Annotated in this window: 82 protein-coding genes, 1 tRNA gene, 1 other RNA gene and 1 pseudogene (1 of these 85 cut by a window edge); 22 read left to right on the top strand and 63 right to left on the bottom strand. The window is 58.8% G+C overall.

Features of this window, described 5'->3' with window-relative positions:
* Window positions 1-162 precede the first annotated feature (162 nt).
* Window positions 163-237: transfer RNA gene (locus Q0D41_RS06700), tRNA-Val, on the top strand.
* Between the two features lie 410 nt (window positions 238-647).
* Complete coding sequence (locus Q0D41_RS06695) at window positions 648-1088, top strand: GNAT family N-acetyltransferase (RefSeq protein ID WP_294377025.1); 441 nt, start codon at window positions 648-650, stop codon at window positions 1086-1088.
* A gap of 288 nt (window positions 1089-1376) precedes the next feature.
* Here the strand turns inward: Q0D41_RS06695 and Q0D41_RS06690 are convergent, their stop codons facing one another.
* The 14 genes from Q0D41_RS06690 to ffs form a co-directional block, all read right to left on the bottom strand.
* On the bottom strand, window positions 1377-2498 hold the full coding sequence (locus Q0D41_RS06690; protein ID WP_294377022.1) for a DUF1648 domain-containing protein: 1122 nt from the start codon (window positions 2496-2498) through the stop codon (window positions 1377-1379).
* Between the two features lie 9 nt (window positions 2499-2507).
* Window positions 2508-2933 (bottom strand): GntR family transcriptional regulator, encoded by a 426-nt coding sequence (locus Q0D41_RS06685; protein WP_294377019.1) that lies wholly within the window; start codon window positions 2931-2933, stop codon window positions 2508-2510.
* A 197-nt stretch (window positions 2934-3130) separates the two neighbouring features.
* On the bottom strand, window positions 3131-4606 hold the full coding sequence (locus tag Q0D41_RS06680) for a YfcC family protein (protein WP_294377016.1): 1476 nt from the start codon (window positions 4604-4606) through the stop codon (window positions 3131-3133).
* Window positions 4607-4711: 105 nt separating this feature from the next.
* Complete coding sequence (arcC, locus tag Q0D41_RS06675; RefSeq protein WP_294377013.1) at window positions 4712-5665, bottom strand: carbamate kinase; 954 nt, start codon at window positions 5663-5665, stop codon at window positions 4712-4714.
* A 16-nt stretch (window positions 5666-5681) separates the two neighbouring features.
* Window positions 5682-6677 (bottom strand): ornithine carbamoyltransferase, encoded by a 996-nt coding sequence (gene argF, locus Q0D41_RS06670; protein WP_294377009.1) that lies wholly within the window; start codon window positions 6675-6677, stop codon window positions 5682-5684.
* 133 nt (window positions 6678-6810) lie between these two features.
* On the bottom strand, window positions 6811-8058 hold the full coding sequence (gene arcA, locus Q0D41_RS06665) for an arginine deiminase (protein WP_294377006.1): 1248 nt from the start codon (window positions 8056-8058) through the stop codon (window positions 6811-6813).
* A gap of 497 nt (window positions 8059-8555) precedes the next feature.
* On the bottom strand, window positions 8556-8885 hold the full coding sequence (locus Q0D41_RS06660) for a hypothetical protein (protein WP_294377003.1): 330 nt from the start codon (window positions 8883-8885) through the stop codon (window positions 8556-8558).
* A 27-nt stretch (window positions 8886-8912) separates the two neighbouring features.
* Window positions 8913-9509 carry a recombination mediator RecR gene (gene recR / locus Q0D41_RS06655; RefSeq protein ID WP_294377001.1) on the bottom strand — a complete coding sequence of 199 codons (597 nt, stop codon included), beginning with the start codon at window positions 9507-9509 and terminating at the stop codon, window positions 8913-8915.
* A 13-nt stretch (window positions 9510-9522) separates the two neighbouring features.
* Window positions 9523-9831, bottom strand: coding sequence for a YbaB/EbfC family nucleoid-associated protein (locus Q0D41_RS06650; protein WP_114615190.1), 309 nt, complete (start codon window positions 9829-9831; stop codon window positions 9523-9525).
* Window positions 9832-9942: 111 nt separating this feature from the next.
* Window positions 9943-12927, bottom strand: a complete 2985-nt coding sequence (gene dnaX / locus Q0D41_RS06645) for a DNA polymerase III subunit gamma/tau (RefSeq protein ID WP_294376998.1) — start codon at window positions 12925-12927, stop codon at window positions 9943-9945.
* A 128-nt stretch (window positions 12928-13055) separates the two neighbouring features.
* Window positions 13056-14099, bottom strand: a complete 1044-nt coding sequence (locus Q0D41_RS06640; protein WP_294376995.1) for a hypothetical protein — start codon at window positions 14097-14099, stop codon at window positions 13056-13058.
* A gap of 5 nt (window positions 14100-14104) precedes the next feature.
* A complete protein-coding gene (locus Q0D41_RS06635; protein WP_294376993.1) occupies window positions 14105-15526 on the bottom strand; it encodes a WG repeat-containing protein in 1422 nt (473 codons plus the stop codon).
* 311 nt (window positions 15527-15837) lie between these two features.
* Entirely contained in the window at window positions 15838-16521 is a 684-nt protein-coding gene (locus tag Q0D41_RS06630; protein ID WP_294376991.1) for a VTT domain-containing protein, read from the bottom strand.
* Window positions 16522-16643: 122 nt separating this feature from the next.
* Window positions 16644-16737, bottom strand: an RNA gene (gene ffs / locus Q0D41_RS06625) — signal recognition particle sRNA small type.
* A gap of 204 nt (window positions 16738-16941) precedes the next feature.
* On the opposite strand from ffs, the gene Q0D41_RS06620 reads away from it, so the two are divergent.
* Together Q0D41_RS06620 and Q0D41_RS06615 are read left to right on the top strand one after the other, a co-directional pair.
* A complete protein-coding gene (locus tag Q0D41_RS06620; RefSeq protein ID WP_294376987.1) occupies window positions 16942-17412 on the top strand; it encodes a CrcB family protein in 471 nt (156 codons plus the stop codon).
* Complete coding sequence (locus Q0D41_RS06615) at window positions 17412-17789, top strand: CrcB family protein (RefSeq protein WP_294377036.1); 378 nt, start codon at window positions 17412-17414, stop codon at window positions 17787-17789. The genes Q0D41_RS06620 and Q0D41_RS06615 overlap by 1 nt, the downstream gene beginning before the upstream one ends.
* A 16-nt stretch (window positions 17790-17805) precedes the next feature.
* Here the strand turns inward: Q0D41_RS06615 and Q0D41_RS06610 are convergent, their stop codons facing one another.
* The 3 genes from Q0D41_RS06610 to Q0D41_RS06600 form a co-directional block, all read right to left on the bottom strand.
* Window positions 17806-18573: an energy-coupling factor transporter transmembrane protein EcfT gene (locus tag Q0D41_RS06610; protein ID WP_294376983.1), complete on the bottom strand. Its 768-nt coding sequence runs from the start codon at window positions 18571-18573 to the stop codon at window positions 17806-17808.
* Window positions 18574-18795: 222 nt separating this feature from the next.
* Entirely contained in the window at window positions 18796-19368 is a 573-nt protein-coding gene (locus Q0D41_RS06605) for a hypothetical protein (RefSeq protein WP_294376979.1), read from the bottom strand.
* 592 nt (window positions 19369-19960) lie between these two features.
* Window positions 19961-21298 carry a sodium-dependent transporter gene (locus Q0D41_RS06600; protein WP_294376976.1) on the bottom strand — a complete coding sequence of 446 codons (1338 nt, stop codon included), beginning with the start codon at window positions 21296-21298 and terminating at the stop codon, window positions 19961-19963.
* Window positions 21299-21705: 407 nt separating this feature from the next.
* On the opposite strand from Q0D41_RS06600, the gene Q0D41_RS06595 reads away from it, so the two are divergent.
* Window positions 21706-22152 (top strand): Hsp20/alpha crystallin family protein, encoded by a 447-nt coding sequence (locus Q0D41_RS06595; RefSeq protein WP_294376972.1) that lies wholly within the window; start codon window positions 21706-21708, stop codon window positions 22150-22152.
* Between the two features lie 110 nt (window positions 22153-22262).
* On the opposite strand, the gene Q0D41_RS06590 is transcribed toward Q0D41_RS06595, so the two are convergent.
* Window positions 22263-23183 (bottom strand): exopolyphosphatase, encoded by a 921-nt coding sequence (locus Q0D41_RS06590; RefSeq protein ID WP_294376970.1) that lies wholly within the window; start codon window positions 23181-23183, stop codon window positions 22263-22265.
* A 230-nt stretch (window positions 23184-23413) separates the two neighbouring features.
* Here Q0D41_RS06590 and Q0D41_RS06585 point away from each other — a divergent pair, with 230 nt between their 5' ends.
* Window positions 23414-24826, top strand: coding sequence for a zinc ribbon domain-containing protein (locus Q0D41_RS06585; protein ID WP_294376967.1), 1413 nt, complete (start codon window positions 23414-23416; stop codon window positions 24824-24826).
* A gap of 147 nt (window positions 24827-24973) precedes the next feature.
* Here Q0D41_RS06585 and Q0D41_RS06580 read toward each other — a convergent pair whose 3' ends face one another.
* Window positions 24974-26323, bottom strand: a complete 1350-nt coding sequence (locus tag Q0D41_RS06580) for a hypothetical protein (protein ID WP_294376964.1) — start codon at window positions 26321-26323, stop codon at window positions 24974-24976.
* A gap of 298 nt (window positions 26324-26621) precedes the next feature.
* Window positions 26622-28097 carry a zinc-ribbon domain-containing protein gene (locus Q0D41_RS06575; protein ID WP_294376961.1) on the bottom strand — a complete coding sequence of 492 codons (1476 nt, stop codon included), beginning with the start codon at window positions 28095-28097 and terminating at the stop codon, window positions 26622-26624.
* Window positions 28098-28287: 190 nt separating this feature from the next.
* Between Q0D41_RS06575 and Q0D41_RS10070 the strand changes: the two are divergent.
* Both Q0D41_RS10070 and Q0D41_RS06570 read left to right on the top strand, forming a co-directional pair.
* Window positions 28288-28353 (top strand): annotated as a pseudogene (locus tag Q0D41_RS10070) (zinc-ribbon domain-containing protein); the annotation flags it as partial.
* A gap of 171 nt (window positions 28354-28524) precedes the next feature.
* The gene (locus Q0D41_RS06570) at window positions 28525-29157 is read left to right on the top strand and encodes a hypothetical protein (protein ID WP_294376959.1); all 633 of its coding nucleotides are present in this window, start codon (window positions 28525-28527) and stop codon (window positions 29155-29157) included.
* Between the two features lie 33 nt (window positions 29158-29190).
* Here the strand turns inward: Q0D41_RS06570 and Q0D41_RS06565 are convergent, their stop codons facing one another.
* The 12 genes from Q0D41_RS06565 to Q0D41_RS06510 all read right to left on the bottom strand — a co-directional run bounded on the left by Q0D41_RS06565 (window position 29191) and on the right by Q0D41_RS06510 (window position 46299).
* Window positions 29191-29607: a hypothetical protein gene (locus Q0D41_RS06565; protein WP_294376956.1), complete on the bottom strand. Its 417-nt coding sequence runs from the start codon at window positions 29605-29607 to the stop codon at window positions 29191-29193.
* A gap of 396 nt (window positions 29608-30003) precedes the next feature.
* Window positions 30004-31782, bottom strand: coding sequence for an aspartate--tRNA ligase (aspS, locus tag Q0D41_RS06560; RefSeq protein WP_294376954.1), 1779 nt, complete (start codon window positions 31780-31782; stop codon window positions 30004-30006).
* Window positions 31783-31873: 91 nt separating this feature from the next.
* Window positions 31874-32389, bottom strand: a complete 516-nt coding sequence (locus Q0D41_RS06555; RefSeq protein WP_294376952.1) for a hypothetical protein — start codon at window positions 32387-32389, stop codon at window positions 31874-31876.
* Between the two features lie 247 nt (window positions 32390-32636).
* Complete coding sequence (locus Q0D41_RS06550) at window positions 32637-34319, bottom strand: FAD-dependent oxidoreductase (protein WP_294376949.1); 1683 nt, start codon at window positions 34317-34319, stop codon at window positions 32637-32639.
* Window positions 34320-34689: 370 nt separating this feature from the next.
* On the bottom strand, window positions 34690-36312 hold the full coding sequence (locus Q0D41_RS06545) for a helix-turn-helix transcriptional regulator (RefSeq protein WP_294376947.1): 1623 nt from the start codon (window positions 36310-36312) through the stop codon (window positions 34690-34692).
* 545 nt (window positions 36313-36857) lie between these two features.
* Window positions 36858-38450, bottom strand: a complete 1593-nt coding sequence (gene purH, locus Q0D41_RS06540) for a bifunctional phosphoribosylaminoimidazolecarboxamide formyltransferase/IMP cyclohydrolase (RefSeq protein WP_294376945.1) — start codon at window positions 38448-38450, stop codon at window positions 36858-36860.
* A 139-nt stretch (window positions 38451-38589) separates the two neighbouring features.
* Window positions 38590-39579 (bottom strand): XdhC family protein, encoded by a 990-nt coding sequence (locus Q0D41_RS06535; RefSeq protein ID WP_294377033.1) that lies wholly within the window; start codon window positions 39577-39579, stop codon window positions 38590-38592.
* A 186-nt stretch (window positions 39580-39765) separates the two neighbouring features.
* Window positions 39766-40383 (bottom strand): phosphoribosylglycinamide formyltransferase, encoded by a 618-nt coding sequence (gene purN, locus Q0D41_RS06530; protein ID WP_294376943.1) that lies wholly within the window; start codon window positions 40381-40383, stop codon window positions 39766-39768.
* 59 nt (window positions 40384-40442) lie between these two features.
* On the bottom strand, window positions 40443-41492 hold the full coding sequence (purM, locus tag Q0D41_RS06525; RefSeq protein WP_294376941.1) for a phosphoribosylformylglycinamidine cyclo-ligase: 1050 nt from the start codon (window positions 41490-41492) through the stop codon (window positions 40443-40445).
* Between the two features lie 173 nt (window positions 41493-41665).
* Window positions 41666-43111, bottom strand: a complete 1446-nt coding sequence (gene purF / locus Q0D41_RS06520; protein ID WP_294376937.1) for an amidophosphoribosyltransferase — start codon at window positions 43109-43111, stop codon at window positions 41666-41668.
* A 247-nt stretch (window positions 43112-43358) separates the two neighbouring features.
* Window positions 43359-44360 carry a class B sortase gene (gene srtB / locus Q0D41_RS06515; RefSeq protein WP_294376934.1) on the bottom strand — a complete coding sequence of 334 codons (1002 nt, stop codon included), beginning with the start codon at window positions 44358-44360 and terminating at the stop codon, window positions 43359-43361.
* A gap of 280 nt (window positions 44361-44640) precedes the next feature.
* Window positions 44641-46299, bottom strand: a complete 1659-nt coding sequence (locus Q0D41_RS06510; protein ID WP_294376931.1) for a polyphosphate--AMP phosphotransferase — start codon at window positions 46297-46299, stop codon at window positions 44641-44643.
* Between the two features lie 314 nt (window positions 46300-46613).
* Here Q0D41_RS06510 and ppk1 point away from each other — a divergent pair, with 314 nt between their 5' ends.
* The gene (ppk1, locus tag Q0D41_RS06505) at window positions 46614-49187 is read left to right on the top strand and encodes a polyphosphate kinase 1 (RefSeq protein WP_294376928.1); all 2574 of its coding nucleotides are present in this window, start codon (window positions 46614-46616) and stop codon (window positions 49185-49187) included.
* A 141-nt stretch (window positions 49188-49328) separates the two neighbouring features.
* Window positions 49329-50111 (top strand): IclR family transcriptional regulator, encoded by a 783-nt coding sequence (locus tag Q0D41_RS06500; RefSeq protein WP_294376925.1) that lies wholly within the window; start codon window positions 49329-49331, stop codon window positions 50109-50111.
* Between the two features lie 267 nt (window positions 50112-50378).
* Here Q0D41_RS06500 and Q0D41_RS06495 read toward each other — a convergent pair whose 3' ends face one another.
* From Q0D41_RS06495 to Q0D41_RS06415, 17 genes are all read right to left on the bottom strand, one after another.
* Entirely contained in the window at window positions 50379-51968 is a 1590-nt protein-coding gene (locus tag Q0D41_RS06495; RefSeq protein ID WP_294376921.1) for an FAD-dependent oxidoreductase, read from the bottom strand.
* Window positions 51969-52283: 315 nt separating this feature from the next.
* Window positions 52284-53915, bottom strand: a complete 1632-nt coding sequence (gene groL / locus Q0D41_RS06490) for a chaperonin GroEL (RefSeq protein WP_294376918.1) — start codon at window positions 53913-53915, stop codon at window positions 52284-52286.
* A gap of 75 nt (window positions 53916-53990) precedes the next feature.
* The gene (gene groES, locus Q0D41_RS06485; protein ID WP_114615222.1) at window positions 53991-54281 is read right to left on the bottom strand and encodes a co-chaperone GroES; all 291 of its coding nucleotides are present in this window, start codon (window positions 54279-54281) and stop codon (window positions 53991-53993) included.
* 195 nt (window positions 54282-54476) lie between these two features.
* Window positions 54477-54941 (bottom strand): low molecular weight protein-tyrosine-phosphatase, encoded by a 465-nt coding sequence (locus tag Q0D41_RS06480; protein WP_294376913.1) that lies wholly within the window; start codon window positions 54939-54941, stop codon window positions 54477-54479.
* 209 nt (window positions 54942-55150) lie between these two features.
* Window positions 55151-55642 carry an Ada metal-binding domain-containing protein gene (locus Q0D41_RS06475; RefSeq protein WP_147269218.1) on the bottom strand — a complete coding sequence of 164 codons (492 nt, stop codon included), beginning with the start codon at window positions 55640-55642 and terminating at the stop codon, window positions 55151-55153.
* A gap of 283 nt (window positions 55643-55925) precedes the next feature.
* A complete protein-coding gene (locus Q0D41_RS06470; protein WP_294376905.1) occupies window positions 55926-57590 on the bottom strand; it encodes an FAD-binding protein in 1665 nt (554 codons plus the stop codon).
* A gap of 219 nt (window positions 57591-57809) precedes the next feature.
* A complete protein-coding gene (locus tag Q0D41_RS06465; protein WP_294376904.1) occupies window positions 57810-59249 on the bottom strand; it encodes a response regulator transcription factor in 1440 nt (479 codons plus the stop codon).
* Between the two features lie 643 nt (window positions 59250-59892).
* The gene (locus Q0D41_RS06460; RefSeq protein WP_114615234.1) at window positions 59893-60375 is read right to left on the bottom strand and encodes a low molecular weight protein-tyrosine-phosphatase; all 483 of its coding nucleotides are present in this window, start codon (window positions 60373-60375) and stop codon (window positions 59893-59895) included.
* A 400-nt stretch (window positions 60376-60775) separates the two neighbouring features.
* Window positions 60776-61504 (bottom strand): hypothetical protein, encoded by a 729-nt coding sequence (locus Q0D41_RS06455; protein ID WP_294376899.1) that lies wholly within the window; start codon window positions 61502-61504, stop codon window positions 60776-60778.
* Window positions 61505-61788: 284 nt separating this feature from the next.
* Window positions 61789-62715 (bottom strand): RNA methyltransferase, encoded by a 927-nt coding sequence (locus tag Q0D41_RS06450; RefSeq protein ID WP_294376897.1) that lies wholly within the window; start codon window positions 62713-62715, stop codon window positions 61789-61791.
* A gap of 213 nt (window positions 62716-62928) precedes the next feature.
* Window positions 62929-64251, bottom strand: coding sequence for a hemolysin family protein (locus Q0D41_RS06445; RefSeq protein WP_123219779.1), 1323 nt, complete (start codon window positions 64249-64251; stop codon window positions 62929-62931).
* A 303-nt stretch (window positions 64252-64554) separates the two neighbouring features.
* Complete coding sequence (locus tag Q0D41_RS06440) at window positions 64555-65223, bottom strand: trimeric intracellular cation channel family protein (RefSeq protein ID WP_294376892.1); 669 nt, start codon at window positions 65221-65223, stop codon at window positions 64555-64557.
* A gap of 35 nt (window positions 65224-65258) precedes the next feature.
* Window positions 65259-67865 carry a tRNA (adenosine(37)-N6)-threonylcarbamoyltransferase complex transferase subunit TsaD gene (gene tsaD / locus Q0D41_RS06435; protein ID WP_294377030.1) on the bottom strand — a complete coding sequence of 869 codons (2607 nt, stop codon included), beginning with the start codon at window positions 67863-67865 and terminating at the stop codon, window positions 65259-65261.
* Window positions 67866-68117: 252 nt separating this feature from the next.
* Window positions 68118-68693 (bottom strand): biotin transporter BioY, encoded by a 576-nt coding sequence (locus Q0D41_RS06430; protein WP_294376889.1) that lies wholly within the window; start codon window positions 68691-68693, stop codon window positions 68118-68120.
* 203 nt (window positions 68694-68896) lie between these two features.
* On the bottom strand, window positions 68897-70414 hold the full coding sequence (locus Q0D41_RS06425; RefSeq protein ID WP_114615239.1) for a sodium:alanine symporter family protein: 1518 nt from the start codon (window positions 70412-70414) through the stop codon (window positions 68897-68899).
* A 177-nt stretch (window positions 70415-70591) separates the two neighbouring features.
* The gene (locus Q0D41_RS06420; RefSeq protein ID WP_294376884.1) at window positions 70592-71956 is read right to left on the bottom strand and encodes a PFL family protein; all 1365 of its coding nucleotides are present in this window, start codon (window positions 71954-71956) and stop codon (window positions 70592-70594) included.
* A 162-nt stretch (window positions 71957-72118) separates the two neighbouring features.
* Complete coding sequence (locus tag Q0D41_RS06415) at window positions 72119-72391, bottom strand: ACT domain-containing protein (RefSeq protein ID WP_114615240.1); 273 nt, start codon at window positions 72389-72391, stop codon at window positions 72119-72121.
* Window positions 72392-72658: 267 nt separating this feature from the next.
* Here Q0D41_RS06415 and Q0D41_RS06410 point away from each other — a divergent pair, with 267 nt between their 5' ends.
* A complete protein-coding gene (locus Q0D41_RS06410; protein ID WP_294376881.1) occupies window positions 72659-74083 on the top strand; it encodes a sodium-dependent transporter in 1425 nt (474 codons plus the stop codon).
* 353 nt (window positions 74084-74436) lie between these two features.
* Here the strand turns inward: Q0D41_RS06410 and Q0D41_RS06405 are convergent, their stop codons facing one another.
* From Q0D41_RS06405 to rlmD, 4 genes are all read right to left on the bottom strand, one after another.
* A complete protein-coding gene (locus tag Q0D41_RS06405; protein WP_294376879.1) occupies window positions 74437-75510 on the bottom strand; it encodes an MBL fold metallo-hydrolase in 1074 nt (357 codons plus the stop codon).
* A 975-nt stretch (window positions 75511-76485) separates the two neighbouring features.
* Window positions 76486-77568 carry a tRNA lysidine(34) synthetase TilS gene (gene tilS, locus Q0D41_RS06400; RefSeq protein ID WP_294376876.1) on the bottom strand — a complete coding sequence of 361 codons (1083 nt, stop codon included), beginning with the start codon at window positions 77566-77568 and terminating at the stop codon, window positions 76486-76488.
* Between the two features lie 68 nt (window positions 77569-77636).
* Window positions 77637-78269 (bottom strand): nucleoside triphosphate pyrophosphatase, encoded by a 633-nt coding sequence (locus Q0D41_RS06395; protein ID WP_294376872.1) that lies wholly within the window; start codon window positions 78267-78269, stop codon window positions 77637-77639.
* Between the two features lie 170 nt (window positions 78270-78439).
* Window positions 78440-80041, bottom strand: coding sequence for a 23S rRNA (uracil(1939)-C(5))-methyltransferase RlmD (rlmD, locus tag Q0D41_RS06390; protein WP_294376868.1), 1602 nt, complete (start codon window positions 80039-80041; stop codon window positions 78440-78442).
* Between the two features lie 161 nt (window positions 80042-80202).
* On the opposite strand from rlmD, the gene Q0D41_RS06385 reads away from it, so the two are divergent.
* Together Q0D41_RS06385 and Q0D41_RS06380 are read left to right on the top strand one after the other, a co-directional pair.
* On the top strand, window positions 80203-82587 hold the full coding sequence (locus Q0D41_RS06385; protein WP_294376866.1) for an HNH endonuclease: 2385 nt from the start codon (window positions 80203-80205) through the stop codon (window positions 82585-82587).
* Window positions 82588-82608: 21 nt separating this feature from the next.
* On the top strand, window positions 82609-82971 hold the full coding sequence (locus tag Q0D41_RS06380; RefSeq protein WP_294376864.1) for a phage holin family protein: 363 nt from the start codon (window positions 82609-82611) through the stop codon (window positions 82969-82971).
* Window positions 82972-83121: 150 nt separating this feature from the next.
* Here Q0D41_RS06380 and ilvC read toward each other — a convergent pair whose 3' ends face one another.
* The 4 genes from ilvC to ilvD form a co-directional block, all read right to left on the bottom strand.
* Window positions 83122-84126: a ketol-acid reductoisomerase gene (gene ilvC / locus Q0D41_RS06375; RefSeq protein WP_114615268.1), complete on the bottom strand. Its 1005-nt coding sequence runs from the start codon at window positions 84124-84126 to the stop codon at window positions 83122-83124.
* Between the two features lie 199 nt (window positions 84127-84325).
* Complete coding sequence (gene ilvN, locus Q0D41_RS06370; protein ID WP_294376858.1) at window positions 84326-84808, bottom strand: acetolactate synthase small subunit; 483 nt, start codon at window positions 84806-84808, stop codon at window positions 84326-84328.
* Window positions 84808-86670: a biosynthetic-type acetolactate synthase large subunit gene (ilvB, locus tag Q0D41_RS06365; protein ID WP_294376855.1), complete on the bottom strand. Its 1863-nt coding sequence runs from the start codon at window positions 86668-86670 to the stop codon at window positions 84808-84810. The genes ilvN and ilvB overlap by 1 nt, the downstream gene beginning before the upstream one ends.
* A complete protein-coding gene (gene ilvD, locus Q0D41_RS06360) occupies window positions 86667-88343 on the bottom strand; it encodes a dihydroxy-acid dehydratase (protein WP_123219791.1) in 1677 nt (558 codons plus the stop codon). Before ilvD ends, ilvB begins: the two co-directional genes overlap by 4 nt.
* Before the next feature lie 545 nt (window positions 88344-88888).
* On the opposite strand from ilvD, the gene Q0D41_RS06355 reads away from it, so the two are divergent.
* Both Q0D41_RS06355 and Q0D41_RS06350 read left to right on the top strand, forming a co-directional pair.
* Window positions 88889-90313: a lanthionine synthetase LanC family protein gene (locus tag Q0D41_RS06355; RefSeq protein ID WP_294376847.1), complete on the top strand. Its 1425-nt coding sequence runs from the start codon at window positions 88889-88891 to the stop codon at window positions 90311-90313.
* 172 nt (window positions 90314-90485) lie between these two features.
* On the top strand, window positions 90486-91367 hold the full coding sequence (locus tag Q0D41_RS06350) for a GTP pyrophosphokinase family protein (protein WP_294376846.1): 882 nt from the start codon (window positions 90486-90488) through the stop codon (window positions 91365-91367).
* Window positions 91368-91918: 551 nt separating this feature from the next.
* Here Q0D41_RS06350 and Q0D41_RS06345 read toward each other — a convergent pair.
* Entirely contained in the window at window positions 91919-93337 is a 1419-nt protein-coding gene (locus Q0D41_RS06345; RefSeq protein WP_294376845.1) for an FAD-binding oxidoreductase, read from the bottom strand.
* 323 nt (window positions 93338-93660) lie between these two features.
* Between Q0D41_RS06345 and Q0D41_RS06340 the strand changes: the two genes are divergently transcribed.
* From Q0D41_RS06340 to tsaA, 3 genes are all read left to right on the top strand, one after another.
* Window positions 93661-94149, top strand: coding sequence for a hypothetical protein (locus Q0D41_RS06340; RefSeq protein WP_294376843.1), 489 nt, complete (start codon window positions 93661-93663; stop codon window positions 94147-94149).
* A 96-nt stretch (window positions 94150-94245) separates the two neighbouring features.
* Window positions 94246-94809, top strand: coding sequence for a metallophosphoesterase (locus Q0D41_RS06335; protein WP_294376841.1), 564 nt, complete (start codon window positions 94246-94248; stop codon window positions 94807-94809).
* A 54-nt stretch (window positions 94810-94863) separates the two neighbouring features.
* Window positions 94864-95595, top strand: coding sequence for a tRNA (N6-threonylcarbamoyladenosine(37)-N6)-methyltransferase TrmO (gene tsaA / locus Q0D41_RS06330; protein WP_294376840.1), 732 nt, complete (start codon window positions 94864-94866; stop codon window positions 95593-95595).
* A 237-nt stretch (window positions 95596-95832) separates the two neighbouring features.
* Here tsaA and tnpA read toward each other — a convergent pair whose 3' ends face one another.
* Complete coding sequence (gene tnpA, locus Q0D41_RS06325; protein ID WP_294376838.1) at window positions 95833-96291, bottom strand: IS200/IS605 family transposase; 459 nt, start codon at window positions 96289-96291, stop codon at window positions 95833-95835.
* A gap of 451 nt (window positions 96292-96742) precedes the next feature.
* Between tnpA and Q0D41_RS06320 the strand changes: the two genes are divergently transcribed.
* From Q0D41_RS06320 to Q0D41_RS06310, 3 genes are all read left to right on the top strand, one after another.
* Entirely contained in the window at window positions 96743-97018 is a 276-nt protein-coding gene (locus tag Q0D41_RS06320) for a hypothetical protein (RefSeq protein ID WP_294376836.1), read from the top strand.
* A gap of 329 nt (window positions 97019-97347) precedes the next feature.
* Window positions 97348-98208: a hypothetical protein gene (locus Q0D41_RS06315; protein ID WP_294376834.1), complete on the top strand. Its 861-nt coding sequence runs from the start codon at window positions 97348-97350 to the stop codon at window positions 98206-98208.
* Between the two features lie 77 nt (window positions 98209-98285).
* A complete protein-coding gene (locus tag Q0D41_RS06310; RefSeq protein ID WP_294376832.1) occupies window positions 98286-99062 on the top strand; it encodes a dimethylarginine dimethylaminohydrolase family protein in 777 nt (258 codons plus the stop codon).
* A gap of 172 nt (window positions 99063-99234) precedes the next feature.
* Here the strand turns inward: Q0D41_RS06310 and Q0D41_RS06305 are convergent, their stop codons facing one another.
* Window positions 99235-101046: an ABC transporter ATP-binding protein gene (locus tag Q0D41_RS06305; protein ID WP_294376815.1), complete on the bottom strand. Its 1812-nt coding sequence runs from the start codon at window positions 101044-101046 to the stop codon at window positions 99235-99237.
* 969 nt (window positions 101047-102015) lie between these two features.
* Here Q0D41_RS06305 and Q0D41_RS06300 point away from each other — a divergent pair.
* On the top strand, window positions 102016-104136 hold the full coding sequence (locus Q0D41_RS06300) for a DEAD/DEAH box helicase (protein ID WP_294377027.1): 2121 nt from the start codon (window positions 102016-102018) through the stop codon (window positions 104134-104136).
* A 159-nt stretch (window positions 104137-104295) separates the two neighbouring features.
* Here Q0D41_RS06300 and Q0D41_RS06295 read toward each other — a convergent pair whose 3' ends face one another.
* From Q0D41_RS06295 to Q0D41_RS06285, 3 genes are all read right to left on the bottom strand, one after another.
* The gene (locus Q0D41_RS06295; RefSeq protein WP_294376801.1) at window positions 104296-105432 is read right to left on the bottom strand and encodes a 5-methyltetrahydropteroyltriglutamate--homocysteine S-methyltransferase; all 1137 of its coding nucleotides are present in this window, start codon (window positions 105430-105432) and stop codon (window positions 104296-104298) included.
* A 372-nt stretch (window positions 105433-105804) separates the two neighbouring features.
* Window positions 105805-106707 (bottom strand): LysR family transcriptional regulator, encoded by a 903-nt coding sequence (locus Q0D41_RS06290; protein ID WP_294376800.1) that lies wholly within the window; start codon window positions 106705-106707, stop codon window positions 105805-105807.
* Window positions 106708-106902: 195 nt separating this feature from the next.
* Window positions 106903-107307, bottom strand: partial view of a translation factor GTPase family protein gene (locus Q0D41_RS06285; protein WP_294376799.1) — the 3' portion only. The gene runs 1662 nt beyond the window's last position; 405 of the gene's 2067 nt are visible here — the last part of the coding sequence; its start codon lies off the right edge, out of view; it ends in the stop codon at window positions 106903-106905.

Raw genomic sequence — 107307 nt, 5'->3', positions numbered from 1 at the left:
TTCTCGAACTCAGCCGGACATGTCCGGCTGAGTTCGAGAACGGAAGCTAAGCGTTCGGATGAACTCGCAAATTAACTAAGTCGTGTACATTCCTGCACAATTCGACGCATTTCACTTTTCCCAATGACAAACAAGTCTCGTTATGGCAGAATTAATTTTCACGGGCGGTTGGCGCAGCGGGAGCGCAGGTGCCTTACAAGCATCGGGTCGGGGGTTCAAATCCCTCACCGCCCACCATTTGAACGCACAATGGCTGCTCATCTGAGCAGCCATTTTCTTTTCTCTATTATTTAAAGCGCGATATCAATTCAGATTCAACGCATTCGCTTGCATCGCCGTGCACCACAAATTGCAGCACAATTTGCACCACAAACCGCACCAAGGGTCGCACCACACCGCCACACGCATGCAGCACGAGCTCGGAGTCGCCGTGCACCCATTTCAGTTTTCAGCGCTTGCATTGCCTCGCTGCTCATTTGCAACTAGAGAAACCAGTACCAGTTTCCAGCGGCAATCAGCCGAATAGAGCCCGACATCCGACTGGTCGCTGCGGGCCGCACCATTCTGCAGCCCGCCTGAATGCAATGCTTTTTTTCTTCCATTTTTTCGTTATCATTGCCCCAAACTCACACCGAAGGAGGTACGCCATGCCAAACGTCGAACTAAAACGCGGGCAAGAGGTTGAAGAAGACGCATTCGAGATTCGCCGTCGCGTTTTCATGGAAGAGCAGGGTTATACCGATGAATTCGACGACATCGACGATACCTGCATCCATATCGTGCTTTACAAAGACGGCGAGCCAGCTGGCTGCGCTCGCACCTTCCCCGAACCCGCTGAATCAACACGCTGGGCCGTTGGCCGCGTAGCGGTGCTCCCGGAAAAACGCGAAGGGGGTTTTGGGCGCATGCTCGTCGAAGAATGCGAGCGTGCTGCCATCGAGGCAGGAGCAACCGAAATGTGCCTGCACGCCCAAGCTCGACTCGAGGGCTGGTATGGGCTCATGGGATACACGCGGTTCGGCGAAGTCGACTACGAAGACGAAGGCCAGCCACATATTTGGATGGAAAAGACCGTCTTGCGCTCCTAGCAACAACGCCCCATATCGAAACCGCCCACAATGCGGGCGGTTTTCTTGGCCAGCTACGCGCGCACCAGACTAAAGCCCTAATCGAAACCACCCGCATAGCGGGCGGTTTGCCCTTAGAGCATACCTTTGAATGAAAATAGGCGTCGGATTGAATCCGGCGCCTATTGCGTAAGCCTTAAAAAGTCGGCCTATAGGATAAAACGCGTCTCGACGAAACGCATGTCCCATCCCGTTCATCGAGCCAGGACGGGAAGGGCCCTTGCGGTTAAGCTTTTCACGGCGAAACGCCTAACCCACCATCAGAATCGATGCTGCGACAAAAGCGACAGTAAGCACAATGACCCCGCCAAAAATTGCCCATGCTCCAGGGCGGGCGCAATTGATGGTCCAACCTACGCCGAATCGCTCGGGCACAAACAGGCTCGCATCTTCGGGCGCCCAGTAAAAAATGCCCAGCTTCCAATGATCATCATCGTCAACGAGCATGGCATCACTCGTTTGCATGCGGAGGAATACACGCGATCCGCATTGCCCATACACCACGCTTACCGCAATAGACGCAACCACCATCGGAATGCACGCGACAAGCGCCACGATTACCGCAGCACCAATCGTAATAACCCCGACGACATACAGCTCGAAAGCAACTCCCATGACCATTGTCAACAGCACTCCGCCGCCTACCAGCACAATTGAATTTGCCCGAACGAACATGCCGTAAGCCCAGGCAGAAGAAGCGGCAGCACCGGGCTCTTTCCAAGCCTTCGACACAAGCATTTGCCAATGGCAAAACGTCAAAATAACGGCGAGAAACACCTCAAGCAGCACGGGAAACAACACAACGCCAACGCTCTTCTGAGCCCATCCGTCAACCACCCCATCAAAACCTATGTGCATTGGCACCAATTCGGGCATAGACGAATACCCAACGGCGGCTATTGCCACCGTAACGGCAATCACGGGAATATAGAGCAAATTCCATTTCAGCGACAGCCCCCGCGGAAAGCCTTCAGGCTCCGCCCCAACGGAAGCGACGAATTGCTGCGATTGCGCAACCCAGCCGCGTTCTTTCTTATACGAAACTATACGGCGACGGTAGAAAAGCATAAGGCCATACGACACAAGCATGAGCGCGAAGGTACCACCAATAAGCAAAACGAAGAAGACCAAAGGGCGCTGAGCATACGCCGCCATTGCGCATGCGAGCGTAAGCGCCGCCGTAACCGCAAGCATAATGGCGGCATATTTCCGTTTAAGGCCCTTTACGTACGCATCATTTTGAGCAGCAGAGGGAACCGTCACCGCAAACACTTCGGTGCGACGTTGAAGATACGGAACTATGGCAGCCAGTATTCCGCAAAGAGGAATCGTCGAGCATACCGCGCACATAATAATTGTCGTTGTAGTCATTACTGCCCCCTAATCGCCACAAGAAGAATGGGTCTTCGCCCCGGCGCTTTTTGCCTCATACGCGCATTTCGCTTGAGCCGCAGCACGTTCGAGAAATCCATCGAGCGTGCCGCCCCGGGCGCGCCAGGCCATGGCCAAGTCGTGCAACGCATCGTCCATTTGACTATCTGCAGCCTCATTCGACGAGTTCGCGTCCTGTGCCCCCGCTATGAAGGCGCCCGCACGGCCTTTGACCACGATGTAGCCTTCGTCGCGCAACACGGCATATGCCTTATTGACCGTATGCAGGTTAATGCCCAAATCGCTCGCCATGCGGCGCACACTTGGCAATGCATCGCCCGCCGTTAGGTCGCCTCGTGCGATGCCGGCAATTATTTGCGAGCGAATCTGCATATACAGTGGCTCATCGACCATGTCGTTAATAACAATGTACATATCAATGTCCCTTCTTGTTATACCTGTACTATAACAGATATAACAAGAAGGGACAAGTTCACGAACAAGCAAGACAAAACAAAAGGAACGGCCCCTTTCGGGACCGTTCCTTTTTTCCACCACACGACGGAGGCTCAACCCCGCGTGGAGGAATCGTATCCTTGGTTATCGCCAGACAAAGAGCCGGAGAAACCTCGCTAGAGTATGCACATTGCGACTGTGACAATCACCAAGCAGATGACCGCCAATATCGCGAGCAGTTTTCCTACCCACTTAAGCCACGTGCCGTACTGCACATGAGCAACTGCCAAGCCACCCATGATTGCGCCGCAGGTAGGAGTGAACAGGTTCACGAAGCCATTTGCAGAGCTGAAGATCATGACCATGGTCTCGACCGAGAAACCGAGGTTCGCAGCCAAGGGGCCCATGATGGGCATGGACACAGTTGCCATGCCGGAGCTCGACGGAATCAAGAACGAAAGCACAACGTAGAGCAGCCACGATGCCGGCGCGAAGATGAACGCGGAGACACCCTGCAAAGCATTGGAGGCATTCAACAGAATCCAGTCGGACATGCCGGTTTCAGCCATCAGGATGGAGATACCACGAGCGAGAGCGATGATCATAACAACGCTCATCATGTCTGCGGTGCCGTCGATAAACGCCTTCACCGTTTCGGCCTCGGAAAGACCGCCAACCACGGCGATGATGAGGGCCAGGATGAAGAACCAGCACGCAGCCTCAACGAAGTACCATTCACCAAGCGGAAGGCCGGTGATAACGGCAGACCAACCGAGGAAGATTTCAACACCGAAGTCTTCCCAAGGAATGAAGCTGATGACCATCACGATAAATGCGATGGCGAACACGATCAGGGCACCCTTCTGACGACCGGTGAGCGTGACGTCTTCAAGAGCGTTGTCCTTGCCGAAGTTCTCTTTCTCGGCTTCCTGCTCCTGCAGAGACAGGATCGTCGAGCCCCTGTCCTTCTTCACCTTGGCGGCATACTTCATAACGTAGATGATGGACACAGCCGTGGTGGAAATCCAGAGGATGGCGCCCAGAGCGATGATGATGCCCTGGTTCACCTGAATGCCAGCGTCAACGAGCGAGGATACCGCAGCGCCAACGGCGAACGGGTTAACCGTAGAGCCCAAAACGCCGCAGCCAGCACCCAACAGAACGACTGCCGAGCCAACCATCGCATCGAAGCCGGCAGCATACATGGTTGCTGCAAGCAGAACGTAGAACGGCACGGTTTCTTCGCACATACCGTAGGTGGTACCACCGATAGAGAACAGAACCATAAGAATGGGAATGAGAACGAGCTCATTGCCCTTGAGCTTCTTCACAAGCACGGCAATGCCGTTGTCGAGAGCGCCCGTCTTGGTCATAACGCCCAAGAAGCCGCCCAGGATCATAACGAAGAAGCAGACCTCAAGTGCGCCGCCCGGGAAGGTGTCGGGGTTCGCAGCACCTTCAACGATATCGCTAGGAGCACCAGTGAAGCCATAAATCGGAGATGTCAAAATGTTTGACAGAGATGCAGCCGTAACAGTACCGCCCGTGGCTGCCGCAGCAATCCACGAAATAACGGCCAGAACGACCAAAAGGATGAGCAAAATACTAAAGGAGCTAATGGGTTCCTTTTTTTTCTTAGTCTTCTCAGCCATGGGAGTCCCCTTTCCTGGGAGAGCACCCGCGCAACCCTTGCGGTTTCCCCTGCGCGAATGCTCCCTCCCCCGAGCGACCAGCCCGGAGGAGGGGGATTGAGCGGCTTAGGCGGTAATCGTAGTACCGGTCAAGCCATTAATTGCATCTTTGGCCTTGTCCAAAGACGTGATGAGGGCTTTACCCTGGGGGTATTCCTCGACATACTCAAGGCATGCCTCAACCTTCGGCAACATGGAGCCCGGCGCGAACTGGCCCTGCTCGATGTATTCCTGAGCCTGAGCGATATCCATCGTGTCGATATCGGCCTGCTCGGGAGTGTTGAAGTTGATAGCAACCTTCTCGACAGCGGTGAGAATCACCAGCATGTCGGCCTTGAAGGTGGCAGCCATCATGGCAGCCGAACGGTCCTTGTCGATAACGGCAGGAACGCCTTCGTAGGTGTCGTTGCGCTCGAACACCGGCACGCCGCCGCCGCCCGTGCAAACAACGATGTAGCCGTCGTCGAAGAGGTCCTGAATCGCGTCGCTCTCAACGATGCGGCGGGGCTTCGGAGAAGCAACCACCTGACGCCAACCACGGCCGGCATCTTCCTTGAAGGTGTAGCCAGTCTCGGCGGCCTTGGCCTTGGCCTCTTCCTCGGTCAGGAAGGCGCCAACAGGCTTGGTGGGGTTCTGGAAGGCCGGATCGTCGGGATACACGACGGTCTGCGTAACCACGTTAGCAGTGGAACGCATGATGCCGCGACGACGAAGCTCATTCAGGATAGCCTGCGAGAGCTGGTAGCCAATGTAGCCCTGGCTCATGGCGCCGGCCTCGGGGAAAGGCATTTCAGGCGTTTTTTCGTCATGCTGAGATGCGAAAGCAAACGCGTTGTTAATCATGCCGACCTGAGGGCCGTTGCCGTGGGTGACGATGACGTTGTTGCCTTCGGCAACCATGTCAACGATGCAGGCTGCAGTGTGCTTTACGAGCTCAAGCTGCTCCTGGGGCGTATTGCCCAGGGCGTTGCCGCCCAGCGCGATGACAATACGCTTTCCATCTGACTTAATGTAAGGCATTGCAAATCTCCTGCTACTACTTCAGGGTGGCGTACATGACAGCCTTGATGGTGTGCATACGGTTCTCAGCCTCGTCGAAGACCTTGGACTGCTTCGACTCGAAGACCTCGTCGGTGACTTCCATCTCGGTGATGCCGAACTGCTCGGCCTTCTGGGCGCCAATCGTGGTGTTGGTGTCGTGGAAGGCGGGCAGGCAGTGCAGGAAGATGGCTTCCGGCTTGGCGAGAGCCATGAGCTCGGCGGTCACGCGATAAGGCTCGAGCTCCTTGATGCGCTCAGCCCAAACCTCGTCGGGCTCGCCCATGGAGACCCAAACGTCGGTGTAGATAACGTCGGCGTTGGTGCAGGCTTCCTTGGGATCGTCGGTGAGGAGGATGGTGCAACCATTCTCGGCAGCGATCGGCTTGCAAGCCTCAACCACGTCGTCGCCAGGCATGCAGTGCTTCGGGCCACAAGCCACGAAATTCATGCCGAGCTTGGCGCACACAACCATCAGGGAGCGAGCAACGTTGTTCTTGCAGTCGCCCATGAAGACGAGGGTGCGGCCCTTGATGTCGTAGTTGAAGTTCTCCTGAACGGTGAGGATGTCGGCGAGCATCTGGGTGGGATGCCACTCAGTGGTCAGGCCGTTCCACACGGGCACGCCAGCGTTGGCAGCCAGGTCTTCAACGTCAGCCTGGGCAAAACCGCGGAACTCGATACCGTCATACATGCGGCCGAGAACGCGAGCGGTGTCCTCAATGGACTCCTTCTTGCCCATCTGAGAGCTGTTGGGATCAAGATAGGTGACGCCCATGCCCAGGTCCATTGCGCCAACTTCGAATGCGCAACGGGTACGGGTGGAGGTCTTCTGGAAGAGCAGAACGATGTTCTTGCCCTCGAGGTAACGATGAGGAACGCCCGCGCGCTTCATGTCCTTGAAGTTCTTGGAAAGCTTCAGCAGGTATTCGATCTCCTCGGTAGAGAAGTCGAGCAGACGGAGGAACGGACGACCAGAAAGATTAACACCCATTTTGATTCCTTTCTTGGGTTGAAGGGAGAAACCCCTTCCTTGAGCCTCATGCAGGCCCTGCGACACTCGTATCGCAGGGCCTGCTCTTAAGCAGCTGAGCCGCTTAATGACAGAGTTTGATGCGCGCTAGAAACTAGAGGTCTTCGCGCTGGAACGGCATGCTCATGCAACGCGGGCCGCCACGACCACGGGACAGCTCTGCCGAAGGAACAACCAGCAGGTTGAGACCTTCCTTGTAGAGCACCTCGTTGGTGACGTTGTTGCGCTGATACACGCAAATGGTGCCGGGCTCGACGCACAGGGTGTTCGAACCGTCGTTCCACTGCTCGCGGGCTGCTGCAATGGGATCGCCGCCGCCGCAGGGGATGAGCTTGATGCCGTCGACGCCGGTGGCGTACTCGAGAATCTTCTCAAGGGAGTCAGTGTGCTCCTTGATGTCGACTTCGCCCTCGGTTGCGCCCTTGGTCATCTCGTAGACGCGCAGGGTGCCCATGATGGCCGGGTGGATGGTGAACTTGTCGACATCGATCTGCGTGAAGACCGTGTCGAGGTGCATGAATGCACGGGACGCCGGAATATCGAACGCGAAGATCTTCTCAATCTCGCAGCCCTCGGTCTTCCAGAAGATGTTCTGGGCCATGAGGTCGATAGCCGCAGCCTGGGTACGCTGGGAGATGCCAACAGCCAGAGCGGTGCGGGTAAGGTTAAGCACGTCGCCGCCCTCGGTGTGGAACGGAGCGTCGCGGCGGAACCACAACGGGGTGCCCTTGTAATCGGGATGATACTTGAAGATGTACTTGCCGTAGAGCGTCTCACGATTACGGGTGACGGAGTACATGCGGTTCAAGTTCACGCCGTTGCCCACGCACGCGAACGGGTCGCGGGTGAAGTACAGATTCGGCATGGGGTCGATAATCAGGTCGCTCTGTTTGTCGCTGTGATCGCTGACCAGATCGTCGAGGGTGGCGGACGATGCGAGCGGCATGTCGATTTCGCTCTTGGCAACGCCAGCCATCGTCTTCTTCACGAATTCCAGGTCGTCCGTGAAGGTGTTCAGATACTCGCGAACGATCGCGGGCATCTTCTGGCCATGAATGCCAGCCTCGGCCAAGTACTGGTCGAGGAACTCATCACGAGCACCGGGGTTCGCTGCGAAAGCTTCTGCGACGAGCTTCTCGAGGTACAGAACCTCGACGCCCTGCTCGCGAAGAATCTCAGCAAAGCGGTCATGCTCTTGCTGGGCGACTTCCAGGTACGGAACGTCGTCAAAGAGCAGACGCTCAAGCTCATCGGGCGGAAGATTGAGCAGCTCGTCGCCGGGGCGATGCAGGCATACCTTCTTCAGCTTACCGATTTCGCTCGTTACATGAATACCATTCATACGAGCCTCCTTTTTCCTCTCTCTTGTCGGTCTTCCCAAAGCCGACATCTGCATAATGACACCCAAAATCGGAAAGCGCAAGGACTTTTTTTAGGCTTCTGAACTGGGGTAACACAGTTCCTTGCATTCTCGGCTTCTTTTATGCATTTTGAAACCCTGTTACACGTAGGGTTTGGATAAAAACGCGCTTTTTTGTATATCTTTTTTGAAGATTTATATTGCGACGCTTATCTATTCCCGCAAATCTATCGCCTATAGACAAGGATTTAACGTGTTATATGCAAATTGTTTGCATATATGCATACAGAATACTGCCTAGAATTGGCTGTTTTGCATAGCAGGAGCTATTATATGCATAGCGATGCATATGGAGGGTATTAACTGCTGAATGATATGAAAATTAATATGTCATGCGTGCATAAAGACGTTTAAAAAAAGGCCATTCGCAGGGAATGGCCTTTGCCTAGAGCCCGCTTCCCCTCCTATAAGCAGGGCTCTTAGTTCACCGAAGCTTTAAAAGGCTCCGTGTATGAGTGCATTCTACAACGCTTCGATTGCTGAAGGGGACGAGATTGCCCCGAAATATCGCCGACCCCTACCCCAATCGCGAATAATTGGGGTAAAAGCAGTATCAAATAGGCGCTTTGCCTCTGAAACCGCGATTCCAGCGCCCCCATACGATCGATGATCGACACCACGAAACAGCGAAACGACGAAGGCGGCAAGCCTCCAAGGTCCAAGGCAAGCCGCGCAATCGCGGCAAAAGGGTCGCAGAACGCAAGAAAGCCTTCGCGGCTCCACGCCGCAAAGGCTTTCTGTTCATGCATCTATCATTGCGCTGCTTCGATGCTGCGCTACAGCGCGCGACGGCTTTCAATGGCTCGACCGAGCGTCACCTCATCGGCAAACTCAAGGTCGCCACCGACGGGCAGGCCGCTTGCAAGGCGCGTGACCTTAATGCCGAGCGGCTTGATAAGGCGCGCCAAATACGCCGCAGTCGTCTCGCCCTCCACATTGGGATTGGTGGCGAGCACCACCTCGGCCACGCCCTCGTCAGACAGCCGCGCCATAAGCTCGGTTATGCGCAAATCATCGGGGCCAACACCGTCCATGGGGGAAAGAGCGCCACCAAGCACGTGATAGAGGCCCGAATACGCTGCAGTTCGCTCAATCGCCGACACGTCGCGAGGCTCGCTCACGACGCATATCGTAGAGGCATCGCGGCTCGCCGAGGCGCACACCTCGCACACATCGCCTTCCGCGTAATTGAAGCATCGAGAGCAAAAATGCACCGCATCTTTCACTTCGACGATCGCGTCAGCGAGGCGCAATGCGGAGTCGCGCGGGGAATTGAGCAGCCAGTACGCGATACGCTGGGCGCTTTTGGGGCCTACGCCCGGCATGCGCTCAAGCTCATCGAGCAGCTTTTGGATGGCCGGAGCCGATTCCACGAATAACGCCCGCTTACATCAAGCCGGGGATATTCATGCCGCCCGTGGCCTGGCCAATGCGAGCGGAGCCCTGGGCGGAAACGGCGCGCAGGGCCTCGTTCACGGCAGCGCACACCATGTCCTGCAGCATATCGGCATCTTCGGGGTCGATCGCGGCGGGGTCGATGGTGATGGACTGCACCGTCATGTCGCCCTGAGCGACAACCTTCACCATGCCGCCGCCAGCGGTGGCCTCGGCGGTCATCGTCTTGATTTCTTCCTGGGCCTTCGCAAGCTCGGCCTGCATCTTCTGCGCCTGGCGCATCATTTGCTTCATATCCATGAACGTTTCTCCTTTTCATACACGCCACGCTGCCGCGGCGAATTCACACTGGTTCGAAAGCCTACCATATTCCGCGCGAACGCATTCGCTTGGGAAAGGTTTCGCGCAAGGTCATCGCTCTTCTGTAACCTTGCTCATATTCACGCCGAACGACGCGAAAATCTCCTCGACCGACATTTCGCCCGAGCTGCCAGAGGATGCATTCGCGTATTCAGCGGGCTCGTGGGAGCTCTGCCCGCCACCGATGCCCTGCGGCATCGCGCGATTCGCGAACGGGTTCGGACGCGAAGGCGGGGCGGGAATGGGCGCGGGCGGTTCAGCGGGAAATTCAGGTTCCGCGACCGGCGCAAACTGCGGCTCAGGCTCCGCCGCTGCAACGGACGCGGGCTGAGCGAATTGGGCCGAAGACCAGCTGTCGGAAGAAGGCGTTTCCCCTTCTTGGCCATCGTCGCAACCTTCGCGCAATGCATCGAGGTCTCTGCCCTCGAGCAACTTCGCATCTTGAGGCATAGGCCAACCTTTGGGTTTCACCATGCCCTTGGCCTTTTTCTTCGGGTCGGGGGCAGAGTCGAAACCGAGCTCCAGCGCCACAGGGAATGGATCGACCGGTTCGGGGCCCACCACGAGCATCGCATCGCCGAATTCCGCAACCGCCTCGGCGAGCTTGTCGGCAGCGGTCTTGCGCTTCTTCGCGGGCGCACCTTCAGGCTCGGCCTTCGATGCCTGGCCAGAGCTTGAAGAAGCGGCGGGCTCGCTTGCCTGAGCCACCGCCTCGGGCTGCGCAGGCACTCCCCTTCCAATGCCTTCAGGCATTTTCCTTCCTGCGAAGGGATTGTCTTTCGCAGGGTTCGCGAAGGCAGCAGGCTCGCTTGCCTGGGACGCGGCTTCCCGATGCGACGGCGCCCCAACGGTCAGGCTCGCATCAGGCTCAGTAAAAGGGGGCTGCTCCTCTTCGGGCATATAGGCAGCGATATCGGCATCGGTGTACGGCACCACGTCGTCATCCCACGGCGGCGCGGCAGCGGCCTGCGGCGCTTGGCGCGAAGGGCCGGTCGAAGGCGCCTGAGTTCCGGCCGACTGCTGGGCGCGGCGTGCGGCGGCAACAGGAGCAGCCGGGGCAGCGGGCGCCGGCGCGGGCGCCGATGCGACAGAAGCAGTGCCGCCAGCCGCAGAGCCCTGAGTCACGCGGAACGGAACGGGGCCGCCGAATGATGCGGAGAGCGCCGACTCGATTGCGGCGGTAATATCGGGTTTTTGAGCCGCAGAAAACGCGAATGAATTCTCGGGCGAGAATTCGATGGCAATTCCCGACGCATCGGGCTCGGCCACGATGCGCGCCGAAAGCAGCAGGGCGCCATAGGCGGCTCGCTGGCGCTTCAAATCGGCAAGCGCGGTTTGCCACCCGCGCTGCAGGGCGGCCGGGTTGGAGAGTTTCGCTTTCACGTCGCTCGATGCAACGGCAGGCGCGGCAGAAGCAACGGCGGGCGCAGCGGGGGTCGCCGTGGCGGAAGCGGGGGCAACAGGAGCAGCGGCGGGTGCCGCAGCGCGCGCCGGCACAGCGGGCTGAGTCTGCGGAGCAAAGCCTTGCGGCTGCGGCTGAGTTTGAGGTAGAACCGTACGCTGGGCGCGACGACGCTCGAGCTGAGCGCGGAACTCTGCCGCCTTATCGACCATGGCAGCGCCCTGCGAAGCGGGCTGGGCTGCCGACTGCGTTTGCGCAGGTCGCGGCATGGGGCGCTGGAACTGGCTGGCTTGAGCGTGCGACACCGGCGCAGCAGGCTGGGTTGCTATAGGTTGAGCTTGAGCGGGCGACGGGGCCACGGCGGGCTGAACGGCTGCGGCAGGTGCCGCAGCGGACTGCCTGTACCCCGCATTCGCCGCGGGAGGAACGCTCGCCGGCTGCTGCGCCACAGCTGCAGGCTGGGCTGCGGCGGGTGCTGCAACCGCGCCCTGCGCCAGCGCGCGCTCGAGCACCTCGACGCGCGCAGCAAGCGATTCAAGCGTAAGGTCGCTTTGCGGGCGCACCATGCGCGTGAGGCCAATCTCAAACGACAGGCGCGGGTTGGTCGACGTGCGCAATTCCGTATTCAAATCGCCCAGCACGCGCAAGATATACGCGAGACGATCGATTCCGAACATCTGAGCCTCGCCCGACATGCGCGGCAGCGAGCTTTGCGGCGCGTTCACGGCAACCGCCCCATCGGTGAGCGAGAGCACATACAGATCGCGCACGTACGCGGCCAAATCGCGTACGAATCGAGCCAAGTCGGCGCCCGTTTCCACATATTCGGAAACCCACGTGAAACACGCCGCCGCATCGCGCGTCGCAATCGATCGAACGATGCCGCTCATATCGTCGACGTCGAGCGAGCCCAGAACATCGTTGGCAACTTCCATGGTCACGTTGCCGTCGCCGAACGCGATAAGTTGTTCGAGCATGGTAAGCGCATCGCGCATTCCGCCCTGGGCACGATGGGCCACCAAATCGAGGGCGTCGCCTTCGAACTGCACGTCTTCCGCCGTGCACACGGCACCAAGGCGGGCGATGATTTCCTCGTTGCTCAGACGGTGGAAATCGAAGCGCTGGCAGCGCGATTGAATGGTTTCGGGAACTTTTTGAGGATCGGTGGTGCACATGATGAACACCACGTGGCTCGGGGGCTCTTCGAGCGTTTTCAGCAGCGCATTAAACGCCGCGATCGAGAGCATGTGAACCTCGTCGATGATATAGACCTTGTAGCGCCCGCGCGTGGGAGCATATTGGACGCGGCCGATAATTTCCTCGCGCACGTTGTCGACGCCCGTGCGGCTTGCCGCGTCGAGCTCGTAGACATCGGGATGGTTGCCCTCGGCAATGGCGAGGCACTGCTCGCACGTGCCATCGGGAGCGGGCGTGGGCCCCTTCTCGCACAAAAGCGCCTTGGCGAGCAGACGCGCCGTCGTGGTTTTACCCGTGCCGCGGGGGCCGCAGAACATGTAGGCGTGACCCACTTTGTCTTGCTCGATGGCGTTTTTGAGCGTGCGCTCGATATGGGTTTGGCCCACCACGTCTTCAAACGTTTGCGGGCGGTATTTGCGGTATAAGGCTTCCGACATCGCGTAGGTCCTTCGCATTCGTGTGCGGCGCTCGCGGCGCCTTGTGCATTCCGCCCTATTATAGAAGAAGCGCCCAGGGTTGCCGGACGCTTCTAAAAGAGTTCGCCGTATTGATAGAAGCTCGCTCGCTAGATTTTCTTCGAGATAACGCTGCCGCAAGTATAGGACGCATCGTCGGTTTGCACCGATGCGTTGTAGGCAATCGTCCAATCCTCGTTGTACCCGTCGCCGCCGGCAAATATGCCTACGACCATCGGCTTGCCGTTTGAGGCCGTACCCGTAAGCGTTACCGTCACACGATGATCACCCTGCTCGGTGGGCGCAGAATACAGCGTGCCTTTCACGGTGGCATCGAGTGTGACATCGGTATCGTCGGTAACGCTTCGCAGAGCAGCGGCGGCGGCGTGGTTGGAATGCTTGCCGCGCGTCCAAGTGACATTCGCGGTTACCTCGCCTGTTTTCTCATCGAGGCTCACGATATCAATCTTGGTAAGGCAGCCGCCCTTGTCGGTATCGGCGGAGAACTGATCATACGTCGCCACGAGCGGGCTGTAGCTCACGGTGGCAGAGTCGTTTGCGCTCGCATCGGGCGCCCACGACGCGCCATCGAAGCGATAAACGTATTTCACGTCGCCTTGCACGCTTTCAAACCATTCGGGCTCGTACGCCACCGAAACCGTGCACGTTTGGGCCTCTTCATCGAAATCGACGCTTTGGATATTTTCCAAATCAGACGAGCTCAACGTGCTCTGAGGGTCATATACGATGCCCGAAATGGCCTTCGTCGAAGCGTTCGACGTCTCGAAGTTCGGCACATAGGAATCGCCGTCTTTCGCGTAGGTGGCCACAACGTCCATCGTGGTGCGGAAGGCACTGTTCTCAAACGTCGCCTTGGCATTGAATACATTCGCACCGTCGTCAGCCACGTGGGAATCGGAAACATCGAACGCGGTGAGCGCATAATCGTCGTTGTCAACGTAAGGGCTTTGCACCAAAACGCCATCGGCTACCAAAGATTCTTCGTTCGCCTCAAAATCGCTTTGCACCTGCGACTGCTCAACTTCCACCTTTGCGGAAGCGCAGCCGGCAAGGGCCGCAAGCGCGCAGGCTGCAAAAGCAATCGCCACCGCAGCACGCAGCCATGAGGCATGGCTCATATTCAACTGCTTCATTTGCATCACAACTCCCACGACGCAACCCAAAGACCTTGGGCATTCATCCAACCTTCTGAGGTGACCGACGCGGCACCGCCCTTCGCTTCGGCAGTACCGTACACAAGACCGCCTGCGGCAACGAGGGATTGATCGTCAGAATTGAAGTTATCCAAACGAGGAACCGCCGTCCATGCGCCGGAATCGTCGATGATGCCCCAATCGCCTGTCGCGAAATCTTTTGCATACGCCATGCCATCGGCAAACGGCTTGGCCTCCGAGAAGAGCGGCTGAATCTTCCATTCGCCCGATTTCGCATCAAGATAGCCCCACAGGCCCGAAACCGAATCCTGGGCAGCAACCATTCCGCCGCCCGCATGGTTAATACCGCCCCACAAGTCGACAAGCGTTGCCCATTGCGTAGATTTCGCCGTAGGGTCTTTCACGAGGGCACCCGTTTTGTCGATAAGGCCATATGCCGTTGTGCCATCCATGCCCGTGTAACCTGCTTCGGCCCACATGTCGTTGCCCTGCAATTTTATAGTGGCATATCCGTCGTAAAAAGGCCCCGCGGCAGCAATGCTCACGCCATCGTGGCCAGAACTCGCGCTGAGAGCTTCGTTGCCTTCGCTGTCGATGTAGATGGCCTTACCATCTTCGATGCCTTCGAAGCCCACGCCATCGTGGAAGAAGATGGGCTGCTTATAGCAATAGCGATCGGTTTCGGTAGAGCTTTTCGCCGAGTTGAGCGCCCACGCGCCGTTCTTATCAATTGCGGCATAGGAATTATTGTGCTTGATGCCGTTTTTCTCGTCGTCGAGCTTGCCCGAAACGAACGCGATGCCATCGCTAAACGAGGTGGCGGCGATGTACCCGCTCGCTACGAGTTCGCCTTGAGCATTTACGAAGCCTGCGCCCTTATCCTCGGAATACACCAGACCAAGCCCATCGCAGAACATGCGCGCTTGCTCGTATTCGGGCTCAACAACCCATTCGCCCGACTTGTCGATATAACCCCATTTTTCGGTATCGGGGTCTTGCGCGGGGAACGGGTCATCGTTCATCACGCCGCCCGGCAAATCATAGGCGCATCCAAAATCGGGGAAATAGGCTTTTGACCCATTGTTCGGCGAATACGTTGTCACAAGGCTGGGCGATTGCCCCGGCAAGCTTCCAAGCGACTCGAACTGGCACGGAATCACTTGCGTCCCCGCCGCATCGACGAAGCCCCATAAATTCGTTTCGGAATCTCGCACCGCATATAAATAGCTGTTGCTTTGCGCATTCTGCGCGCTTGCCGCCTGCGATTGAGACCCCGCCTCGGAAGCATATGCCGCCTGATTGCACGTCACCCCCGCAGTCAAGCAGGCCGCGACGAACATGCATGTAACAGAAATGCCAGCAACCGCAAAGCCACGCGTGTGCAGAGCATTTTTTGCAACGCTCATGTGCGTTCCCACCTTTCCTTCGCTGTTTCCTTTGTCTGCATTATAGAAATTACAAGCAGCGGTGTTAGGAGGTTTTAAGCGGGTAAATTTATTTTTACCTTAGCCACGCTTTCGGAACGCGCTTTCGCGAGCGATATGCCTAGAAAAGAGGCTCCGTGGCAAAGAACGTGCGCCTCCCACGCCGCCGTCAATGCAAAAGGCGCGCCCCGAGGAGCGCGCCTTTCAACTTTCAATATATATAGGTATATAGAGGTACGGTTCAGGCAAGCCACGTTATTTCGCACGTTCGAAATGCGTTGCGGCAAACAGCGTTATTTCGCGTGCTTGGCGTTCTTCGTTTTGTCGCCCTTCTTCGAATTCATCGCCGCTTTCACCGCACCGATAAACGCGGGCGCCACCGACACCGCGACAATGCCCAAAACGATAACCTCGAAGTGATCCTGCACAAATGGGATGCCACCGAAGAAGTAGCCCACGAGCACGAACAGGCTTACCCACGAAATGCCGCCAATAGCGTTGAATAGGGTGAACTTACCGAAATTCATGTGGCCCGTGCCCGCGATGAATGGCGCAAACGTGCGGAAGAACGGCATGAAACGCGTAATGACGATGGTAAGGCCGCCGTATTTCGCGAAAAAGTGATCGAGCTTGGCCATGCGCTCAGGCGTGAGCGCCTTGATTTTGCCAGAATCGATGATGCGCGCGCCGAAGAAGCGGGCAATCCAGTAGTTCGACGTGTTGCCCAGAATGGCGGCCACGTAGAATACGATGAGCGTGGCCCAAATATTCAAGCCGCCGCCGTCGGCGGAAAACACGCCCGCCGCGAATAGGAGCGAGTCGCCCGGCAAAAACGGGAAGAATACCAAGCCCGTTTCAATGAACACAATAAGGAACAGCGGCGTATAGACCCATACCGCACCGAGCGAAATGATCCAGCCGGCAATGGCGCCTCGCGGGTCGGAAAGCAAGTTCAAAAAGAATTGAATGACGTTCACGAATGACCTTTCATCTGGAATAACTCCAAAGAACGATAGCTTGAAGCCGCTTCGCTTCCAAGAAACGTTACCCCGATTTTGCAAAAAGAGGGGCCCTATGGCCCCTCAGAACATGCCAATGCCTTGGATAGGCGTGGGCGCTCGCCAGAGGCCCCTTATGGCTGCTTCGTCCCCGACCTGACCAGGTTCGGAACATGGCGCCGCCCAAGCCCATCCAAGGCATTTGGAACGTGCCCAGTATACCCGAGCCGCCCAAGCGACGCAGTTCTTCACGTTTAGCGCGACAAAAAACCCACGGACTTTTCTGACGACAGCAAGGCAGGCACGCAAATCCAGGCAGCGAAGGGCGGAAAGAATGGGAAGCATCACAGGCCCCGCGCTTCGCCGTTGCGCTATACTCTCGCCGTTGAAAGGGGCCGTATGAATACGCATGAACACAATTCGCATTTCGCGCTTGCAGCGAAGCATGCGCTTTCCGACCCTCATGCGCTCGCCCCGCTCGTTCTGCTCATGGGCTTTTTGGGCGCTTCCCTTCGCTATGCATTGGAAATGGCCCTGCCCGCGCAAGGGGGCTTTCCCGCAGCCACGCTCATCGTGAACATCTTCGGCTGCTTCACTTTGGAGATCATCAATCAATACGTGGGCCGACGCACGCAACTGCCCGCGCCTCTCGTGAAATCGATGGGCGTTGGACTCGTGGGCGCGTTTACCACCATTTCCGCGTTCTCGACCGAAAACCTCGCATTCTTGCAGGCGGGACGCTATGGGATTTTCGCGGCATACATGGCCGCGACTATCGCGACCACGTTCATTGCGGCACTTGCCGGACACCGCGCGTCGCGCGCACTCGAAGCGCATCGCGCCCGCAAGGCGGAAGAAGGCGTTGCGTGATGAACGTGCTCTCGTTTTTGGCGGTAGGCCTCGGCGGCGCGCTCGGGGCGCTGTGCCGCCACAAAGCCTCGACCTTCATGAAGCTGATTTTCAAAAGCGCGTTTCCTTGGCCCACCTTCTTCATCAACCTGTGCGCATGCACTATTGCAGGCGCGACGCTCGCCGGGTGCTTGGCGCTGAACCAAACCTTTTATACGGCACTGACCATGGGCTTTCTTGGCGGCTTCTCCACGCTTTCGACCATGAATTGCGAGGCCGTCGATCTGGTGCTTGGCGGAAAGCGCGCTTTGGGCGTTGCGTATGTGGCCGCAACCTATGCATGCACGCTTGGCGCCGCGGCGCTTGGGTTCGCTGTGACGCATCACATTCTTTATTAGTTTCTTATTGATACTTTTAGAAGAACGTCACCGTGATCGCGATTGCAAGCAGAGCCACGCTTGCCGCCATGCCGACGTAATCGCAAGCAACAAAAGCGTATTCGTCATAGCCGCTTTCCGCAGTACGTAGGCCAAAGCCACGCATTTCTGCCGCGAGCGCCGAAGCGTTGACCTTGCGCACCGACCCAACGAGCAGTGGCACGCAGAGCGGCGCCATAAGGCGAATCTTGTGCGCCATGCCGCCTTCGTCCATGTTCACGCCGCGCGCTGTTTGGGCCTCGGTGATTGCGCGCATATCGCTCATGAACAACGGAATGAAGCGAATGGCGGAAGTGAACGTGAATGCATAGCGATACGGCACATGTGCGACTTTAACCAGCGAATTCGTAATATCGGAAAGCTTGGTGACCCTAAGGGCGATGTAAAGGGGAATGCTCGCCGCCACCAAACGAACCATGGTCGTCGCGGCTGCAAGCAGGCTGTCCGTGCCAATATAGCCCCACGGCAACGCGACCAGCAGCGCGCCGGACGGCGTGCTCAATACTTGGATGATTGCAAGAATCAGCGAGAAGAGCAGCACTGCTCGGGCGAGGCCCAGCGTAGGGCCAACCAACGTGCTCGCTGCGGCAAGGGCGAACCCTACCGCGACCATGCCCAAAAGGAACGGCAGGCTCGACGAGCAGAAGCACGCAACGCACAGCACAATGGCGCATACGAGTTTCGCTATCGGATTCATTCGGTGAAGAACGCTCTCGCCTTCGACGTATTCCATAAAGTTCGACATATTGGGCAACCTTTCTTCAGACGCGCACATCAAGATGGCAAGCACGCGGTATTGACCTGTTAAATGATCGCAGCGATTAACAGGTGGGAGGCGGCACGCTGAGTGAGCTCATGCGTAGCAAGAAGCACGGCACCCCGTCCCAACCCCAACCAAAACCTGTTAAACGCTGTGGGCACTTAACAGGTTTTGGCGAGCACGAAACGGCGCGAAGCCACGCAGGGGTTAAGCCGCTGAGCGATTCAGGGCACGACGCAGGGGAAGAATCAGAATTTGCACGAGGATGGCGTTGAACGTCGCCGTTCCGAACACCATGACGGCGTACGTTACCAGGGCGACAGGAATCGCGATGCCATTCATCGCGGCAAGCAGCAGCACAAACGTATAGCCCGAAACGACCGTGGCAAGGAAGGTCGAAACAATCGGGCTCGCGTCGAATTTGCCGAACTTCAAGGGAAGCATGATGAGCAGGCCCATAGCCAAGCCGCCCAAAGTTTCAGATGCAGTATTCAAAAGGGGCGTTGCGGCAAGCATGGGAATTTGGCAAATGAGACCCGCGATCAGGCCGATGCCCATAGCCTGAACGGGCTTCGGGCGAACAAGAAGAATGGCCAGGCAGTACATAGCGATAATGAAATTCGGCTTCATGCCGGCGAACGAAAGCACGCTGCCAAGCGTGAGCTTCAAAATGGCGCCAGCCGCGAGCAAAACGGCGATGAGGATGAGCGCAGACGTATCAAGTGCACTGGTCTTCTTTTCGGCGGCAACGGTGCGAGGTTGGGCGGTAACTTCAGACATGATTGGTTCCCTTCGGAAAAGCCGCGCGAAGCGGCGGGCGGTTTACTGGAGTGGAGGCGCGCGGACCAAAATGGGCGGTTGCGCGTGAGCTGGCACTTTCGCGACCAGGCGCCAGAAACCGGGAACCAGAAAAAGAAACGAAAACGAAAAAAGGCTCCCGGCCAAACCGGGAGCCTTGCATACGCGATTAAGGGCGCGAGCAGCTCACGATCGACCGACCGTTTCGACACCGCGCCACCACCAGTTCTTGGCGTTTTTGGAAACCATGGCAGTGTGTGCGATGCGAGCCAACTTCGTGCTCCTTTCTAAAACTTACGATGCGGGATGCCCGCGCTAACGTTGCGGATACTTTATCACAGTAAAGCACGATAGCAACCAACAATTTTAGTTGGATTTATAAAAATAAGGTTTCTTAAAGTAACTATTGACGAAGTGCGTACCCTAGATTGCGGTTCGCGGAAAGACACTTCCAGATTTGCACGAAAACGCCTGGTCGCGACTTTTGGCTCGATGCCTTTATGCGACAAAGCTAGAACAGGGTACGCACTTCGTTAAAACTTTATTTACGATATATAGTTTCTAAAAGAAACTACTATCCAATGCCGCCGAGCGCGATGCCAAGAATAATCACGAGCGCCGTAAGTCCCACGAACACGTAGCGCGCCATGGGTTCAAACCACGACCCCAAAGGCTTTTTGCGACCGAGCTGCGCTTGAGCCTTCGCGAAACCTTTCGGACACACCCAGAAGAACATGATCGCCGCGCACAACGCGCCCAGCGGAATCGCATAGATCGAAACGAAATCCATCCACGCCCCCACGGCGTTGCCGTCTTCGATAAACACGCCCACGCCAAGCGCCGCAACGAACACGACGAGAACCGCAGCCCAGCGCGGCATGTTCAGTTGGCTCTGCAGCGCCTCGATAGGCGGTTCGAACAAATTCACCAAGCTCGTAAGCGCAGCGCACGCCACCGCCAAGAAGAACAAGAAGCAGAACAGGCCGCCGAACGGCATATCGGCAAACACCTGGGGCAGCGTGATGAAGAGCAGCGGCGGGCCCGAAAGCGGGTCGACGCCAAGCGCGAACACCGCAGGAATAACCACCATGGCGGAAAGCACCGCGGCAAGCGTCGAAAACAGCACCACGTTTTTGGCCGACGACACAACGTCGACGTCGTTCTTCAGATAGCTGCCGTACACCAGCGTGCCGCTTCCCGCGAGCGACAACCCAAAGAATGCCTGGCCAAGGGCCAAAACCCACGTTTGTGGATTCGCGAGCGCCTCCCAATGGGGCACAAACAAATAGGCATAGCCGTCAAGCGCGCCCGGCAACATGGCCACACGCACGAGCAGCACGCAGAACAAGACGAAGAAAATAGGCATCATGATTTTATTCAGGCGCTCAATGCCGCGCGAGACGCCGAACGCCATAACGGCTAGCGTAATGGCGAGCGCCGCCACATGGTAGCCAACGCTGCCAAAAGGCCCCGCGATCGAACCGAAGAACGCAGCCATATCGGGCTGCGTTACCAGCGTTCCGCATGCCGCCTCGATAAGGTATTTGATGAACCAGCCGATGACCACGGCATAGCCAATGGCGATGCCGAGCGCGCCCAGCACGGGGATGATGCCAATAACGCGACCGATTTTGTCGCCGTTTTTCACGCCGCGCATTTCGAGCGCCTTCGAAAATGCGCCCATAGGGCCCGTGCCCATGGCGCGACCAAACGCCATTTCGCCAATGACGCCCGTAATGCCCAGCACCACGACGAAGAACAAATAGGGAATCAGGAATGCCGCGCCGCCGTATTGGGATACGCGATACGGGAACAGCCAAATGCCCGAAAGGCCCACCGCCGAGCCAATGCAGGAAATGATGAATGCGGTTTTGCCGCTGAACGAGTCTCGCGACGAAGTGGTTTCGGCCATAGGGGCCCCTTTCTGAATTGCAACCTGCTCACGATAGCAGACTTCATGTTCGGGCCGCATGCCAAACGAACATTTCGCTGGCCAATACACGCGCAGGCAACCGCATCGGGCCAGAGCGGCGCGAATCAATCGATGTCGAAGCGCGCAAACGAGCGGCTTCCAAAACGGGCATCTTCCATCTTCGGAACGCGTCCCGCCTCCGTCAACGCGAGCGCGCGAGCGCAATCCACGCCTTCCCGCACCCGAGCCCAAGCCGAAACGCACGCCCGCGCAGCCGCGAATGTTACCAAGGTAACGAAACGGCGGCATTTAGCACTCCCACTTGAAGAGTGCTAAAAAGCTCCTATACTGCAAATTGTCAAAAGAAAGATCGAGGCGATGGCCCCGTACGAGAAAGGCAGTGAGTCATGATGTTGGTACCTGCACGTAGGAACGATTTCTTGAGCGACTTTTTGAGCGACCCTTGGGACATGGGATTCTTCGGAAACCGTCCGCAAGGCCAGAAGCCCGCACCGGCCATGATGAAGACCGATATCAAGGAAACCGAGAAGGCTTTCGAGCTTGACATCGATTTGCCGGGCTTCAAGAAGGAAAACGTTCACGCCGAGTTGCAAGACGGCTACCTTACCGTGAGCGCGAACACCGAAACCGAGACCGAAGATAAGAACGAACAGGGCACTTACCTTCGCAAGGAACGCTTCACCGGCAGCTGCAGCCGTAGCTTCTATGTTGGCGACGACATTTCCGAAGACGACATTTCCGCGAAATTCGAAAATGGCATTTTGAAGGTTACCGTGCCCAAGAAGCAGCTCCCCGCACCCGAAGAGACCAAGAAGGTCATCGGCATCGAGTAATCGATTCCCGAGTCTCCCCTTTCCACGAGAAGAGCCGGCCCGCGCAATGCGGGTCGGCTCTTTTTGCTACTGATAAGAAGTGGGCCGCGAACAACAATCAGGCTCTTTCGTTATTTCGACTTCAGCTCGCCCAGCATGCGCTCAATCAAATACCCTTCGCGCACGCCGCGGTCGCAAATGCGCAAACGCTCCCCGTCAAGCTCATCAAAAACTTCGACAAGAATCGCCAGCCCGCACACGATGGTATGAATTCGCTCAGGCGAGACATGCAGAACCGCATCGATGAACGTGCGGCGATGATCGACGACGTCGCGCAACATGCGATTCACATCGTCGCGCGTGATTTCTTCGCTCGAAGCGCCAGGCACGAGCCATGCGTTCACTTCCGAAAGCGCGCGAATGGATCCGCCGACCCCATAAAGCTCTGAAGCGGAGCCAGCGCAGGCGCCCGTCTTGTCGGCGGCAATAAGCCTGCGAACGCTCGCACGAATGGCCGAAATCTCGTTTTGGGTGGGCAGAATATCGCCCACAAAACGCTTGTATGAAGAAAGCGACCCCTGGGGCAGACTCGTGCGCGCAGCGTCGACGCCATTTTCAATAACGGTGATCTCGGTGGACCCGCCGCCAATATCGATAAGGGCGCCGTTGTCCAATGCGCCACGCGACGACGCGCCTACAAACCCCAAATGAGCCTCGTCGCTGTTCGAAAGCAACGAAATCGAGCAGCCCGCGCCTTGCTCGATCGCGGCAATCGCCTGCGCGCTGTTCGAAACATTGCGCAGCACGGCAGTTGCGAACACATCGACGCGATCGGGCGACAAATAGCTCGCGCGCTTCAGGCATTTTTTCACCGCCAGAATAGCCTCGGCTATACCTTCATCGGAAAACGCCCCATCAACGATATACGCCGCCAAACCCGCCATGATCTTGCGATTCATGATGGTTTTGAACTTGCGTTTCTCAGGGCACAACACGTCATAGACGCACAAACGCACGGTGTTTGACCCAACGTCGATGACTCCATAGTTCATAGAGCGATTCCGCCTTTCGAATTTCGAGATGTAACATTTAAGTATACCGATTGGCGCGAGACGCACGTAAAGCGCATGTCAAATCGCCAGAACGCAGCAGCAAATCCTCATTCGCAAGCCATGGCGCCTCGCAACTGAAACTAGTTTTTTACCCGGTTAAAACCCATTTTATATAGATGACATTGTTTCTACTATAAAGGCATCAAAGCTCGGCGACGAAAGGAACCACCATGAAATGCCCCTTCTGCGGATACGACCTGCCGAATGATGCCGCCTTCTGCGCATCGTGCGGAAAGAGCGTGAGCGACGCTTCGACGGCCACCACGGGAAACATCGAGGGCGACGAGGGCGCCACGCAGCCCATACAGTCCGTGACCACGCCGAACGAAGCGCCCGGCAACGCAGAAAGCGGTACGCCCGAAGCGGCCGAAGCAGCCGCCGCGTTCGGAGAGCCAGCCGACGCGTGCAGCGAACCAGCTCATTTCGGCAGCTCAATAGGCAATTCCTCCAGTTCGTACCGAATGAACAACGCCGCATCGCACGCTGGGCAATTCCTCGCGACCAAAAAAGGCAAAGGCATCGTCGCCGGCGTCGTTGCCGCTGTGGCGGCCATCATCGTAGCGGCCGTGGTTGGTTTCAACATGGCGAACAGCGTGCCCGAAGATACCGTGCGTCAAGCGCTTCAAAACAGCTCGACCGTAACCGATGGCGTCGTGGCAAACGACTACGTCACCGCCCAGCCTTACAACCTGAAAAGCTTCAAGATCGACAAGCAGGAAGACGAATCGACGGGCGAAATTGGCACGGCAATTACGGGCAGCGACAAGGCGCGCCATGTCTATTTCTCGGGGTCGATGGAAAACGATTTCTTCAAGACCGACTTCACGGGCGAGGCGTATTACATCAAGCAGGGAGATTCGTGGGTCAGCCTTCTTGGGCCCTCCATCACCAGCAACACTACCACGCCGTTGCAGGGCGTCGCGCGCATAAGCCAAGCCACGGGAAATGACGACTACGAAATCTCGAATTTCTCGTCGACGCTCGATTCCAGCAACGGCGCCTACACCTCTACCGCCACGCAAGACGTTTCGTATACGTTCTGGTTCGCAACCGACACCGCCACCAATACCCGCACGTTCGTTTTCGACGGCAATTGCTGGAAGCCCACGGGCGATACGGCGGTTTCCAACATGCACACGGCAACGAACTTCGCCGGCAAGAAATTCGAATACACCGATACGGGAAGTGGACTGTTCAAAACGGGCACGACCAATTCGACTATCGAATTCACGAGCGATGGCGAAAATGGCCAGGTCGCAGCTACGTATTCGCTCGATTGGAAATACTCGGGCGACACCTCGAAGGGCTCTTCCGGCCAGTATTACCTGCCCGTCAACCTTTCGGGCAACCTCACCGGCACAATTGAGCACGAATTCGGCAAAGACAATTTCAGCATCGAGCTCAACGACGCCGAAAACCAGGTAACGTTCACGGGCGGCGAATCGTATGCAACGATTTCGGCGGGCGACGGCGAGTCGAACACCATGTCGCTTTCTGCCGCGACGAACACGAAGTATTTCGAAAGCCCCTTCCAAACCTCGACGTACCGCATGAGCATGGGCACCTACGTGGAAAAGGCGTAGGACGAGCAGACGCTCAACCGCTCCGACCGCCGGGCAGCCCGAACCGGCCCTATCGCGTTATTTGGCGATTGCCTCAATCGAGGATTGGCCGATCGAGCTACCCAGCATTGCTTTATATGCGGCACACCGCAGGCGCCGCTTCGCCCGCTACCTTGCCTTCTTCAAAGCCTTCATTCGCCGCTCAACGTATTTTTGATCGAACACGCCTTCGGCGATGCAACGTTTCGCGAGGTCGCCCGAGCCCTGAGTGATATCGTCATCGACGTCATGCTTGAGCTCGACCCACGTTGCGAGCATATGGCGAACCTTGTCGCACGCGACGCCACTCGCCTGCTTCGGGAAAAACGCAGCCGCGATTTCGCTCACGCTGTCGCCTTCCGCATACGCCTGACGAATATCGATTTGCAGTTGACGGGTTTTGTCATTTTTCGCGGCCGTCTTGCATTCTTCGCTGCAGAACTTCTTCGGCACGCCGCGGCGACGGGCGAGCGAAAACGCCTTGCCGCACCGGGCGCAATAGCCGATTTTCACGTCGCCGAGCTTTCTCGAGAACAAAAACCAAAGGTACGCGAGATAAGTATCGAAGCTCAGGAAATCGTCGTCTTCGGTGGAGCGGAATAAATCGACGCGCACGCCTTCCAAATGCAGCGAAATCAACGCCTGGACCAAATGGCGCAGCGAAACGACATCTTCTTCCGTCAGCACCGATTCGCGCACATCGAGCTTGCCTTCGACGGTTGTCGCATCGAATTGGACCGAAGAATCGCCTTCATCGCCTTCTTCTTCCGCAAACCCCGCGATATTCCTTTTTGCCTGCTCAATGAGCTCGTCTGCGTGGGCGCCATCGTAGAAGCACGAAAGCACCAGGGCAAAATCGAGCGGCGTAATTTCGCGCTCGAACGAGAAAAGCGTGACCGTAAGATAATCGATCCCGTCCGGGTCGTGCTCGATGTCGCCTATCACGTAGTCGAATTCGTCGCCCACGAATTTTTTCAGCCACGGCATGCTTGGCATATGCGCCACGTAGCCATTTTCCCTAGCGGCATCAACAGCGAACGATATAGCGAAAATCGAGAAGTCGTTTCCCGTTTCAACGTTCTTCACCAGGGTTTTCGCGACGAGCGCTTCCGACTGCGATTCTTCATCGGCCCGCAACACCGCGAGCGGTTTGCCGCCATTCACCACTTCCTGCACCGTGACAACCGCGCGGGCCACATTCGCCGCGCTTTGCCAATCGGCAAGCGACTCGCGCACGTCCGTCCCGAACAAAGGACCTGTTTGCAAGGCCAGCGGCAGCAGCCCGTCCTTATCGACAAAGGCGAGATCTTCGATGCCGATTTGCGACGCGGGGCGCGGCGCGGCCTGATTAGGGGTCGCGAAGCGCTCGGCGGCATTCGCCGGCACGAACTCGAGGCACGGCGACTCGGCTCGCGCAAGACGAGCGTCATGCACGGGAATTCGGCCTTGCGGAGTTTTCAACTGGTCAATTACGTTCATATTGGAATCCAACGGTCGACGGTATCGTGCGATTATTTTACCCCGTTTAAGCGTCATTTTCGGGGAGCGGCCTAGCTGCGATCCGCTCGAGACGCGCCTTCGGCGAAACCGAAAGCACGAGTTGGCGGACACTGCCTAGGAACCGCGCAAACGCTTCGCAGGCCAACCCTGGCAGGGTTCACTTGCCCCGTAGCCGTTCCGCAGCGCGCAAAGCCTTGCGGAGCATTGCCGCAAGGCGCACCGCACTTTCACCGCAGCGGCCCTTCATTCAGTCGACCCGCAGCGCGATAGGACCCCGCTACTTCGAAGACGCTTGCCCGGAACCGGAGAAGCCCATGGGCGCCTCGATGGCGACGGTATCGCCGACTTTCGCAAGGCTGCCGTCGCTTGGGGCAACCACGAGCTCGCGCCTTCCGTACGCATAACTGCCCATTTGGTAATCCTCCGTCGCAAACACCAGCCCTTCGCTCGCAATATAGAAATGGGAGCATCCGTCAAGCGGATTTTCGACATCAATGCCGCTTCCAGTCGCGGGACTAATCAAGCACATATTCGTAATGTCCCTCACGACCGCGTTCGTACTCAGAAGATCGCTCGGATCGGTGGCGAGATACGCGGTGACCGCATCGGCAACAGCCGATTTCACCTGTTCAGGAGTGAGGCCAAAGGCAGATACCGGGTCAACGGGGTCGCCCGTTTCCAAACTATAGGCGCACCCCGTTACCGTCGTGGAGCCATGCGCACCCCATCCCGTGTCATAGCGCTGGTCGCGCACGCATACGATGTCGTTGTCGATATACGTCAGCGTGATGGAGCGATACTGACATATGAATACGATGGCGCCTCCCATGTCTTCCGCGGTATCGGGAGCGGCGTTCGTCTTCTCAACGTCGGTGCGCATGGATTCCTCGAGGGCGGCGTTGATTTTATCGACCGCATCGCTTTGCGCCGAAGCCTCGATGTGCGGGTAGTACCACTTCTGCGCCTCGCGTTTGCCCGGCGCATCATATGGATCGACCGGCACGCTCACGTCCATCGAACGAGTTTCAACCGAATACGTGATTTCCTCGGGTGCTTCGACGGTTTGCTCGTTTTGGGTCTGCTGCGCGGGGAGCCATACGTCGGTGCAGACGCGATAAGCGGCGTATGCGGTGCCTGCGGCAAGGGCCATGGCCAACGCGACCAACACGACCATCGGCACGCGACGACGCGAGCGATGCTTCGTGGCATTCACCGCACCACGCAGCGTTTCGGGATGCTTTGACGAAGCGCTGTTTTGAGGCGCCGAAGATGCATCGCATGCGCCGGCCTCGCATGGCTTTTCGGGCTCGTTCACAGAAGCGACGCTTTCAGGAGAGGGATCGCTGAACGAGGAATCACTTTGCAAGGAACCGAGACGTGCGGGTCCATTTTGCGAAGAAGCGTTTGAAGAATAGACGCTTGACGAGGCATCATTCCTGCCCGCGTCCGCCGCTTCCGACGCAAACGCCGACATGACGGCCTTCGTAGATGAGGCTGCGGGCGCAGCCGCGGACACGGCCGCCTTCGCGGGCGCGACCTTCGATTCGGCGACCTTCGCGGGCGCAGCCGCAGGTGCGGTCGTTTTCGCGGATACACCCGCCGACTCAACAACTTTCGTAGGCACAGCGGCATTCGCGGGCGCGCCCGTCAGCTCGACAGCCTTCGCGGACGCAATTGCCGATACCGGCTTTCCGCAGTTCATGCAGAACCTCGCATCGTGGGGAAGCTTCGCGCCGCATTTCGTGCAATACATGCCTGACCCTCCATTTGGATTCGCTTCTTTTCGATCGGTATTGTAAGCCCTGACGTATCAGACGCATGCAACGGCCGCACTATGCGCGCATGCCTCCACGATTTTTTTACCCGATTTATTCCCCTTTTCAGGAACACGCCCTTTGACTATTCTTGCATCGTTAAAACAATCCCCAACGAAAAGAGGGGCCATGTATTGCAGCCATTGCGGAACAGAAAACGAGAACGCGGCGAAGTTTTGCCGCCAATGCGGAAACGCGCTCCAGGCAAACGCGCAATCGAATAGCGCGCCGTCGGCGTTTGACCAGGAAATCAGCGCAAGCAAAGGCCGACAGAGCGTCGCGAACTTCCTTCGTGCATTTCAAGCCCACGTTGCCCCGCAAACTAAAAACTATAGCGTCCTCAACGCCCAATGCTCCCAGATGGAGATGCTTGAACGACAGCGCGCCGACTTCGAGAAGCGCGTAAAATCACCCGTACTCCTCATCTTGGGCATAGTGCTCATCGTGCTGGGCATTGGCCTGATTGCTTCGTTCGTTTCTTATATGCAAGCGCACATCGACGAGGCGGTCATCATCGAGAACCCAACACTTGCCGATTACTTTGACAACCTTGTCGCGCTGCTGTTCCTCGCCGGTCCCCTTATCATCGGCGGCATCATCATTGCGATTTTCATCGTCCGCAAGGCGCGCGCGCCAAAAACTCGCGCGAAATTCGACAGCCAATACGCCCAGGCCAAATCGGCGGCCCAGACAGCCGCCAACGAAATTTGGCACAACTACGAGTCGTTCGCAAACCACCAGCTCGTGGCATTCAAGTACGCCAACCCCTGGCTGCTCGACGCTTTAGCCCGCATCGTGGCCGACGGCAAGGCCAATACGCTCACCCAGGCAATTCAGTATTTCGAGAACGAATGCTACCAACAGGAAATGAAAGGCATCGCGAACGCGAACCTCTACGCAACGCAAGAGATTCTTGAGCAGACGAAATCTATCCAACGCCAGCTTGCATACATTGGAGTCACAAGCACCATTGGCGCAATCGGCGCATGGCGCAACTAGCCATCGCAAAAGCGCATATATCTCGAGCGCGTCTTACGACTTCTTCATGACCTCGGTTTTGCATTTCGGGCACACGATACGCATCGTGCCCTTACCGCGCGGAATAGAGAGAATTTGCCCGCACCCTTTGCACCGGAAGTATTTCGTGGTCTTGCGATTCACGTACATGGTGTCGAGCATATTCCACCAAAGCTTTGGCTTCGCCGATGCCGCAAGCCACTTCTGGTTCTCTTTTTCTCGTGCCGCGATGTTTTTGGAATAGCAGCGCACGCAGCATACGATGAGCAGGACAAACGACACCCACGAAAGCACACGCCATCCAAACAGGATTTCAAGCACCATGCAGATCACGGAAGTCACGAGCAACGCGACATTGAAATTATCCATGCCGCGACGGCCGACCATGAAAGCACCGATTTTATACGGCAATTGCGCGAAGAAGTTTTTCATGAGCGTCTTTCCTCATATGCAGATATTTGAACAAGTAAGAGCATAGGTATTTACGCGCCGGTGATTGCAGGCTGTTGAAAAGCCGTCACCGGCGCGCGGCGCATGCGACGAAACCACCATATTCCACCGCGCGGAAGCCCATGTCGCATGAAAACGCACGAAGTGCGTACCCTTTGCGCCAAACCCAAGCTATAGAAGATACTCACTCCATAAAACCCCAGGTCGCGTATCGTCAATTCTAAAGTGGCATACACTTTTTCAAAAGAGGGTACGCACTTCGTGCGTTTTCATGCAATGGCATTGCGAGTTTTAACGCAAAGGCGGCGTTACACACGAAAAGGCCGCCGCCCATGCGGGCAGCGGCCTTCGAAATGCAACTACGTTCGCAGCCAGCGCTTACAGCGTGCGCAGGTTGACCTCTTTGAGCTGACGGGTCGTGACCTCGTTCGGGGCGCCGGTCATGGGATCGGCTGCCGAGCTCGTCTTCGGGAAGGCAATGACGTCGCGGATGGAATCTTTGCCAGCCAGCAGCATGACCAGACGATCGAGGCCAATAGCGATGCCGCCATGCGGGGGCGCGCCAAGCTCGAGCGCATGAATCAGGTGGCCGAACTTCACTTCCATATCCTCATCGTCGACGCCGCAGCGCTTCAAGACGCGCTTCTGCAGCTCGGCGTTGTGAATACGAATAGAGCCGCCGCCGGCCTCGAAGCCGTCCATGACGATGTCGTAGCTGTAACTTCCGCATGCCATGGGGTCGGTCTCGATTTTGTCCCAATCGGACTTCGGAATCATCGTGAACGGATGGTGCTCAGCCGCGTACTTCTTGGTTTCCTCGTCGTACTTGAACATGGGGAAGTCGACGACCCACAGCAGCTTGTGGCCATCACGCGGAATGTTCAGGGCCTCGGCCATGTGCAGGCGCAGGGCAGAAAGCACGGCGTTTGCGATATCGAACGTGTCGGCCGCGAACAGAACCAGGTCGCCCGGCTCGACGTTCATGGCTTCCTTGATCTTCGCGTGAACCTCGTCGCCCAGGAACTTGATGATGGGGCTCTTCTCTTTGCCGTCGGTGGTGTAAGCAATCCAAGCCATGCCCTTCGCACCATTGGCGGAAGCGATGTCGGCAAGCTTGTCGATGTCGCCACGGCTCCAGTCGCCAGCGCCCTTCGCGTTGATGGCCTTCACGATGTTGCCGGCCTCGACAGCCTTGGCGAACACGCCAAAGCCGCAGCCACGCACGATCTCGGTAAGGTCAACGAGCTCCATGCCGAAGCGGATGTCGGGGCGGTCGCAGCCAAAGCGATCCATGGCCTCTTTCCACGGCATGCGCTGCAGCGGGAATTCATGCTCGACGCCAGCGGCTTCGAGAACTTCCTTGAACACGCCTTCCATCATGTCGATGACGTCGTTTTCCTGAACGAACGACATCTCGATGTCGACCTGGGTGAACTCAGGCTGGCGATCGGCGCGCAGGTCCTCGTCGCGGAAGCAGCGAGCGATCTGGTAGTAGCGCTCGATGCCGCCCACCATGAGCATCTGCTTGAACTGCTGCGGGCTTTGCGGCAGCGCATAGAACTTGCCCGGGTTGGGGCGAGACGGAACCAGGTAGTCGCGAGCGCCTTCGGGCGTGGAGTTCGCCAGAATCGGCGTTTCGACCTCGAGGAAGCCGCGCTCGTTGAGGGCCTTGCGCATAGCCTGCGCCACGGTGTGGCGAAGCTTGAGATTCTTGTACATCTCGGGACGGCGAAGGTCCATGTAGCGCCACTTCATGCGCGTGGTTTCGTCGGTCTCGATGCCATCCTCGATAGAGAACGGGGGCGTGACCGAGGTGTTCAGCACCTCGATGCCGCTGGCGAGCACTTCAATCTCGCCCGTCGCCATGTTCGGGTTCACGGTGCCTTCGGCGCGAGCGCGCACTTTGCCCGTGATTTTCAGCACGAACTCGCGGCCGAGATGCTCGGCAACGTGGAACTCCTCTTCGGAAACGCAATCGGGGTCGATCACGATCTGCGTGTAGCCCTCGCGGTCGCGAAGGTCCACGAAAATCAGACCGCCGTGGTCGCGGTTGTGCCACACCCAGCCAGTGAGGGTGACCTGCGCGTCGACATCGGAGGCACGCAGCTCGCCGCACGTGTGGTCGTGCATACAATACTCGTTGATGAATTCGGTCATCGGTTTATAGCTCCTTGCGAAGTGAAACTAATCGCTCAAACTGGGCTATTGTAGCGCAGGAAGCGCATGCGGCGAAAGGTCGCGACGCAATTTACGCTTCTTCGACACCTTCCGCATCGGTCGAAGCCGCCCCTGCCGCCTCGATTCGCTCGCATGCGGCGAGCGTTTCGGCGTAATCGGCCTGGTAAGCCTCGATTTCCGCGGAAAGGCTCGCGAGGTCAGATTCGGAAAGCCTCGCAGCGTCCGCTTCTTCGCAAGATGCGAACCCGCCATCGGAAAGGGCCTGGTCAAGCTCGCGTTTTGCCGCATCGGCGGCACCTTTGCGAATGCCGCGCTGCGTGCCGCACGTCAGAATAAGAGCGCGCTGCGCTTCTTCGCGCTCACAGTCGCCTTGCTCGATGGCGATGGCCCTCTCCCGCTCATGCTCGGCCATCTCCGACAAAATGCCATTCAGCTCATTTTGCTGGCCTTCGTAATAATGCGCGCGCTTAGAAACCTCAGCCGCGGCACGGGCCTTCGCAAGCACGGCGCCTTTTTCCTGCATTGCGGGCAACTCCGCCATAAGCTCCTGCAAATGCTCGAACAATTCATCGTCGTTCATAGTCATGCGATTCCTTTCATCGCACGTAAGTCTAGCAAAAGGGCCCGCCAAGCGGCGGGCCCGGGGAGGGGTGTATTTCGACGCCGTTCAGCAGAACGGCGCTTCGAGTTGCCGTCGGGCGCAGCCGAGCACCGCATCGCACCTTGCGCTTGTCGCTTGCGTAGCGCCGCTACGTTTCGCTCCTGCCTTCAAAGCGAATCGCGATGCCAGGCCTCATCTCGCCATATGGCAAGCCGACAGCTCGTTCGTGTTCCTACTGCTCCTCGTAGACGCCTGCGAGCTGTTCGCCGAGGCACTTGCCCTCAACGAGGCAGCGGCCATGGCTGTTGCCCTGAACGTTGATCGGGTAGTCATACGCGTACATGTTGCCGGAGCAGTTGCCAATGGCGTACAGGCCCTTGATGGGCTCGCCCTCGGCGTTGACAACCTCGAAGTTGTCGGAAATCGCGATGCCGCCAACAACGGCGAGCAGGCCGGGGGCAACCTTGGTCGCATAGAAGGGACCCTGCTCGATGGGGAACAGGAAGTGAGATTCCTTGTAGAAGTCGGTGTCTTCGCCCTTCTTGCAAATCTCGTTGTAGCGCTCGATGGTCTTCTTGGCCTCGTCGACGTCGACGTCGAGCTGCTTGAGCAGTTCGTCGATGGTGTCGGCAACCTTGTAGTTGTCGGGGGTCTTCTCGACGCCTTCCTTCACCGTCTTGGCGTGGGAAGCGGACGCATCAGCCGCCGTGGTGCCCACAGCGCGGAACGAATCCCAGAACATGCCGCCGCCGAACTCGAGCGACGCGGTGTTATCGGCCTCGAAGTTGGAGTCGAAGATCGACCAGCAGTGGTCGTCGCCGCCGTTGACCATGGTGCCGACGCACTTGCCCTGAACCCAGGTGGCCTCGTTCATGAAGCGCTTGCCCTTGGGGTTCACGAACAGGAAGGGGCCATGGTACATAGCCGCAGCCTGTGGGTGCATCATCGTGGGCCACGGGCCGTCCTGGAAAGCGCCGCCAACCCATGCGGCCATGTTGTGGCCGTCGCCGGTGTTGCCCTGGTCAGAGCACAGGCGGGTCATAACCTTGTTCGCGATGGGAGCGAACTCGTTGATGTACTCATCGTTGTAGCTCACGTCGCCGGTAGCAAGCACGACGCCCTTGGAGGCGTTGTACTGAATGTACTTGCCCTCTTCGTTCTTGCAAATAGCGCCGGTGACTTCGCCCTTATCGTTGGTAACGAGCTGCTGAGCAGGCATGTTGTACACGAGCTCGAAATTGCCCGTCTCTTCAGCCTTGGCGATGAACAGGTACTCGATGTACGTCGCGATGGAGATTGCCTCGTTTTCTTTGGCGAGGTTGCCACCGAAGATCATGTGATAGCAATCGATCTCGGGGTGCACCGTGGAATTGGAGCCAACGGTGACCATGCACTTCGCGCCATCGGACTCGGCAAGGTCGAGCAGCCAGTTCATGCAGCGCTCGCTCTCGCGGAACCACTTGGCAACGAGGGACTCACGGCAGCGGTTGCCGCAGGTGGAGACCCAGCGCTCCATTTCGATGGACTTGTCGAAATGGATGTCGAGCGCGTCGAGCGCCTTCGACGCGATGGCGCCCGTACCGCCAACGCCGTGGCCGTTGGGCACGCCGTCTTTCTCAACCAAGGTGACCTTGGTGCCATTCTGCGCGGCGTTCAGAGCGCAGCAAGTTCCCGAATAGCCGGCGCCAATGACGAGCACTTCGGTCTCGACGGTTTCGGCGATATCGGTGATAGCCTCGGGGGTAACCTCCCACGTGTGCTTCGATTCGCCAGCAGCGTCGGCCTTGCTGCTCGAGCTCGACGAGCCGCCCGCCGGGCTGCAGCCAAACATGCCGAGCGCCGCCACGCCAGCGGCGGAAAGCGTTGCGCCCTTGAGCAGGTTGCGGCGAGAAATGCCCTTCTTCAATTCTTCCATGGTTCCCTCCTAATGGAATCCCTTGGGATGCCGCGTCGAAGAGATCGCCCCGAACGCCATAGCAAGCCGCGCAGACCCAAGGCCGCGCAGGCGAATTTCATGGCTTTTGCAAAGACGCGCCCTCCCCGGCGCTTGCATCTGCACCCTCCCTGGATGCGATGGCGCCACTATAGAGGCGAGATGGGGCACGACGCACCACATATTATGGGTTGTTTTATTGTTCAACCTGATGAGAAGCTTGTTTTCCTCGTATTTCCGAGGGCGGTAACCCATGGAATCTTGGATTGAAAAACAAGACAACCCATCTCGTTTCGTCAAGATGGGTTGGTATTTTTGGATATGGAAGGCTGCAAGAAGGACTGAAAGCGGGCTAATTTAAAAGGTCGATGAGCTCTTGCTTCGAGTGGATTCCGAGTTTGCGATAGATGCTTTTCGTATGCCCACGCACCGTGTTCTCTGAAATGTAGAGACGGCGAGCAATAGCCGCAACGGTGTTTCCGTGCCGCATCAAATCGGCGACCTCGCACTCGCGAGCAGAAAGCGGGTCAATGAGGTCAAGCGAAGAAAGACGTTCTTCGAGAGAGCCGGACGATTCGTCGGTTGGCGCCATGGGGACGGCGTCATTTGAGCGGCGAAGGGCGGCCGGAGACTTTTCTTCACACCGTTGAGCATCACGCGATTCGTCTTCGCTCGACAGCGCCTTCTGAACGCACGGTTCCTCTTCGGCCGCGCACGCATTTCGAGCCGAGGCTCCCCCAGCTTTCGCCCGAGCGGCGTTTTCCGCAAGGGCTTCCCCGAAATCGCATTCGCCCACACTTGCCTGAGGGGCCGCGGTTATCGAGCGGCGCACATCGCTCCTGTTGCGGCCAAGCGACGCCAAAAAGAGCGCCGCCGTAAGCACGTACACGCACACGAACAGCACATCGACCACGAGCGTGAAATCGAGCACCGTATGCGCGGCGGCAACCTGCCCCACCGCATCGCCCAAAAGCAAGCTCACGAGCGTCGGCGCCACGCACAGCGCGTACACGAGCGACGAATCGATCGCCTTACGGCTGGCGTACGCAGCGCAGGTAATGAGCAGCAACAGATTCACCACCTCGAAACCGAACATGGTGAATACCGAAACCGCGCCAAGCCACCCAATGCCAAAGAACGTGGGCAGCAGGAACACTCCGGTGATAAGCGGGAATATGACCTGATACACGCGCAGCATGTCGAAGCCGCGCTCGGTGAACAGCTCGATGGCCGCAACCACGAGCGTGGCGCAGCTCATGCCAAGCATGATGCCCTCGAAAGAGCCGAGATTGCCCTGCGGAACCACGCAACCGATCATCTTCCACACGAAACCGATGGCGCACACGCAGAACACCGGACGTCCCATGTCGCGCAGCAGCATACGACGACGCTCGCGAGTGAGCGCTTCCGCTTCATAGGGAACGACCTCGGCGAGGCTTTTGCGCAAGGTCCACGCGCCGAGCGCGGGCAAAACGATGACGCCGCAAACCACGAGCCATTCCGTTGGCAAGAAGCCGATGGCGATGCACAGCACAACCGAACACAGCGCAGAAAGGGGAATGTAAACCGTGGTGCGCGAGGTGCCTTCTGATGCATAGAAGCTCTGCCACATCACGAAAAACGCGCCCTGCGAAGCTCCCACCAGCACCGATGCAATTGTGACCGAGGCAACCGAGAAATCGGCCAGAAAGAATGCGAGGTAATACAAAAGAGACCCAGCCGACAGGGCGATGCCTGCGATATACGCCGACTCGGGAGAAAACGCCTTGCTGCCGCGGCGAACCGACAGCACCGCGGCCACGACGACGGCAACGATAGTCGAAAGTTGCTTTCCCACGGAAAAGCCCGTGCTTGCAAACGCGAACTCATCGGCAGGAGCCATGAGCGCGACGAACGTGACTGCCCAAAAGAAGCAAAAGCCCAAGTGATGCCACTTCAAGTCTTTGACAATGCCCCTCGCCTGCGCAACCGGCATGCGCGCCTCCCTTATATCTTCTCCCCAGAAAACTGCCCCATGATAGCAAAAAACCGGCCACGCGGCTGCGCAACCGGTTTCGATGCGTCCTTGAGCAGGCACAATTGCCGTCCTGGCAAACAAAATGGGCCAGGGAGATTCCCCAGCCCATACAAAATCGGGTTCACGCCAAACGCGATCGAACCGTGCTCGGCGGCTGTCACTTTCGCAGCCCAGGTCAGCGAGCATGGGTTCTGGCGGAGCAGATTGCCTTGAAGCCCAAGCGCATTGGCCTTGCGGCCATGCGCGAGGGCTGAATGGCAAGATGCTTCCGCTCCGAATCAAACAAGATCCGCTTTCGCAGCCCAGGTCAGCGAGCGGCAAGCTGGCGAGTCGAATTGGCTCGAAAGAGGAGCGACGCGTAGCAGCGCTACGCGAGCGACGATTGAGGGCCAAGTCGGCCGCCAGATTGCCGCGCAGCATCAACGGTTAGCGCCGTTCGGCAGAACGGCGCAACCTTTAATGCGTCGGCAGTTGGCGCCGTTCTATCGAACGGCGCCAACCAACTAATGACGGAAGTGGCGATGCCCCGTGAATACCATGGCGATGCCGTGCTCGTCGCACGCCTCGATGCTCTCCTCGTCGCGGATGGAGCCGCCAGGCTGGATGATGGCGGTAACGCCAAAGCTTGCCAGCGCATCGATGTTGTCGCGGAACGGGAAGAAGGCGTCGGACGCGGCAACCAGATTCTTCGGCTCAAGGCCCATGCGCTCGCACGCCTCAAGCGCGCGCTCGCCGGCCAAGCGACCCGAGTCGACGCGGTTCGGCTGGCCAGGGCCCATGCCGATGCCCGCATGATTCTTGGAAATGAGAATGGCGTTGGACTTCACGCCCTTGCACACCTTCCACGCGAACAGCAGCTCGTCCATTTCTTCGTCGGTGGGCTTGCGCTTGGTGGGAACGGTGAACTCATCAGGCGTTTCGGTCACAGCGTCGGCGGTTTGGGCCAAAATGCCGCCGTCGACCGAACGATATTCGACGCGAACCGGAGCGTCTACACCACCGGTGCGCAAAACGCGCAGGTTCTTCTTCACCTGCAGAAGCTCAAGCGCAGCGGGCTCGAAGCTCGGGGCGATAATGACCTCGACGAACTGCTTGTTCGCGTTCATGTGCTCGATCATCTCGAGCGAAACCTCGACGTTTGCCGCAATAATGCCGCCAAACGCGCTCTTCGGGTCGCACGCGAACGCCTTGTCGTAAGCCTCGGCAACCGTAGCGGCCGTGGCTGAACCGCAGGGGTTCTGATGCTTCAGAATAACCACGGCAGGTTCGTCGAACTCGCGAGCAAGTGTCCAGCACGCATCGGTATCGAGAATGTTGTTGTAGGAAAGTTCCTTGCCGTTGAGCTGCTCGGCATTCACGAGGCTATGTGCGTCGGCATTGGGCAGGCGATAGAACGCAGCGCTCTGATGCGGGTTTTCGCCATAGCGCAGGTCCTGCTGCTTCTCGAGGTGAAGGTCGATGACCTCGGGCGTTTTCTCGCTGAAATCGGCCTTGCCGTTGAGCTGCTCGTCCATCCAAGCGGCAATCGCGCCATCGTAGGCGTTCGTGGTTTCGAACACCTTCAGCGCGAGTTTCGCACGCGTCTCGCGCGTGGTGGCGCCGTCGTTGGCGCGCATTTCCTCAAGAATGGCATCGTAGGTGGAAGGCTCGGTGACCACGGCGACGCTCTCGAAATTCTTCGCGGCGCTGCGCAGCATCGACGGGCCTCCAATGTCGATGTTCTCGATGCAGGTGCCGAAATCGGCGCCTGAGGCGACCGTCTTTTCGAAGGCATACAGGTTCACGACCACCATGTCGATCATCTTGATGCCGTGCTCTTCGGCTTCGGCCATGTGCTTGGCATTGTCGCGCTTCGCGAGCAGGCCGCCATGCACCATGGGGTGCAGCGTCTTCACGCGGCCGTCCATCATTTCAGGGAAATTCGTCACTGCATCGATGGGCGTCACATCGACGCCTGCCTCGGCAATCACCTTCGCGGTACCGCCGGTCGAAATAATCTCAGCTCCGAATTCCTCGTGCAAAGCGCGCGCGAACTCAACCACGCCCGTTTTGTCGGTCACAGAAACCAGAACGCGTTTAACCTGGGGGTTAGTCACGTTTCCTCCTCCGTTTTCCTTCCGTTGACTTTTGTTTACCTTATCAGCCGAATCGCCCGCGAGCCGCGACATCGACGCGAGCGGGCGAAAAAGACACGCATCGGGAGCGCCGCATCATGCGGCGAAGCCGAAATGAGCGCTATCGACCCAAATTCGAATCGTGCTTCGCGCGCGCGGCTTCCGAATAATTCTGCTTATATCGCTCGTCGACAAGCTCGGCAACAATGGCGATGGCAAGCTCGGCGGGCGTTTTGGCGCCAAACTTCAAACCAATGGGGCGCTTGATGCGCTCCCACCCTTCTTCGGTACCGCCCTTTGATAACACCAGGTCATGTACGGTATCGTTTTTACCCTTGCACCCCATCATGCCTATATAGTGCAAATTGTTCCTGATAGACCACACGCACGCCTCGGGATCGAACATATGCCCGCGCGTAAGCACGCATGCATAATCGGCGGGGTTCGCGGCGATGTTTGAAAGCTCATCGAAGTTGCCGCCGCCGAGCAGCACGCGACGAGCATTCGGGAAACGCTCTTCCGAAATATACGCAGGGTCGTAGTCGACCGCCACGACATCGAAGCCCACATGGTGCGCAAGCGCGGCAACTTCTGCCGACGCGTCGGAAGCGCCCAAAAGCCACACGCGCACCTTGTCGAACAGCGGAACGGCGAGCCACGTAAGGCCATCGAACTGCTCTGTATGCATGGCGGGACCACGCGTGGCGTCTTTCATTTGGAAAATATCGCGCGGGGAATACTCGCGACCGCACACGATTTCCTTTGCGTCGTTGCAGAAGAACACAAACGAATCGCCGCAGCCCGAACCCACGTCGCCATACTTCTTCGTGACTTCGTTGTCGACGTTTTCGCAGGCAGCGGACGCGTCGTACACGTATTTGAAGCCAATCCAGGCAAGGTCGCCTTCATCGATAGCCTTGGCCGCGCGCTCGAACACGCACGCATCGGCAGGCGCGAGGCCAGCCGAGATTTTCGCAAGCGCAGCGGGTGCCACATGCGCGCGACCCTCGAGCGCCTCTGCCGTGAAGCACGGGAAATCGTCAGAAGAAAGCTCGACCGGTTTGCCCGCAGCAATATCCCCCGCGAGCGCGCGCAGGAATTCCGCCGTCATCATACGTACCACAACCCTCTCATTAAAACTGCCGCCACCTGCCCCGCATCGAGCTCCACTCGCAAGCACGATGCGAAGTAGCGGCGGATCGCGCAAAGACACCTGTCAAGCGCTACGAGCATTTAACAGATTGCCCTCGCATCAAAGAAGGCGAGACAGACAACCCCGCCTCGCCTTTATGTCGAATTACTTGATGTGTACGCGGCCCGATTCTTCGTCGACCGACACGCGGCCTTCAGCAATCAGCTGCACGGCCTGCGGGTACAGCACGTGTTCGACCTCGTGGATCTTCGCCTCGAGCGCCTCGAGCGTGTCATCTTCCGCGACCTCGACCGCGCGCTGCGCGACGATGGGGCCCTTGTCGTAATCTTCGTTGGCGAAATGCACGGTCACGCCCGTCACTTTCACGCCCGCCTCGAAAGCATCGCGAATAGCATGCGCGCCCTTGAACGAAGGCAGCAACGCAGGGTGCAAATTCAACACGCGATTCGGAAAAGCGCGCAGCATAACCGGAGTCACCTTGCGCATGTAACCAGCCATAACGATGTATTCAGCACCAGCAGCCTGCAGCGCCTCGACAATTTGGGCATCGGCGGCTTCCGCATCGACATACAGCGTTTTGTTCATGACGAGCACCGGAATACCCGCAGCCTGCGCGCGTTCAATTCCGTACGCATCGGGGCGCGAAGAAACCACCTGAACGATTTCCGCATTCAGCGAGCCTGCGGCGATGTCGTCAATGAGCGCCTGCAGGTTCGTGCCCGAGCCAGAAAGCAAAACGCCGATTTTCAAAGGTTGAGTCATGAACAGCCCTTTCCAAAAACAGAAAGCGGGCCAGGCTTTTCCCGACCCGCTCCTTTGCTTTACTCGGCGTAACGAACCACGCCAGTGCCTTCGACGATTTTGCCGATGACGACCGGCTCTTCGCCCGACTTCGCCAGCTCATCCATCACGGCGTCGACGCGCGCCGCATCAACGATGAGCACCATGCCGATGCCCATGTTGAAGGTCTTGAGCGCCTGCTCCTCGGTGAGGCCGGCGGCCTCGATGCCCATCTTGATGATGGCGGGAACTTCCCATGCATCTTTATTGACCAGGGCGTCCATGGTTTCAGGAAGCGCACGGTTGAGGTTTTCGGTAATGCCGCCGCCCGTGATATGGGCCAGGGCATGCACGTCGCCCGGCAGATTGCGCAGGCAATTGAGCACGGGCTTCACGTAAATACGGGTGGGGGCAATAAGGGCGTCGCCAAGCGTTTCGCCATTGAGCTCGGCCACGGGAGCCGCGAGCTCTTCGGCGGTTTTGCCCTCGACGAGCACCTTGCGCACGAGCGAATAGCCGTTGGAATGGAAGCCGCTCGAACGCAGGCCCACGAGCACGTCGCCTTCCACGACGCCGTCGGGACCGATCATCTTCGGGCGATCGACAACGCCCACGGTGAAGCCCGACAGGTCGTAATCGTCGGGATCCATAACGCCGGGGTGCTCGGCCATTTCGCCGCCGATAAGCGCGCAGCCCGCCTGACGGCAGCCTTCTGCGATGCCGCCCACGACCTTGGCGACATGCTCCTTCTTCAGCTTGCCAATGGCGATGTAGTCCAGGAAGAACAAAGGCTCGGCGCCGCACGCCAGAATGTCGTTCACGCACATGGCGACCAGGTCGATGCCCACGGTGTCATGCTTGTCGATGAGCTGGGCGACCTTGAGCTTCGTGCCCACGCCGTCGGTGCCCGAAACCATAAGCGGCTCTTCCATGCCCTTGAATGCCGCCGCAGAGAACAGGCCGCCGAAGCCTCCGATATCGCCCACAACCTCGGGGCGATAGGTGGAATGCACGGCGTCTTTAATGGCGTCGACCGCAGCCGCGCCCTCTTCGATGTCGACGCCCGCGTCGGCGTAAGTGATTTCTGCCATGGGTAAGACTCCTGTCTATTCATTGACGGGCGAGGGGGGCACATCCCCTTCCCCATTTTCAACCTCATGCAATGTCTCTTGCATCTGAAATAAAAGCGGGACAAAGGGAAGGCCCCTTGCCCCATCGAAAACCGGAAGCGCCCGCACCTTGAGAGGAGCGCGGGCGCAACAGGTTAGCTCTTCTTCAAAAACGCGTTCTTCGTGATGGAATCGGGCAGCGCTACGGGATATTCGCCCGTGAAGCAGGCCTCGCAGAACGTTTTGCTGTGCGCATCGCCCACAGCTTCGCGCAGGCCATCGAGCGAGATGAACTCGAGCGAATCGCAACCGATGAACTCGCACATTTCCTCGTTGGTCATGTTCGCGGCGATGAGCTGGTCTTGGTTGGCGGTGTCGATGCCATAGAAGCACGGCCACATAACCTCGGGGCTCACGATGCGGAAATGGATTTCCGCTGCGCCGGCCGAACGAAGCATGTCGACGAGCTTCTTCGACGTGTTGCCGCGCACGATGGAGTCGTCGATGACGACCAGACGCTTGCCCGCGATGACGCTCGGCAGCGGGTTGAGCTTGATGCGAATGCCCATTTGGCGCATTTCCTGCGTGGGTTGGATGAAGGTGCGGCCGACGTAGCGGTTCTTCACGATGCCATCGGTGAATTCGATGCCGCTCGCCTCGGAGTAGCCAAGCGCACCGGGCACGCCCGAGTCGGGCACGCCGAGCACCAGGTCGGCCTCGACCGGAGCTTCGCGCGCAAGAATGCGGCCCATTTTGCGACGGGCCTGGTAGACGCTTTGCCCATCGATAACCGAGTCGGGGCGTGCGAAATAGACATATTCGAAAATGCAGCCGCGCGGCTCTTGAGGCTCGATGGCCTGCAGCGTCGAGATGCCCGTGTCGTTGATGCGGATGATTTCGCCCGGGCGCACATCGCGCACGAATTCCGCACCCACGATATCGAGGCCGCAGGTTTCGCTGGAAACGACCCAGCCGCGATCGTCGGGCAGCTTGCCCAAGCACAGCGGACGAATGCCGTGCGGGTCACGGAAGGCATAGAGCGCCGTGGGGCTTGCGAGCACCATGGCGTAAGCGCCGTCGATCATCTCCATGGCGGTTTTGATGCCCTCGGTAAGATGATGGGTTTCGCGCGTGTAATAGCCAATGACCTGGCACGCGACTTCCGAATCGGTGTTGCTGCGGAACTCGACGCCCTTGCTAATGAGGTCGGCGCGGATGCGATTCGTGTTCACGAGCGTGCCGTTGTGCGCAAGCGCGATGAGCACCTCGTCGATGGCCGACATGTGAGGCTGGGCGCTTGTCCAGTTGCCCATGCCGCCGCTCGTGGAATAGCGGCAATGGCCCACGGCCACTTCGCCGCGCAACGCAGCGAGCGCGCTTTCATTGAACACCTGGGTAACCAAGCCCAAGTCTTTCGTGACCGTCACGGTGTCGCCATCGCCCACCGCAATGCCGGCGCTTTCTTGGCCGCGATGCTGCAGAGCCTGCAAGCCAAAGCAGGTCAGCCTCGCGACATCGTCGGTGGTGGAGTACACTCCGAACACCGCGCACTCTTCTTCAAGCCGATCTGGCTTCTCGCCGGGAAAGATTGACGTTGCCACCCGGTATTCCCCCTTGTCGGAAAACGTTCGAACACGCTCGATGCTTGGCCAAAATTGGCCAGATACTCGCATGGTACCATCGCGCGCACGCCGTGGGGCTGAAAAGCACGTATACACAAACGAAACCAACGGGTGAGTGGTCGAGGGGCCAATCAATAGATACGCAAAAGGCGGGCCTGTTTTGAGACCAAGGCCCGCCTTTTCAATGAGGAACTACCTCCAGTTTCAACCGTGCGCGGCTAGGACTTTATTCCGCGTTCGCGGGCGTCGCCTGTTCGACGCAGCCACCACAAAGCACCGCACGCGTGTTCGCGTAGTCGTCGCCGCACGTGATGAGCGTGAACAGCTTCGTTACCGACGCCAAATCGACATCGGTCGGCGCGCTTACCGCGGAATCGTTGATGCGCGCCGTCATATACGAGCGCATGGCCGCTTCATCGGCGAAGTTCGGCTGCAAGATGTTCGTTTCCGTATTCTTCACAACATCGAGCGCATAGGTGCGGCAGCGGTAGTTTTGCGTAGGCGTCAAAATATAGAACGTGCGCGCGGCATCAAACGTCGCCTGGTCAGTCATGGCCAGAATGTGCGCGAACATAGTTTCATCGTTCATGTTGTGGCCGTAGATGAAGCTGTTCGAATCGGAGAAATCGCCCGCGTTGTCGGCGGAAAGGAAAATGGTGCCCTTGTGCACCAGGCCACTTGTGCTGCCCGTGAAGTCTTTCTGCAGGTATTCCTCGTCATTTTCGCCCTGCACGATAGGGTAGTCGATGCTTGTGCCCGGCATGTACACCCATCCGACGACGTCTTCGTTCTGCTCGCGCAGCGCATCCCAGTTCACCGTCATATCGGCGAGCGCGGTTTCCTCTTTCGCCAAGCCCGATGTCGCGGAAATGTCATCGTAGACCTTCGTGCCGTGCCAATAGCCATAGCCAATAACGCCAAGCACGCCGAGCGAAACCGCAAGCACGATTGCGGCAATGATAAGAACGATCGTCCACACGCGGCTCTTTCTCGAACCGCCATGCTTGTCGCCGCGGCCATGCTTGCCGCCGCCCATGTTCGAACCGTAATTGGCACGGGAGTAGTCGGCAGCGTTTTGCGTCGACGGCCGCGCCGAACCGCGAGCGTTGGCGGAATAGGGATTTGCGGCATGACGAGGTTGCGCAGGGCGCGCAGGAACGAACCCACCCTGCTGGGCGGGCCCCTGCGTCGAGTTCGCGCGATAGGGATTTTGCTTGTTCGTATTCATGCTGCCCACTATAGAAGAAAGGACGCAGCAGCACAAAGGAACACCTGCCCAGTGCGCCCTTTTTTCACGAAGGCGGCACGCTGGGCATTCTGTTCAAAAAGCATGTCGAATGTGGCATGCGCGCCCCGTTCCCTAGGCGGTTGGAGCGCATCTTTCTTTTCTTCACATACAAAACCCCAGGTCACAAAGTATGCGACCTGGGGTTTTCTTTCCGAACGTTCCACCAAGGGCGTTCGCGTGCCACATTCGGGACCCATTTTGAACAAAAACGCGAGCGCAGCTACAGCCCCAAGCGCTTTTCGAGCTCGTCGTTGATGATCCTCAACGCCTTCACGCGCGCGTAGTATTTGTTCGTGGACTCAAGAATGCGCCACGGAGCATACGGCGTGCTCGTAAGGCGGAACATATCGTCGACGGCGGCGTCGTATTGCGGGTGCTTGTCGCGATTGCGCCAATCTTCCGGCGTGATTTTCCATTGCTTGTCGGGGTTGTTCTGGCGGTCGTTGAAACGATTGAGCTGCTCCTCGGGGCTTACCGCAACCCAGAATTTCAACAACAGCGCGCCCCACGCCTCAAGCTCGCCCTCGAATTCGTTGATCTCGTCGTAGGCGCGGCCCCATTCCGCGGGGCTCGCGAAGCCTTCAACACGCTCGACAAGCACACGGCCATACCAGCTGCGGTCGTAAATTCCCACGTGGCCGGCGCGCGGCAGGCGCGTCCAGTAGCGCCACAAGTGCGGATGCGCAAGCTCGACTTTCGTGGGCGCGGGGCTGGGGAAAATGGTGTACGCGCGCGGGTCGATAGCTTGCGCCACGCGCTTGATGTTGCCGCCCTTGCCAGCCGCGTCATCGCCTTCATACAGAATCATGAGCGGAACGCGGGCCAGGTACATCTTCAACTCAAGCTCGGCGAAGCGCTTCTGCTCGCGCTTGAGCGCTTCCTGATATTCTTCCCTGGTCAGCGCGAGCGTATGGTCAATATCGGCCAAGCGCGGCGGATTCTTCACGATGGTGAAACGCGAATGCAGCGGCGCCTCTTCGGCCTGCTCGGCAGCCTGCGCGCGGGCAGCGGCCATCACGCGTTCGGTCTCTTCGGGCGTGCGGTCGCGCGGATCGGCCTGTTCAAGGGCGCCGGCGCTGTTGGCGGCAGCCTTCGCAGCAGCGGCTTCGGCGGCGGCATCGGGGCCGCTCGCAAGCGCGCGCTCCAGGGCGCGCACGAGCGCCTTGGCAATTGTGATGTTCGCGGAACGCTTGTCCTCGCCGTTGACCATGGTCCAACGCGCGAAATCGAAATCGGTATTGCGCAAAAGCTCATCGTAGCGCGCGTAAATCTCGTCGTAATCTTTCACGGTGGCGAGTTCTTCGTCGCTCACGCGCCACGCGGTATCGGGGTTGTCGCGAAGACCCTTCAGGCGTTTCTTCTGCACGTCCTTCGATATGTGCACGAAGAATTTCAGCACCACGTAGCCATCGGCGGAAAGCTGTCGCTCGAACTCGCTTACGGCGCGCCTGTAGGCCTGCAGGTGGGCAGCATGATTCGTCTCGGAATCGGTGTAGACCAAACGGCGCGCGGCCGCCGTGTACCACCCGCGTTCGTACAGCGTCATGTCGCCGCGGGGGCCAAGCGCCTGCCAGAACTCCTGCATGAGCGGCTCGAAGCCGGTAACGCCCGAGCCCATGTCGCGGAAACGGGCCGCGCCTTCCTCATCGAAATTCGACAGCACATGCATATGCGTCGCGCGCGCATCGAGCTCGTAGACCAAATCGCCGATGCGGCTCCCCTTGCCCGCGCCGTTCCAGCCTTCAAACAATGCAACGACGCCCACACCCTTCTTGCGGGCCTCTTGCTGCAGCACTACGAGTTTCGCAATAAGTTCGTCGTGCAGGGGCTTGTATTCCTCTTTCGTCATTTTCGCCGAAAGATCGACTTGTTCCAGCATATGAATCCCCTTTCACATTGTGCGTTGGCCCAATTATGCGCCAACGTCGCCCGCGCGCGAGACGGCAACGGGCATTTCGTGCAACTGTTTACACGCCGTTGCGGGCTTGGCGTCACTTTTTTCACCCGCCCACTCGCGCCCCTCAAGGCCCCTTTCGCTAAATCGGTGCAAAGCCTTGGGTTTGTGCAAATTCATAGCATCTGCTTATCGGTATAATGGTTAATAGCTAATGCGTTTTTTCAGGAGAATACGCCCCACATCTATACGGTTTGGTGCATTTCCCCTGTTCTCGATGCACATGAGGGAGGAATATCATGGGTGAGGAAAACGAAGCAAAGGCCACTGTCGCAGAGGTAGACGACACGAAAAAAGCCAAGAAGCCGAAGGCCGATCGTCTCGAGAAAAAACTCGTGCGCCCGGCGCACAAGTCCTACATGCAGAACCGCGAGCTTTCTTGGCTCGAGTTCAACAAGCGCGTGCTCGACCAGTCCATCGACCCGCACGTCCCCTTGCTCGAGCGCCTGAAATTCATCTCCATTTGGCGCAGCAACTTGCAGGAATTCTTCATGGTGCGCGTCGGCAGCCTTACCGACCTTGAGCTGGCGAAAGAAATCGTGTTCGACTCGAAGACCGGCATGACGCCGCGCGAACAGCTCGACGCCGTGTATGCGCGCGTGCGCGAACTCACGCCCATCGCCGCCGAAGATTTCCGCCAAACGCGCCACCTGCTCGATGATGCGGGCATCCACCAGCTCTACCCCGACGAACTCACGCCTGCCCAGCACAGCGAGCTCATGGATTACCTGGACTGCAACGTGCTGCCGCTCGTGTCGCCCCAGATCATCAACGCAACGCACCCGTTCCCCCACTTGGAAAACGGCGCGCTGTATATCGCTGTGCGCCTCGATGAGGAAGCCGAGGCCGAAGCGCTGCCCGAAGATGCCACCAAGGCCGAGCGCAAAGCCGCGCGCGCCAAAGCGGCCGAAAACGTGCTCATGGGCATCATCCCCATGCCGCGCAACTGCCCGCGCATGATCGAGCTCACGGGCGAAAACGGCAAATACTCGTTCATCCTGCTCGAGCACGCGCTCGAAATGGTCGCCGACAAAATCTTCGAGATGTACCCGGTGAAATACGCCAACGTGATTCAGGTCACGCGCAACGCCGATCTCGATACGGCCGAAGAATCCGACGAATACGACGAGGACTTCCGCAGCCATATGCAGCGCATCTTGAAAAAGCGCGGCCGCCTGGCCCCCGTTCGCCTCGAAAGCGAGCGCCCACTGTCGTACACCACCGATAAATTCCTGCGCGAAAAGCTCGGCCTGAAGAAGCAGCAGGCCTACACCGTTGGCATGCCGCTCGACATGGGTTACGCGTTCGCCCTTATGGGCAAGGCTCCCAAGGCGATCGCCGAGCCGCTCATGGACGAACCGGCAAGCCCACAGTGGCCCGCGTCGCTTTCGCGCAAAGAGCGCATCACCGACCAGGTGCTTCGCCACGACGTGCTGCTGTCTTACCCGTACGAAACCATGGACGCGTTCGTGAAGCTGCTGCAGGAAGCCGCCGTCGACCCCGACGTCGTGAGCATCAAAATCACGCTGTACCGCCTGGCGAGCCAGTCGCGCCTGGCCGAGGCACTTATCACCGCGGCCGAAAACGGCAAAGACGTGACCGCGTTGTTCGAGCTGCGCGCGCGTTTCGACGAAAGCAATAACATCGAGTGGTCGCAGCGCTTTGAGCAGGCCGGATGCAATATCATCTACGGCTTCCACGACTACAAGGTGCACTCGAAGATCTGCGCCATCACGCGCCGCAGCGAAGGCGGCCTGCAGTTCATCACGCAGCTCGGCACAGGCAATTACAACGAGAAAACCGCCAAGCTCTACACCGACCTTTCCATGATTACCGCCGACCCCGTGGTTGGCCAAGATGCCGCGCGCTTCTTCCGCAGCATGCAGCTGGAAAGCGCGTCGAGCGACTATAAGGAACTGCGTGTGGCGCCGCTCATGATCAAGCCGCGCATGTGCGAGGCCATCGATGGCGAAATCGCGAAGGCGAAGGCCGGCAAGCCCGCCCGCATCCTCATGAAGAGCAACGCGATTACCGACCGCGACATGATCGAGAAGCTCACCGAGGCAAGCCGCGCAGGCGTGAAGATCACCATGCTGGTGCGCGGCATTTCGTGCCTGGTTCCCGGCATTCCCGGCGAAACCGAGAACATTCGCATCGTGAGCGTGGTTGGCCGCCTGCTCGAACACTCGCGCATCTACGCGTTCGGCGTGGGCGACGAGACCACGGTATTCCTTTCGAGCGCCGACCTTATGACGCGCAACCTGGACAAACGTGTGGAAATCGCCTGGCCTGTAAACGACCCCGCGCTGCGCGCCCGCGTGCTCGACTACTTCACGACCATGCTCTCTGACACCGCGAAGCTGCGCGAGCTGCAAAGCGACGGCACGTTTACCGACTTGTGCGCCTTCGTTCCTGAGGGCCGCAACCCGTTCGACGCGCAAGACCACCTCATCAAAGAGGCTTACATCGCCGCCGAGCGCGCCCGCGCCACGGGCCTGGCCTCCCCCCAGTTCGTCGACGCGGCGGTAAGCGGCGCCCCCGCAACCGCGCCTACGCTTTCTTCCACCATGGCCGATATGGCAGAAGACGCCAAGGAAGATTTCGTGACCGCCGAAGAAATCGAGCAGGCGGAGGAGGCCGAAGGCGAAACCGCTGTCGAAGCCGAAGCCGAGGCCGCCGTCGAGGCGAAAAAGCCCGCCGAAGCCAAGGCGCCCGCCGCTTGCGCCACGCCTGCCGCCACGCAAGCGAAAAAGCCGCAGCCTGCCCCCGCGCCGAAGAAAAAGGGGTTCTTTGCCCGCCTTTTCGGCAGGTAAGCCGCTCGAAACGCACGCAACGATAGATTGACGCTGGGCCCTCGTTTTATTGCGAGGGCCCATTTTTTCACCCAGGTTTCAGCAGCTCATAGCGCCGTGCGGGCGTATAGTATTCCTCGTCTCTTTGACGAGGGGGGGATTATGGGAGATTCGCCAGAGAAACCGAAAACGGGAAGCGTGCAGGTGCTCGAGAGGGCATTCGACCTGCTCGAAACGCTCGCTCAATCGCGCGAGCCTATGGGTCTTTCGGCGCTCGCAACGCAAACCGCCATGAGCAAGTCGACCGTGCACCGCATTTTAGCCACCATGCTCGAACGCGATTACGTCACGAAAACGCTCAATGGCACCTACGCGATTGGGCCGAAGCTTTTCAGCATGCTGAGTTACCACATCAATTCGCTCGAACTGCAGGTCGAGGCCAAGCCGCACCTTGCCGCGCTTGAACGCGAGCTGAAGCTACCCGCATATTTAGGCGTGCTCGACGGGCCTTTCGTCTCTATCATTTCGAAAGAAGCCACCAACAGGGCCGACGAGCTGTTCACGCGCGTGGGCAAACGCTACCCCGCGCACTGCTCATCTATGGGAAAATGCCTGCTCGCATGCCTTTCCGCAGACGAACTGGAAGAAACGCTCTACGGATTCGCGTTCGAGGCGCACACGGCCAACACCATCACGAACAAGCAAGAGTTCTTGAAATACCTGCATGGGGTGCGTCGTCGCGGATGGGCCGTCGATTGCGAGGAGTCCGAGGCGAACCACCGCTGCCTCGCGGCGCCCATCTTCGATTTCTCGGGCGACGCCATTGCCGCCGTAGGTGTGAGCGGCTCGAACGCCGACATGCCTGAAAACGAATTCGAAACCATGGCGCATTCCGTCGTGAAAGCAGCCCGCAACATCTCGCTTTCCATGGGCTATGTGATGTAAGAGGTTGCGCCGTTCTTCCGAACGGCGCTAACCGCCGCCGTTGCGCGGCAATCTGGCGGCCGGTTTGGCCTTCAATCGTCGCTCGCGTACCGAAGTACGCGTCGCTCCTCTTTCAGGCCAATCCAACTCGCCAGCTTGCCGCTCGCTGACTTTGGGTGCGAAAGGTTCTCTATCAGAATAGGAAAACCCCGCCGACCGGGGAGGGTTGGTCGGCGGGGTTGCGATGAAACCTGTTAAGTGCTCGTAGCGTTTAGCAGGTTTTCTGCCCTATTTCGACGCGGCTGCGCTTGCACCTGCGATACGGCCCCAATTCAGAGCGCCCTGCAGGCACGTGCCCGAACCGGGGTAGTAAGGGCCAAGCCAGCCGGCGGTATTCACGCCGCCGCCATACAGGTGCGGAATCGGATTGCCGTCAACATCGAGGATTCGAGCATCGGTGTCGATGATCAGGCCACCGATAGAACCGATGTTGGTGTTCTGCGTCTTCCAGGCGTAATACGGCGCCGCATCGAGAGCGGTAAGCTGAACCTTGCGGCCATACGCAGCGTCCTCACCCGCAGCGCATGCGGCATTCCACGCATCAACGGTTGCCTTGAGATTCGTGTCCGACATGCCAAGCTTTTCGGCCAAGCCTTCGAGCGTGTCGGCCTGCACCATAGAGCCATCAGCAAGCGCGGCCTCGCGGGTTTTCGCGCCGTCGGTCGCGTTGTCGCTCCATGCGCACTTCGCATCGGCGGTGGTCATCTTCGAATCCATCAGCATATACGTGCAGCCTTCGATGCCGCCCTGAGCCATGGCCGCGTTGAACATCGCGCGGCAGTGGAACGCGTACGTGGTGTCTTCGCGCACGAAACGGTTGCCGCGCTGGTCGATGAGGATATACGGAATCTCGGGGTTCTGATTGTTCGTGTAGCTCCAGGTTTGCAGAATAAGGTCGACCGCGCCATGGAAGGCGGAATCGGCGCCATGGGCCATGCCGATGCGAATGCCGTCGCCCGTGTTGGTTTCGGCCGTTGCCACGAACTGGGTCTTCAAATCCCAGTATTGCTGCTGGTCATAGCGGAACGCCATCTCTTCGTTATGGTCGATAGACGCCATCGCGAGCACAACGCCCTTGTTGGCCTTGTAGTTCTTCTTGCCAGCGGCGACGCCAACCACAGTGCCCGTTTCATCTTGATAGATGTCGGTCACTTCGGTGTTCGTCTGAATTTCGCCGCCCTTTTCCTCAACGGCCTTCTGCGCATTCGTGGTCCACACCACGCCGCCGGTCTTAGTTTCGTCAGACGCATCGGTGATCAAGTGGATGCGGTCGCGCATGTACTCGTCTTTCATGTACGGCGTGGGATAGCAGCCGAACACGTTGCTGAACGTAATGTTGAAGCTATCGGCCATCCACTTCAGATTGTCGGGCGCGTTTTTCGCCATGCACTCGACGAGGTCTTCCTTCACGATGCCCTCGGCGTCGGTGAGCCAGAACTTCTTATGCAGCTCTGCCGAGTCGTCGGTCACGCCGGCGATTTCCTTTTGCCACTGCGTTCCGCTCGCCTGCACCGCGCCTTCGGCAAGCGCCGTGGTGCCGCCGCATGCTGCAGCCTTTTCGAGCACGAGTACCTTTTCGGCGCCGTTTTCAAGTGCGGAATACGCAGCCGTGAGGCCCGATCCGCCACCGCCGCACACGATTACGTCGTATTCGCCGTCCCACTTCTCGGGCAATCCGGAAGCGGCGGAACCCGAAGCCTCCTTGCTGCCGCCCGCGGGCGAGCAGCCAGCCAGACCAGCTGCCGCCAAGCCGGCGACGCCAGCCATACCGGCCAGGAAATTGCGGCGAGACATGCCTTGTTCGGTGATTGCACTCATGACGTCCTCCTCATCCCTCACCAGGCCCCTCCGCCTGGTTGACGCGCCGCGATCGCTCGGCCGTTTCCCTTAAACGACCTGCGGTTTCACATCGCAGCACATCTCTTGGATACGTGATGGTTGCAGTATGCGCCGCTCGAAACGCACCCGCAACATGCCCAGTTCACCGTGCGAACCAACCGTTCCGCGATGCGGAACAGGCGACCTGCTAAACGCTACGAGCATTTAACAGGTCTTGAAAAGCGAAAAGCCCCGCAGGTTGAGCCTGCGGGGCTTTCGACTAGCACATCAAGCGTTGCTGCAAGTCTTCTCGACCTACATCATGCCGCCCATGCCGGCGCCAGCGCCAGCGAGAGCGCTCAAATCGGGACCGTCCTTGGGGATCTCGTTGATGGAGCACTCAGTGATCAGAATGAGGCCAGCAACGGAAACCGCGGACTGCAGAGCGGTGCGGGTAACCTTCACAGGGTCGGAAACGCCCATGGCAATCATGTCGCCATACTCGCCATTAGCGCAGTTCAGGCCTTCGCCCTTCTTCATGCCCTTAACCTTCTCGACCACAACGGAGCCTTCGAAGCCAGCGTTCTGAGCGATGGTGCGCATAGGAGCCTCGAGGGCCTTGCGGATGATGGCAACGCCAACTTCCTCGTCGTGGTTCGCGCAATCAACGGCGTCGAGAGCGGGCAGAGCATGGAGCAGCGCTACGCCGCCGCCAGCGACGATGCCCTCTTCGACAGCCGCGCGGGTCGCCTGCAGGGCGTCCTCGATGCGGCTCTTCTTCTCTTTGAGCTCAGCCTCGGTGGCAGCGCCAACGCGCAGCACCGCAACGCCGCCAGCCAGCTTGGCCAGGCGCTCATGCAGCTTCTCGCGGTCGAAGTCGGAGTCGGTGTGCTCCATTTCGGCCTTGATCTGGTCGATGCGGTCCTGGATGGCAGCCTTGTCGCCGTCGCCATCGACGATGGTGGTGGCGTCCTTGGTGACCTTGACAGTCTTCGCATGGCCAAGCATGGTCACGTTCGCGTCGGCGAGCGTCATGCCGAAGTCGGGGGTGATAACCTGACCGCCGGTAACGATGGCGATGTCTTCCAGCATGCGCTTGCGGCGATCGCCGAAGCCGGGAGCCTTCACAGCAACGCAGGTGAAGGTGCCACGCAGCTTGTTCAGCAGGATGGTAGCCAGAGCCTCACCCTCGAAATCCTCGGAAATGATGAGCAGCGGGCGGCCAGACTTGGAAACTTCCTCGAGCACCGGCAGCAAGTCCTGGATGGAGGAAATCTTCTGGTCGGTGAGCAGGATGAACGGGTCTTTCAGAACGGCTTCCATGCGCTCCATGTCGGTAGCCATGTACGGGGAGATGTAGCCCTTGTCGAACTGCATGCCCTCGACCGTCTCGATGTCGATGCCGAAGGTCTGGGATTCCTCAACGGAAATGACGCCTTCCTTGCCGACAACCTCCATGGCCTCGGCGATCTTGGTGCCGATAACCTCGTCGCCCGCGGAAATGGTGCCGACATTGGCGATTTGCTCTTTGTCCTCGACCGGGATGGCGTCAGCCTTGATGGCCTCAACGATAGCCTCGGTGGCCTTCTCAATGCCGCGACGGACGGCCAGCGGGTTCGCGCCAGCGGTGACGTTGCGCAGACCCTCGGTCACGATAACGTCGGTGAGCAGGGTTGCGGTGGTGGTACCGTCGCCCGCGCCGTCATTGGTCTTGGTGGCGGCTTCCTTCACGAGCTGGGCGCCCATGTTCTCCACGGGGTCCTCGAGCTCGACTTCCTTGGCAACCGTCACGCCGTCGTTAGTGATGGTGGGAGCGCCATAGGTACGCTCAAGAGCGACGTAGCGACCCTTGGGGCCAAGGGTCACCTTAACGGCGTCAGCCAGCTTGGTGACGCCAGCAGCAAGGCCGCTGCGGGCCTCAGCCTGGAATTTAATGTCTTTAGCCATTGTGATTGCTCCTTCAATGGGTAGTTTCTTTTAGAAACTTAATTACCGAATTCGCTTTGGTTTCTAAGGTTTGCTTTACGCGGTGTAAACGCCATAGAGGTCGTCGGCGCGCATGATGAGCACGTCCTCGCCCTCGATGGTCACTTCGGTGCCGCCGAACTTGCCATACAGCACACGGTCGCCTTCCTTGACGGGAACCGGAATAAGGTTGCCGTCCTTATCGCGCTTGCCTTCGCCAACGGCCAGAACGATGCCGGTCTGAGGCTTTTCCTGAGCGCTCGAAGCGATGTAGAGGCCCGACGCGGTCTTGGTTTCAGCTTCGTCGCGCTTAACGATAACGCGATCACCCAAAGGCTTGAGATTCATGGAATGTCCTTTCTCCACTGCCTGTTGTAACCAAAGATTGGGAAGAGTGCTAGCACTCCATATGCCTGAGTGCTAACAAGTTGGTACTCTAACACCCTCATAAAATGATGCAAGCACCTTTTGAGAAAATCTCAGTGCTGTTTACTAAATGTCATAGAGAAATTCGATGCAATTTGAGAAAACCGAGCGCAACGCCTAACGCACATACGCCAGCAACGCCTCGCAGCCGCGAACCACGTCTTCGTACGTCGTTTCGAAATCGCCCGTGAACCACGGGTCGGCCACGCTGTTCGCCGAATCGGCGTCCCCACCGTCGGAATACTCGAGCAGCTTGCGCACTTTGCCCTGCGGGTCGCCTTTCAGAATACGGCGCATGTCGCGAATGTTCTCGTCATCCATGCCAATGAACAGGTCGTACTCGCCATAATCGGCCGCGCGCAGCTTCACGGCGGCTCGGCGCGGGTGAGCAATGCCGTGAGCGTCGAGCACCCGCTGCGTACCCGGATGCGTATCATTGCCGATTTCGTCGTTGGTTGTCGCGCAAGATGCAATGGCGATGCGGTCGCCCAAACCCGCGCGCGCAACCATGTCGCGCATCACGAACTCAGTCATAGTCGACCTGCAAATATTGCCGTGGCATACGAGCAGGATACGGTGCATGGGAGACTCGCTTCCGAACGACTGCGTTCCTTCTTTTCGGTCATGCTGCCGCCCATTGTACCGCGCCGCGCACCCCAATCAGCCTGGCAATCCAGCTTGCAGGCAACCCGTCAGCCGAAGCCCCGTTCGGAAGTGAACGATTCGGCGGCATAGTTTATCCATGTTCGACCGCATTTGACCCCATTTGCCCCCACAGACGGCAGCGCTCCCTAGGGGTTGCAGCGCTTGCAGGGGGCCATGCCGGCGGCGACCGCCTCGTCGCGCGAGCCGAAGTAGACGCGGTTGTGCTCGGCGGGCAAGGTGAAGCAGCTGGGACGATGGAACTTCTTGGAATTGGCGTTGCCGATATAGCTGCCCTCGTCGGAGGAAGACGCGGAATCCGAAGAGGCGGATTCGGCACTTGAACTGGCACCCGATACGCCCGAACCGCCGCCAGGGCCTGCTGCCAACGTGTCGGCATCGGCGTTGCGCGCGGGGGTCATAGTCACGGTCTCGCCGTCGCTTTCCACCACGATGTCGCCCTGCATGTCGGTGCGGAACACCTTAGCGCCGCAATCGCGCAGGCGGGAGAGGGCCGCATCGGTGGGATGCCCGTAGGAGTTGTCGGCGCTGCAGCTGATGACCGCGTTTCTCGGCAGGGCCGAACGCAGAAACGCGTAGCAACTGGAACCGGCGCTGCCATGATGGGCCACCTTCAGCACGTCGCAGCCGTCCAACCCAGCCGGCCTCCTTATTATCACCTAATAACATTTGCGGGTAACGGCGGAAAGCGCTGCGACGTTTCCCCTGCTCAGGGAGATTCCCGCCCTCAATTCCTTATTGCCTTCTTATTGCCTTTCAATTATCACGGCAAGCTGGCATCGCTCGTTCAGCTTGCCCAAAACCCCTCGCCAGCGAACCGGCAAAACGAAGCGAGCCCTGGAGTACCCTTCCCCCACGGCTCGCTTCGTCCAAACATCCTGAAGTCAAAAAGCTGTCGATGCCCTACCCTTCGATGTAGGAAATCATCTCGGTCGCCGCCATCACGCCCGATGCGATGGACAGGCCGCAGGCAGCCCCCTTGATGTCGTAATAGGGCCGGCAGAAGGCGCTTCCCATGTTCACGCCGCCGATGTACAAGCCCTCGATCGGCTCGTTATCGCCGGTCAGCGCAATCAAATGGTCGTTGGTGCGAACGCCTCCCAGCGTGGTCCAATAAGCCGCGTTGTACTCGAACAGGTAGTAGCCCTTGCCCTCCTTGATGGGCGTCAGGAACATGGGATCCTTGCCGAACTGGGTATCCTTTCCCGCCTGGCAGAGCGCATTGTAGGCCGCCACGGTCTCCTCCAGATGATCGAGTCCGAACACCTCGGCGACCTCCGCAATGGTATCGCCCTTCGCCGCCCAGCCTTCCGACACCGCTGCTTCGAATTGGCCCGGGGCCGCTGACAGCACAGGATAGAACATCTCGCGTCCGAAGTCCCAATCGGGCTCCCCTAGATAGCTGTACACCCCTTCCTCGGTGCACGCATCGTAGTACTCCCCATCAACCAGCACGTAGTACTTCCCCTGGGCAAGCCCGGCCTGACCGCTGTAGACCAGCGGGTCAACCGCCAGAAGTTCCTCGTTCATGAAACGCTCGCCGGTTTTGTCGAGCACGAGGCCCCCGTAGATGGCGAAGGCCAGGTTCTCGTTGTTGAGGTTCCAGTTCTCGTCGTACATGGCATTGCCGTGCTTGACGTTCGACCCGCAGATCTCGTTGCCCACCAAACCGGCGAACTCCTCGGAGACGGCGCCGACCTCGTGGGCCATGCGAATGCCGTCGCCTGTGTTGTTAGGGGTTCCCATGTTGCAAACGGGAATGCCTTTGAACAGGTCCTTCACCATCTCCTCGCTGCCGCCGAAACCGCCGGTTGCAAGGAATACGGCCGGCGTGCTTATCTCGTGCAGCACCTTGCCGCCCTCGATGGCGCGAATACCCGCCACCTTGCCGCCTTCCATGATGACCTCGGTGGCCTCGCAGTTGTAGATGAAGCTTCCGCCCAGATCCTCGATGGCTGCGACAACGGGGGCGATACGCTCCTCGCCCTCCTGGGTGAAGTTGTGCAGCGGCGCCCACTTGATGTCGTTAGCGTACTTCGGGTCACCGGTGTAATCGACGTAGGTGTAGAACGTCAGGCCCATATCGAGCAGGTCCTGCACCGCTTCGGAACTGTAGTCCAGCAAGTTGCTGATCAGCTTCGTGTTGACCGAGCCCTTCGCCCAGGTAGTCAGCTGGTTGTATACGTTGAGCTTCGTCGCCAGCGTTATACCGGACGCTGCTTGGACGGTCGTGTCGCACGCCGCCGGCCCCGAGAGCTTCGCGAAGTTCGACGAGGCACAGGAGGCGCCCTTCTCGATCACGAGCGGCTTCTTCCCCTCCTTGGCCAACTTGTAGGCCGCCATCAGCCCTGCCGCTCCGCCACCCGCAACAACGGCATAGGCCTCGGACTGCTGGACCTCCAAGCCGGAATAGTCGTGGCCCGATGCCCCTTCGGCCGAGGCCTCGACGCTCTTCGATTCGGAAGGAACGGGGCCGCAGCCTGCAAGAAATCCTGCGGCTGTCGCGCCCATCATTCCCGCGCCCGCAAGCTTGAGCAGGTTGCGCCGCGAAAGGTTCTCCATTTCCATAGTGCCCTCCTTGCCCGCCGGCATTCGCCATGCCGGCGTCTCGCTGTGAAAGTGGGGTCACTATAGGATGGACGTCGGGGAAAAACAGCCTCCGTTTCGATGGAAAAGCGAACAGACCGAACTGTCGTCCATTCATACGAATAGGTGGAAACAAAGCGCCTACCTGGTACGCTGGACAGAGCAAGAAGCCGGCGAACCCTCCTTGTCCGCTCAACTATCTCACTCTTGGCCGGCTCGGGCGTCCTCCACCAAGTTCAGCAGCTCCTGCCGCGTATGCACTCCCAGCTTGGAATAGATGCGCGCGATATGGCTTTTGGCGGTGCTGGTTTCCACGTACAACGTTTCCGCTATGAACGGTGCACTGCGACCAGCCGCAAGAAGGTCGAACACCTCCTCCTCCCGCCGGGACAGTCCTGCATCCCGGGCAAGATGGCGCAGGGCCTCCTGACGGCTTTGGATCGATACGCAGCTTTCCACATCGGGTCGCGACTCGAGCTGCGCGTGGGTACCAGATTCCTCCGCTTTCCCAGAACTCGATAGTCCGGGCTCGACAGTCGCCGGGGTTCCCCAGAACAGCAAGTTGAGCTCGTTAGCGTTCAGAAGCCAAAGCCCTACGGCGACCACGACCAACACCATAATCTTGCAGAACAGCGGGGAGGACAACGCCGCGATAGCTTCAGGAGCCGCGAAGGAAAACGCCGTCGTCACCAAAGATACGCCAGTGAGCAGGAAGAGCGCTCCCCCGATAATGCGCAAGGGAGGCGTTGTGGCATAGGTGCATATCTCCAGGGCGGCAGCGATGACGCCAACCCAGATAAGCGTTCCCGCCACCCCGCATGCCCCCAAAACCAGCCAGTCGGCCTGAGGGGGCGCCACCTGGAGCACGTAAGCAGCAACGACGGCGAGCGCGATGCAGCGGACAAGGTTCGCATGCGAGGGGTCGTCGCGCCACAGCATACACGCCCAGAGCACGACCCCGCACAGAAGGCAGCAGACCGCAACGGTACCGGAAAAGGGATTTCCCTCCGGCGTGGTCGCGTAGGATACGAGGTGCCCTGCAAAGGCAACGATCACTACGCCGACGACGGTCTGCGGCCTGAAGGAAAGCTCGCGCTTGGCGACAGCTCGAGACGCAGGCCCCTCGCCTGCGGGCAACGTCAGGAAAAGAGCCGCCGCCACAGCGTTCAGCGCCGCTCCTGCGTAGAGGGCCGCCGCAGTCGTGAACGGGACAAAATAGCTGATCGCAATGCCCGTAAGCGTGGCGAAGACCACGATAACCCTCAAGGAAAGACTGGAGGGGGAGAGCATGGTCTCGAACCAAAGCACAATGATCGCCAGCGAACAGAACGCCAGAAGAAGGTAGCCCGCCAACGCCGCAACGTCAAGAAAGGGCGTCCCCGCAAAGGCCGAAGCAAGAAACGCGCCGCAGAACATACCGCCAACGGCCACGGGAACCGCCCAGCGATGGTCGGACAATCGACCAACCCGCGGCGCGACCAGGAAGGCAACGAGGCTGGCCAGGGCAAGGGCGGGGGAGAAGGGCCATACCTGCACGGCCGAATCGCCCGCATACATGGTTCCGTACATGCCGAACAGGGAAAGCCCCGTGGAACAGAGGGTTACCGCAAGAAACGAACATGCTTCGGTACGGGTTACCATAGAGGGCCAGGCCTTTCTCGGCGGATAAGATACATTCATTCTACAGCAGAGTGCACCGAATCAGCCTGGTCAGTTTTCCGTCCCTCTTGCCCATTACTTGGCCGTGGCGTTCTTGGTCGGAGGCCCGGCAGGTCCCTATCAGTCGTCAGAGGCAGCGACGCTCGCGTCGGCAACACCCCCCGGGCCCTCGAGGGGCAGGGGCAGAAGGCCGTCCGCGGGCGCCCGATCGGCAGTCCCTCGGGACATATGTCAATCGTAATCCCGCAAAGGGCGACTGCGCTCTTTGCGATGGGATTAACTACTTCTCAACTGTAATGGGCGCCGAGATCAACTCGCCCGCGCCCGCCTACGAGGGCGCCGCCGCGGAGCACGCGGCTGGGACCATCGCGCTCGTCGTGGCCGACAGCCCGATTCCCGGCGGGAAGGCGGCGTGACATGGGCTAGAATAACGGCGTTCTAGGCGATTCTCGGTTCCTCGGGCAGCCTACGGCTGCCCGAGGAACCGAGCTCTACACCAACATTCGCGACACTACCATCCATATCCCTTTCATTTTGAATTCTATATATCATGGATGTTATATAGAATTCAAAAAACGGGTGCAGACCTTTGCAGAAGCCTGCACCCAACATAGCGACGCAACGCCTAGCGCACATATGCCAGCAACGCCTCGCAGCCGCGAACCACGTCTTCGTACGTCGTTTCGAAATCGCCCGTGAACCACGGGTCGGCCACGCTGTTCGCCGAATCGGCGTCCCCACCGTCGGAATACTCGAGCAGCTTGCGCACTTTGCCCTGCGGGTCGCCTTTCAGAATACGGCGCATGTCGCGAATGTTCTCGTCATCCATGCCAATGAACAGGTCGTACTCGCCATAATCGGCCGCGCGCAGCTTCACGGCGGCTCGGCGCGGGTGAGCAATGCCGTGAGCGTCGAGCACCCGCTGCGTACCCGGATGCGTATCATTGCCGATTTCGTCGTTGGTCGTCGCGCAAGACGCAATGGCGATGCGGTCGCCCAAACCCGCGCGCGCAACCATGTCGCGCATCACGAACTCAGCCATGGTCGATCGGCAAATATTGCCGTGACACACAAACATAATGCGATGGATGAATTGACGTTGCGACATGCGATTCCTTTTCTTCGATAAGCTCAATGCAAGCGAATATGCTATTGCACGCGTGCGGAAATGGCAATGCCGCCGAAAACCCAAAACAGAACCTGGCGCGACTAGGCGCCCTACCGAACAACCACGCCCACAGGACGGCGCCTCGCATGAGCACCCGCCCACGAGGCAAAGCCCGACGGAACGCACACCCACAAATCCGCCCGCGCTCGCACAATATAACCTGGCGCAAGCGCGCATGCACAAAACCGCGCGCAACCTCATTGTCATTAAGGGCAATGCCATGGCCATCGCGAACGCCCCGAGGCTCGAGGGCTGCCGCGCGAGCGAACGCGTCGCAAAACAAAGAAGGCTCCCCGCCTTATAAGCGAGGAGCCTCCGGTTACCTTTATGAAGAAAACTGCTAGTCGATGCGCGCGTAGTCGCCGCTGCCCTCAAAGCCCCAATCGAGCTTATCGGCCTTGCCGTTCGAATCGCAATGGATGGCATAATTCCACGCTGGCTCTTCATCGTCCCAATACAAGCCAACCTGGTCGACAGCAGTAATGGCCCAGGTACCCGCCTCAGCCTGCTTGCCATCGAGGCTCTCGACAAGCGTTCCATCTTCCCTCAACTCGATTTCGATGGACTCGTTTGTGAGCGACTTCCATTTCGTATTGACGACCTTCGCCATCACGGCATTGTAGTCACCACGCGAATACCAGGTATTGCTCACAGAGTCATAGCAGGTCATGGGGTCAACGAAAACGATATCGTAGCCGCGCTCGCATTCTTCAGAGGGCACCAGATGCTTATCTTTTATCGTGGCATCGCAGTCGGGATCGATAGGCTTGCCGCTCTCGTCGAAGAACACAGGCAAAACGACCGTCCACGCCTCAAGATAGAAGCCGGGGCGCGACGTGTCGCCATCGATATACCATATGTCGGCAGAGTATCCGAAGCCATTGTCGGCGAGGTAGCTCCCCGAGTCGATGCGGGAAGGGTCGACGTTCGCCTCGGGCGCGCGCTCCTTCGATTCGACGGCTCCAGATCCGCCGCCGCAACCCGCAATCATGCATGAACACGCCAAGGCAAACGCAACGACTACCGACGTAAGGCATACGCGCCACCATTGCTTTTTCGAAGCTTTCATTCGACGCTCCTTCCCTTTCGATGAATTTAAGGAAAGCGTACGAGAGGAAAGCGACGCCAGCCAGAACAGAGCGGCCCAAATCGGCATCAAGAAAAAGACCACGCGTCCAAAATGACAGCGCGGTCTATGGTTTCATTACGATACTAATCTTAGTACCTTTTTGTTTGTTAATCTCTTTTAAAGAGCAAAGCAATATCAAAAAGAAAGTACTACAATTTCTATTAGAGCCTTATTCGATATCTAAAAGGAAGCATTATCGGTATCTTTTTAATACCAGCATCTCTTTACTTACAAAGCTCCCAAAAAGTAACCGCACTTGCTGCCGCCACGTTCAGGCTATCGACCCCGGGGCGCATGGGAATGCGCACCGTGTAATCGCAGCCCGCGATAGTGCGGTTCGACAGCCCGTCGCCTTCGGTGCCGAACACGAGCGCGAGCTTGTCGATTTGCGCCAACTCAGGCGCACCAAGCGGAAGGGAATCGTCGGACAAGGCCATGGCCGCCGTCTTATACCCAAGCGCGCCCAAGCGCTCAAGCCCCGCCGCGGGCCAATCGCGCACGCTTTCGCCAATGCGCGTCCACGGCACCTGAAACACGCAGCCCATCGACACGCGCACCGCGCGCCTATACAAAGGATCGCAGCACGTAGGCGTTACGAGCACTGCATCGATTCCCATGGCCGCCGCCGAGCGGAAAATGGCGCCGACGTTCGTATGGTCGACGATGCCTTCGAGCACCGCGATACGCCTGCGGCTCGCATCGTGCATGTTGCCCACCTCGCCTGGATCAAGCTCGCCCGCCGCAACCGCCGCCGCGCGTGCGGCCTTTTCGGCGTCAACTCGAGCAAGCAGGTCTTCCACACTCGGCAGCTGGGGACGACGGCACGCCAGGAGAATGCCACGCGTCACCGCAAAGCCCGTAAGGCGCTCCGCCTCCTTCGAGGGAACCACGAACACGGGCATCCCACCAGGCTCTTCGCACGCCGCCTCGGCACGCGCCACGATTTCGCGCGTACGATCGACCCATTCAGGCGTCATGAGCATTGAAAGTGGCTGCACCCCACCGAGCAATGCGCGATCAATAACCTTCTCGCTTTCAACAATGAAAATTCCTTTTTCGGGTTCGAGCTTGTTGCGAAGCTGAGCCTCGGTCAGGCGCGCGAACACATCGAGACGCGCGTCGTCAAGCGATTCGAGTTCGATATAGGGCATGGGTACTCCTCAAACGAAAAGAGCCGATCATCAGACCGGCTCATTGTGACATTGAACTGCCCTGGCGGCAACGCAGCGAAATGCTCGCACCAAAGCCAGTGAGCAGCAAGCTGGAAAATCTGATTGCCCCGAAAGAGAAACAACGCACGCTTCAGAACGCAAGCGACGATTGGAAGCCAAGGCAAAACCAGATTGCTACGCAGCGTCAACGGCTTACGCCGGTTGATCGTCCGGCGTAGCCTCAGTCACCCAGAATTCGACCTGGTTGATTCGGCGCGCATCCATCGAACGTACCACAAAACGTACCTTGGTGCCGTCTTCCTCATAGTTCGCTTCATCGCCCACATCGGGAATGCGATCGAGCACGTCGAGCAGCAGGCCGCCGAGCGTTTCGTATTCGGTGAAATTCTCGTCTTTGAAGCCCATGCGCTCAGCGAAATCGTCAATAGGGCATGCGCCAGTGGTGATGAAGTGGTTCGGCGCAACCTCGGTAAGCACATCGCTCAAGCCGTGGGCGTATTCGTCATCGAAATCGCCCACGATTTCCTCGAAGATATCGCCCATCGTCACCAAGCCCGACGTTCCGCCGTGCTCGTCGACGACCAGAGCCATCTTCGTTTTCTCGCGCTTGAGCACCTTGAGCAGCTTCACCACGGGCATGCCCTCAGGCACCGCCACGATGCGGCGCACGCGCACGTCGTCCATGGTGCTTTCGGGCGACAAGTTGTACAAGTCTTTCACGCTCACGAAGCCCACGATATCGTCTTTGTCGCGACGATACACGGGGAAACGCGTGAACTTCGCCTCGGTGACGATGCGCATGTTTTCTTCCAACGTGTCGTTCATGCACAGGCACACCATGTCGGGGCGCGGAGTCATGAGCGATTCGGCATCTTTGTCAGCGATGTCGAAAATATTGTCCACGAACTCGTTCTGCTCGGGCGCGATAAGGCCGCTTTCGGTGGACTCGTCGATGAGCAGCTTGATTTCGTCGTCGGTGTACACCTCGTGTTCATTGGCGGGGTCGTGGCCCGCAATGCGCACCACCGCATTAGTGATGCCATTGAACAGCACCATAATGGGATAGGTGATCTTATAGAACGCCATAAGCGGACGCGCGGTGAACAGCGCGTAACGCTCGGTGGCGAAAATCGCGAACGACTTAGGAATGAGCTCGCCCGTCACCACATGCAGCGTGGTCATGATGAAGTAGCCAATGGCCACCGCCACCACGGAAATCACAGCTTCGGGCAGGCCGAACAACACGAACAGCGGTCGAATGAGAGCCGAAAACGCCGGCTCGCCCAACCAACCCAAGGCAAGCGATGCAAGCGTAATGCCCAGCTGGCAGGCCGACAGATACTTGTTCACGTTCAGGGCAATTTCCATGGCCGCCTTGGCGCCCGGCTTGCCCTCCTCTACGGCGAGCTCGAGCTGCGACTTGCGCACACGCACGAGCGCGAATTCGGCGATGACGAAGAATGCGTTCATGGCCAGGAAAAATACGACGAGGATAAGGCTTATGCCAATAGACATGAGCGGAAATTCACCCTTTCAAAAAGGCCGTCTCGCAGACGGCCCACCTTCGCAGATATGCGATTCTTACTATTGCAATTCGTTACTATAACGAAAATGCGACCGACTCATGCCACACGGGGCGAGACTTTGCCCAACCGTTACAAAAACAGCAGCAGCACGAGAAATGCCGCAACAAAGAAATGAAGCGAAAAAGAAAAACAGAGGAATTCGCCTTGAGAGGGGCCCGAAAATGCTCAATCCTCTGGCAGCAAGCGCCCAGAAGACGGAGCGCCATCGTACATTGCGGCCCCCGTACGTGCCCTAATGACGATGCATGAGCTTATCGCTGCCCGTTTTCCAATTGAACCGCACGCTCAGGCAGCGCAGCATGACCACACAAACCACGCACAGAACCGCCGCGAGCGTATCCTGCGCGCCATATGCCACAAGCGCCACGTACAAAAAAGAACCAGCCAGCGCAGCTACCGCATAAAAGTTGCTGGCTTTAAAAATACCCGGCACCTCGCCCAGCGCCACATCGCGCAACGCGCCGCCGCCAACTGCCGTGAGCACGCCCAACGCTATGGACATCACAAAGCCGGCGCCGCAAGAGAAGGCCTTGCTCGCACCCGCCACGGCAAACAAGCCGACCGAAAGCGCATCGGCCACGAACACGCCGTAATCGATGCGGTCGAAAATCTGCCGAAAGAAGAACACCACCACGCACAAAGCAATGGCAGCAAGCAGCAAATACGGATGCGCCATGAAGTACACGCCATGGCTTTGCAGCAAAAAGTCGCGGAACATGCCACCGCCATAGCCCGTGACCAGCCCCAGCACCGTAACGCCTATGATATCGAGCTTCCGATCGCACGCAACAAGCGCGCCCGTAAGCACGCCGGCGATAACCGACAAATAGTCGATGAATGCCGGAACCACGCCGCCGCTCGTCGAGATAAGCGTAAGTATATGTTGGGTGATGAAATCCACGATAGCCCCCTCGGAAGGTCAAAAGACCAACGGCCCTAGTACGGCTCGTCGAGCGGAGCGTGCGCTTTTACATCGAGTGAAAGATCGGCGAACCTGCCTTGCGCAAATCTGTCGCGCGCAACTTCAGCAATCATGGCCGCCTGGTCGCCGCATGCCGAAAGCGGCGGCATGGTCAGACGAACGCCGAGCTTTCTGCACATCTTCTCGTAAGCGCCGCGCAGCATGGGGTTCGCCGCCACGCCGCCGCCAAGGCAGAATTCCTTCGCGCCCGTCTCGATGAGCGCGGCCTTCGCCTTCGCCACCTGCACATCGACCACCGCCGCCTCGAAACTCGCGGCGATATCGGGCATGTTCAGCTCACGACCAGCCTGCTGCTCCTTTTGAATATACGTGGTCACAGCGGTTTTCAAGCCCGAGAGGCTGAAGCGTAAATCGCCCGAATGCATGAGCGCGCGCGGGAACGCGATGGCCTTGGGGTTGCCCTTCGCGGCGAGCTTGGAAATGATGGGGCCTCCGGGGTAGCCCAAGCCAAGCGCCTTCGCCACCTTGTCGAACGCCTCGCCCACCGCATCGTCGATGGTGGAGCCCATGGTTTCGTAATCACCCCAATCGCGCACGTGCACGAGCATGGTATGGCCGCCACTTACGAGCGACACCACCATAGGGGGCTGCATGCCAGGTTCGGCAATGCGGTTCGCATACAGATGGCCCTCCAGGTGATTTACGGCGATAAGCGGTTTATCGGCACCCCATGCCGCGCCCTTCGCGAACGCAAGGCCCACAACGAGCGCGCCCACCAGGCCCGGAGCATACGTCACGGCAACAGCATCGAGGTCGCGCCAGCGCACGCTTCCAACGCCCAGCGAGGCTGCTGCCGTTGCCAAGCACTCATCGCACACGCCGCAAATCGCCTCGATATGCTTGCGACTCGCAATTTCGGGAACCACGCCGCCGAAGCGCGAATGGAAGTCGATCTGGCTGGCAACCACATCGGAATGCAAGCCGCCTTGCCCGTCGATGATGCTCGCCGCGGTTTCGTCGCACGAACTCTCGATTGCCAGGATAAGCGGGCGCTTCGAAGAATCAAGTTCGACCGCGATCGCTGCCGCTTCGCGCGGCGCGCCCGACACGGCGCTCACCTGAAGTTCCATGCCAGCAACAACGGGAGCCGCCGACTCATCATGCGCAGAAGCACCCGACGCAGGCAGCGGGCCCGTCATGATGACAGCATTTTCGCGGTCGGAATAATAATGGGGACGCACGCCGATAATCGCCAAGCCGAGCTTTTCGTAGAACGCCTGGGCGCCCACGTTCGACTCGCGCACCTCGAGCGTCATTTCGGTAGCGCCCAAATTCCGCGCATCGGAAGCGACGAGCGCGATGAGCTCGGCAGCAATGCCGCGACGGCGATACGATGGGTCGGTAGCGATTTTCAGAATTTGCACCTGGCCAGCGACGATCCACCCGCCGCAATAGCCAACGAGCTTTTGTCCGTCGTATGCCGCCCACCACGTGCGGTCGCGGCGCGGCAGTTCGTCGGCAACAAGAGACGGGGACCATGCATCGCTTCCCATGCATTCGCGTTCCATAGCGGCAACGCCGGCAGCGTGGACAGCATCGAGCGGACGATACGAAATGTTGGCAGAAACGTCGGCGATTTCCGCAACCACGGCGGCACGATTCTCGATTGCCGCCGAAACGACATTGGCATGCTGCACGCCCGTCGACAAATCGCGCGGCGAGAGCGCATCGGTTTTCTCAGGGGCTTCTTTCGCCAGGCGAATGCGCTCGTTTTCCTCGGCATCGGAAAGGCGCGTATATACGGGCAGAAGCACCGAAGGGTCGCCCGGGCGCAACGCCACGGGGGCCGCGCCTGCGTTCGCGCGAGCGGCGGCGGCATTCGATTCTCCATGCCATGCGTCAGCCGAAAGATCGATATCACCCGCAGCAAGGCCAGCCTGGGCCGCAAGCAGCAAACCCGCGCCCGACACCGCCCACAGGCTTTCATCTGCGATGGCACCCAAAGGTTCGAAAATCTCTCGGTATTTCACCAAGGCGTCGCCAAGAATAGTCAAATCGCCGGCTCGCTCAGGAAGCTTCGCCTCCTGGTCGGCGACCCATTCGCACGCAATCGCAGCCTTCACCACAGCATCAGTCGTAAGGCGGGAAATCTCGGAATCCGAAATTTCAAACAGCGCGGGGTACACTTCCTTGCGCATGGCATCGGCCGCAACGAGCACGCGGCCACGCACCCCTTCCGCCCACGCGCGCCACGCGACGGCATCGAGCGTCGAGACGCCATACAGCGGCACTTCGAGCGCCGAAGCGGCACCTTTGGCCGTAGCCATGCAAATGCGCACGCCCGTAAAGCTGCCAGGACCGCGCCCGCACACGACCGCCGCGACATCGCCCTTGGGCACACCCGCTTCGGCAAGCGTTGCGTCGACTTCATTCAAAAGAATGGTATTGCTCGCGCGATGCGCGGGAATTTCCCGGCACGCGAGCGGCACCATGCCAAATGTCGGATTCTCAGGGTCGCCGCCAGGAGCCTCGGTATACATCCCAACACCAACGGCCACGACTTCATTCGCCGTATCAAATGCTAAAATGCACGCGCCGCGCGCGGCAGATTCGTTTTGCATGCTCAAGGTCCATGCACCTTTCATGGCGGCTCGGTGCCGCGAATTCATACCATACATAAAACGTACTGGCATTCTACCATCGCCCTGGCGGCGAGGCGGCTCATCCCCATCAATACAAAGAATCGCCCGCAGGCCACGCCCACGAGCGATTCTTTCGTCATATCAAAACGGCGGCGCGTTTTTCCAGAAAGCGCCGCCCAGCTTTCCCATTCTCGCCCGAAACGATTCCCGGGACAATTCTCAGAGCGCCTCTTATGCGTTCGCGCGGCGAAGCGCTGGAACGGCCTGGCGAAGCGCATGGGCCAGACTCACGCCGATCACGATTTTAATGGCGTCGAGCAGAATGAACGGAGCGATGCCCGCGAGGAAAGCGGCCATGGGACTCATTCCCGCAACAGCCATAAGCTGCGCCCAGCCACACACGTAAGAAATCGCGAGGAAAGCGAATGCAGCGACGTACTCGCGAACCAAGCCGAGAGCCTTCGACGAGGGAGCCTTCCATGCCTTGAGCACAAGCACCGCAGCAACAGCGCCCAGCACAAAGCCGATGATAAAGCCGCCCGTGGGACCCATGACCTTCGCAAGGCCGCCCGCCATGCCCGAGAACACCGGCACGCCAAGAGCGCCCAGAACAACATAGCCAGCAACGCTTGCCACCGCTTCGCGCGCGGGGAACAGCAACACCACGAACGCGAGCACCATGGTCTGCAACGTGAACGGCACAGGACCCAAAGGCACCGTAACCCATGCGCCAATCGCGATAAGGGCAATCGCCAATCCGCAAAACGCGACCGACTCCGATCGCTTGAGCGTCTGCTTTTTCTGCATGAATGAAACCTTCCCTAGGTTTGAGGACTGCACGTCACCACGAGCAGCCCATTAACAAATGCCCTAGCACTTTACCATGCGATAGTGACGAACGAAACCCCGAATTGTCAACAAATAGAGAAGCCGCCCATAACAGGCGGCTTCATGCACGATTACAAGAGTTTGCGCCACTCCGTTCGCCAGATGGCGAACGTCTTCGAGATTTACTCGAGCGGCTTGGCTTCCATCGCATCGGCGAAGTATTCCTTCACCGGCTGCTCTCCGACGTCTTTCAGGTCGTCCTCGCCAATGTGCCAGCACTGGGTTTTCGGCAGTCCTTCGACTTTGTCGGCGACGAAGACCGGGTCTTTGCCGGCGTTGCGCTGCTCGGTGTAGTCGTCAAGCGCCTTAATGGCCCATTTGCCCAAAAGCAAAATAGCGATAAGGTTCACGATGGCCATGAAGCCCATGAAGATATCGGCAAGGTTCCATGCCAGATCGAAGCTGTTCACAGCGCCGAAGTAGATGATGACCAGGCACACGATGCGGAAAACCGTAAGCAGCACGGGGCTGTCATCCTTGATGAAGCGCAGATTGCTTTCGGCGTAGAAGTAGTTGCCGATAAGGCTCGAAAACGCGAACGCGAAAATGGCGAAGGTGATCACGTGAATGCCCCACTCGCCCACCGAGTTGTTCACGGCCATCTGCACGAGCGGCATGCCGTTGAGCGCGGTGGCCGTCTCGGGGTCTTGCACGTAGAATACGAGCACCATCATGGCCGAGCAGGTGCAAATGAGCAGCGTGTCGATGTAGACCGAAAGGCTCTGGACCAGACCCTGCTTAACCGGGTGCGAAACGCTTGCAGTAGCCGCGGCGTTAGGAGCAGAACCCATGCCGGCTTCGTTGGAGTACAAGCCGCGCTTGATGCCGAGCATAACGACCGAGCCAGCAAAACCGCCGAAGATCGACTGGAAATCGAACGCCGACGCGAACATAAGGCCGAACACCGCGGGAAGCTCGCCGATATTGCTCACGGTAGTCCACACAGCAATCGCGATGTAAATGAGCGCCATAACGGGAACAACGACCGAGGTGATGATGCTGATGCGCTTCGAGCCGCCAAAGATGACGATGGCGGTCATAGCCGCAAGCACGATACCGCTCGCGATGGCGGCCTTCGTAGACATTTCACCGTCGCCGGTGTAATACGTCAACGAGCTCGTAGCATTGAACGACTGCAGGCCGTTGAAGCCGAACGCGAAGCACAGGATGAGCAGCACGGCGAACACCACGCCCAGCCAGCGCTTGCCCAGACCCTGCTCGATGTAATAAGCCGGGCCGCCGCGAAATTCGCCGTCTTCGCCGCGAACCTTGAAAATCTGCGCCAAAGTCGATTCGACGAATGCCGACGCGGCGCCGACAATCGCCATAAGCCACATCCAGAACACAGCACCCGGGCCGCCCGTGGCGATTGCGGTTGCAACGCCGGCGATGTTGCCCGTGCCAACGCGGCTCGCAGTGGACACCATGAGCGCCTGGAACGACGAGATGGAATGCTTGCCGCCAACATGCTTCTTCTCGGTGAGCTGGGTGAACATGTCTTTGATGTAGCGAATTTGCACGGCCTTGGTACGAATGGTGTACCAAATGCCCGTTGCCACAAGCAGCGCCAGCAAGATGTAGGTATACATGAAGCCGTCGATTTCGCCTGTGACATCAATGAGGAATGCGTTGATGTCCACGTTGGGCCTTTCTTCGGTATGGAACGTAACTGAAACATTTTACTCCGCCGTCGACCATTTCATGAGCTGAAATGCCTACACTTTTGCGGGTTGATGAGCACGAAAAAAGGGCCGAACAAATGCTCGGCCCTCCATGCGTTCCGTTTTGAAGGCGCGCGCCCTCGATTCGAAAGCGATTTAGTTCTTGAAACTGTGAATCGGCGCGGGAATACGACCGCCGCGGGTCACGAACGCCTCGCAGCTCGTTTGATTCACCGGAATGATGGGAGCGTAGCCCATGAGGCCGCCGAATTCGGCCATGTCGCCCACGCCCTTGCCCTCGACGGGAATCACGCGCACGGCGGTGGTCTTCTGGTTCACCATGCCGATAGCCGCTTCATCGGCGATAATGCCTGAAATGGTGGCTGCCGTGGTGTCGCCGGGAATGGCAATCATGTCCAAGCCCACCGAGCATACGCAAGTCATAGCCTCAAGCTTCTCGATGGTAAGGCATCCGTTGGCCGCAGCGTCGATCATGTTCTTATCTTCCGAAACGGGAATGAACGCGCCCGAAAGGCCGCCAACATAGCTCGATGCCATGATGCCGCCCTTTTTCACCTGGTCGTTCAGCATGGCAAGTGCCGCCGTGGTACCCGGAGCGCCCACCTGAGCCAAGCCGATTTTCTCGAGCACCTCGCCCACCGAGTCGCCCTGGGCGGGCGTGGGGGCAAGCGACAGGTCGATAATGCCAAACGGCACGCCCAAGCGGCGACTCGCCTCCTGCGCCACCAGCTGGCCCACGCGTGTGATTTTGAACGCGGTGCGCTTAATGGTTTCGCACAGGAATTCGAAATCGCGGCCGATTGCCTCATCGAGTGCACGGCTCACCACGCCCGGACCCGAAACGCCCACGTTGATAACCGCGTCGCCTTCGGTCACACCATGGAAACCGCCTGCCATAAACGGGTTGTCGTCAGGAGCGTTGCAGAATGCGACGAATTTCACGCAACCGTACGAATCATTGTCGGCGGTGGCATGCGCAATGTCTTTGATGATGTGGCCCAACAGCTCCACGGCGTTCATGTCGATGCCGGTTTTCGTGGAGCCCACGTTCACGCTCGAGCACACGATATCGGTTTCGGCGAGAGCCTGCGGAAGCGATCGGATGAGCAGCTCTTCGGCAGGAGTCATGGCCTTGTTCACGAGCGCCGAATAGCCGCCCAGCAAGTCAACGCCCACTTCCTTGCCCGCGCGGTCAAGCGTATGAGCGATTTTCACGAAGTCTTCCGACGTTTTGCAGGCCGAGGCGCCCACAAGCGAGATGGGAGTCACGGTGATGCGCTTGTTAACGATGGGGATGCCGAATTCACGCTCGATGGCTTCGCCCGTGGCGACCAGATCGCGAGCGCGCGTCGTAATTTTGGCATAGATGCTGTTGCAGAGTTCATCCACGTTGTCGCACGCGCAATCGAGCAAGCTGATGCCCATGGTGATGGTACGCACGTCGAGCTTTTCCTGCTCAATCATTTCATTGGTCTCGTGGACCTCTTGGATATTAATCATAGATATACGTCTCCAAAATGATGAATTTGGGGTGGGCCGAGGCGGCTTCGCCTCATCGAAAATGCTCAGACTTCCGCGAAGCCTCGCGACGCGGTCGCGCGAAACGCACATGCGCCCTTCGCCAAAGTCCCAGCCTTCTTGCCAACGAAAGCGGTCGCCAGCTTAGATTCGATGCATGGCGGTGAAGATTTCCTCACGCTGGGCACGCACGCGCACGCCGATTTCCTCGCCCAGGCTTTCCAGTTCAACGGCCATCGCGCCGAAGCTTTCATCGGCGGCCGAATAGTCGACAATCATCATCATATTGAAGAAGCCGTCGATGATGGTTTGCGAAATGTCGAGCACGTTCACCTTGTGATCCGAGAGATACGTGCACACGCGGGCAATGATGCCCACGGTGTCTTGACCGACCACGGTGATGATGGCTTTGTTCATGGCATACCTTTCCAAAGGATCTTTGAGCACTTTAGCGTAGTGTAGTATAGCGGTTCTTCGCTCATGTGCAGTTTATCGCCCAACCACGCAGAATGCACGAGTTGCACGAGCAGAGCGCCACAGCCTTCGGTAGCTGGGCGCTCGAGCAGCGCGGACGCTTTTTGCATGAGCTCGTTTTGCTGCGTATAATGCTCGGGTTTGCACATTCTCGATGGCGGCGTTCGCGTGGCCATCGTTTTCGTTTTCGATTCCGACAGGAGCGCACGCATGAGCACCACGCCCAAAACCACCGAAGGCCGCGAGAAATTCGGCTCGCGCATCGGTTTCATTCTTATTTCGGCAGGATGCGCCATTGGCCTTGGCAACGTATGGCGTTTCCCGTATGTATGCGGCGAATATGGCGGCGCGGCGTTTGTGCTGCTCTACCTGGTGTTCTTGGTGATTCTCGGCCTGCCCATCTTGGTCATGGAATACGCCGTGGGCCGCGCGAGCCAAAAAAGCTGCGCGCGAAGCTACAACATTTTGGAGCCCGAAGGCACCAAATGGCATTGGTATAAATGGTTCGCATTCGCGGGCAACTACATTCTGATGATGTTCTACACCACCGTCGCCGGCTGGATGATCGCCTATGCGTTCAAAATGGCGACCGGCCAGCTCACGGGACTCGGCGCATCCGCTTCCGCAAGCGCATCGGGCGCTGCCGAGCAGGCGTTTTCCGCACTGCTCTCCGACCCGTTCCAAATGCTGTTCTGGATGGTCATTATTTGCGGCATCGGCTTTTTCATCGTTGGCCTAGGCCTGCAAAACGGCGTTGAGCGCGTGACGAAGGTCATGATGGCGTGCCTGTTCGTGGCCATCGTGATTCTGGCCATCAATTCGGTTCTGCTGCCCGGCGCGCAGGCTGGCCTTGAGTTCTACCTCATGCCCGATTTCGGGAAGATGATCGAAAACGGCTTCGGTGATGCGGTATACGCCGCCATGGGCCAGGCATTCTTCACGCTTTCCATCGGCGCTTCAGGCATGGCGATTTTCGGCAGCTACATCGGCCGCGACCGTCGCCTGACGGGCGAAGCTGCAAGCGTCGCCGGCCTTTCCACGCTCATCTCGCTGCTCGCGGGCTTGATTATTTTCCCCGCCTGCTTCGCCTATGGCGTTTCGCCCGATTCGGGCCCCAACCTGGTATTCGTCACGCTGCCGAGCGTATTCGACCAAATGTGGGGCGGCCAGCTGTGGGGCACGCTGTTCTTTATTTTTATGAGCTTCGCCGCGCTTTCCACCGTCATTGGCGTGTTCGAAAACATCGTGGCGTTCTGCATGGACCAATGGGGCGTCTCGCGCCGCTCGGCCGTAGCGATCAACGCCGTGCTCATCATCGTGCTTTCGGTGCCGTGCATTCTGGGCTTCAACGTGTGGCAGGGAGTGCAATTCCCCGGCATCGGCGACATTCAGAGCCTGGAAGATTTCATTGTCTCGAATAACGTGCTTCCGCTGGGCGGCCTGGTGTATGTGCTATTCTGCACGAGCCGCTACGGCTGGGGCTGGAAGAATTTCCTCACCGAAGCAAACACCGGCGCCGGCCCGCGCTTCCCGAAGTGGGCGCACGCATGGATCGCCTACGGCATTCCCGTGCTCATGGTGGTGATTTTCATCATGGGGTATATCCCGAAGTTCCAAATCTGGTTCGGATTGTAGAAGAACGCCTGCAGCGCCAGCGCGGCTGGGCCCTCTTGCAGGCCACGGCTCGCTACCGCTTCACCATGCATGCCTTCTTTGGGTGGGCCTGGTCCCCGTTTCCGCTTCGGTCAAGTCCTGGCTCGCACGAACAGCACATTAAGTGCTGTTCGGCTCGTGCGGAATCTATCGGAAACGGAAACCAGGCCCGCCCTTTTCGGCTGTCCGGCACGCGGCCGAAGACCGTCGGTGTTCATATCTGCTTTTATTCGAAAAACGAAACACCGCCAGGGCTGCACATAGCGAGCGAAGCGAGCGGTAGCAGACCGTGGTCTTGGGACGTGCGTCGGAAAGCCGAAAAGGGCACGGGCGAGCTACAGCAGCGAATAGCGGCTGACGTGTTCGGCGTCGGCTTCGCGCACGATGCGATGCTCGGCAATAAGGTGGTTCAGGATAATAATGCCACCTTCGACGATGCACCACTTTTGAGCTGGGTAAATATCTTCCCAAGCCTGCGGCACATTCCACGTAAGGTTTTTCACCACGTCGGCGCCCGTTGTGCCAGGGTGCTCGGCAATATACGCCGCCGCTTGCTCGATGCGTTCGCAATGGTGGTTTTTAAGCCACGCAACGCGCTCGCGCCAGTCGGGACGAATTTCGCCATGAGAATGCAGAAGTCGCGAAACGCTCAGGTCACACACCTTTTGCAAGTTCGCCAAATAAATACCCATGGTATCGACGATTCCCAAGCGCAGGCCCAAGCCGGGCGAGATGGCAAACAAAATGTGGTCGCCGGAAAACAACAGACCCGATTCGCGATGGAAAAGCGAGAGGTGGCCTGGCGTGTGGCCCGCGGTATCGACGACCTCGAGCTTCGTTTGCCCTACCACAATAACGTCACCTTCGGCAACGAATTTCAAGTTACGCCCCTCGGGCTTGAAGCTGGGAATGCCCATGCCGTAACGAGCCGATTTATGCACAAGGTCGCAATCGAATCCCTCGGCGCTTACCTGGGCTTCGGTGATGCGCAGGTATTCGGCATCGCTTGAAGCCGCCATAAGATTGAAGTCGGTGAGGCTCAGGGCAATGGGGGCTTCCTTGGGAGCCACATGATCGATGAGGCCGGCGTGGTCCATATGCAAATGCGTCAAGAAAAACGACATGCGCGACTTGTCGATACCGAGCTCGTCGATGGCTGCATCGAGCAGAGCGGCGCCTTCGGGCGTCGGCGCTCCCGTATCGACGGCCAAGCATTCGCCGCCGTCGCAAATAAGGTAGCAATTCGTCTCTGACGTGGAGATATTCAAAAACGGCACGCGCACGAGATACACATCGGGGCTCGAGTTGATTTGGCGATAGTGCTTGCCTACCGCATAGGGGGTTTCGTGGGCAAACGCGCCCGCGCCTTTCAGCATGCGTTCGCTCGCCTCGGCAACGCCTTCGTTCATGCAGCCCCCTCCGTTATCATGCGCGGCCCGAACCGCGCCCAGTTCGTCCATCTTACGCAAACAATTCGAACTCGAGACGCATGAGTAAAAAGCGCACAATAAATAGTGACGAGCGGTGTTTCGCATGAAAACGCACGAAGTGCGTACCCTCTAGGATTTTTCCTCAGAAGACAGACCTTACGTACTTCAAAACACCAGTTCACATATTCAGCAGGTTGGGTTCATTCCATTGGTCTCGATACAAGGTACGCACTTCGTGCATTTTCATGCGAGACGTCTTGCCGCAATGGCGGAAAATTGCGTCTTGCATGAGCTTGGAAGCCTTTCGACTGCAAGTTGTGCGCAGAAATTCATAACTCGAGTTTTTTAAAAAAGTTCTTGCATGCAATGTCGAGAACATGCAATATATTCGCCACGCTATCGCACGATAAAGCACGATAGCAACGGCACTATGCCGCATGTTCACTCGATCGAAATTGAAGGAGGCTTGAGCGCATGACCATCGTTATCCGACAGACGCGACGACGATTCAGGAGCATGCCCTAGCCCTCTTGTGCCCCATATGCACTTCTTCAGGCAGCGCACGCTCCGTTCTCGAAACGCCGTGCGCTGCTTTTTTGTTGCCCGATTCAGGCGCGCATGGCGTTTTGCGCCCCGCGCGTCGCGCTCAGCTCGATCACACGTCATTCCAAGAAAGGAAACAACCATGGAATCCAACAAGACCGCCTACACCTACCTGGCCGCAACCGTCGCTTTCGCCATGTGCTTCTTCGCCATGTGCGAGGCTCCCGCAATTATTTCGCTCCTCTAGTTCAGAGCTCCGTTGTTTGAACGGGGCCAAAGGATGAGGATGCGGCATTTTCGTGGCGCGGGATTTCCCGTTCAAGTCGCATCAACATCCCTTGGCCCCGTTTTGCATTCTTGGCGCCGTTTTGCATTTCGGGTCGGCCGCCTGCGCCCATCGAATTGCTCAGCCTAAAGCTTTTTCCTGCGGGCGCGGAAGGCGTCCATGGGCTCAATTCGCAGGCCATTCTTGTTATAGCTCACCGCTAAATTCCCCTGGATGTTCGACACGAAGCCCGATTTGCCCAAGCCGTCGAGACAGGTTTCGATTGAAGCCGTTTCGATGCGCGCATCGCGGCCAAGCGCGAGCGAAAGCACTCGATCGATTACGCGACGAGCAAGCGGGCGCTCAACATGCGCCATGTCGGGCGAAACCAAGAAGCCCTCGCTCGGGAGCTGGCCCAACGGCTGCACCTTGGAAAGAAGCAGTTCGCACGCCTGACTGCTGAGCATGTCGTCCTCTTCGGCGATAAGGTTCATCGTGCGCGTGAGCGTTTCAAGCAGGCGTGGGTTGCGCCCTTTGGCGCGAGGCACGATTTCGTGGCGCACGAACGCGCGGAAGTAGTCGGTATCGGCATTGGTGGCATCTTCGCGCCACAGCTCGCCCGATTCGTCTCGCACGGCGCACGGGCGCTCCGCGATGAACGCCCGCAAGTCGTCGCGCCCCAGCTCGAGCAGCGGGTGGCACACGCACATGCCACCGATATTCACGCAGTAATTCATGGAGCGAAACCCGCCCGGACCCGTGCCCACAATCGAGCGCATATAGAAGTTCTCCACGCGGTCGTCTGCGGTATGCGCAGTGTATACGCGCGCTGATTCTTCGGAAAAGCCCAGGTGAGAACAGGTGCTTTCGATCGCCTGACGCGCGGCTTTATACCGCTCGTCGCGAGCGATGGCCTCCATATTGCCACCTTGTCGCACGAGCGCCGACACGTCGATTTCGCACATGAACAACGGCAGGCCGAGCGTTTCAGCCAGCTTGGCCACAAATCGGGCGTCGCCTTCGGACGCCTCACCGCGCAACTTGTGGTTCACATGCAGCATAACCGCCGCACCCAGCTCGCCGGCGGCCACCATATCGGCCACCATATATGCCAGCGCGCAGCTGTCGGAGCCGCCGCTCACCATAGCCACCGCGAAGGCGTCGGCTCCTGCCATCTCGTGTGCGCGCACCGTGGCAAGCGCGTGATCATATACGGTTTTGTGCGCCATGGCGGCCCCATCATCCAAAAGCGCCCAGCCGACGAATCGGCTAGGCGCCCATTTTCGAAAAACGTTCGTTACTGCGCTGCTTCAAAAATCTCGGAGAATTCATCCAGCAGGCGTTTTACCGGCAGGCCGACAATATTGTCGAAGTCGCCATCGATGCTCTCGACCAGAGCGCGGCCGTCGCCCTGAATGCCGTAAGCGCCAGCCTTGTCCATGGGCTCGCCGCCGGCAACGTATTCGGCGATAACTTCGTCGGTGAGTTCCTTGAACGTCACGCGGCTCGTTTCAGTGAACGTGCGGAAGCCCAGCGAAACCTCTTTGTTGGGCGGCGCGCTCACGAGCCACACCGAAACGCCTGTGATAACCTGATGGGGACGGCCGGAAAGCTCGCCCAGAATGCGGCACGCGTCGTCTTCGTCGACGGGCTTGCCGTAGATCTTTCCGTTTGCCGTAACTACGGTGTCGGCGCCGATGATCGCCGCGGCACCCACGTATTCGGGGTCGCCAAGCACCTGCTGCACAATGGCGCCCGCCTTGCGCTCGGCGAGCTTTTTAGCAGCTTCCTCGGGCTGGCGCAGCAAATCGGGTTCGAGAGATTCGTCTACATCGGCGCTCAGCACCGTGAACGATACGCCCTCACGCTCAAGCAGCTCACGACGGCGGGGGCTTCCGCTTGCAAGAATGATTTCAACTTTCTGGGGCATGAACTTTCCTTTCCGGCGTTCTATCGAACGAAGACCATGTCAGTGTCGCGCGGCGGCGAGACGCGACGTGCCGTCCTTCAATGGATCCGCACGCCGCGATGCACTTGGGCTCATTCCTGAAGCGCACAGCCCGCGAATCGCTGCACCAATCTCGTCTTACCTATATATATCTATCGCCGTTCGAGCAAAATAATATTCTCGGCGTGGCTCGTGTGCGGGAACATGTCCACCGGCTGCATTTCCACGATGCGCCAACCGCGCTCGGCGAGAAACGCCGCGTCGCGCGCCTGCGTTTGCGGGTTGCACGAAATGTAGACGATGCGCTTGGGCGCAAGCTCGCACGCAGCCTTGAGGAATTCCGGCGTGGAGCCCGCACGAGGCGGATCCATCATGAGCACGTCGAGCGGCGCCCCCTCGTCGGCCATGAGGTGCATGTATTCGCCCGCGTCGGCCGCAACGAATTCGGCTCGCTTGATGCCGTTGTGACGCGCATTGTTGCGGGCGTCGGCCACGGCATCGGGGCGCTCCTCAACGCCAATCACGCGTGCGGCGCCCGGATTGCCGTCAACGCCGCGCGCGGCCACAAGCCCAATCGTGCCCGTGCCGCAGTACGCGTCCATAAGCACCTCGGTACCCGTAAGCTTCGCCATCTCGATCGCGCGACGATACAGCACTTCCGTTTGCGTTGAGTTGACCTGGTAAAACGATTTTGAGGAAATGCGGAAGCTCAGCCCACACAGCTCATCGAGAATGAAGCCCGGGCCAAACAGCGTGCGCTCCTTATCGCCCAGGATTACATTCGTTTGACGCGTGTTCACGTTCTGCACGACCGTCGTGATGGACGGGTGCTTCTCGCGCAGCGCGCGCACGAAACCCTTCGCGCCGGGGAATTGATCTTCACGCGTGACCACCGTGACCATGATTTCGCCCGACGTATGCCCGATGCGCACCTGCACATGGCGAAGGAAACCCTCGTCGGTGTCTTCGTCGTAAGGCTCAATGCGGAAACGGCGCATGAGGTCGCGAATCGTAAGAATAATGCGCTTGGCTTCGCGATTTTCGAGCAGACATTCGTCAGAATCGATCACGCGATGCGTTCCGCGTTCGTACATTCCACACAAAACACGCATTTGACGTGCTTTTTTGTCCCATATGCCAACATAGGGCGACACGACCTTGTTGCGATAGTAACGCGGGTCGTCCATGCCCAGGATAGCCCGCACCGCCGTTTCGGGGTCGAGCAAACCGTCGAAAAGGCCCTCGACTTCGCGCTGCTTGCGTTTCAGCTGTTCGGCATACGGCACAGCAAGCCACTCGCAACCGCCGCATTTGCTGTCAATAGGGCAGAAAAACGCCCCTGGCGCAGCGTTTCCTCGAGCGCAGCCCGCGCGAAGCTCGCCGTTACGGCGGGCCGGCGCAGCCTTGGCGAACTTGGCCGGTTTGCCCGATTTAGATGCCTTTCCCGATTTGTTCGGTTTGCTTGGCTTGCCCAGTTTGCTCGGTTTGTTTGACCTGTTCGCATCGCTCGGCTTGCCTGGCCTATCCAGATTGTTTTTGCCGGAACGGGCGTCCATCGAGCGATTTCCGCCCTTGCGATTCAGCTTCGTGCCATCGAAGGTCGCCAATTCGTTTTTCGCGGGCGCATCGCCCTTCGCGCCGCGGCCTTTCGACACGCGACGCTCGTCGACCTTTCCCGGTCGAGCACTCGGCTTGCGACGCTGAGCAGCAGCACCGCGCGCCGTAGATGAGTTTTTGTGATTTCCGCTTTTCATGCCTGCCATTCTACTATGCGGCGCCCGCGCGCGGCACCGCTCACTCGCGGCAACACGCCCCGTACACAGGCATTTTCGCCCCACGCGCAACTCGCGTATAATTGGCGGCTGGAAAACCACGCCGCGTGACGGCGTTCAAAGGCCACCAAGAAAGGCCACCTATGCCATCATTTTTCAAAGACCTTCGCGAATTCTTATGGCTCTATCGCCAAGGATTCCGACCAACCGAATACCTTCGCAACTCCGACCGCATCTCGCTGCACGCCTGCGGATGGCGCGCAAACGGAAGCGGACGCATGAAAACGGCCCGCGACGCCGTCGCCTACCTCGAAGGGTCGATGCCCGAGCAGTGGCGCCAGGTGTACTGCGGCCTCACGCCGTTCCTCGTGTCGGATCGAGGCAACGTGCGCCTCATCGACGGGTCCGAGCCGCGCATGATGCTCGCGAACGGGCGCTACCAAATCGCCTACAAGCCCGAAGAGCAACACCCATCGCGACGCGGCCGCCGCGGCGGCATGGCTCACAAGAAACGCGTGTACCGTTCGGTGCTCGTGGCCATGGCATTCCTCGATTTCAAAAAAGGCGATGCCGAACATGAAGTTCATCACGTTAATGGATACCGCACCGACGATCGCCTGGTAAACCTCATGGTGCTCACGCACGACGAGCACACGCGCATCCATAACATGGGGCCCTGCGGCCTAACTGCGCCGCTCGACGACGCTGTGCGCGACGCCGGGCTTCTCGCGGAAGTGAAGCCCATGGGCGCAATGAAGCTGCGCCGCGTAAAGAAGAAGGCGCTCAAACGCGCGCTCGAGACACCCAAGACGACCAAAAACGCGATTGCAGATGACAGCGCGAATAATAGCGAGGCGCTCGACGCCCCAGAGATTTCGGCCGGCGAATCGCAAAAACCGAACCGCGCGGAAATAATCCCCGTTGAAGCGCCTGCCGGCACGTTTACCTGCAACCCTCTGCCCGTGCTTGACGAAGCGGGCGTATTCGCTACGCCCGAAGCTCCTGAAATTCTTGCCATAAAGCGCGCGGAAGAGGCCCAATGCGAAGCTGAAAAGCGAGCCGCCGAGGAAAAAGCGGCTGCAGAAGCGGCCGAATTGGCGGCGATTCCCGCACGTGGCGATCATAAGGCCGAAGAGAAATCGAGCCTTCAAACGGCTGCCGAAGAGGGCCTGGCCGAAGTAGCCGAAAAACTCGACGCGGTCTGCGTGCGCTCGGGTGCCCGCGCACAGGAAATGATTAACGGAGAAGGTCCAACCAAAGCGGCCAAACGGCGCGCGAGCAAAAAGCGCGCCGAAGCCCGTCGCGCCGAGGAAAAAGCGGCCCGACGCGAGGCTCAAAAGCAGATCGCGAGCGAAGGATCGCAGGTCGAAAGCGATATTCTCGACGAGACAAGCACAGAAGCCGAGCGCGCGAGCGAATACCCCCAGGACGCCCTCATCGCGACAGAGTGCGAAATCGCGATTGAAGAAGGCGCTGCCGCAGAGGGTGAAGCTGTTATCGAAGAAGCCGTCATCACCGCAGAAGACGAAGCCGACATCGATGAGGTCGCCGCCGCAGAGGGGAAAGCCGACATCGATGAAGCCTCCATCGTCGAAGCATTGGCGGAAGCGGAGGTTTCCGAACAGATTGAACCTTCTTGCCAGAATATGTCCCCTTGTCAGAATACGCCATCTGAACAGGGAGTTTCTTCAGAGCAGGTCGACTCTTCGAAACAACCCATTCCTTCTGATCAGGCCGATCCTTCAGAACAAGCCGTTTCTTCAAGACGGGCCTCTTCTTCGAAGCAATCCTCTTCTTCGAGTCAGGCCGACCAGAAATCTGCTAAACGCTGCGAGCATTTAGCAGATCCGAAGCGCGATACGGCAGAAATCGATTGGGCCGCCGCGCGCGAAGCACTTGCGCGCGAGACCAAGGCGTACCTGAAAGCGGCGCGCAAGCTTTCTCGCAAAGACGATGCCAGCAGCAAGCAGTTCGCTTCCGCCGCGAAACCGGTGTACAAGGCATTCAAGCCCTTCCTCACCTGCCCCGATGAGGTATGCGCTTTCGACGCGTGCCTTGTCTGCATTCGCCTTATCGCGCAAGATGCACAGACCCGCGCAAAACACGGCCAACCGGAGTTGCCGCAAACGACGCATTCGCTGCTCGGCAATTTCCAAAAACTCATGAGGACTTCTGTGCGCAAGCTCATTCGCGACGACGAAATCGTTGCCGCGTGCACCGAAGAACTGCTGCGCGAAGAAGCGACCAAGCCGGTTTACAAATCGCTTCCAAATGGCCCATTGAAGCAAAGCCTTGATATCATCAACTCAAAGAAACCGAAGGAAGCGGCCAAGCTGGATGAGGCGTCTCAGGCCAAACCCGAAGAAAACACGGCAACGGAAGGTAAGGCCCCCGAGGGCAAGGCTTCCGAAGGCAAGCGCCACCGAAGGAGGCGACGCAAGAAAGAACCCGCCGAAAACAAGGGGTCCGAAAAGCAAAACCGAAACGCGGAAGCCGAAGGAGACGCCAAAGCAAAAGCAACCCAGTAAGACTCGCAGAAAGGCACCATCATGAAGTTCATCGTTCGTTGGCTCATTACCGCCCTTGCCGTTGCGTTTACCGTTTGGCTCGTTCCTGGCATTGGGTTTGCCACGGCGGGCAATTCCGTCATCGACGTCGTGGCGTTCGCAATTGTGCTTGCCTTGCTCAATATGGCCGTGAAGCCTATTCTCCAAGCGTTGAGCCTGCCTATCACGGTGCTCACGTTCGGCCTGTTTTACCTGGTCGTGAATACGGCAATGCTGTACTTGGCATCGGGCATTTCGGGCGGGCTGTTCGGCGTTGATTTCTATATCGCGTCATTCGGCAGCGCATTCATCGCGAGCATCGTGATCAGCATCGCAAGTTCGATTTTGAGTTCCATCATCGAATAGAGCCGAAAGCGCGACAATTCCTCAAAGCGCGGCAAGCTCGGCAAAACACGCCCCTGCGCAACACCAGCGCACCAAAACGCCAACCCGGCGAGAGACGTCATCGCAAACAAAAAAGGAGCCTTTCGGCTCCTTTTTAAATGCGCGTCGTTCTTACTCTTCGTCGCTCTTGACCCAGGAGAACATGTCGCGAATCTTCGCGCCCGTCTTCTCGATCTCGTGGTTGTTGATGGCCTCGCGCTGCTCGAAGAGCCACTTGTGGCCGTTCTTGCAGTCGGCAACGAATTCCTTGGCAAACTCGCCGTTCTGGATGCGAGTGAGGATTTCCTTCATGGCCTCGCGAGACTGCTCGTTGATGACCTTCGGGCCGGCATAGTACTCGCCGTACTCAGCCGTGTTGGAGATGGAGTAGTTCATGAAGTGAATGCCCGACTCGTACATGAGGTCGACGATCATCTTCATCTCGTGATAGCACTCGAAGTACGCGAGCTCGGGCGGATAGCCAGCCTCGGTCAGGGTCTCAAAACCAGCCTTCACGAGCTCAACGAGGCCGCCGCAAAGAACAGCCTGCTCACCGAAGAGGTCTTCCTCGGTCTCCTGCGCGAAGGTCGCCTTGATGATGCCGGAACGGGCACCGCCAACGCCCCAGCAGTAGGACATGGCGATATCCCAAGCATCGCCGGTAGCGTCCTGAGCGACGCAAGCCAGGTCGGGCACGCCAGAGCCCTCGGTGAACTGGCGGCGCACGATGTGACCCGGGCCCTTAGGAGCGCACATGATGACGTTGACGTCCTCGGGGGCCTTGATGTAGCCATAGTGGATGTTGAAGCCATGAGCGAAAGCGAGCGTGTCGCCAGCATGCAGGTGCGGAGCGATGTGCTGCTCGTAAACCTCAGGCTGCAGCTCATCGGGAATAAGAATCATGATGACGTCGGCTTCTTCGGCAGCCTCGTCCTCGAGCATGACCTTCAGACCAGCCTCTTCAGCCTTAGCCCAGCTCTTGGAGCCTTCGCGCAGACCAACGCGAACGTCGACGCCCGAGTCCATGAGGTTGAGCGCATGGGCATGGCCCTGCGAGCCATAACCGATAATCGCAACCTTCTTACCCTTGATGACTTCGGGGTTCACGTCATTTTCGTAATAGATAGTAACAGCCATGAGTTTCTCCTTTTCTTTGACTGCATACAACAACTTTGCAAGGGCTTGGCGCGCGGCGGAGCGTGCATGGCGCAGTTCCGCACGAGCCGAACAGCACTTAATGTGCTGTTCGTGCGAGCTCAGGACTGTTTGAGCACGCTGCACGTTCCTCCGCGTACCAAGCCCTGCTGGACAGACCGATCGTCGAAGAATGACTTGGCTAGTCCTTCGAATTCCTCGACATGGCGATTTTGCCGGTTCGAACGAGCTGCTTCAGACCGTAGGCTCGGAAGAGGTCCTCCATCGCCTCGAGCTTGCTTTCGTCACCCGTCGCTTCGATCGTGAGCGAATTTTTACCCACGTCCACGATATTGGCTCGGAAGACGTTCGCGATCTCGATAATCTCGTGACGGCGATCGGCCGGTGCGCTCACCTTGAACAATGCCAGCTCGCGCTCGATTGCGTCTTCGTCGGTGAGGTCGGTGATCTTGTACACGCTCACCAACTTGTGCAGCTGCTTGGTGATTTGCTCGTAGCCAACCTCGTCGGCGTTCACGATTGCCGTAAGGCGGCTCATCGTGGAGTCTTCGGTAGGGGCAACGGTAAGCGACTCAATGTTGAAGCCACGGCGCGAAATCATGCCGGTCACGCGCGAGAGCACGCCCGACTTGTTTTCAACCAACACGGAAAGGATGTGCTTCATTATTCCTCGCCCTCCTTTTCGTCCTTCTTGCCGACGCCTTTGCCGTTCACGCGAACAGCGCCAAGCGTAACGTCAATCGCGCCAATCACGTTGTCGAGCGCAGCGCCCGGCGCAACCATGGGATACACGTTCTGGTCAGGAGAAATGGCAACGTCGAGCAAATACGGCTTATCGCTCGCAAGCATGCGCGCAATCGCGGGAGCCACCTCTTCGGGCTTCTCGATGCGCTCGCCTTCCCAACCGTATGCGTCGGCGAGCTTCACGAAATCGGGCACTGGGTCGAGAATCGTGGACGAATAGCGCTCGTGATAGAACAGCTTCTGCCACTGATGCACCATGCCCAGGGCGCGATTGTCGAGCAGGAACACCTTCACGGCGGCGTTGTTGATAGCCGCGGTCGCCATTTCCTGGCTGTTCATCTGGAACGAGCCGTCGCCGGCAACGCACACGACCTGCTTGTCGGGGCAGCCGAACTTGGCGCCGATAGCCGCGGGGAAACCGAAGCCCATGGTGCCCAAGCCGCCGCTCGAAAGGAACGAGCGCGCATGCTCGCGGCCAATGTGCTGGTGGGCCCACATCTGATGCTGGCCAACCTCGGTCGTCACGATGGAGTTATCGGAGTCGAGCTGCTTGGAAAGTTCGTCGAGCGCAACCTCGGGAACAATCTGGTTCGGATAGTCGTTGAACTGGTCGTCGTAATACGGCCAGCGCTCACGCCATTCATCCACCGTTTCGACCCATTCGGCGTCGACGGGCTCAGCGCCCGATTTCTCGAGCTGGGCCACGATGCCGCCCAGAATGCCCTGGGCGTCGCCGACGATAGGCACGTTCGCCTCGCGAATCTTGCCGATTTCGGCCGGGTCGATATCGATATGGATGACCTTGGCGTTCGGCGCGAATTCATCGAGCTTGCCGGTCACGCGATCGCTGAAGCGGGCGCCGGCGGCAATGATGAGGTCGCATTCCGTCATAGCCATGTTGGCGTACTTGGAGCCATGCATGCCCACGGGGCCCAAGCTCAACGGATGCGAGCTGGGGAAACAACCTTTGCCGAGCAGCGTGGTAACCACGGGGATCTGCATAGCTTCCGCGAGCGCCTTCAATTCCTGGCACGCGTGGGAACTCACGATGCCGCCGCCTGCGTAGAGCAGCGGACGCTTCGAGGTCTCAATAAGCGCGGTCGCCTGCTTGATTTGCTTGGCATTGCCCTTGTACGTGGGGCGATAGCTGGGAATGTTCACGCTATCGGGATAGTGGAACACCATTTCGGCACCCTGCAAATCGCTCGGAATGTCGATGAGCACGGGACCCGGACGGCCGGTCGAAGCAATGTAGAAGGCCTCGCGGAACGTCTCGGTAAGGTCGTCGGTCGACTGCAGAAGGAAGCTGTGCTTCACGATAGGCATGGTGATGCCCACGATGTCGGATTCCTGGAACGAGTCGGTGCCAATAACGCCGCGCGTGACCTGGCCCGTAATAACCACCATGGGAATGGAATCCATGTATGCGGTCGCGATGCCCGTCACCGTGTTCGTGGCGCCCGGGCCGCTCGTTACCAGCACAACGCCAACCTTGCCCGTGGCGCGCGCGTAACCATCGGCCATGTGCGTGGCGCCCTGCTCGTGGCGGGCGAGCACATGGTGCAGCTTCTTGCTGTCGTACAGTGCATCGTAAATTTTGATGGCCTGGCCACCGGGGTAACCGAACACGGTATCGACGCCTTCGGCCTCAAGCGAAGCAATAATCGCCTGGGCGCCCGTCATCGTTTTGCCCTCGTGCTCGGTATGGCTGCCGGGTCCAAGCGGCTTGCCTTCAATGGCGAGCTGCTTTTGAGCCAGCTTGTCAGTCAAGGTGTTCATCATGAGACATACGCTCCCTTGTCGGCGCTTGAAACGAGTTTCGCGTACTTGGCAAGCACGCCGTGATTATGCTTGGGCGCAGGCGCCACAAAAGCGGCGCGGCGAGCAGCGAGTTCCTCGTCGCTTACATGAAGCTCGAGCTTGCCGCCTTCAATATCAACGGTGACCTGATCGCCGTCTTCAATAAGGGCGATGGGGCCGCCCGCTGCAGCTTCGGGGCTCACATGGCCAACGCAGGGGCCCTTCGAGGCGCCGGAGAAGCGGCCGTCGGTCAGAAGCGCAACGCTCTTGGACAGGCCCATGCCAACAATGGCACTCGTGGGCGTGAGCATTTCGCGCATGCCCGGGCCACCCTTCGGGCCCTCGTAGCGAATAACGACCACGTCGCCGGGCTTGATTTCGCCAGCGAAAATCGCCTCGCAGGCCTCTTCCTCGCTGTTGAAGCAACGGGCGGGACCGGTATGCGTGAGCATGCTGGGGTCGACGGCGCTCTTCTTCACGATGCCGCCATCAGGGGCGATGTTGCCATGGAGCACGCGCAGGGCGCCCACCTTGGAGAACGGGTTGTCATGCTTGCGGCACACCTCGCCGTCGGCCGGCTTGGTGCAGTTGGCGATGTACTCGGGAAGCGGGCCCATGCAGGTAATCGCGCTTTCGTCGAGCAGGCCCAGCTCGTTGAGCTCATGCATGACAACCGGCACGCCGCCCACGGCATACAGGTCGATAAGCGGGCGCGGGCCAGAAGGCTGCAGCTTCACCAAGTGCGGCGTGCGGGCGCTTGCCGCGTCCCAGTCGTCCATGGTGATGGGGTGGCCGGCCGCCATGGCGATGGCGGTCAGGTGCAGCACCGTGTTGGTGGAGCCGCCAAACGCCATATCGCATTCCATGGCGTTGTGAATTGCCGCCTCAGAGATGATGTCTTTGATGCAAATGCCCTTTTCGAGCAGCTCCATGACCTTCATGCCTGCATGCTTTGCCAGACGCAGGCGCTCGGAGTACACGGCGGGGATGGTGCCGTTGCCGGGAAGCGCGATGCCCAAAGCCTCGCACAGGCAGTTCATCGAATTCGCGGTGAACATGCCCGAGCAGCTGCCGCACGTGGGGCATGCGGTATCTTCGTAGTACTTGAGCTGCTCTTCGGTCATCGTGCCGGCGCTCACTTGGCCCGCGCCGTCGAACAAGGTGTTCAGGTCGGTCGTGGGGCCGCAGTTGCAACCAGCTTCATGACCGGGAAGCATGGGACCACCGGAAACGAACACCGTGGGGATGTTCACGCGCAGGGCGCCGAGCACCATGCCGGGAACGATTTTGTCGCAGTTGGGAATGCATACGGCAGCATCGAATTGATGGCCCTGAACAGCGCATTCGAAGCTGTCGGCGATGGCTTCGCGGGAAACGAGCGAGTAATGCATGCCATCGTGGTTCATGGCAATGCCGTCGCACACGCCGATGGTGGAAATCTCGAACGGAACGCCGCCGGCCATATAAATGCCAGCCTTCACGGCTTCGCAGATTTTATCGAGGTTATTGTGACCCGGAATAATGTCGTTGCGGGAATTGAACACCGCGACGAGGGGCTTCTTCATTTCTTCATCGGTAAGGCCGTCGGCCTTCAGCAGGCTGCGGTGGGGAGCACGCGCCACGCCAACTTTAACGGCATCGCTACGAAGTTGCATCGTTTCTTCCTTCTTCCTTCAAGCGTTATCGCTAGCCCAAGGAATGCGGTCGACCGAAGACACTTCGCTCTCGATGCCTTATCACGGAAGGCGCCGGCGTTGCATACTGACGGTGGCGCGCGGTGGGTGTTCCGCGTTGACCAGCTGCGTTCAGCTTCGCTGCTCGAGGGAGTTTTCGGAGCCGTCCACCGCAGGTTCTCAGCACGCCTGCTTGCTGTGGGATGGATTCGTTCCTACTCGCCCTGTCGTCGCATTTATTGAGTGACGTTGATTATACGGAGCGCACGGCTAAGCGCAAGGGGCTATCGCGCTTTAATGCGATAAAGTGAACGAATTTCACAAAACAGTTGCCTGGATTGTGAACAGATAACTTTTCGCTGCGAGCGGAAACCAATCAGCCGCCCGCACGCAAACGCGCGCCACTGGCCGTGAAGCGTCCAAATGCGGCCGCCAAACAATCGGCAATCGAAAAATCTTCGTCAAACAAAGCCCTGCTGCGTCACAATGTCCTCGTGAAAAAAATTGAGGAAGTCAAAGGAAGCACCATGTGCGAAGCATGCTCAATCGAATCGAATCAGGCGCCGCAGGGCATGGCCTACGCCCCCGGAAAACCGTTCCCGACACACCACGCGCAAAACGCGAGCGATTACCTGAATGCGGCGCTATCGGCCGAACGCTGGATCGCAACCTTCGAGCGCAAGACGCCCGAAGGCATCTTCTGGCAGCAGGACGCGAGCCAGCCAATCGATCTATCGCTATACAGCGGGTCGGCCGGTGTAGCGTATTTTTATCTGAAACTCACCGAGGTCACCGGCAGCGCCGAATTCGCCGAGAAAGCACGCTGCGGACTTTCCTATGCAGCCGCGCATTGGCGCGACCTGCTACTTCCCGAACAGGCCGCCTTCCAAGATAACCGCGAGGGCGTGCCTGGCGTGCACCTAGGCGCCCACATGGGCGTTGGCGGCGTGGGCCTCGTGCTCATCGAAGGCGCTAAAACCTTCGCGGAAAGCAGAGACGCCGAAAAGTATCGCCGGGCGGCACAAGCAATCGGACGCTTCTATACCGATGAATCTGCGCAACAAGGCGAAAGCGGCCCCTATTGGACCGGCAGCCCCGCGTTGCTGATGGACGGCGGCATTATGCTATTCCTCATCGCGCTCTACGAAACGTTCGGCGATCAGCAGTTGCTTGAATTCATCAAGGCCGCTGGCGCACAATACCTGCACTGGGGCGCGGAAAGCCCGCGCGGCGGCATTGATTTCAACGGTGCGGGCATCGAAACCCCATTCGATTGGCCGAATTTCGCCTTCGGGAGCGCTGGATCGGGGTATCTGCTCGCGCATCTTTTCCGCATCACGGGCGATGCGCGTTATCTTGAAGTTGCACGCAGATGCGCCGATTTTCTCGACGCCGTAGCCGTGCCGCAAAAACGAGGCAAGCTCCTCCCCCACAAATTGGGCGGAGATGACGAATTCACCGTCTTCTACTTGGGATATTGCCACGGCATCGCAGGAACATTGCGCTTCCCCACTCTGATGGGGACCCTCGACAACGATATTCGTTGGGCAACGATGGTCGATCAACTCGCCGACGGAGCCGAAGCGCTCGGCGCACCCGAGCATATGTCGGCCGGCCTCTGGAATACCGTATGCTACTGCTGCGGTCACGCCGGCATGGCGCATACATTCTTGGGTCTCTACTGCATCGATGGGTCGCCGCGCTGGCGCGAGTTCGCCACACGCTGCGGCGATATATTGTTGGGCTCGATGAAAATGCACGCCGACGGGTCGGCCTCTTGGCCTTTCGCATGGGAGCGAGTGCACCCCGAAGAACTCTCGCAGCGCATCGGTTTCTACGACGGCGCAGCTGGCATCGCATCCACGTTGCTCGAACTGTTCATGCTCGAACGCGACGATTATCACTGGCCACGCATGATCGACGATCCCTTTCCCGAGGACCCACGCCGCTAAACGCAAGCCCGTCCCAAGTCACGCCACCGGTAAAACATTCCACGCGCACCTCATATTCAAGCGTCTTGCCAGCATCTGAACGCCAGGCATCGGGTTGGTAACGGCCGCGCAACTGCGGCGTTTCCGCGGCGTTGCGCCCGTACCATAGTGGGTGCGCGGAAAGGAAGCTTACATGCAGCCATCGAGCACTCTTCAACCCGTCGGCACGCAGCAACGCGCCGAAACCCACTCAGGCACCACCGAGGCCGAAGAGCAATCTCTTCCCTCGATCGATTTGCCGCCCGATGCCGATTTCTATGGCGATTACTTACAGAAACTAAAGGAAATTACCTGGCGTTTTGAGATATCCCTCGAGACATATTTAATGGAGCGCGGCATGAACCGCGAGCGCAAGCCCATCTCGTCGTGGAAAACGCGCATTAAGTCGCCCGACAGCATGAGGGAAAAGCTCGTCAAGCGCGGATACAAGCCTACTGCCGAGAATGCCGTATATGCCGTGCATGACGCAGCTGGCGTGCGCGTGATTTGTCCGCTCGTCGACGACGTTGCGTCGGTCGCGCAGTTCATTCGCGAGCTCCCATGCTTCGAGGTCGTACAGGAAAAAGACTACATTTTGCACCCCAAGCCAAACGGATATCGCAGCTACCACATGATTCTTGCGCGCGCGAACGACTCGGAGCTCGACCCCGATGCAACGAGGCGAGCCGCGGCCAAAGCGGCCATTGAAGCGCAAGAGATTTCCCTATCGCAACTTATTGACCAGCTGAACACAACGGGCACATTTGACGCCGTCGAGCCAAAGGAAGCTGAAGCGCCGGCCGGCGATGATCGCTTCGAATTCGGCCGGCGCATATGCGTCGAAGTTCAACTCCGCACCATCGCAATGGATAGCTGGGCAAGCATCGAGCACGACCTCAAATATAAGAAAGACGTACCTAACCAGGAGTTTTTACAGGCCGAGCTCAAGCGCTGCGCCGACGAGATGGCGGCGACCGACCTGTCATTGCAAACTATCGCCGACCTAATCAGCGTAAAACAAATCGCCAAAAAGTGACAAAAGTTGCGAATTCGGGGGCGTATTTGCCAGAACTACCGCACTTCGAAGGCCCATACGAGCTGTTTCATGGTTGAGCTTGGCCTGATTTGCAAGATATATCTTGCAAATCAGGCCAAGCTCCCTTGCTTTCAGCGCCGAAAAGCCCCCGAATTCGCAACTTTTGGCAAAAACGGGCACTTCGCTTTACGCTGGAACCGTTTTAAGGCAACAGCTCGACCCAATACCTCGCCTACGGGTATCCCAAAACCGCATTTCGCCCACCGTCAACTTCGCTCCAGGAAAGGCAGACCGTTCTATAAGACTTCTCAATGCTTTGCCCGCCATCCCGCGTGGCAAAATCTCGAACCCATCATAGTCGTCGCATGAAATAGGATCGTTTTCGGCCTCGCCGCGCCTCTCGCGAGGGGCAAGAGCCACAAATCCCCTAAAACAAGAAAGCGGAGCAAGTCCAGCCCGCTCCGCCCGAGAAATGCGCTTCATACCCAAAATCGCAGGTTCTTCCCATTTCGCCATGCAGGACGCATATCCATACGCCCAGCACTGCTGCTTTAGTTGCAAACTTTACCAGGGTTCAGAATGCTCTTCGGGTCAAACGCCTGCTTAATACTTGCCATCAGGGAAAACGCCGTATCTCCTACCGATTCGCGCAGGTATTCCTTCTTCGCGTGTCCAATGCCGTGCTCGCCAGAAACCTGGCCGCCCAGTTCATTGCATTTCGCGTATGCCGCGCGCATAACGCGCGTCGATTTCTCAAGAAACGCCTCGCGTTCAATGTTGTTTCCGCAGCAATAAATATGCAAATTGCCGTCACCTGCATGGCCGAACGAACGAATAAGCACGTCGTTCTGGACGCCCGTATCATGGATAAAGCCCAGGAATTCGGCGATTTTATCGACGGGAACCACCACGTCCATTTCGTCGAGATACTCGGTTTCGGCCTCGATCACCGTGAGAAACGCGCTGCGCGCCGCCCATACCGCCGCCTTATCGGCCGGATGCTCGATAACGAGCGTGTCGAAGGCGCCCGCTTCTTCGCCGATTTCAGCCAGCGTTTCGGCGCGCTGGAAAATCTCGTCCTCGTCGTTGCCATCGAGCGTGACCAGGATATATGCGCCGCATTCGTTGCCGTCGACCACCGTGGGAATGATTTTGTTCCCCGTGTATTCGGCCGAAGAATCCACGATATCGCGCTCCATGAACTCGATAGACTGCGGATTCAAGCCCGCGAGCTTGATTTTCGGCACGGCGGCAATGGCGGTTTGAATGTCGCTGAACGAGAGGATGAAGCTCATGTCTTCTTTGGGGTTGGGGATAAGCTTCATGGAGAGCTCGGTGATAATGCCAAGCGTGCCCTCCGAGCCAATCATCAGGTGCAGCAAGCTATAGCCCGAGCTTGCTTTCGCGACCTCGCGGCCCAGGCGCAGCACCTCGCCGCTCGGCAGAATCACCGTCATGGCAAGCACATAGTCGCGCGTGGTGCCGTACTTCACGGCTCGCATACCGCCGGCGTTCGTGGACACGTTTCCGCCCACAGATCCCGTTTTTTCGCCTGGATCAGGCGGGTACATGAAGCCGTGGTCGATTGCATCGGCCGCCAAATCGCACAGGCGCACACCCGGCTGCACACGCACGAACAGGTTGTTCTCGTCATACTCGAGAATCTTGTCCATGCGCATGGTGCACAGCACAATGCCGCCCGCCAACGGCGTGCTGCCACCCACCAAGCCCGTTCCCGCGCCACGCACCGTTACGGGGATATTGTTCGCGCTCGCAAGCTTCATAATGGCCGACACTTCATCGGTGTTTGCAGGAAGAACCACAACGTCAGGCATGTGCGTGCCGTAAATAGGCATCTCGTCGTGCGAATAGTCTTCGTTGATGTCCCCACCCGTAAGGCAATTGTCCTCGCCGACGATAGCGGCGAGCTCAGCGACAAGCTCGTCCGTGAGTTCGTTATATTCGACCATGGCTTCCTTTCCATGTGCTTACAACGCACAGCGACGCACGGCAGAAATCAACCGCAGCGCAATTAACACCGTATAAAGTTTCATTGTGTTCGACGAACTTTAGCACACTAGAGTGCGAATGTATCCAGCCGATAACGCCTCACGAATGAGCGGCACATTGCAGCGGCGAACGGCAGATTGTCAGCCGCGGATGGAAGAGACGGCCACAAACAGAAAGCGGGTCCAACCGCATATCGACAATCGGCCGAGAAGATAACGGTGCCCGCTTCACCGGCCAACACTAGGCATTACAATATTCAGCTAAGCCCAGAGAGGAGGCCGGGTTGACTAATCTTCAAATTCCTTTTCTTGCGCTCACCGCGCTTGCGGTGCTACTTCTTTCTTGCGGTTGCTCACCCCAGCAAGAAAAGCTTGGCCCTTGCCCGAACGAATTCGAATCGCACACGCCCATTTACGATCGCGACACCATTTTGTTCCATTACGAATCGTTCAACCATGAGGCAATCGATGAAATCCCTCCCACGCCCGAAGGTAGCAACGGCGGCCCCTTCGTCGTCCTCTGGGCACTCGTAGGCACCGTTGAGGATTTCGATGGCGCCGGCATCGCAAAAATTAAAGTCGACAGGGACCAATCAAGCGGCTTCATCCTCGACACTGCATATCTCAACGCAAACGCGCCTATCGAAGGCGGCGGCGTCATCGCCATCGGAGACAAAATAGAATGCCGTTTTCTCTACGATCCCAACTCGGAAATAATCGATCCCGGGAAAAGCGGCTACATCAGAATCGTAGATTCGGGGCCGGCCTCGTAAAGAAGTCGGCTTTTCGTGGCATCCGCCAGCCGATAAACCGCGCGGCCATTACAATAGCCACATCCAAACCCGATAAATCCCCCCTGGAGGCCGCCCATGATGTGGTTCACCGCCGATCTGCACTTCGGCCATTCGAGCATTCTTTCGAAGATGAATCGCCCGTTTGAGACCATCGAGCGCATGAATCAAGGGCTCATCGCGGCAATCAATGAACGAGTGGCGCCCAGCGACTCGCTCTATGTGCTGGGCGACTTCGCATATCAAACAACCGCCGAAAACGCACGCCGCCTGCGCGGGCAAATCGCTTGCGAGCACGTGCACCTCATTCGCGGCAACCACGACGATTCATGGTCGACGGGTGCAGGGGCGGGAATTTTCGAAACCGAACAGGATTATCTCGAAATCGCACCCGGCTACGCGCGCGGCCATAAGCTCGTTTTGTTCCACTACCCCATTATGAGCTGGAACGGAAAACGCCGCGACGCCATCGCGCTGCATGGCCACGTGCACTCCAAGGGCCCCACTAACAACGAGCGCAACCGCGAGCGCGGCATTCTTCGATACGACGTGGGCGTTGACGCAAACGACTATGCACCCGTAAGCCTCGCTGAAATTTTGAAATTCTTCGAAGGCACGCAATCGCACTCTCGAATGGGGTAAGAAGGAACCTGAAAGAGCATCCGACGCCTCAAGCACCACAGGAGACACCGCAGCATGAAGCCCATCGCGCATATTCGCACCGACCTTCCCCAGAAGTTCGGCATTCCTCGCAACAGCTTTCTGGCGCCCCATTTGCAAGGGCGCATCGTTTTCGAGCCCGAGTTTGCGCTGAATAGCGCCGTCGCGGGACTCGACGGCTTCTCGCACGCATGGCTGCTTTGGGAATTTGAGAACGGCACGCCAGGCGGAACCGCGCAAGACATTGCAGCAGATGCCGCCACCGACGACAAAAGCGGCACGAACGCGAACTGGTCGCCCACGGTGAGGCCTCCGCGCTTGGGCGGATCGGAGCGCATGGGAGTGTTCGCAACCCGAAGCCCATTCCGCCCCAACCCCATTGGGCTGACCTGCGTCAAAATCGACCGCGTCGAGCTCACTGACGACGGCCCGATTATTCATGTGTTGGGCGCCGATCTGCGCGACGGAACGCCCATCTTCGACATCAAGCCCTATATTCCCTTCGCCGACTGCCATCCCGAAGCGACCGGCGGCTTCATTGACGATGTGCCTTGGCATGAACTGGACGTCGACTTCCCCGAAGCGCTGCAGGCGCGCATCGAGGGCGACAAGCTCGAGGGCCTCGTGGAAGTATTGCGCCAAGACCCACGCCGCGCCGGAAGCAAGCACGACCCGAGCCGCGTCTACCATTTGGCCTTCGCCACTCATGACGTCGCCTTCACCGTAGGCGGCGACACGCTGCATGTGGTTGGAGTCGTAAGCGCATAAGCGATTTCGCCAGGGCACAAAAGCCGGACGCCCCTCAGCGTGCACATCTGCAGATTGGACCAATCATGACCACCCTTCAAAAGGGTGGTTTGCTCACGGCCTATAAGGCCGAGGGTTACCGGGCGGCGTCTCAAGGCGCCGCCCTTCGCTTCGTTCAGGGCGCGACCGCCCTTGTCTCTCGCGGGCCGCACAAAGCGGCCTTCGTGTTGCCGGCAGCCCCTAAAAAGGGGCCGCTCCCTACCTCTTCTTGAACGGGTCCTCGTGCTCCTTGACGCCGAGCTTGCCCAGCGCGATGTCGTGGGCCTCCTGCCCCCTGATGTACTTCGCTATCGTCGCCTCGTTCAGCCCGACGGTGGAGACGTAGTAGCCCTCGGACCAGAAGCGCCTGTTGCCGAACCTGTACTTGAGGTTCGCGTGCTTGTCGAACATCATGAGCGCGCTCTTGCCCTTCAGGTACCCCATGAAGCTCGAGACGCTGATCTTGGGCGGGATGCTGACCAGCATGTGCACGTGGTCAGGCATCAGGTGTCCCTCGATTATCTCGACGCCCTTGTACCTGCAGGGGTTGCGGAAAATCTCCCCGAGGGATTCCCTGTGCTGGTTATAGATCACCTTTCGCCTATACTTCGGAGTGAACACGATGTGGTGCTTGCACATCCACTTCGTGTGGGACAGGCTGTTCGCCTGGTTTGCCATGGTGGCCGCCCTTCCGGGCCGGTGCGTCCTGAACAAGCGCATCTTACTCCGCTCGGCGGCCGCCCCCAAGGCAAGGGCGGAGCCTTCGACGCGCACCCGCATAGCGGGTGGTTTTTCGTGGCCGCGCTGCGCGCGCCCACAGGCTCATGAGCCTGCAAATACGAAGAAAACACCTAGGTTCGTATATACGAACCTAGGTGTTTATCTGGTAAAATAGTTTGATTATCTTCACAAAAGCATGCTTGGGAAGTAAACCAGACAAACGCGTAAAGCTCCCTCGCCGCATTGCCGGCGCGGCGCAAGCGGTGCGAAAAGCCCATCTTTTACCCCATGTTCACGATTGCACGCGCGAAACGCCCCCACCCACCACTACAATAGGAAACACGCAAAAGCACCTACCACGCCGGCGCCTTCGTGCACCGGCGCTTTATATATATGTTGAGGATAATCCATGCTGTCAATCGAAAGAAAAACCCTCAAATCGCTTACCGCTCTCGCGCTGTTCGCCTTCGCGTTTTTGGGAAGCGAGTTTTTCTTCGACAGGCGCATGGGCACGCTTCTGCCAGCAGAAGGCGTCGTAGGCGCGCAGGCTCTTATCTTGGGCGCAAGCGTTGTGGGCTTTCTCGCCTTCGCAGCGCTCTCGAAACTTCCGCGCGCAGGCATGGGCGCCCTTCGCCGAAGCTGCAGGCGCCATCGCGTGCCTTATCGCCGTCCTTATGCTCGATGACGCCACCGCACTGCAAATCGCCGGATGCGCAGGCTTCTTATTTTTGGGGTGCGCGGGAGCGGAAGCCCACTGGAACATGGCTCGCACATTCGAAGGAAGCCCCACACTCGCCAAAGGCGCTGGTGCCGCCTATGCAGCAGGCATTCTGCTGCAATTCGCGAACAACCAATTCATTCCCACGGGCGCATGGGAAGTCGCCATGCTCTGCGCAGGAGCCACGGCGCTAGGAGCGCTGCTCTTCTTTACGCGCGACGACACCAACGCCGAACGCCATGGGGAAAACGTTTGCACGACGAAAAAACGCCAGCACGACGGAAGATACCCAGCCCTTGAGCCGCGCGCTCTGGTCGGTTGCCTTGGTCGCGATTCTGGCCTGCCTGTTTTCAACGCTCGACGGCGTAACCACGCTTTCCGACACGCAAGGCTCCATCGCGGTCGACGAATGGCCACGCCTCTTTTTGGCGGCAAACGGCCTTATGGCGGGCATCGTATTCGACATTCGCGAACGCCGTTACATGGGATTTGTCATGTTCGGCGTTATGCTGCTGTCGATTATCTCCATTCTGGCCGTCGGGGCTGGCGCAAGCCCCATTATTGGGCTCATCGTGTTCTACTTCAGCTCGGGCTTCTTCGTGACATTCTTCACCACCATGTTCCTGCAGCTCGCGCCGCGTATGCGCACGCCGCAGCTGTGGGCGGGCATGGGCCGCGCCGCAAACAACGTATGCGCGTTCACCATTTCAGGCGCATCGCTCGCACTGACGCAGTCGGGCGTCGTTGCCGTCATGATTGCCTCAATTGCGCTGTTTATGCTGGCCAGCGCCGCATTCATTGGAGCCGGGCTGTTCCGCTTGCCCTCGACCGTGCGCGAACGCGAGGTTATCGAAGCCGGCCGCGCCGCCGAAAGCGCGCCTTCCGCCGAAGAGCTAAAGGCGGAATTCATCGCCCGATGCGGCCTCACGCCACGCGAGACCGACGTGCTGCGCACCGTGGCTTGCGACGAGCGCCCGCTCAAACAAATTGCCGATGACCTGGGAATATCGCTTCGCATGCCGCAGCGTCACCCAACGAGCATCTATAAGAAAGCAGGCACGCAAACGCGCGCGAGGCTCACAAAGGAGTTTATGGGGAAGTTGCCTCGATCGTGCGCGAAGAAACTCGGCCCCTCCCTCCGAGACGTATTCGCCTAAAGGGAGTACAATGGAGGCCGTTTGGAAAGCCGCGCAACGCGCGACTATAGCCACGTTCGCAGAGAGAGGAACTTTCCATGGCTAAGTTTTCCCACGTTATTGTCCGCCGCCCTGGCAAATCGCTGTGCGACGGCATCACCAGCGCGCCTGAGCTGGGCAAGCCGATTTACGAGAAGGCGATTGAGCAGCACGACGCCTACATCGAGGCCCTGAAGCAGTGCGGCGTGGACGTTACCGTGCTTCCCGCAATGGAAGAGTATCCCGACAGCTGCTTCGTTGAGGACACCGCCGTTATCACCCGCTGCGGCGCCATCATCGACAACCCGGGCGCCGGCACCCGCAATGGCGAGGCCAAGGAAATGGAGCCCACCATTCGCCAGTTCTTCGACGACGATCACATCGCCTACATCACCGCTCCTGGCACGCTCGAGGGCGGCGACGTCATGATGGTCGGCGACCACTTCTATGTGGGCCGTTCCGCCCGCACCAACGAAGAGGGCATTCGCCAGTTCATCGAGATTCTCGAGGGCTGGGGCCTTTCGGGCAGCGAAGTGCCGCTGGAGTACGTGCTGCACCTCAAGACCGGCGTGAACTACCTGGAAGACAACAACATGCTCGTTTCCGGCGAGTTCAAGACCAAGCCCGACTTCGAGAAGTACAACAAGGTTGAAATTCCCGAAGACGAGGCCTACGCCGCCAACTGCATCTGGGTCAACGGCACCGTCATCGTGCCCGAGGGCTATCCCACCGTGCTCAAGGCCGTGCAGGATCTGGGCTACAAGACGCTCACCGTTGACACGTCCGAGTATCGCAAGATCGACGGCGGCCTGAGCTGCCTGAGCCTGCGCTTCTAATTCGCACAGCGCATTCGCAAACGCGCCATTCGCGCACATGCACAAAGGGAGTCGAGCAATCGGCTCCCTTTTTCATGCGCGCAGGTCGTTACGACAGTCCGCGGCAAGCGCCACCTTCACCACGGGGTTCAACCTATGCAGCAGCGTGTCACCCGGCATGTAGTCGATCACGTTAAGCACGGCAAGCCAACTCCTTTGCAACCGCAACGATATCGGCAACTTCGGAAAGCCCCGAAAACGCCGGCGACACTTCGGCCGCGAGTTTTTCCGCAAGCGCGATGGCCTGGGGCGGCTCGACGCAGGCGCGCTGCATAAGACCGTCATTCGCGAACACCTGGGCGCACGTGCCGCTTCCTGGAATTTCGCCATTCGCCATAACCACCAGACGATCGGCGAAATCGCTCACCACTTCCATGTCGTGGCACACCATAACCACCGCACTGCCACGGGCCGCCATATCGCGCACGGTTTCCATAACCGTCATGCATTCGCGGTAGTCCAGACCGCTCGTAGGCTCGTCAAGCACGATGGCCTGCGGCTCGCCCACCACGACCGACGCAAGCGCCACCATTTGGCGCTGGCCGCGCGATAGCGAAAACGGCGCTTCATCGAGCGGAAGGCCGAATCGCTCGCACGTACCCTTCGCGCGCGCAGCCGCTTCATCTGCTGAAACCCCTTGGAGCAACAGTCCGAACGCAACCTCGTCGAGCACGGTGTCTTTGCAAATTTGACGATCGGGGTTTTGGAACAACGTGGACACGTGGCGTGCAATGCGGCTCGTGGGAACTTCGCGCGTATTCAGCCCCGCAACAACCACATCGCCCTCGGCGGGTTTGAGCAAACCGTTGAGCAACTTGGTGAGCGTGGTTTTTCCCGCGCCGTTCTGGCCGACAATGCCGACGATTTCACCAGGGAATACCTCAAAATCGAGCGCTCGCACCGATGCGCCACCGCCTGGATACGAATAGCCTACACCTTCGAAACGAACCACCGGCTCGCCAGCGTGCGCGGGCGATGGGGCAACAACAACGGGATCGCTGTCAATCAACGAGTCACAAATCATCGCATTCGAAAGCACATTCGACGCACCAGACGCCGCACGCACCCCTTCGGCATCGGCACCACGCACGCCTGCGCCTACAACGCGGGCAACAAGCGCCGCCGCCTCATCAACGGAAAGCGCCGGATTGCCCGCCTCGCACAGCCCCTCCGCCGCGAGAGAGTTCGACACACGGGCGACGCGCGGGCTGTTAACGCCAATAGAGCGAAGCTGCTCGCCATGCGCAAACACTTCGCGAGGCGTACCGTCGAGTATCAATTTTCCCTGGTCGAGCACAACTACGCGACTGCAGTATTGCGAGAGCAGCGCAACCTTCTGCTCGATTACCACCACGGTGATGCCGGCTGAACGGTTCACCTCGCGCAATGTTTCGAACACGAGCGCCGAAGACGCCGGGTCGAGCGCCGCCGTGGGCTCATCGAGCACCAGCACGCGCGGGCGCAGCGCAAGAATGGCGGCGATGGCCACCTTCTGCTTCTGGCCGCCCGAAAGCGTGGCAATTTCGCGGTCGCGCAAATCTTCGATACCCACCGTTTCCAGCGCCTGTTGCATGCGCGCGGGAATTTCTTCGTGCGGCACGCCGAAGTTCTCCAACCCGAACAGCAGCTCATCGCGCACATTCGACGCGACGAATTGGGCGTCGATATCTTGCAACACGCTTCCCACCAGGCGCGACACATCGGTCAGGGTAACCTCGCACGTATCGCGCCCATCAACCAGGCATGCGCCGTACAGCTCGCCCGCGAAGTGGTGCGGCACGGCGCCCGACATCACGGCCGCCAACGTCGACTTGCCGGCACCCGATGGGCCGATAATACTCACGAACCCGCCCTCGGCCACAGCGAGCGAAGCGTGTTCGAGCGCGCAACGCTGCGCACCGGAATACGTGAACGTCACATCTTTGACTTCAATGATCGAATTCATGGCTACCCTTTCAGAAACCTAAATACATTTCTATACTTCGTTACTTTTAGTCACTGTGAGTTTTGCAAATGTTTCCACGGGCTCTGGCCTTCAACGTTCAAAGCCTTCTTGATGGACAAAACCTGTTAAACGCTACGAGCATTTAACAGGTCGGGAGCTTGATCAGCAGGCTGAATGAGTGTTGTTCGAGGAAGTGGCGGCGCGTGATGCGAATGCGGTCGATGCCTTTTGCCGGCGGCGCCGCAGGAAAGTTCGGCGCATACAAAAAGGCCCTCGGTCTAACCGAGGGCCCCTGTTCACCAAGCTATGAAAGGCGTGAGGAACTCACAGTCGACCGACCGTATTCACATCACGCCACCACCAGTTCATGAGGTTGTTCTGAGCGTTCTTCATGCTGGTGGCTCCTTTCGGAAAATCGTTTGCGACGCACGCGCGCCGCGCTTTCGTTGCGACGCACTATATCACACTAAAGCACGCTAGCAATAAGAATTTCGTGAATTATGTCTTGCCCGCACTTCGCTCATGCATTACCAGGCATAATAGCCAACGTTGTTTTTAACCGCGCTTTATTCGATCGCATATCGATTGCGCCCAAGAGCCTTGGCGGCTCGGTGAATGCGGATTGACTCCCCGCTTCCCCATGTAACTCGCCCGGGGCTCCGCACACGACGATTGGCCTCACATGGCGGGTTGTTCTCGCGTTTCGCGCAACAATCCAAAAGAAATGGCAGACAAGGCTGGCACCTCGCCCGCCTGACTTTCGCTGCGGCTTTATGCCGCTTGGCACTTTGCGACTTTTTGGCCGTAGCTCTCGCACGTCGCCCTGCGACTGCGAACGCCACGTCCGCCATGCCCGCAGAAACGGCTGCACACGCACCCTTTTCGCTCGCATGCCCGCTCGCCTCGTGCTACGTGCGACCTCGCATTCAATTCGCATCGCGTTAAAGCACCTGACCAAAGGAGCACGTCATTACTACGTTCGCTGAGCTCGGCCTTTCCGAGCAGACCCTTGAAGCCGTTGACACCCTCGGCTACACCGATGCAACCCCCATTCAGGAGCAGGCCATTCCGCTGGTGCTCCAGGGCCGCGACCTTATCGCCGCCGCAAAAACCGGCACGGGCAAAACCGCCGCGTTCTCGCTTCCTTCCATGGACCAGCTGGGCCACCGCGAAGGCAACGACCGCGGCCCCTTCATGCTCATCGTGACCCCCACCCGCGAGCTGGCCAGCCAGATCGCTGACACGTGCATGCCCATCGGCAAGCACACGCACCACTTCGTGGGCACGTTCGTGGGCGGCGTGGCATACGGCCCGCAAATCAAGAAGCTCGAGCGCGGTCTCGACGTGGCCATCGTGACCCCCGGCCGCATGATCGACCTTATGGAGCGCGGCGCCGCCGACCTCTCGCAGGTTCAGGTGCTCGTTCTCGACGAGGCCGATCGCATGCTCGACATGGGCTTTTGGCCCCAGGTCCAGCGCATTGTCGAGGCCACGCCCGAAAACCGCCAGACGTTGCTGTTCTCGGCGACCATCGACCGCAGCCAGGACAAAACCATGTTCAGCATTCTGAACGACCCCGCAATTGTCGAAATCGCCCACCGCGGCGAAACGGCCGACAAAGTAGACCAGTACGTGATTAAAACCACGCGTCGCCAAAAGCCCGAGCTGCTCAACTCCTTCATCAAGGAAAAGGGTGGCTACCGCGTTATCGTGTTCACCCGCACCAAAGGCGGCGCCGACAACTGCTGCAAGCGCCTTCGCCGCATCGGCATTCCCGCCGAGGCCATTCACGCCGACCGCAGCCAGGCCCAGCGCAGCCGCGCGCTGACCAACTTCCGCGAAGGCAAGACCAACGTGCTCGTCGCCACCGACGTGCTCGCCCGCGGCATTGACGTACCCGAGGTCGACTACGTCGTGAACTACGACCTGCCCATGATGCCCGAAGATTACGTGCACCGCATTGGCCGTACGGGTCGCGCGGGCGCCGATGGCTTCGCCGTGTCGCTCGTGACGCCCGACACGCGCAACTTGCTGCGCAGCATTCAGAAGTTCACGGGCCAGGAAATTCCCGAGATGAACTTCGAGGTTTCGGCTGATGCCTTCGAGCCGGTGGAAGGCGCCGACGAGCGCCTGCTCGCCGATGACGAGAGCTACTTCTTCGAAGAGAAGAAGGGCCGCGGCAAGAAGGGCGGCAAGAGCCGTGGCGAAGGCAAGTTCGATCGCGGCAAGGGCAAAGGCGGCAAGAAGGGCGCTCGCAAACGTGACCTGGAGCGTTCCGCCGAGCATAAGCGCAAGATCGAAGCCGAAGCCGCAGGCATCGAGTACATTCCCGCCAATCCGCACCACAACAACGGCGGCGAGAAGAAGCGCAGCCTGGACGAGCGCCAGGCCGCAGCCGACGCAGCTTACGCAGCCATGTTCGACACGCCGAACATGGAAGGCGGCAAGAAGAAGTCCAAAAAGCGCGGCAACGACGAGGGCGGCTATTCGTACGATTCCTTCTCGAAGAAGGGCGGCGCGAAGGGCAAGCCCGGCAAGCGCAGCCGCATGGCCAACCATAACGACCGCGACCTCGACGGCTTCCGCGACGAGCGCCGTGGCAACGGTCGCGTGCGCAAGTACAACGACCGCGACGATCGCCGTGGCGGCAACGACCGCGGCGGCAAGCGCGGCAGCTGGGACACCCCGCGCAACGAAGCCTACCAGGGCAGCTTCTTCGACGACGAGCGCGGCAGCCGCGGCGCACGCGGCAAGAAGTACGCCGACAAGCAGTACTCCGACGGCCGTGGCAGCAAGCCCGGCAAGAAGAACTACGGCAACGGCGGCCGCGGCGGCAACAACCGCAGCAACAGCTTCGGCGGCAAGGGCTTCGGCGACCGTCCGAACAACGGCGGCGGACGCCCCGGCAATGGCGGCCATTCTGATGGCTTCCAGCGCTCCGGCAAGGGCGGCGCGGGCCGCAGCAACGGAGGCAACTTCGGCGGTCGCGGCGGCAACAACCGTGGCGGCAGCTTCGGCGGCGGCCGCTCCAATGGCGGCAACCGCGGCGGCAAGAGCGGCAATCGTCCCGGTCGCGGCGGACGTCGCTAAGCGGCAACGGATTTAATCCCCATTTTCCGCAAACACACGAAAGGGCTGGTCAAGCGACCAGCCCTTTTTCATATTCATCACAAGCAACGGCTATGTGACGGTCGCACCATGAAACCTTCCGCAATCGCACGTTGCGCGCCCTACACACCACTCGCCGCGTTACTCGCCCCACACCTCGGCGGCGATTTCCTGGATGAGCGCGATTTTCGCCCACTGCTCTTCTTCGGTGAGCTTGTTGCCAATCTCGCAGCTCGCGAAGCCGCACTGCGGCGAGAGGTACAGGTTTTCAAGCGGTACGTACTTCGACGCTTCCTTGATGCGCGCCTTAACCGCTTCTTTATCCTCCAAGCCGGGCTGCTTGGACGTGATAAGGCCGAGCACAACCTTCTTGCCCTCGGCGACGTGAGCCAAAGGCTCGAAACCGCCCGCACGCGGGGTGTCGAACTCCAGATAGAACGCGTTCACGTTTTCGTGCGCGAACAAGTACGGCGCCACCGGATCGTAGCCGCCCTCGAACGCATAGGTGGAGTGGTAGTTGCCGCGGCACACGTGGGTGTTGATCACGAGGTCTTCGGGCGCGCCCTCGATGGAGGCATTGTTCAGCGCCACGCCGAGCTCGCTCACCTTCTGGATATCGACGGCCTGCATGCCCGTTTTCGCCACGAAATCGGTGTCGCAGTAAATACCCCATGTGCAGTCGTCGAACTGAATGTTGCGGCAACCCGCGGCATACAAATCGGCGATCACCTGGCGATATGCGACAGCAATCGCATCGGCAAGCTCCTCGTCGGTCGCGTACACGCCGCGCAGGCTTTCCTGCTGGCCATCGCAACGATCGAGCGTCACTTCCGAAAACGTCTGGATGGGCGCAGGAATGGTCTGGCGCGCAACGTGGTCGTCACCAGCGAGCGCCTGCACGAACTTGAAATGCTCAACGAACGGGTGGTTCTCGCCAGAAATCGAGCCCGTTACCACCGCGGTATCGGCCGTGGTTTCCTCATCGTGGAACATATAGCCCTCGCGGCTCGTGCGGCGCTCAATGCCCTGAAGGCCCCACATGAAGTCGAGATGCCAATAGCTGCGACGAAATTCGCCATCGGTCACAACCTTCAGGCCCGCAGCCTTCTGCTTGGCGACAAGGTCGCGAATGGCCACGTCTTCAACAGTCTTGAGCTGGGCGGCGTCGATGATGCCCGCATTGAAGTCGGCGCGCGCCTGTTTCAGCACGTCGGGACGAAGAAAGCTGCCGACGATATCGCAGCGAAACGGCGCATTAGTTACAGAATTCGCAGTCATATTTAACCCTCTGTTCGAATTGGTTTAATGTCTGTCGAACAGTATGCAGGTCTGCTTTGCGATTGCGAAATACGAATAACTTTGCTTTTGTGATAGGTTTTTCCTATGGCTAGGGCAAAGAGCGACGCAGACGGCCAGCCTGTCGAAAACCGAGCTGCCGGATGCCAGCCCTCGGAACGCGCCACGAGCTCACGGTGCTAAGACGAGCTGCCGAGGCAATGAGTCAATGTCACGGCGCTAACGAGCCAAGCTACCCAAGAGCGCCGTCGCGCAAACCAGAACGGAAGCATGGGGCCACCGTTGGGCGACCTGCGAGAATGCGCCACAAAGTGGCAAGTCACCGCGCGCGCTTCGCTTCGTGCCACCTCGACCCTATTGCGGAATATGTCGTCGAATCGCCTCAACATACGCCGCGCCGTATACCGAACGCTGCGTGCCCTTGCGCGTGACCAGTCCCACTTCCATATACTCATCGATATCGAGCGGCACTGAAATAATCGACGCGCCATTGAGCTCGGCGCTAATCACGCCTGAGCATACTGTATAACCATTCAGGCCGATGAGCAGGTTAAACAACGTCGCCCTGTCGCGCACGCGAATATTCTTGTTCCGATCGAGCGTGGATGTGAGCTCTTCGGAATAGTAGAACGAATTGAAGCTGCCCTGCTCATACGACAAAAACGGGTAATCGGCCATATCGTCGAGCGTGACCGACGCGCGAGACGCGAGCGGATGGCTCGAGCACACGAAAACATGCGGTTCGGCCCGGAACAGCGGCTCAAAAACCAATTCATTGGCGGCGAGCATCTTTCCAATAACCTCGCGATTGCGCGCCGACAGGTAAAGCACGCCAAGCTCGCTTTTCATGTGGGCGACATCTTCGATAATCTCGTGCGTCTGCTCCTCGCGAAGCGTGAAATCGTAGCGCGCGGCATCGAACTCGCGAATCACGTCGACGAACGCGTTCACCGCGAACGAATAATGCTGGCACGACACGCTGAAATGGGGCACGCGCTGCGCCGGATTCTTGTATTTGCCTTCGAGCAGCTCGGCCTGTTCAAGCACCTGGCGCGCGTAGCCGAGAAATGTTTCGCCCTCTTCCGAAACTACCACGCCCTTGTTCGTGCGGTCGAAAATATGCACGTTCATTTCCTGCTCAAGGTCGTGAATCGCGCTCGTGATAGAAGGCTGCGAAACGTACAGCCTACGCGCGGCCTCGGTAATGCTGCCGCATTCCGCGACTTTCGTGACATAAACGAGCTGCTGCAGTTTCATGAGCGGACCTTCCGACGGGTGCGTGCGCCCATGGTAGCGCAAGAGCACACGAAACCCGCTCAACGCTACGAGCTTTGAGCGCATTCCCTACATCAAAAAAGGGACAGGGGATAAACCCCTGCCCCATTGTTCCATTCGCGAGGGTGAAAACCTGTTAAACGCTCCAAGCATTTAACAGGTTCCATCTGCAAATCGTTAGTTGCCGGCCGCTCGCTTGGCCTCGTATTCGGCGACGAGCTTTTTCTGCACATCGGCAGGAGCCTGCTCGTAGCCATCGAGCTCGATGGTGTAGCTGCCCGAACCGCGCGAGATGCTGCGCAGGTCTTTCGTGTAGCTTACGACCTCGGCATACGGCACGCGTACCATAATGACCGTCTCACCAGCATCGTTTGAGTCGGTGCCGATAATGCGACCGCGACGCGTGGAGATGTCGCCCATCACCGCGCCTGCATACGACTCGCCCACAGCAATGCTCATCGTGGCCATAGGCTCGAGCACCACGGGGGTCGCCTGCTCGCACGCCGCACGGAAACCGATGCGCGCCGCTGTCTTGAACGCCATCTCGTTGGAATCGACCGGATGATACGAACCATCGAACAC

It is taken from the genome of uncultured Slackia sp. (assembly GCF_934630525.1).
In the GTDB taxonomy this organism is placed as follows: Bacteria; Actinomycetota; Coriobacteriia; order Coriobacteriales; family Eggerthellaceae; genus Slackia.
Note: the sequence above shows the minus strand (reverse complement) of the source record. Positions and strands in the feature narration are given on the sequence as shown.

What these genes read in the sequence shown, in the direction of transcription:
- Q0D41_RS06695 (WP_294377025.1), top strand. Translation starts at nt 648, where the DNA reads ATGCCAAACGTCGAACTAAAACGCGGGCAAGAGGTTGAAGAAGACGCA.
- Q0D41_RS06690 (WP_294377022.1), bottom strand. Translation starts at nt 2,498, where the DNA reads ATGACTACAACGACAATTATTATGTGCGCGGTATGCTCGACGATTCCT.
- Q0D41_RS06685 (WP_294377019.1), bottom strand. Translation starts at nt 2,933, where the DNA reads ATGTACATTGTTATTAACGACATGGTCGATGAGCCACTGTATATGCAG.
- Q0D41_RS06680 (WP_294377016.1), bottom strand. Translation starts at nt 4,606, where the DNA reads ATGGCTGAGAAGACTAAGAAAAAAAAGGAACCCATTAGCTCCTTTAGT.
- arcC (WP_294377013.1), bottom strand. Translation starts at nt 5,665, where the DNA reads ATGCCTTACATTAAGTCAGATGGAAAGCGTATTGTCATCGCGCTGGGC.
- argF (WP_294377009.1), bottom strand. Translation starts at nt 6,677, where the DNA reads ATGGGTGTTAATCTTTCTGGTCGTCCGTTCCTCCGTCTGCTCGACTTC.
- arcA (WP_294377006.1), bottom strand. Translation starts at nt 8,058, where the DNA reads ATGAATGGTATTCATGTAACGAGCGAAATCGGTAAGCTGAAGAAGGTA.
- Q0D41_RS06660 (WP_294377003.1), bottom strand. Translation starts at nt 8,885, where the DNA reads ATGCATGAACAGAAAGCCTTTGCGGCGTGGAGCCGCGAAGGCTTTCTT.
- Q0D41_RS06650 (WP_114615190.1), bottom strand. Translation starts at nt 9,831, where the DNA reads ATGGATATGAAGCAAATGATGCGCCAGGCGCAGAAGATGCAGGCCGAG.
- dnaX (WP_294376998.1), bottom strand. Translation starts at nt 12,927, where the DNA reads ATGTCGGAAGCCTTATACCGCAAATACCGCCCGCAAACGTTTGAAGAC.
- Q0D41_RS06640 (WP_294376995.1), bottom strand. Translation starts at nt 14,099, where the DNA reads ATGAAGCAGTTGAATATGAGCCATGCCTCATGGCTGCGTGCTGCGGTG.
- Q0D41_RS06635 (WP_294376993.1), bottom strand. Translation starts at nt 15,526, where the DNA reads ATGAGCGTTGCAAAAAATGCTCTGCACACGCGTGGCTTTGCGGTTGCT.
- Q0D41_RS06620 (WP_294376987.1), top strand. Translation starts at nt 16,942, where the DNA reads ATGAATACGCATGAACACAATTCGCATTTCGCGCTTGCAGCGAAGCAT.
- Q0D41_RS06615 (WP_294377036.1), top strand. Translation starts at nt 17,412, where the DNA reads ATGAACGTGCTCTCGTTTTTGGCGGTAGGCCTCGGCGGCGCGCTCGGG.
- Q0D41_RS06610 (WP_294376983.1), bottom strand. Translation starts at nt 18,573, where the DNA reads ATGTCGAACTTTATGGAATACGTCGAAGGCGAGAGCGTTCTTCACCGA.
- Q0D41_RS06605 (WP_294376979.1), bottom strand. Translation starts at nt 19,368, where the DNA reads ATGTCTGAAGTTACCGCCCAACCTCGCACCGTTGCCGCCGAAAAGAAG.
- Q0D41_RS06600 (WP_294376976.1), bottom strand. Translation starts at nt 21,298, where the DNA reads ATGGCCGAAACCACTTCGTCGCGAGACTCGTTCAGCGGCAAAACCGCA.
- Q0D41_RS06595 (WP_294376972.1), top strand. Translation starts at nt 21,706, where the DNA reads ATGATGTTGGTACCTGCACGTAGGAACGATTTCTTGAGCGACTTTTTG.
- Q0D41_RS06590 (WP_294376970.1), bottom strand. Translation starts at nt 23,183, where the DNA reads ATGAACTATGGAGTCATCGACGTTGGGTCAAACACCGTGCGTTTGTGC.
- Q0D41_RS06585 (WP_294376967.1), top strand. Translation starts at nt 23,414, where the DNA reads ATGAAATGCCCCTTCTGCGGATACGACCTGCCGAATGATGCCGCCTTC.
- Q0D41_RS06580 (WP_294376964.1), bottom strand. Translation starts at nt 26,323, where the DNA reads ATGAACGTAATTGACCAGTTGAAAACTCCGCAAGGCCGAATTCCCGTG.
- Q0D41_RS06575 (WP_294376961.1), bottom strand. Translation starts at nt 28,097, where the DNA reads ATGTATTGCACGAAATGCGGCGCGAAGCTTCCCCACGATGCGAGGTTC.
- Q0D41_RS06570 (WP_294376959.1), top strand. Translation starts at nt 28,525, where the DNA reads ATGCTTGAACGACAGCGCGCCGACTTCGAGAAGCGCGTAAAATCACCC.
- Q0D41_RS06565 (WP_294376956.1), bottom strand. Translation starts at nt 29,607, where the DNA reads ATGAAAAACTTCTTCGCGCAATTGCCGTATAAAATCGGTGCTTTCATG.
- aspS (WP_294376954.1), bottom strand. Translation starts at nt 31,782, where the DNA reads ATGACCGAATTCATCAACGAGTATTGTATGCACGACCACACGTGCGGC.
- Q0D41_RS06555 (WP_294376952.1), bottom strand. Translation starts at nt 32,389, where the DNA reads ATGACTATGAACGACGATGAATTGTTCGAGCATTTGCAGGAGCTTATG.
- Q0D41_RS06550 (WP_294376949.1), bottom strand. Translation starts at nt 34,319, where the DNA reads ATGGAAGAATTGAAGAAGGGCATTTCTCGCCGCAACCTGCTCAAGGGC.
- Q0D41_RS06545 (WP_294376947.1), bottom strand. Translation starts at nt 36,312, where the DNA reads ATGCCGGTTGCGCAGGCGAGGGGCATTGTCAAAGACTTGAAGTGGCAT.
- Q0D41_RS06535 (WP_294377033.1), bottom strand. Translation starts at nt 39,579, where the DNA reads ATGACGGCGGAATTCCTGCGCGCGCTCGCGGGGGATATTGCTGCGGGC.
- purN (WP_294376943.1), bottom strand. Translation starts at nt 40,383, where the DNA reads ATGACTCAACCTTTGAAAATCGGCGTTTTGCTTTCTGGCTCGGGCACG.
- purM (WP_294376941.1), bottom strand. Translation starts at nt 41,492, where the DNA reads ATGGCAGAAATCACTTACGCCGACGCGGGCGTCGACATCGAAGAGGGC.
- srtB (WP_294376934.1), bottom strand. Translation starts at nt 44,360, where the DNA reads ATGAATACGAACAAGCAAAATCCCTATCGCGCGAACTCGACGCAGGGG.
- Q0D41_RS06510 (WP_294376931.1), bottom strand. Translation starts at nt 46,299, where the DNA reads ATGCTGGAACAAGTCGATCTTTCGGCGAAAATGACGAAAGAGGAATAC.
- ppk1 (WP_294376928.1), top strand. Translation starts at nt 46,614, where the DNA reads ATGGGTGAGGAAAACGAAGCAAAGGCCACTGTCGCAGAGGTAGACGAC.
- Q0D41_RS06500 (WP_294376925.1), top strand. Translation starts at nt 49,329, where the DNA reads ATGGGAGATTCGCCAGAGAAACCGAAAACGGGAAGCGTGCAGGTGCTC.
- Q0D41_RS06495 (WP_294376921.1), bottom strand. Translation starts at nt 51,968, where the DNA reads ATGAGTGCAATCACCGAACAAGGCATGTCTCGCCGCAATTTCCTGGCC.
- groL (WP_294376918.1), bottom strand. Translation starts at nt 53,915, where the DNA reads ATGGCTAAAGACATTAAATTCCAGGCTGAGGCCCGCAGCGGCCTTGCT.
- groES (WP_114615222.1), bottom strand. Translation starts at nt 54,281, where the DNA reads ATGAATCTCAAGCCTTTGGGTGATCGCGTTATCGTTAAGCGCGACGAA.
- Q0D41_RS06480 (WP_294376913.1), bottom strand. Translation starts at nt 54,941, where the DNA reads ATGCACCGTATCCTGCTCGTATGCCACGGCAATATTTGCAGGTCGACT.
- Q0D41_RS06470 (WP_294376905.1), bottom strand. Translation starts at nt 57,590, where the DNA reads ATGGAAATGGAGAACCTTTCGCGGCGCAACCTGCTCAAGCTTGCGGGC.
- Q0D41_RS06465 (WP_294376904.1), bottom strand. Translation starts at nt 59,249, where the DNA reads ATGGTAACCCGTACCGAAGCATGTTCGTTTCTTGCGGTAACCCTCTGT.
- Q0D41_RS06460 (WP_114615234.1), bottom strand. Translation starts at nt 60,375, where the DNA reads ATGTCGCAACGTCAATTCATCCATCGCATTATGTTTGTGTGTCACGGC.
- Q0D41_RS06455 (WP_294376899.1), bottom strand. Translation starts at nt 61,504, where the DNA reads ATGAAAGCTTCGAAAAAGCAATGGTGGCGCGTATGCCTTACGTCGGTA.
- Q0D41_RS06450 (WP_294376897.1), bottom strand. Translation starts at nt 62,715, where the DNA reads ATGCCCTATATCGAACTCGAATCGCTTGACGACGCGCGTCTCGATGTG.
- Q0D41_RS06445 (WP_123219779.1), bottom strand. Translation starts at nt 64,251, where the DNA reads ATGTCTATTGGCATAAGCCTTATCCTCGTCGTATTTTTCCTGGCCATG.
- tsaD (WP_294377030.1), bottom strand. Translation starts at nt 67,865, where the DNA reads ATGCAAAACGAATCTGCCGCGCGCGGCGCGTGCATTTTAGCATTTGAT.
- Q0D41_RS06430 (WP_294376889.1), bottom strand. Translation starts at nt 68,693, where the DNA reads ATGCAGAAAAAGCAGACGCTCAAGCGATCGGAGTCGGTCGCGTTTTGC.
- Q0D41_RS06420 (WP_294376884.1), bottom strand. Translation starts at nt 71,956, where the DNA reads ATGATTAATATCCAAGAGGTCCACGAGACCAATGAAATGATTGAGCAG.
- Q0D41_RS06415 (WP_114615240.1), bottom strand. Translation starts at nt 72,391, where the DNA reads ATGAACAAAGCCATCATCACCGTGGTCGGTCAAGACACCGTGGGCATC.
- Q0D41_RS06410 (WP_294376881.1), top strand. Translation starts at nt 72,659, where the DNA reads ATGAGCACCACGCCCAAAACCACCGAAGGCCGCGAGAAATTCGGCTCG.
- Q0D41_RS06405 (WP_294376879.1), bottom strand. Translation starts at nt 75,510, where the DNA reads ATGAACGAAGGCGTTGCCGAGGCGAGCGAACGCATGCTGAAAGGCGCG.
- tilS (WP_294376876.1), bottom strand. Translation starts at nt 77,568, where the DNA reads ATGGCGCACAAAACCGTATATGATCACGCGCTTGCCACGGTGCGCGCA.
- Q0D41_RS06395 (WP_294376872.1), bottom strand. Translation starts at nt 78,269, where the DNA reads ATGCCCCAGAAAGTTGAAATCATTCTTGCAAGCGGAAGCCCCCGCCGT.
- rlmD (WP_294376868.1), bottom strand. Translation starts at nt 80,041, where the DNA reads ATGAAAAGCGGAAATCACAAAAACTCATCTACGGCGCGCGGTGCTGCT.
- Q0D41_RS06385 (WP_294376866.1), top strand. Translation starts at nt 80,203, where the DNA reads ATGCCATCATTTTTCAAAGACCTTCGCGAATTCTTATGGCTCTATCGC.
- Q0D41_RS06380 (WP_294376864.1), top strand. Translation starts at nt 82,609, where the DNA reads ATGAAGTTCATCGTTCGTTGGCTCATTACCGCCCTTGCCGTTGCGTTT.
- ilvC (WP_114615268.1), bottom strand. Translation starts at nt 84,126, where the DNA reads ATGGCTGTTACTATCTATTACGAAAATGACGTGAACCCCGAAGTCATC.
- ilvN (WP_294376858.1), bottom strand. Translation starts at nt 84,808, where the DNA reads ATGAAGCACATCCTTTCCGTGTTGGTTGAAAACAAGTCGGGCGTGCTC.
- ilvB (WP_294376855.1), bottom strand. Translation starts at nt 86,670, where the DNA reads ATGATGAACACCTTGACTGACAAGCTGGCTCAAAAGCAGCTCGCCATT.
- ilvD (WP_123219791.1), bottom strand. Translation starts at nt 88,343, where the DNA reads ATGCAACTTCGTAGCGATGCCGTTAAAGTTGGCGTGGCGCGTGCTCCC.
- Q0D41_RS06355 (WP_294376847.1), top strand. Translation starts at nt 88,889, where the DNA reads ATGTGCGAAGCATGCTCAATCGAATCGAATCAGGCGCCGCAGGGCATG.
- Q0D41_RS06350 (WP_294376846.1), top strand. Translation starts at nt 90,486, where the DNA reads ATGCAGCCATCGAGCACTCTTCAACCCGTCGGCACGCAGCAACGCGCC.
- Q0D41_RS06345 (WP_294376845.1), bottom strand. Translation starts at nt 93,337, where the DNA reads ATGGTCGAATATAACGAACTCACGGACGAGCTTGTCGCTGAGCTCGCC.
- Q0D41_RS06335 (WP_294376841.1), top strand. Translation starts at nt 94,246, where the DNA reads ATGATGTGGTTCACCGCCGATCTGCACTTCGGCCATTCGAGCATTCTT.
- tsaA (WP_294376840.1), top strand. Translation starts at nt 94,864, where the DNA reads ATGAAGCCCATCGCGCATATTCGCACCGACCTTCCCCAGAAGTTCGGC.
- tnpA (WP_294376838.1), bottom strand. Translation starts at nt 96,291, where the DNA reads ATGGCAAACCAGGCGAACAGCCTGTCCCACACGAAGTGGATGTGCAAG.
- Q0D41_RS06320 (WP_294376836.1), top strand. Translation starts at nt 96,743, where the DNA reads ATGCTGTCAATCGAAAGAAAAACCCTCAAATCGCTTACCGCTCTCGCG.
- Q0D41_RS06310 (WP_294376832.1), top strand. Translation starts at nt 98,286, where the DNA reads ATGGCTAAGTTTTCCCACGTTATTGTCCGCCGCCCTGGCAAATCGCTG.
- Q0D41_RS06305 (WP_294376815.1), bottom strand. Translation starts at nt 101,046, where the DNA reads ATGAATTCGATCATTGAAGTCAAAGATGTGACGTTCACGTATTCCGGT.
- Q0D41_RS06295 (WP_294376801.1), bottom strand. Translation starts at nt 105,432, where the DNA reads ATGACTGCGAATTCTGTAACTAATGCGCCGTTTCGCTGCGATATCGTC.
- Q0D41_RS06290 (WP_294376800.1), bottom strand. Translation starts at nt 106,707, where the DNA reads ATGAAACTGCAGCAGCTCGTTTATGTCACGAAAGTCGCGGAATGCGGC.